Source organism: Arthrobacter sp. ISL-65 (genome assembly GCF_018613795.1).
Classification (GTDB): Bacteria; Actinomycetota; Actinomycetes; order Actinomycetales; family Micrococcaceae; genus Arthrobacter.
The window spans coordinates 1-113,156 of record NZ_JAGGPN010000040.1 but is presented as its reverse complement, the minus strand read 5'-3'; the positions used below and the strand labels follow the sequence as shown (position 1 = coordinate 113,156).

The following is a 113,156-nucleotide window of genomic DNA, read 5'->3' as shown; positions in this document are numbered from 1 at the left end:
GAGCAGGTGGTGTCCTTTCCGCCGCAGCCCGTGATCACGGAGGACAACCTCGTGGTGTCCATCGACACCGTGGTCTACTTCCAGGTCACCGACCCCCGCGCCGCCACTTACGAGATCGCCAACTACATCCAGGCAGTGGAGCAGCTGACCACCACCACCCTGCGTAACGTGGTGGGTGGCCTGAACTTGGAAGAGGCGCTCACGTCCCGCGACCAGATCAACGGCCAGCTGCGCGGCGTCCTGGACGAAGCCACCGGACGCTGGGGAATCCGCGTCTCCCGGGTGGAACTGAAGGCCATCGACCCGCCGCACTCCATCCAGGATTCGATGGAGAAGCAGATGAGGGCAGAACGTGACCGCCGCGCCGCGATCCTGACCGCTGAGGGAACCAAGCAGTCTCAGATCCTGACCGCGGAAGGGCAGCGGCAGGCCGCCATCCTCAAGGCCGAGGGTGACGCCAAGGCTGCCATCCTGCGTGCCGACGGCGAGTCGCAGGCCATCCAGAAGGTGTTCGACGCCATCCACAAGGGCAACCCGGACCAGAAGCTGCTGGCCTACCAGTACCTGCAGACACTCCCGAAGCTCGCGGAAGGCTCGTCCAACAAGCTGTGGATCATCCCCAGTGAAGTCGGCGAGGCACTGAAAGGCATCGGCAGCGCTTTGGGCGGAACCAACCCTGATCCCCGATCCGGCGACCTGTTCGGGGGCCAGGACGGCGGCCAGTCCGGTGCCCAGTCCGGTGGCCAGCCCGACGAGGCGGCGGCCCGGACCCAGGCGTAGAGTTTCAGGGCAAGCAAAGGGAGGCAGGCCGATTGGCCTGCCTCCCTTTTTCGTCCGACTATGCCCGCGTTGCTACGCTCGGCCGCCTTGCTGCGCCCTGCCGGAATCCGTATAATGGGATATTTGTCCGGCCGGATCAGTCCGTGCGGAACAACAATGCTTGGCGAAGCGTTTCACCTAGTGATGCTACGTGAACAACACCGTAGTCCGGAGGCACCCTTAGCAGGGCTTCCGGCTAGCGCGGAGTCCGCTCCGCGAACCGATTAGAGGGAGAAATCATGAGCGATCGCAGCCTGCGAGGCATGCGTCTTGGCGCCCAAAGCATGGAGACCGAATCCGGCGTGGAGCCGGCTCCGCGTCAGCGGGTTGAGTACCGGTGCGAGGACGGCGAACAGGTTTTTGTAACCTTTTCCTCCGAAGCCGAAATTCCCCCTGTCTGGGTTTCCAAGACCGGCAAGGAAGCGCTGCTCGTTGATGGCGAACGCCCGGACACCAGCAACGAAAAAGCAGTCCGTACGCACTGGGACATGCTGTTGGAGCGCCGCTCGCTTCCCGAGCTTGAGCAGATCCTCGAAGACCGTCTCACCATTCTGCGCGAGCGTCGCGGCGAACGGCGTTCAGCCTAACCGCTGCTAGCCGGCAGGCAGGCGCTACAGCCAAAAAGGCCGGATCCGCTGCACCACATGGTTGCAGCCGATCCGGCCTTTTGTGTATCCGCCTGGTCTTTGTGCCGCTAGTCGCGCGGGCTCTTGCCGGTCAGCTTCTTCCAGCGGGCGGTCAGGCCCCACTTCGTCACGTTGATCATGGCCTCAACCACGATATTGCCGCTCATCTTGGAAGCCCCCAGTTCACGCTCCACGAACGTGATGGGCCGCTCCACGATGTTAAGCCCCATCTTCGCGACGCGCCACGCGAGGTCCACCTGGAAGCCGTAACCCACGGAATCGACCTGGGCCAGGTTCAGCTTCTCCAGTGTGGTGCGCCGGAACGCCCGGTACCCGCCGGTCACGTCCTTGATCTTGAGGCCGAGCATGATGCGCGCATACGTGCTCCCGGTCCGGGAAATGGCCTGGCGGTACAGTGGCCAGTTCACGACGCTTCCGCCCTTCACCCAGCGGGAACCCATGGCGAGGTCTGCGCCCTGGTCCACGGCCTCCAGCAGGGAGGGCAGCTGTTCGGGCTGGTGCGAACCGTCGGCGTCCATCTCCACCAGGACGTCGTAGCCGGCGTCCAGTCCCCACTTGAAGCCCGCGATGTAAGCGGCCCCCAGGCCTTCCTTGCCCTTCCGGTGCAGGACGTGGACCTGGTTGTCCCCGGCAGCAATGCTGTCCGCCAGCTGTCCGGTGCCGTCCGGGCTGTTGTCGTCCACAACGAGGACGTCGGAGGCCGGCACGGCGGCGCGCAGGCGTCCCAGAGTCTTGGGAAGCGACTCCAGCTCGTTGTAGGTGGGGATGATGGTGAGGACACGCACAGGGAGGCCTTTCCTGGATGGGAGCGGTCAGTGCGCGGGAAGCCTGGCGGGAACGCCGGCTCGTAAAGCGCAACTCCCCATTATACGGGCCCCGGACAGCGCTTCCGTCCGCTTAGCTGGCATCGGGGCCGCAAGTGCGCGTTCGCGCTTGTTTATCAGCAGCATGGGTGGCCGGGGTCAGGCTCCGCCACGGGCGGGTCCACGCGCCACGGGCCAGTTGCTGATGCCGCGATAAGCGGATGGAGGAACTGTTTTCTGCTGCGCTTTGGACCCGCCCCGGAAGCTCAATGCTACGGACTGGCTGGGGGCTGTCAACAGCCCTCTGACCTGCCAGTTCATATATCGTCGCAGGTCAGCGCCACTTCTGGGCGGGTGATGTGTCGTCAGATGGCGGCCGGATGGCGCAATATGTCGCCGCCAGACCCGCCTGCTGATCAGGCGCCGAGGGCCCCTGCGGAGAACAGCTCCAGCCCGTTCCGCACGGTCTGCAAACACCGCGGATCCGTGCCGGTGTCCAGCGCGGGCAGCAGCGGCGTGCGGGCACGGGGATCCGTGCTCCAGGACTGGACCCTGCCGTCCGCCACCTGGACCATGAGCTCATCCACTTCCCAGACGGCGAAGGTTGCGGGAGCCCCCGGTACCAACTGGCCGGCCATGGGGTCTTCGTACCGGGCGGCGCGCCAGCCGGCCCGCGTGTGGCCGAGGAAGGCTGCACGGGCGGAGATGCGCTGGTCCGCGTCGTGGTGTTCGAGGCATGCCCGCACGCTGGACCAGGGACGGAGCGGCGTCACCGGGGTGTCGCTGCCGAAGCAGATCGGGACACCTGCCGAGTAGAACGAGGCGAACGGGTTCATGCCGCGGCTGCGGGTGCCGAGGCGCTGCTCGTAGAGCCGCCCCTGGCCGCCCCACGCGGCGTCGAAGGCGGGCTGCGCGCTGACCGTCACAGAGTACTTCGCCAGGCGGGCGATCGCGTCGGCGTCGGCCATTTCGACGTGCTCAAAGCGGTGCCCCGCGGCCCGGACCCGCTGCTCCCCCACCTCGGCGGCTGCCTCCTCGAGGGCCTGCAGGGCCGCATCGAGGCCGGCGTCGCCAATGACGTGGAATCCGCCCTGGATACCCAGCACTGAACACGCCGCCAAATGCGCGGCCGCGTCAGCCACGGAAAGGTAGGTCGTGCCGCTCTCCTCCGGTGCGTCCGCATAGGGTTCCCGCAGGGACGCCGTGCGGGAGCCGATTGATCCGTCGATGTTCAGGTCCCCGGCAAATCCGCGGACCCGGACCCCGAGCTCGGCAAGCAGCGCCTCGGCGTCGGCCGCCGTCGGCGTCAGTTGCCCCCAGTACGGGAGCACCTCCGGTGCCGGGCGGGAGCCTGCCGCGTCATTCCATCCGGCCGCCAGCCGCAGGTCCTCGACGCTGCTGATTTTTGGTGCACCCATCTCGGCCAGCGCCACATACCCGTTGGCCGCAGCCTCGTCCAGCGCACGCCGCTGGTATTCCTGAAGCGCAGCGGATGACAGGCGGCGGGTGGCCTGCCGGGCAGCACTGTGGGCCTGGCGCTTCACGTGACCGCCGGGCGCGTAGCCGTCCAGCTCCGCCAGCCCGGCACTGGCCACCAGTGACGGCGAGACGAGGGCGGAGTGCACGTCAACGCGGGAAAGATATACCGGACGGCCAGCGGCAGCCCGCTCCAACTCTCCGGCGTCCGGGAGCGTGGGATCGTCCCAGAGGGACTCATCCCAGCCGTGCCCCAGCACTGCACCGTTTCCGCCCGAGGCCGCGACGGCGTCCAGCAGTTGGCGGGCGGACCGGACACCGCCCAGCTGCAGTGAGTCCAGCGCGATGCCTGTCTCCGTCAGGTGGGCGTGGGAATCGACAAAACCCGGGGCCACGAGGGCGCCGCGCAGATCGATGATGTCCATGGAGCTGTCGGCGATGGAAGCAGCAGCCTGCTCCGAACCGACCCAGGCGATGGTGTCGCCGTCCACGAGCATGGCCGTGGCGAAGGGATCAGCCGCGGTGTAGACGGAACCGTTGCGGTACAGCCTGACCTTAGACGGTTCGCTTCCATCCTGCGGGCTGGCGGGGGCATCGGCCATGGAGGCGCTCCTTGGGGTGGTGTTCAATCCGGGTGTTCAATTTGGGTCTTCAGTACGGGGAGTTTGGTGCGGAGGTGTCCGGTACGAGTGTTCGGAACGGAGGTTGGGCCGCGTGTGCTGGGCCCGTGCGCCGGGGCTGGAATTCCGGCGCTCAGCCCACCGTGGAGTAGGCTACGACGCCCCGCCTGATCAGCTTGATGGCCTCGGCACAGAGCCGGGCCAGCCGGGGGTCCAGGCCGGGAATCTTGGCAAGCTGGTCCAGCAGGTCGATCACCTGCTTCACCCACCGGACGAAGTCGCCGGCGGCCAGGTCGGTGCCGCTGAGTACCTCCTGCAGATGCCGGCCGCGGGCCCATTTGTACATGGGCCAGACCAGTCCAAGTTCGGGCTCGCCGGTGAGCGGCAGCTTGTTCTGTTCCTCCACGTCCTCCAGCGCAGACCACTCGCGGACCACGATATCCACGGCCGTCTCAAGTGAGACGCTGGGCATCCGGGGCCGCAGGCCGCGGTCCTCACGTTTAGCCTGGTACACCAGCACGCTGGCGAAAGCAGCCACCTCCACGGCGTCGAGGTCATCGAACGCACCCTGCCGCAGTGCCTGGGAAATCAGCAGGTCCTTCTCGCCGTAGATCCGGCGCAGCCGCTGGCCGTCAGTACTGATGCGGTGCTGCCCGTCCTCGGTGGATTCGAGGTAGCCGTAGGCCGACAGGACATCGCAGACCCGGTCAAACGTCTTGGCGATGGTGTTGGTGCGCCCCTGGATCTGGCGGACCAGACCGTCGGTTTCCTTGCGCAGCTTCCACCAGCGTTCGGACCACCTGGCGTGGTCCTCGCGTTCGCTGCAGCCGTGGCACGGGTGGGCGCGCAGAGCACGCCGCAGATCAGCGATCTTCTTTTCCTGGTTTTGCATGGCAGAACCCAGCCCGAAGTCGTTGTTGCGGCTGCTTCCCCGGGCCGGCGGCCGGTTCTCCCGCAGCGCGTTCCGGACGGATGAGGCCAGGTCCCGCCGTGACTTGGGCACCTTGGCGTTGAATGACTTGGGGATCCTGATCCGCGTCAGCGGCGCAATGGGCCCCTCAAGGTCATCGACGCCGATCCGGCGCAGCTGGCTTTCCAGCGTCAGCACCGCGGGCCTGGGGTCCCGGGCGTTGTGGTCCGAGCTCAGCACCACGGCAAATCCCGGTGCCCTTCCGGCCGGGACATCCACCACGTCCCCCGGCAGGAGCCGGCTCAAGGAATCCTCGTTGAGCGACTTGCGGGCCCTCGACTTGCCCCGCGAACTGAAATTCTCGGCGTCGGAAAGTTCCCGGCGCAGCCGCGCGTATTCGGTGAAGTCGCCCAGATGGCACGTCATCGACTTGGCGTAGCCGGCCAGCGATTCCTCACGGCTGCGGACCTGCCGGGCCAGCCCGACCACCGAGCGGTCAGCCTGGAACTGGGCGAAGGAGGACTCCAGGATTTCCCTGGCCCGCGGCCGGCCGAACTGGGCCAGCAGGTTGATGCTCATGTTGTACGTGGGCTGGAAGCTGGAATTCAGCGGATACGTCCGGCGGGAGGCAAGGCCGGCCACGGCAGCTGGGTCCGTGCCCGGCTGCCACAGGACCACGGCATGGCCTTCGACGTCGATGCCGCGCCGGCCCGCCCTGCCGGTGAGCTGGGTGTACTCCCCCGCCGTGATGTCTACGTGGGCTTCGCCGTTGAACTTGTCCAGCTTCTCCAGCACCACGGATCGGGCCGGCATATTGACCCCGAGGGCCAGCGTCTCGGTGGCGAAAACCGCCTTCACGAGGCCGTCCGCAAAAAGCTTCTCAACCACTTCCTTGAACGTGGGAAGCATTCCGGCATGGTGTGCCGCGAAGCCGCGCAGGAGCCCCTCGCGCCAGCTCCAGAAGCCCAGCACTTCGAGGTCGTCGGTCGGAATGTCCTGGCCGGCCTCGTCCACCCGCTGGGCGATGATGCCCTGCTCCCGCTCCGTGGTGAGCCACAGCCCGGACGCTACACACTGGGCGACGGCGGCGTCACAGCCGGCCCGGGAAAAGATGAAGGTGATGGCGGGCAGCAGGTCCTGCCGGTCAAGGCTGGCGATGACCTGCGGCCGGCCGGCTCGCCGCACGGCGGTCCGGGTCTCCTGCTGGGGCCTGTCACCATAGCGCTGGCGCTGTTGCCGCCGCTGGCTCCGGCCGCCGTGGCCGAAGCGGCCCTGGAAGTTGAGCTGGCTTTCGGCCCTCGAGAGGGTCAGCAGCTCCGGGTTGACCTCGAAACCGCGCTGTCCGGCGTCGGCAGGTGTTGGCGCCAGAGGCAGGGCAGCCGCCGCCGCAGGGCTGCCGGCGGGCGCGATTTCGTCGAAGGTGGTCTCGCCCGCGAAGAGATCCACAATTTCCCGGCCCACCATGACATGCTGCCAGAGAGGCACGGGACGGTGTTCGGAGACGATCACGTCGGTGTCGCCGCGGACGGTGTCCAGCCATGCGCCGAACTCCTCCGCGTTGGACACCGTGGCGCTAAGGGAGGCGACCTGCACTTCGCTGGGCAGGTGGATGATGACTTCCTCCCAGACTGCCCCGCGGAAGCGGTCGGCCAGGTAGTGGACCTCGTCCATGACCACAAAGCCCAGGTCGAACAGGGTATCGGAGTCGGCATACAGCATGTTGCGGAGGACCTCGGTGGTCATGACCACTACGGGTGCGTCGCCGTTGATGCTGGTGTCGCCGGTCAGGAGTCCAACGTTCGTCTCGCCGTATTTCTCCGTCAGCTCGGTGAATTTCTGGTTGCTGAGCGCCTTGATGGGCGTGGTGTAGAAGGCCTTCAGCCCGCGCTGGAGTGCCAGATAGACGGCGAACTCGCCCACGATGGTCTTGCCGGCACCGGTGGGCGCGGCGACAAGTACCCCGCGCCCTTCCTGGAGGGACTTGCACGCCTGCCGCTGGAAGTCATCCAGTTCAAAGCTCAGTGTGCGGGAGAACGCGCCCAGGTGGGTCTTTGCTTCCGCGGCCCGTTCGGCGCTGGCGCGGTACCGTTCGGAGGGCGACGGAGTGGTGGTGGACATTCCTCAAGCCTAGCGGTGGCGTGCCTAGAGATTCTTCAGCTCACTGCTCGGAGTCGCGACATCGGCTGTGGCCTCGGTCTCAGCGGCCCGCTTCTCTGCGCGGCGTGCTCGCCGGCGGTCGTTCAGGACGCACAGGCCGATGGCCGCGAAGAAGAGCAGGAGCATGGGACCGGCAAGGTAGAACATGCTCATCGCATCGCCGCCGGGGGCCGCCATGGCTGCGAACAGGCAAACAAGGAACACCGTAATGCGCCAGCTCTTCAGGAGCTGCTCCCCGCGGAGCAGCCCGGCGAGGTTCAGACCGACCAGGACGACAGGGAGGAGGAAGGCGATGCCGAAGGCCAGCAGCAGCCGCAGCACGAAGGACAGGTAGACCTGGGCGCTGATGAAGTTGGAGCCTCCGGATGGCGTGAAGTCGGTGAGGACCCGGACGGCATTGGGGAGGACAAGCCACGCCAGCGTCACGCCGCCGATGAACAGCGGCACCGCGGCCGACACAAAGGACAGCGCCAGCCGGCGTTCCTTCTTGTGCAGTCCGGGGACGATAAACGCCCAGAGCTGGTACAGCCAGACCGGGCTGGCCAGGATTACCCCCAGGAACACCGACACCTGGATCATGAGGTCGAAGGAGCTCGCCACGCCGTCGAAGTTGAGCGATGCCTGCCGGCCCTCGCTCTCGTTGAGGTCCTTGATCGGTTTGATCAGGGCCGCGAGCATGGGCTGGTACACCAGGAAACCCGCGATTGTGGCGAGCACAACGGCAATGGCGGACTTGAACAGCCGGTTCCTGAGTTCGCGCAGATGGTCCAGCAGAGCCATCCGTCCCTCAGGATTGGATTGACGACTCATGGTCAGTGCCACGAAATCTTAGGCGCGGTTGGGCGGCGGAACGTCGTTTCCGTCTGCGGGACGGTTGTCCGTCGGGGTGGAACGCGGGTGGTTGACGACGGTGCCTTCGACGGGATCCGAGCCGTCCTTGGCTTCAGGGGCACCGTCCTTCTTCATTTCGCGGACTTCCGACTTGAAAATGCGCATCGACTGGCCGAGGCTCCGGGCCATGCCGGGAAGTTTCGGTGCAGCGAAGAGCACCAAAGCAAGGACGATGATGATGATGAGATGCCAGCCTTCAAGCCTCATGTTGGTGTTCCTTTCGTTTAGCTACATCCTACGTTTATCTGAATTCGATGTCGCGCAGCGACTGGGGCTGGCCCCGTCCGGTCTTCCGGCGGACCCGGCGCTGGCGCCGGGCCTCCCTGCGGACCTCTTTGGATGCGTGGTAATCATGGCGCATCTGGTGCGGCGAGGCAAAAGGGGCGGTTCCCGGTGCAAGCCCGACGACGGCGGAATCAGGTGCCGCCGCAGCGGCACCCGCGGATGCTGCCGCGGGAACCGGAAGGCTGGTGAGTTTGTCGCCCGCTTCTCCAAGCTCCTTGACTGTTGCCATGAACTGGCGGAACAGGCGAACGCCCATGAGTACGAAGAACAGCAGCGACAGTGACACAAGCGCCACCCAAATAAGGATCCAGGACCACCAAGGCATGCTGAGTAGTCTAGCTGCCGTACAGGCTAGCCGTTGTACTGGCTAGCCCTTGTACTGGGCCAGGGCCGCCCCGATCCAGTCCTGCGAGGCGCGGGCAAGCGCCTCAGGTTCCAGGATCCGTGCCGTTCCGCCGTGCTGGGCCACAAACATGGGCAGCCATGCCGTGTTGCCGAACCGGATCTCGGCCACCAGGCCGCCGTCCGGCAGCGGCGCTGTCCGCTCGGCATAATAGTCGTCCGCGAGCCCGGCACCGCGGGCGGTGAGCTGGACGGTGATCAGCGTGTCGTCGTCGTTGGGGGTGAACAGCTTTGCCGGGAACCCGCCGTCGGGCTTCATCCCGGACGAGACCGGCTTCCCGGTGGGCGCGAGATCCTCGATCCGGTCCAGCCGGAAATTCCGCAGGCCGGCCGCCGAATGGCAGTAGGCCTCGAAGTACCAGGTGTTGTCCATGGAGTAGAGCCGGAGCGGATCCACGTCCCGCTCCGACAGGGTGTCCTTCTGCGCGGAAAGGTAGACGAGGTGCAGCTGGGACCCTGATTCAATCGCGTCGCGGATAACCTCGAGGTTGGCCGAGTTGCCGGGTGCGACCTCCGGCCCGGAGAGGGCAGCGGCACGGAGCCCCTCCTCCCCCGCGGCCGCCATCAGCTTGAGCGTCACCGATTCCAGGGCGCTTCCTTCGGCCAGCTCCGGCAGGCCGTTCAGGGTCTCGAGGCCCGTGAGCAGCGCGCAGGCCTCGTCCACGGTGAAGCGGACCGGCCGGTTCAGCTCCATGGACTGGCTGATGAAAACGTGCCCCTCCTCCCACTGGATGTCCAGCAGCTCGTCCGGGTATCCCTGCGGCAGGCCGGAACAGATCAGGATCAGCAGATCCCCCTCCAGTTCCTGGCGGGTCACCCCAAACCGGTCGGCCACCTCCTCGATGGGCAGGCCCTGGTTGCGGACCAGGAACGGGACCAGCTGCAGCATCCGCGTGAGCTGATCTTCTGACGTGCGCTTGCGGGTCCGTTTCCCCGTCCCGGCATGCGCGAACGAATAAGGCGGCACCGGAGCACCGATGAAGACGGCGGCATTCGCCAGACGGCGCTGCACGGAGGCGGACAGCTCCCCGGGGCTCACCACCCTTACGTTCGGCCCGTAGGAGGCCAGCTCCTCCCCGAGCACCTCAGCGTCACGGTAGGGGACGCTCAGACGGTCCCACCCGGCGTTGGCCTCCATATTCTGGGACACGTCCGTGTCCGCCTCCTGAGACGCGGGCCCGGCGGCCCGCTTGCGCAGCCCCAGGAGCTTGCCGCTGCGGACGTCCACGACGGCGGAGCTGACCGGAAGCTCCGGAAGGCTGTTCAGCTCGGCACGCACGTTGAAGCCGGCGGGCGGCGTGAAGGCCTCCCTGTCCAGGATTGTCACCGCAGACGTGAGGCGCGACAGCCGGAAGAAGCGCTTGGCGCGTCGGCCCCGGTCAAAGCCGACGAGGTACCACTGGCCGAAGCGGCTGCCCAGGCCCCAGGGCTCAACGACGCGCTCCTCTTCCCGCCCCGTGCTGCCGGCCAGGTAGAGGAAGCGGACGGCGTGCTGGGCGTGCATGGCGGCCACGAGATCCTCAAACGCCTGGCCGGCGGGTCTGATGCGCGGCTGCACGCCGGCCGGAAGTTCGACGTCGGCCAGGCCGCCCGCGGCCTGAAGCTTGCGGAGGGCGTTGCTCGCCGCCGTGCCCAGGGCCGCCTGTTCCCAGAGCTGCGAAGCCAGCAGCAGGACCGTCCATTCGTCCGGGGTGAGCTCCACATCCGGCAGGCGGTTGGACTCCTTGCCGATCCGGTACCGGGTGGTGCCGGGATCGTCGGAACTCCAGCCCAGGTCCGTGACCGTCTCGACGTCGAAGCCAAAGTCCCGCAGGTCGTTCTTGTCGCGTTCGAACATGCGGCCAAAGGCGGCGTCGCTGGCTGCGCCGCCGGAATAGATTTTCTCCCGCAGCTCACTGCGCCGGAGGCCGTACCGCGAGTTCAGCAGGGCGATCAGGAGGTTCAGCAGGCGTTCAGTACGTTGGGCGGACACCCTCGTTACGTTACTAAAGCCGTTCGGGCAATAACGCGAAAGCGCGGCAACAATCCGGAAAATCCTTCGGATTGTTACCGCGCTTACGAGGATAGGGGCGGGTGGTGGGCCCACGCCCGCCGGGTTCCCTGTCCGAGCTTGCGAGGATAGGGGGCGGGTGGGGACTAGCGGACGCCCACCAGGTCCACGACGAAGATCAGAGCCTCATTCGGGCCGATGGCTCCGCCGGCACCGCGTGAGCCGTAAGCCAGCTCCGAGGGGATCTCCAGGCGGCGGCGTCCGCCGACCTTCATGCCAAGCAGACCCTGGTCCCAGCCCTGGATGACCTGGCCGACGCCGACGCGGAAGTCCAGCGGGGCGCCGCGGCCCCAGGATGCGTCGAACTCTTCGCCGGTGGACCAGGCCACGCCGACGTAGTGCGTGGACACGGTGTCGCCGGCCTTGGCCTCGGGACCGTCGCCCTCAATGATGTCCGTGATGACGAGTTCCGTGGGCACCGGGCCCTGGGGGAAGTCGATTTCCGGCTTGTCACGGTCGATTTTGCGCTGGCCAAATGACATAGTTACTCCTTCTGCTGGTGGGTGTTTGAGTTGCTTACTTGACGCCTGGCTTATTTGACGCCCAGGATGTCGACGACGAACACGAGGTCGCCCTTGGCGTCACCCTGGCCGGAGTCGCCGTAGGCGAGATCCTTGGGGATAACGAGCAGGACGCGCGAGCCAACGGTCTTGCCGGCCAAACCCTGGGTCCAGCCCTTGATGACCTGGTTCAGCGCGAACGAGGCCGGCTCCTTGCGGTCGAAGCTGGAGTCAAACTTCTTGCCGCTGGCCAGGGCCACGCCGACGTAGTTGACGGTCAGGGTGTCCGTGGCCTTGAGGACGGCGCCCTTGCCCTTGATCAGGTCCTGGGCGATGAGCTTCTTGGGGGCGGCGACGCCCTTAACCGAGATCTCCGGGACACCGTCCTTCTCGGTGACGGTCGGAAGGCCTGCGGGCGGTGTGACCGGATCACCTTCCGGCTTCTCCAGCACCTTCGGGGCCTCCTTGGCCGAGAGCACCTCGATGATCAGGAGCTGGGTCGGCTGGGCAGCCTGGCCTTCCGCCGCTGCCTTGCCCGGGATGGCGAGGGCGAGCTGTGAGCCCACCTTGGCGCCAACGAACGCGTTGTAGACGATCGCGCTGCCGGTCTTGAGTTTGTCGTTCAGTTCAAGGGGCTCGGGATCGCGGGGGAAGCTGTCGTCCAGCGTGGAACCGTCCTTGGCGTTCAGGGCAAGGACGGAGATCTCGGCAATCTGGTTGGCCTTGACGCGATCCCCGCTGCCTTCGGTGACAACCTTCACGGTCGGTTCGGTAACCTCCAGCGGCTTGGTGAACTCGACCTTGGGGGCTTTCTTGTCACCGTTGTCCGTCAGCTTGAGCGAGTCGAACTTGGCGGTGTCACCCGCGGACTGGCTGGTCGGTTCCGGAGCTGCTGGCTCCTGGCCACCGCAGGCGGTCAGCAGAAGCAGCGCGGGAAGAAGGATTGCTAGTAGTCGGCGCACGTAAGAACTTTCGTCGGGGCAAGATGGATGCCCTGCCGGCGGAGGTGCTACAGACGGCAAGGCAGTCAGGACCGCAGAACGGCCTCTTCCAGAGTAACGCGGAAAGCTGGGTATCAGCCCATAGAGTCCAGAAGGGCATCAACCCGCTCGTCAACGTTGCGGAACGGGTCTTTGCACAAGATGGTCTGGTGGGCGCGGTCGTTGAGCTTCAGATGGACCCAGTCCACGGTGTAGTCCCGGCCCAGCTCCTGCGCCTTTCGGACGAAGTCGCCACGGAGCTTGGCCCTGGTGGTCTGCGGCGGGGCGTCCACGGCGTCCTTGATGGCGGTCTCCTCGGTCACCCGGCGGACGGCGCCGCGGGACTGGAGCAGGTAGTACAGGCCGCGGGAACGGGAGATGTCGTGGTAGGTGAGGTCCAGCTGCGCGATCCTGGGGGCGTCCAGCCCTAGGCCGTGGCGCCTGCGGTAACTGTCCATGAGCTTCTTCTTGATGGCCCAGTCGATTTCGGTGTCGATGGTGCTGGAGTCGCCGCTTTCGATGGCCCGCAGCGTCCGCCCCCACAGGTCCAGGATCAGCGGCACGTGCGGGTTGTGGGCGCCGTTTTCCTCGACGAACGCCGTGACCTTGTTCAGGTACTCCTGCTGGATCTCCAGCGCGGTGAGCTGGCGGCCGTTGGCGAGCCTGACCAATGCGCGGCCGCTCAGGTCATGGGAGATCTCCCGGATGCTGCGGATGGGGTTTTCCATCCGCATGTCCCGCATGATCACGCCGGCCTCGATCATCCGCAGGATGAGGTCCACGGTGCCCACCTTGAGCAGCGCCGTGGTCTCGGACATGTTGGAGTCGCCGACGATCACATGGAGGCGGCGGTAGAACTCAGCGTCGGCATGCGGCTCGTCCCGGGTGTTGATGATCGGCCGGGAACGGGTGGTGGCCGAGGACACGCCCTCCCAAATGTGGTCCGCCCGCTGCGAAAACGCGTAGGTGGCCCCGTGCGGCGTCTTCAGGATCTTGCCCGCACCGGCGATGAGCTGGCGGGTGACGAGGAACGGAATCAGGATCTCGGCCAGCCGGGTGAACTCGCCGCGGCGCGGAATGAGGTAGTTCTCGTGGCTGCCGTAAGAGTTGCCTGCAGAATCGGTGTTGTTCTTAAACAGGTACACCGTGCCGTTGAAGCCCTCGGCGGCGAGCCTGGACTGGGCCTCATCCACGAGGTCATCGAGGATGAGCTCCCCGGCGCGGTCATGGGCGATCAGCTGGGCGAGGTCGTCGCATTCTGCGGTGGCGTATTCCGGGTGCGAGCCCACGTCAAGGTACAGGCGGGACCCGTTGGTGAGGAACACGTTGGAGGACCGGCCCCAGCTGACCACCTTTCGGAACAGGTAGCGGGCCACTTCCTCCGGGGCGAGGGGCCGGGAGTCCGGGCTCGAATAGGAAATCCCGAATTCGGTTTCAATGCCGAAAATCCTCTTGTCCATGTCAGCTCTCCTCAGCCAGCAGTTCCACGACGTCCTGGTCGGACAATCTGCGGAAAGCCCTCCGCGTCCCCCTGTTGCTTTCCGAGCTGCGGTCCAGCACCGCCACTTCCAAGGCCTTGGCCGGCAGGTCGGGTGCCTCGTTGTCCGTTACGAGTCCCTTGACGGCGAGCCGGATCGCCGCCGCGAACGAGAGGTCGCGTTGCCAGCCGCCCTCGATCGCCCCGGAAACCTTGTCCGCCTGGCCGCCCATCGCAATGAAGTTGCGCTCGTCCGCGATGGAGCCGTCGAACGTGAGGCGGTAAAGATGGTCGAGGTCCTGGCTGGCTCCTACCTCTGCCACGGCCAGTTCCACCTCGAACGGCTTCTGCTCCGCGGTGAAGACGGCACCCAGGCTCTGGGCGTAGACGCTGGCCAGTCCCCTGGCCGTGACGTCCTCGCGGTCGTAGGAATAGCCGCGGACGTCGGCGTAGCGCACCCCGGCCTGGCGGAGGCTTTCAAACTCGTTGTACTTCCCGACGGCGGCGAAGGCGATCTTGTCGTAGATCTCGCCGATCTTGTGCAGCGAGGGAGACGGGTTCTCGGCCACCAGCGCGATCCCGTCTTCGCAGCTGACCACGATCACGGACCGTCCGCGGGCGATGCCTTTCCGTGCGAAATCCGCACGGTCCTTCATCAGCTGTTCGGGAGAGACATAGAACTGCTGTGTCATATCAGGCCTCCCGCCGGGCAGCTGCCCTGGACTCGATGATGTTTCCGGCCGTGGCGGCGAGGTCGCGCTCCGAGACCCGCCGGGCTCCGGCCCGGTTGACGGCATATACCACGGGCCACAGTTGCCGCACGGGGTCGGGACCGCCGGTGGCGGAGTCGTCGTCGGCGGCGTCGTAGAGGGACTCCACGGCGACGGATATGGCTTCGTCCTCAGGCAGGTTGGGCCGCCAAAGTTTTTTAAGTGCGCCGCGGGCGAACATTGATCCGGAGCCCACGGCGTGGTGTTCCTGTTCCTCGTAGCGGCCGCCGGTCACGTCATAGGAGAACAGCCGGCCTGCCCCGGCGGCGGTGTCGAAGCCTGCGAACAGCGGGACCACTGCGAGACCCTGCAGCGCCATTGGCAGGTTGCCGCGGATCATGGCGCCGAGCCGGTTCGCCTTCCCGTCCAGGCTCAGCAGGGTGCCTTCGATCTTCTCGTAGTGCTCGAGTTCCACCTGGAACAGGCGTGTCAGGTCGATCGCGATGCCTGCCGTGCCGGCGATGCCGAGGACCGAATACTGGTCGGCGGGAAAGACCTTTTCGATGTGCCGGCTGGCGATGATGTTGCCCATGGTGGCGCGGCGGTCGCCGGCCATGACGATGCCGCCGGCATAGGTCATTGCCACGATGGTGGTGGCGTGGGGCACGGCTAGCGGCTGGCCGGTGGACGTGCCCGCAGTGAATGGTGCGTATTGGGGAAGCAGTTCCGGACGGTCGCGTTGGAGATGCTCAGTGAACGACGACGTCGCGTGGGCGGCTACCTTGTTGGCTGTTGTCTCCTGCACTGGTGCACTCCTTCAACGTCATAATTCAGCGGCTGTCCGGTAGCTCTGGCTTCCGTGCCCGGTGCGGGTGGGGTGGCTGCCGGTCTACTGGCCGCCCTTTTGCACGAATGCCCGGACGAATTCCTCCGCGTTGGACTCCAGGACGCCGTCAATCTCGTCGAGGAGATCGTCAACACCCTGCGTCGAAGCGGATGCCTGTCCTTCTGCGGGCGCCGGCGGTACGGGGACCTCTTCCTCGACCTCGGTGTCGCGTGGCTGCGGCTGCTGCTGCTCCTGGCCTGCCATGTCCTTCTCCTTCATCCAGTCCCCCACTCCGGAGGGACATCCTGTATGCCCATATTGCCACGCAAAGGGCCGTTGCGGGGTGCATTATGCCGGTGGCGGAGCCGGTGCAGATCCGAGCAGTTCCGCTAGGAACGACCCCGCCTCGCGGTGTTTGGCAAACAGCCCTCCCGTCAGCGCCTTCGTGCCGCGCAGCGGCTCCCGTGTGGGCACGCGCTGCAGCCTTCCGTAGCCCGGCACGTCGAAGATCACCGAGTCCCAGCTGGCGCCCACCACGTCCTTACTGAAGCTGCTGACGCAGCGTCCGCGGAAGTACGCCCGGGTGTCCGACGGCGGTTCCGTCACCGCGGCGGCGATGTCGGCGTCGTCCACGATCCGCTGCATCCGGTTCCGGGAGAGCAGGCGGTAGTAGAGCCCTTTTTCGGGCCGGAGGTCAGACCACTGCAGATCGACCAGGCCCAGCCGGGCGTCATTCCACTGGAGCCCGTCGCGCTGGCGGTAGCCCTCCAGGATGGACAGCTTGGCCAGCCACTCCACCGACGTGGCGGCAGCCGACCGGTCGCTGTCCAGCTGCGTTAGGGTGGTAGCCCACCGCTCCAGCACGGCGTGCGTGTGGCCGTCGCCGTCGACGGCGTCCGAGACGCCCGTGTCCTGGGCGAGCTTGGCGGCGGCCTCGTGGTACATCCACTGCAGGTCAAGGGCCGTCACCCGGCGGCCGTCGAGCAGCCTGACCTGGGCGGTCAGGGTGGTGTCATGGCTGATGGCCTGCAGCGCGGCCACCGGCTCGTGCACCTCGATCCGCGGCGCGAGGCCCGCCTCGATCAGGCTCAGCACCATGGCGGTGGTGCCAAACTTTAGGTAGTTGGACACTTGGCTCAGGTTGGCGTCGCCGATGATGACGTGCAGCCGCCGGTACTTGTCCGCCGTTGCGTGCGGCTCGTCGCGGGTATTGATGATGGGGCGCCGGATTGTGGTTTCGAGTCCCACCTCCGCCTCGAAGAAGTCCGCCCGCTGGCTGATCTGGTAACCGGACCGGGAGCTGTCCTGGCCCATGCCCACCCGCCCCGAACCGCAGATAATCTGCCGCGACACGAAAAACGGGGTCAGCCCGCGGACAATGTCGCCGAACGGGACGGACCGCGGCATCAGGTAGTTTTCGTGGGACCCGTAGGACACGGACTTATTGTCGGTGTTGTTCTTGTAGAGGTTGACGGCGGGCAGTTCCGTGTCGCTGGCCAGCCTACGGACCGCGGCTAGGCCCACAAGGTCGCCGGCCGCGTCCCAGGCCACTGCAGCCGCGGGGTTGGTGACCTCCGGGCTCGAGTACTCGGGGTGCGCGTGGTCCACGTAGAGGCGGGCCCCGTTGCCGAGCACCATGTTCATCAGCAGCGAGCCCGATTCGTCCTCGCCGTCCAGCTCAAGCTCCTCATGGCCGTAGGCAAGCGCCACCGCCTCGGCGTCCAGCACAGGCGGCTGGTCCGTCAGCTGGCTCGGGTGGGCCTGTCCGCGCTCCAGTGTCCAGCCGCGGGCGTCGTGCAGCGGCTCCTCGTCCGTGTAGTCCCAGCGGGTCTCGGCGCCGCCGGCGGCCCGGAGCCGGGTGACCTGGGCGTAAGCCTGGACCACCCGGGCGGACATCATGGTGGCATTGGCACCCGGAGCGGCCGGCGCGTGAATCCCGTATTCGGTCTCCGAACCCATGACCCGCATGGCGCCGCCAGCGGGCAGGCCACCTCCCAGCACTGGTTCGGGGGCGGCCGTCACAGGTACTGGCCCGTGTTGGGCATGGTCTCGATGGATTTGCCGGGCTCCTGGCCGGCCTTGCCCTGGACGATGGTGCGGATGTAAGTGATGCGCTCACCCTTCTTGCCGGAGATGCGTGCCCAGTCATCCGGATTGGTGGTGTTGGGCATGTCCTCGTGCTCGCGGAACTCATCGACCACGGCGCGCAGCAGGTGGTCGATGCGCAGGCCCTTCTGCTGCGTGATCAGGAGGTCCTTGATGGCGTACTTCTTGGCACGGTCCACGACGTTCTGGACCACGGCCCCGGAGTTGAAGTCCTTGAAGTACAGCATCTCGGTGTCCCCATTGGCGTAGGTAACTTCCAGGAACTCGTTGGATTTCTCCGTCGAGTACATCGACTCCACGGTGCGCTGGACCATGGCGTCGACAGTCTGCTGGACATCGCCGTCGTGCTCCACCAGGTCATCCTCGTGGAACGGCAGGTCCGGCGTGATGTATTTCCTGAAGATGTCCGCTGCGGCCTCGGCATCGGGCCGCTGGATCTTCACCTTCACGTCCAGGCGGCCGGGGCGCAGGATGGCGGGGTCGATCATGTCCTCGCGGTTGGAGGCACCGATGACAATCACGTTGTCCAGCCGCTCCACGCCGTCGATCTCGCTCAGCAGCTGCGGCACAATCGTGGTTTCGACGTCCGAGGAGATGCCCGTGCCGCGGGTGCGGAAGAGCGAATCCATCTCGTCGAAGAAGACCACAACGGGGCTGCCGTCCGAGGCCTTTTCGCGGGCCCGCGAGAAGATCAGCCGGATGTGGCGTTCGGTTTCGCCGACATACTTGTCGAGGAGTTCGGGTCCCTTGATGTTGAGGAAGTAACTCTTGAGGTCGATATTGCCCGAGCGTTCCGCGGCCCGCGCGGCCAGGGAGTTAGCCACCGCCTTGGCGATGAGGGTCTTGCCGCAGCCCGGAGGGCCGTAGAGCAGGATGCCCTTGGGAGCCTTGAGCCCGTGCTCGCGGTACAGGTCCGGATGCAGGAACGGCAACTCGATGGCGTCCCGGATCTGTTCGATCTGCGGGCCGAGGCCGCCGATGTCCTCGTAGGTGATGTCCGGGACTTCCTCCAAAACGAGGTTCTCTACTTCGGACCGCGGGACCTTCTCGAGGGCGTACCCGGTGCGCGAATCGATGGAGAGGGCATCGCCCACCCGCAGCTTTTCGCCCAGAAGCGGGCCTGCGAGCCTGATGACGCGCTCCTCATCGGCACGGCCAAGGACCAGTGCGCGGTCCGGGCCGAGCAGCTCCTTAAGCGTGACGAGCTCGCCTGCGCGCTCGTAACCGAGGCCGGCCACCACCAGGAGCGCCTCGTTGAGGAGGACCTCCTGGCCGACGGCCAGCTGGTTGATGTTGACCAGGGGGCTGATGCCGACGCGCATTTTGCGCCCGGCGTTGAAGATGTCCACCGATTCCTCGGTGGCCGCCTGGCCGCCGCCGGCAGCCTGCCGCCGCGGGTTCAGCTGAAGGACGGTACCGAAGCTGTACGGCGGCTGCCCCTCCTGGTCCAGGGCGTTCTTCAGCCGGAGTATTTCGGCCTTGGCGGTTTCCAGCATTGCCACGAGCTTGGTGTTGTTCTGCGTGGCAGCTGCCAGCTGACGGTCGATATGCCTCAGTTTGTCCCTGAGGATATTGACCTGCCGGTCCGCGACAGACAGTTCGTTGGCACCAGCCTGTTCAGCCGGCGTAGGCACGGAGTCCTTGTTTGGCGTCTCCATGATGCATCAGCCCCTTCCTGCGCTCTTCTTAAGACGATAGCCCCAAGTTGGCTGGTAGAGCCGACGACATCCGAAATACGGACTAGTTTGTGATGTCCGGATCGTCCTTCACGTTTGTGCCGGCGATCGCGTCCCGCGCCGCCCGGCGCAGCTTTTTGTCCGAGACCAGGCGTTCCCCCACGGCGCCCGGTGTCCAGGCGTTGACGTCCTCTTCGTTGAACTCGGTCTTGGACGGACGCCGCTTAACGGAGATGCCGGTGACGCCGTCGGCGAGCCGCCGGGTGACCAGCAGGAACCCTGTGTGGGCGACCATGCGGTGGTCGGGGCGCACGGCGAGTCCTTCGAGGTGCCAGCCGCGGACCATGGATTCCCAGGCGTCCGGTTCGGTGAAGCGGCCGTCGGCGCGGATGGCTTCAGCCGTGCGGGAGAGCTGGGTGACGGTGGCGACGTAGTTGATCCACACGCCGCCGGGGGCCAGGACGGTGGCCACGGCGTCAAGGCATTCCCAGGGCGCCAGCATGTCGAGGACCACGCGGTCGATGGAGCCGGGTTCTTCGGCGCGGACCACTTCCTCCTGGAAGTCCCCGAGGGAGATCTGCCAGGCCGGGTGCGGGCCTCCGAAGATGGTTTCCACGTTGCCGCGCGCGATGGCGGCGAATTCCTCGCGCCGTTCGAAGGAGTGAAGGTAGCCCTGGTCCCCCACCGCACGGAGCAGCGATATGGAGAGGGCACCTGAGCCCACGCCTGCTTCCACCACGCGGGCGCCGGGGAAGATGTCGGCCATGGTGACGATCTGGCCGGCGTCCTTGGGGTAGACCACGGCGGCGCCGCGGGGCATGGACAGGACGAAGTCGGACAGCAGCGGGCGGAGCGTCTGGTACTGCTGGCCGACGTTGTTGACCACCACCGAACCGTCCACCTTGCCGATGATGTCGTCGTGGTTTAGGAAGCCGCGGTGGGTGTGGAAGGCTCCGCCGGCCTCGAGGCTGATGGTGTTCATGCGCCCGCGCTCGTCCGTCAGCTGGACCCGTTCGCCTTCGCGGAAGGGGCCGCGCCGCCGGGCAGCGCCCACCGGCTGGTCCGCCATCCCGGCTGCAGTGCCGGAGGAAAGGCCCGTGCTGGTTGCGTTGGCGGCAGATTCGCTGCTCATGACTGTGTCCTCGCTCCTGTGAAAGCTGTCTTGGCGTGCACCGTGGCGGTCCGGCAGGGCGCCGTGCACCCGCTGCCGATTTCACGACCGGCACGTAACTCTACCGGTTCTGGCCCTGCCGGCGCGTGTTTTAGCGGGGGGCCTTGCCTGTTATGGCCGTCACCACGCTGGACTGCCGCAGCAGGCCGGTGACCCGGCCGTTGTGGTCAACCACCGCGTAGTCGTGTCCTTCGAGCTGTGCCAGGTACTGGAGCAACTCCTGGCCTTTGGACCATTCCGGCACATAGGCGCCGGCGCCCAGCGGGTAGGTCACCGCTCCGGCGGGGGTGGTGCCGGCCATGGCGGCGGGTACCGCGGCCAGGGCCGCGGGGTCAACCACGCTGTTGGGCCTGCCGTCAGGTCCGCAGAGCACGACGGCGGTCCGCCCGCCTGCCGATACCCGAAGGACGTCGCTGACGCTCCCCGCTTCGGAAAGGCTGACGGCGGGTTCGGCCAATGCGGCGGCGCTCACCAGATGGAGCCGGCTGCGCAGGCGGCCTTGCTGGATTGACGCTGACGCGCCCATCCAGAGGAAACCGCCGACCAGGATGGTGATGAGCAGCATGCTGGTGTCCGGTACGTCTCCGATGAGCAGCGGCCGGACGATGAACCACAGGCCCAGGGCGATGACGATGATGCGTCCGCCCCAGCCGGCCGCGACGGTCCCTTTGGCGTGGCTGCCGGTGGCCTTCCAGACCGCGGATTCCACCAGGCGGCCGCCATCCAGCGGCAGCCCGGGCAGAACGTTGAAAATGCCGATCACGAGGTTCGCCCAGAAGAAGATGTTCAGGAGGGTGTCCGCTACGCCGGACAACCCGCCCGCGGAGATCACCAGCCAGGCCGCCCCGGCCAGCACGAAGTTGGCGGCCGGCCCGGCCATGGCCACCAGCACGGACCGTCCGGGTGTGGCGGTGAAGCTTTCAAACTGGGTGTGGCCACCCCAGAGGTTGAGCACGATTTTCTCGCTGGGCCAGCCGTAGATCTTGGCCGTCAGCGCGTGCGCGAGCTCATGGACGAGCACTGACAGCAGGAGCAGCAGCGCGTAGGCGAATGCAACGTAGTACGCCCCGACGCCCAAAGAAGGGGTGCCCTGCTGCAGCAAGGGCCCGTACACAATGACCGTGAAGGCGGCAATGATGAACCAGGAGTATGCCAGCACGATGGGAATGCCGGCGATCCTGCCGAGCGGGATACCCTCGCGGCGGCTTTTCTGGGTCTGCACGTTCGGGGGCTGCTGACCGGATCCCGCGGGATCAGACACGTTCCGGGCTCCTTAGTTGACGTTCTCGAAGGTTGCCGCAGGTTCGCGCGAGCCGAGGCGGAGCCTCACAAGCTCCTCGAGTTCGGCCACAGTGCGGTCCGCGAGGGTATCCCATGTGGTCCTGCGGGCGTCGTCCGGCAGCGGCACGAGGTGCGGAATGGCCACGGTCACGGCACCCGAAGCCACGGCCGCCGCAGCGCCCGGCGCCGAGTCCTCCAGCGCCACGCAATGGGCGGCGGTGAGCTGAGGGTCCTGCTGCTTCAGCAGGTCCACAGCCTTGAGATACGCCTCGGGGTGCGGTTTGCCGTGGGTTACCGTGTCACCGGTAACGAGGAACTCGAAGTAGGGCCGGGGAAGGCTCGCCACAATCTCGCGGGCCAGCGGTGCCTCTGACATGGTCACAAGGGCACAACGCACGCCGGCGTTAAAAAGTTCATCCAGCAGCTCCCGGGCCCCCGGGCGCCACGGAACGCTCTCCCGGACGCGGCTGATGACCTGGCCGGTAAGGGTGTCGATGATCTCGCGGATCTCCAGGGGCACGCCGGCCCGCTGGAGGACGCCGGCCGAATGGACCAGTGATTGCCCTACGAGCTGCATGGCCTGTTCGTGCGACCACGTTCCTCCGTACGCCTCGACAAGGTTGTATTCGGCTTCGATCCAGTACGGTTCTGTGTCAACGATGGTGCCGTCCATGTCCCATAAAACGGCTTTTAGCAAGGGCTGAGCGGCGGCAGATTCCATGCTTTCCACTGTACCGGGCCGCCCGGCGGCGCCCCGCCGCGGGCCCCGGCCGTACGCCGTCGGCGAATATCCGCGCCGCGCCCGGCAGGGATGACCGGCAGGGAAGACCAGCGGGGATGAGGGGTTTGTCCGGATCTGCGGCGGTTCGTTCTATGCAACAGCAACGCTTGTGGACGTAGGGTGAAGGGATGAACAGCTTCGACGGAGACACCAACGAACCGGGCACCGCGCCTGAGACGGAGCAGCTGCTGCAGCCTGTTCCCGAGGGCCAGCGTATTACTGTGATGCTGGCTGCGTTCGAGGGCTGGAATGACGCGGGGGAAGCCGCCAGTGATGCGCTCCGTTACCTCAACAAACTGTGGGGCGGGAAGAAGGTCGCCTCCATAGACGCCGACGAGTACTACGACTTCCAGTTCACGCGGCCCACGGTCCGCCGCACGGCCTCCGGCGAACGCAAGATCAAGTGGCCGTCCACGCGGATCTACAAGGCCAGCGCCCCCGACACCAACGTGGATGTGATTTTCATCCAGGGCACCGAACCGTCCTATAAGTGGCGTGCGTATACAGCGGAACTGCTTGTTCACGCCGAGGCGCTTCATGTGGATTATGTTGTCCTGGTGGGAGCACTGCTGGCGGACGTGCCGCACAGCCGTCCCATCCCGGTCAGCACATCCACTGACGACAGCGTGTTGCGGGAACGGCTGAACCTCGAAGCCTCGCAGTATGAGGGACCCGTGGGGATAGTCGGCGTGCTGTCCGAGGTATCCCTGCTCGCCGGCATTCCCACCGTCTCCCTCTGGGCGGCGGTGCCGCATTACGTTGCGCAGGCCCCGTCGCCCAAGGCGCAGCTGGCGCTCCTGCACCGCATCGAGGAACTGCTCCAGGTTCCGCTGGACACGCACGAGCTGGCTGAGGAGGCGGAGGCGTGGGAGCGCGGCGTCAACGAGCTGGCCACCGAGGATCCCGAAATTGCCGCCTATGTGCGGCAGCTGGAGGAAGCGAAGGACACCGCCGACCTGCCCGAGGCCAGCGGCGAATCCATTGCGCGCGAGTTTGAGCGCTACCTGAAGCGGCGGGGGAAGGACAAGCCCTAGGGCTCCGCCGTTTCGACGGTCCCCTGCCGGTTAGACGTTGCGGAACGTCGAGTGGGCAGGGAACCGTCGAAACGGGCTTTAGAGTTCGACGCCGAGAAGAGCGTTGACGGCGTCGCGCACCAAGGCCTGGTCTGCTTCTGACGCGCTGTCCGTGTTGCTAAGGGCCGCGTTGCTAGGGGCGGTGTTGTTAAGGGCGGCATCAGCCCACCGGTCCACGGCGGTAAGGGCCGCGGGTGCGTCCAGATCGTCGGCCAGGGCCTCGCGCATCTGCCCGATCAGTTCCGTGGCGGTTCCCGCCGGCGCCGCTCCCAGCGCAGAACGCCACCGCTCCAGGCGCGCCTTGGCCTGCACGAAGCCTTCCGCGGTCCAGGACCAGTCGGACCGGTAGTGGTGCGCCAGGATGGCCAGGCGGATGGCTGCCGGTTCTTCGCCTGCCGCGCGCAGCTTGGAGACCAGGACCAGGTTGCCCTTGGACTTGGACATCTTTTCGCCGTCCAGTCCCACCATGCCTGCGTGGGCGAAGTGCTCGGCGAGGGGAACACCGGAGAGTGAATAGGCATGTCCGGCGCCCATCTCGTGGTGCGGGAAAACCAGGTCCGAGCCGCCGCCCTGCACGGTGAAGGGCGCGGGCAGGTACTTCTGGGCGATTACGGTGCACTCAATGTGCCAGCCGGGCCGGCCCTCCCCCAGCTCACCGCCGGGCCAGCTGGGCTCGCCGTCGCGGGCCACGCGCCACAGCAGCGGGTCGAGGGCCTGGCGCTTGCCGGCCCTGCCGGGGTCGCCGCCCCGTTCGGCGAACAGTTCCAGCATTTCGGCTTCCGGCAGTCCGGAAACGGCTCCGAGGGTCCAGGCGTCCACTCCGACGGCGTGCTTGCTGGCGGCCTCGACGTCGTAGTAGACATCGCCGTCGGGCTCACCCGGGGTGCCGTTAACGCGGTAGGCCAGGCCCTGGCGCACGAGCCGCTCAATCGCGGGGACGATCAGCGGCATGGCTTCGACGGCGCCCACGTAATGATCGGGGGCGATGACGTTTAGGGCCTCCATGTCAGTGCGGAAAAGCTCGATTTGGCTCTCCGCCAGCTCGCGCCAGTCAACGCCGGTGGCGTCGGCACGCTCCAGCAGCGGGTCATCGACGTCGGTGACGTTCTGGACGTACGCAACCTGCTGGCCGCCGTCGCGCCAGGCACGGTTCAGCAAGTCGAACGCGACGTAGCTGGCGGCGTGTCCCATGTGGGTGGCGTCATACGGCGTGATCCCGCAGACATACATCGACTTTTCGCCATCGGCATTAAGGGTTACGGCGCGCTGTGCGGTTGTGTCGAACAGCCGGAGCGTGGGCATTTCCCCCGGCAGGACAGGCACGGGGCGGGAGATCCAGGACTTCACAGACCAAGCCTAGTGCTAGGCGCTGATGACATTGAAACCGAGCAGGAGGTACAGGGCGAGGCCAAGGAAGATGCGGTACCAGACAAACAGCCGGTAGCTGCGCGTTGAGATGAACTTCAGGAACCACCCGATGATGACGTAGCCGATGACGAAGGCGATCACTGTTGCCAGGGCCGTCTCCCCGAGCCCGTAGGGGCCGCTTGCTCCGTCCTTGGTGACCACCTTAAACAGCTGGTAGAGGCCGCTGCCAAAGACTGCAGGGATGGCCAGCAGAAAGGAGTAGCGGGCGGCGGCTTCACGCGTGTAGCCCATGAAGAGCCCGGCCGTGATGGTGCCGCCGGACCGTGAAACGCCGGGGATCAAGGCCAGGGCCTGGGCGAAGCCGTAGAGGATGCCGTGCTTGTAGGTGAGCCCGGAGAGGTCCCGGTCCTGTTTGCCGATGGCGTCGGCCACCGCCAGGACGAGGCCGAAGACGATGAGCATGGTGGCTACGATCCACAGGCTGCGCAGGACGGATTCGATCTGGTCCTGGAACAGCAGGCCCAGGACGATGATGGGCAGGCTGCCCAGGATCACCAGCCAGCCCATCCGGGCGTCGGGGTCCTGGCGCGGCACCCGCCCGGTCAGCGAACCGAACCAGGCCTTCACGATCCGGACGATGTCCCGCCAGAAGTAGACGATCACGGCGGTCTCCGTGCCGAGCTGAGTGATGGCGGTGAAGGCCGCGCCGGGGTCAGCCGCGTTCGGCAGGAAAGAGCCCACGATCCGGAGGTGGGCGCTCGATGAAATAGGTAGGAATTCGGTCAGTCCCTGCACAAGACCCAGCAGGGCCGCTTCAATCCAGTTCACGCTAAGACCCTACGTCATGACACGGGTGGTTTCCCCGTAAGCTAGCTGCTATGCAGCAGCGTTACATTGGCAACAGCGGTCTCCGTGCCTCCTCCCTCTCCCTGGGCACGATGTCGTGGTCCCGTGAAACGGACGAGCAGGATGCCTCGGAACTGCTGCGCACGTTCGTGGACGCCGGCGGAACCCTCGTGGACACCGCGGCCTCCTACGCCGACGGCCAGGCCGAAGCCATGCTCGGGTCGATGCTCGGCGACGTCGTCTCCCGCACGGAAGTGGTCATCTCCACCAAAGCAGGGGTGTCGCCGTCGGACGGGCGGCAGCGGGTGGACGCATCACGGAACGCGATGCTGTCCGGGCTGGAAGCCAGCCTCGCGCGCCTTGGCACCGACTACGTCGACCTGTGGCTCGCCCAGGCGTGGGACCCCAACGTCCCGCTCGATGAGACGTTGTCCGCCCTTGACTTCGCCGTCCGCAGCGGACGGGCACGCTATGCGGGAATCGCCAACTACAACGGCTGGCAGACCGCCAAGGCGGCCGCGGTGGCCAGGTTCCCGCTCGTTGCCAACCAGTCGGAGTATTCACTGCTGTGCCGCAAGCCCGAGGCGGAGCTGGTTCCCGCCATCGAGGATGCGGGCCTGGGACTGATGGCGTGGGCGCCGCTGGGCCGTGGCGTGCTTACCGGCAAATATCGCGGGCATGTGCCCTCCGATTCCAGGGCAGCGGGTACACGGCTGGCCACATACGTGGAGCCTTACCTCGAGCAGCCCGCGTCGCAGGTGGTCGAAGCTGTTGCCATGGCCGCCCGCGGCTTGGGGCGGTCGTCCCTGGATGTTGCGCTGAGCTGGCTGCTGTCCCGGCACGGAGTGGCGACGGCCATCGTGGGCGCGCGCACGCCGGTCCAGCTCAAGGAAATCCTGGATGCCCAGCTCACGCCGCTGCCGGCGGAAATAGCACGTGCCCTGGAGGATGTCTCCAGCAGCCTGGCTTAGCCGGGCCCGGATCACACCGGGCGGGTCGCTTCCCGACCCGCGTCACTCCTCGACGATTTCCAGATCCTCGTCGACTTCGCTGTCTTCTTCTTCGTCTTCCTCGTCATCGAACACCTGGAGCGGCGTCACTTCGTTGTAGGCCTCATAGAGGGCGTCCTCGTAGACTTCGAAGGCATCGGCAACTGCAAAGAATGCCGCCTCCACTGAAGGGTCACCATCCCCGCGGCGGGCTGAGGCGGCTGCAAGGTGTTCTTCCAAGGCGGCAGTCAGGGACTGAAGCGCGACACGCGGATCGATGCTCATGCCTTCACGTTAGCGGGAAAAGGACGAAAATGGAGAGCAATGAAGGAACATTTTCTGACCAGCTCGGTCCTGCGGGAACGGGACTATGCCCGGCAATACGAGTACCTCGTATTGACCGTCGGTCCTGACGATTCCCTGCCCGAAGCCCGGCGCCGGCTCGTGGAACACTCCGAATACGGCAAGTGGGAACTCGAGCGCAGCAGGCTCTACTTGGGCGGCGGCAGGCGCTTCTGGCTTCGCCGCCGGGTCACCCAGGTGCAGCGCACCGTCTAGGCCGCTCCGGCCGGCGGGCGCGCACCTCAGATGGCGTGCGCCCACTTCATGCCGCCTGCTCCAGTTGTCCGCGCGGGTGAGCGCTGCAGTTACTCTTCGAGCGGGCCCAGCCAGGCGTTGGCAACGGTGTTGTGCGCCGACTCGTCGTCGGACGGGTGGAACATGCCGGCCAGGACGTCGCGGTACAGGCGTTCCAGTTCCGACCCCCTGAAGTAGCTGGATCCCCCGGACACCCGGATGGCAAGGTCCACCACCGTCCGCGCCGTTTCCGTCGCCCGGAGCTTGACGCCCACCAGCTTCGGGAACCACTGGCTGCCGTGGTCCGCCAACCGGTCCACATCGCCGGCCACCACCGAAAGCTGGGGGTACAGGGCATCCATGGCGAGGGCGGCCTCGGCCACCTTCCAGCGGATGTCAGGATCCTGGGCCAGGCTCCTGCCCCCACTTTTGAATGACGTCCTGCGCTTGGCGGCTTCCACGGCCAGCACCAGAGCCCGCTCCCCGATGCCCGCGTAGACGCCGGCAAGCAGGGTTTCAAAGCACGCGAAGATGGCGAAAATCAGCGGATCCGCGTTGGGCCCCACTGGCAGCTTACGGAAGATGCGGCCGGGCGGGACAACTGCGCCGTCCAGAATGGTGGTGTTGGACTGGCTGGCGCGCATGCCCAGCGTGTTCCAGTCCTCCAGGATCCGGTAGCCGGCCGTGTCCCGCCGGATGAAGCCGTGTACCAGTTCACCTTCACCGTCCCGCGCGGCCGAGTCCTTGCCGAAGATGCCCAGGCGCGTCCAGGCTGGCGAAAGGCTCGTGAAGATTTTAGTGCCCGTGAAAGAGTAGCTGCCGTCCGGCAGGGGCTTGGCCTCCGTCAGCGAATCGAAAAGAACGGAGTCGTTGCCGGCCTCGGAGTTGCCGAAGGCGAAGATTTCCCCCGCTGCTGCCTCCCGCAGCACGAAGTCCAGGGAAGGGTCGCCGCGTTCGGCCAGGACGCGCGCCACCCCTGTCCAGACCAGGTGCATGTTGACGGCCAGCGCGGTGGCAGGGGCCGCCGTCGCCAGCCGACGCTGGCAGCGGACCGCAGCCTCCAGACCAAGGCCAGCCCCGCCGTCGGCCTCCGGCACGAATAGCTTCAGGTACCCGGCGTCGGCCAGTTCCTCAAGATCCTCTGTGAAGAAGCTGCTCCGCTCGTCGTATCCCGCCGCTCTCTCCCGGATCCGTGAGAGCAGGTCGTCAGGCAGCAGCCGTTCGGGTGCCATGGGTGTTTGGGGGTCCACTCGCGTCCTCAGTAGTTGGTGAGCAGCGTGTTCAGGACGCGTGCTCCGAACTTCAACGAATCGGCCGGGACGCGTTCGTCAACTCCGTGGAACATGCCGGTGAAGTCGAGGTCGTCCGGCAGCTGCAGGGGCGCGAAGCCATAGCCTGTGATGCCGAGCTTGCTGAGCGCCTTGTTGTCGGTTCCGCCGGACAGCGTGTAGGGCAGGACCTTCGCGCCGGGGTCCTCGGAGTGCAGGGCGTCGATCATCGAGTCCACGAGGTTGCCGGAGAACGGCACTTCCAGGGAGACATCCTGGTGGACGTAGCTGACGTCCACGCCGCTTCCCGCCAGCTCGCGGACGATCTCCAGGACGTGCTCCTGCTGGCCCGGCAGCGTCCGGCAGTCCACCAGCGCCTCGGCGGACTCGGGAATGACGTTGTGCTTGTAGCCGCCCCTCAGGAGCGTCGGGTTGGAGGTGTTCTGCAGGGTGGCGCCCACGAAGCGTGCCACAGTGCCCAGTTCCTTCAGCAGCCTGTCAGGGTTGTCGGGGTCAAACTCGACGCCGGTCAGTTCGGTCACGCCGTCGAGGAACTGGCGCGTAGTGGCCGTCAGCTCGATGGGCCACTCGTACTCGCCGATGCGGGTCACGGCGGCGGCGAGCCGCGTGACGGCGTTGTCCGTGCTGATCTGGGACCCGTGGCCGGCGCGGCCGTGGGCCACGAGCCGCAGCCACGAGATGCCCTTCTCTGCGGTCTGGAGGAGGTATGTGCGCTGGCCCCCGATGGTGGCGGAGAAACCGCCCACCTCCGAGATCGCCTCGGTGGCGCCCTCGAACAGCTCCGGCCGGTGCTTGACCGCGAACTGGGAACCGTGCACGCCGCCGGCTTCCTCGTCGGCGAAGAACGCGAAGATGATGTCCCGCTTCGGCTTGCGGCCGGTGCGGGCAAAGTCGCGCAGGACGGACAGGATCATGGCGTCCATGTCCTTCATGTCCACCGCGCCGCGGCCCCAGATCAGCCCGTCCTTGAGTTCGGCGCCAAACGGGTCCACCGACCACTGCTCACGGAGGGCGGGCACCACGTCCAGGTGGCCGTGGACCACGAGGGCGCTTGCGGAGGGGTCCTCCCCCGCCATGCGGGTCACCACGCTGGCCCGGCCAGGCTCCGACTCGAAGATTTCCGCGTCCAGCCCCACATCGCTAATCAGGCTGGCGGTGTACTCGGCCGCCGCACGTTCGCCGGGCCCTGAGCCATCCCCGTAATTGGATGAATCGATGCGGATGAGCTCCTGGCAGATGGTGACAACTTCATCCTCTGGCCGAACGTGAGACATTGATCACTCCTTTAGCGGGGAAAACGCGGATTCATGCGGGTTGGGGCGGCTTCTGGCTGCCGGAACACACAGGTTCAGCCTACCGAGTCGACTCGATTCCATCTTTCCGGAAAGTTCGTGTTAGAGTTTTTCTCGCTGCTTCGGAGAGATGCGAACCGCTGGAAGGCGGAGCGAGTCCTTCGAAATACCACCTGCGCGGGTGGCGGAATGGCAGACGCGCTAGCTTGAGGTGCTAGTCCTCGAAAGGGGGTGGGGGTTCAAGTCCCCCTCCGCGCACAAAGGGAAAACCCCGGGAATCCAATGGATTCCCGGGTTTTTTCGTTTCTCCAGGACCACGCGCGGCCGGCGTCACAGGTGGCGCCCCGCGGGTCAGCCACACGGCCGCCGGAGTTGTAACTCGCGGTAATCCCGATAAACCGCCGTAACCTCCTCGTCGGCCAACGTCATCAAAATGGCCACGGCACGTTCACCGGCTCGGCTCCCTGGTTACCCTGCTGCCCTGAACGGGAAACGCCCCGGCCGCGGAAGCGGCCAGGGCGTTCAGCTGGACAGTACGGGGGTCTGAAGGCCGCGTCAGCAGGCCGGCACCCCCGAGTCCACGGGCCCGTCGGTGGGACGGATCCAGAGGTTGTTGATCACCTTGTACCAGACGTTGCTCGTGGACCCGGTGGGGCGGCCGGTGGCTCCGTCGTAGATGGTGTACGCGGCACCCGTGGTCACGCACTGGACCTGCACCCGCGTGCCCTGCGCCACGAAGGTTCCGCCACCAGCGGCACAATTGGCCGCTGTGTCCGGAGAAGAGGTGCCGTTGGAGGGCCATTCGCAGGTACCGGGACTCGCCGTGCCGTTGTCCACCACAAGGTACTTCGCCGGAGCTGTCCTTCCGGTTGCCGATACCGCTGTGCGCTGGCCGAGGTCATCCACGACTGTCACGGTGATGGAGATGGATTGGTCGTACCCGTTGCCGGTAGTGACGGATCCTCCTCCGGCACCCAACGTGCCTGACTTCCCGTCCGATGACTGGTACTCCAGTGCCGTGACCTGGCGTCCGTTGTTGACCACGGCTCCGACGTCGAACCTCACCGTCGTGGTCACAGTAACGGGGTTGATACTCGCCGCGTGCGGTTTGCCGTAAGGCGCCACCGGGTTGGAGTTGGTGACCGGCCCCTCGTAGGTGGCACCGTCCGCGCTGTTCACGGCGCGCACCCCAATGGTGTAGTTGCCGTTGTTGGGCACACCGGACCGGATGACCTTGTCAGGCGGCACCGCCGTGAAGTTGCTTCCGTTCACCTGGTACTGGTAGCTCGGTGTCGCACCGTTGCCCGCGGCGGCACCAAAGGCAAGCTGCACAGCGTTGTCCAGTGGATCGGCCCGGACGCCGGGGACGGCACCAGGCGCGCCGAAAGCGCGGCGAGGGTCCGACGGCGCACTGGCGGCTGAAGTACCTGCCTTGTTTTTGGCCACAACCGTGAAGGTGTAGTCGGTGGCGGAGTTGCCGACGGTCACAGGCACGCTCAGCTGACTGCCGGACACGGTGTTGCTCGCTACCGTGGACCCACCCTGCACTGCGTTGACGGTGTATGTGTCGATCGAGGCGCCGTTGTCCGCTGCGGGCGTCCACGACACCACCATGATCGACTGCGTCCCGCCGGAGGTGGTGCGGGTGGTGCTGGGTTTGCCGGGGGCGCCCGGTACGCCGGCCGGGATGGCGGTGGCTGAATAGGCGCTCCACTCTGACGGATCCGGCGCCTTGTTGGAAGCCTGGATCCTGACCTGGTACGGCGTCCCGTTCTGGAGGCCCGTCCACCGGTAGGACGTTCCCGTGACCTTGCTTGCCCGGATGTTTCCTGCCGGAGGCGCGGGTGAGATCTCCAGGTTGTAGCTCTCCACCGGTGAGCCGCTGCTCCTTGGAGGTACCCAGTTCACGGTGAGGGATCTGTCGCCAAAAACCAGCGCCGGCGCTGCCGGGGTATCCGGCTTCGCATCGGGACGGGCAGGTGCGGAACCGGGAGACGGCGCCGAGTCCCCCAACTCGTTCGTGGCCACCACGGTGAAGGTGTACTCCACGTTGTTGGTCAGGCCCGTGAGCGTGCACGTGGTGGCCGGGCACTGTTGCGAGAACCCTCCGCTGCCGCTGACCTTGTAGCCGGTGATCGCTGCTCCGTTGTTGGCGGGAGGTGACCAGTTGAGGACAACGGTACGGTCACGCACTTCCCCGACAGTCGGCGTGGACGGAGCATCAGGCTTGTCTTTGACGGTGAGCCGGACCCGGCCGTCAACTTCGCGTTCCGCGTCCTGGGTTTTGTCCTGGACCCGGTAGCGGACCACCATTGTGCCCACGAACTCCTCGGCGGGCGTCACGACGACGACGCCGCCCTCCACTGCGGCCGTGCCCGTTCCGGTTTCGACGGCGGCGCTGAGGATTTTCAGCGGTGATTCAGGGAACGGGTTGACGTCGTTATCCAGCACCGGTACCGGCTGTGATTGCCCGGCCCGGGCGCTGGCGATGACGTCGTCGTTCGCTGCGGCAAGCGGACGCTTCGACGCGACCACGCGGACGTCCACGGCACCTGCAACAGGTGCGCTGCGCCCGTCCGAGACGGTGACGCGCACGGTCAGCGTGCTCCCCTTGGCTGCGCTGCCCACAGTGGCTTTAAAGAGGCTGCCGTCCAGGGAGGCCTTGATCCCGGCGGGCGGTGCCCCTTGCAGCGCAAAGGTGAGCTTGTCCTTGTCTCCCTCGTCGACGTCGGTAGCCACCTGGCGCAGGTCCAGGGTGGATTCCTCGCCCACCGCAGCGTCCACGGTGCTGGAGGGGAAAGTCGGAGGATGGTTGCGCCCCGGGTCGGGCAGGACCGTAATGCCAATGGTCAGGACCGCCGTCCGCCCGTCGGGGTCATCAACGCTCACGCCGTCGGTGACCTCGAGGGAAACTGCTGCCGGGCCTGCATAGTCGTCGGCGGAAGTGAACACGATGGTGGTAGCGTCCTTCACCAGCGGCGCTCCATTGGCAGAGACCGCCTGGACCTTGGTGTCCTGGGTGATGCGGGGGCTCTTGCCGGGACGGACCACCACCAGGTCCCGCAGGTTCATGGTCAGTTGCTGGCCGCTGACCACTTCCAAGGGCGCGGTGCTCCGCAGAGCGGGCGCCTGCCCTTGCAGGCCGGGTACCACGATGAACGCCGTTGAGCTGAGCTTATCTACGTCGGTGACGGTGTACGCGATGATCTGCGGCTGGCTCTCCAGCCGCACCGCAACCTTACCGGGAGCCGAGATGCTGGCAGTGGGTGCCGCTTCCGGGAAGGTTATCTTCAGTTCCGCAGCCACACCGTCCGGGTCTTCATCGTTCTTCAGGACGGGAACTTCGACGACAGCCTTGCCTAGAGTCTCTGCGAACGCCACCCGGTCGTCCCGAGCGACCGGCGCCAACGTGGCGGCGTCCTTGCGCACCTGGATTTTGAGGGTTCCGACGGCGGTGCCGCCGCGGCCATCGCTGATCTCATACCGGACGATTGCTGTGGCGGAGGCTTCGGAAGGCGACGGGGCGGTGAGTTGCACCCGTCCGTCGATGACCTCAGCCTTCAATTCCGGGGCAGCTTGCAGCCGGTTGGCTGCGAGGGTGACATTGTCGCCGTCGGGGTCGGAATCATTGGCCAGCACGTCCACTGCCACGTGCCGCCCCGGGAGAACGGTGATGCTGTCCTCAACGGCCCTGGGACGCTGGTTGGATCCAGGCGCGGGTGCGATGCCCACGGACACACGGGCGGTGGACCGTGCCCCGAACCGGTCCTCCACCACGTAGGAGAAGGTGTCTTGTCCGGCGGCGTTCGCTGGCGCCGTGTATTCGACATAGTGGGCACCCACCACCGCGGTCCCCTTGCGTGGTGCCTGCTCCAGCCCCACCAACGTGACAGAGTCGCCGTCGGGATCAATGCCGTCCAGGGGAATGGCGATCCTGGTCGTGTTGCCGGCTACGACCCGACCGGTGACATTGTGGGGAAGCGGCCTGGAGTTCGTGCCCTCACCGCGAATGTGAATGGTCACCTGCGCCGAGTCTTCCTGCCCGTCGGGGCCGGCAACAGCGTAGATCGCGTGCACCGTTCCACCTGCTCCGCCTGCCTTGAAGCGAAGCACGTCCCCCGACACAGCAAGGAGGCCTTGGGCGGGGCTGATTCCCTGCACGAGCACCGGCTTGAGCTTCAGCTTGGCGCCATTGGGGTGGGTGTCATTGGCAAGGACGGCGATGGTGGCGACGTCGTTCGCCCGCACTGTGATTTCATCCGGGGCAGCAACAGGCGGGAGCAGTTTGGCGGGTGCCGGAATGGGCAGGATGGTTACCTGCCCGGTTGCACTGGCCACGCCGTTGGACACCGTGTACGTCAGGCTGGTGGGTGCGGTCAGGCCGCGGACGTCGGTAATGCGCAGGATCTGGTGATTGACCACCGCGACGGCCACTGCCGAATTCCGGGGCAGCCCCACGGACTGGATGACGAGGACGCCACCGGCCGGGTCCGAGTCGTTGGCTAGCGCGTCTAGCAGCACTTCGCCGCCCACCGGCAGCAGTGCAGTATCAGCGACCGCGACCGGCTCACCCTGCCCGGCCCCGGCGGCTTTGACGTCGATCCGCACAAGTCCCTCAGAGCTGTCCGGTCCATTGGTCACCAGGTAGGTCACGTAATACGTTCCGGCGTTGAGTGCGCGGAAGGTGAAGGTCCCCGCCTGGTAGTCGGGGGTGATTGCCTGCTCCTTCGCGCCCGTCACGCGTGTGAGCCGCAGTCCTTCACCGGTGGGGTCGCTGTCGTTCTTCAGCGGAGAAACCAGAATGTCCTGCCCGGCGGTACCCGAAACGTGGTCCGCGTTGGCCTTCGGCGGAAGGTCGCCTTTGGCGCGGACATCCACCACCACCGTGCCCTCGACCTGGTCCCGGCCATCGGAGACAGTGATCACAACGTCCTTTTTACCCAGGGTTGATCCCACATCGTGGAACGTCAAAAGGCCGTCCGCCCGGGTACGCACCTGGTCGCCTTCGCGGGCAGGGCGGGCTCCCAGAAGCAGCAGGTCGTCGCCGTCCGGATCGGTCCAGTCGGTGAGGACGTTCTGGGAGATGCTTTTGCCCTGCTCCAGGATGATCGTGGGCACACGTTTCTGTTTCGGCGGCCCGTTGCTGGCCGGGTCCTTTACTGTCAAGGTGACGGTGGCTCCAGCGGTGCCGCCACGGCCGTCACTGGCCAGGTACTGGAACTGTGACGTTCCGGTCGCATTGGCCGGAACCTTCACCTGCAGGCCGGTTCCGTTGTAGACGGCCTGCACGCTTCCGACGTCGGGGTTGCCGCCCTGGAGCTGGACGGTGAGGACGTCACCGTCCGGGTCCGAGTCGTTGTCCAGGACCGGCAGGAGCGTAGTCCGGCCGGGCCGCACTCCGAACTGGTCATCAGCCGCGGAGGGCGGCCGGTTCTCTTTGGTGCGGTCCGGGAGAGTGTCCACCAGGTTGTCTTCCGCGGCGGGGTCGTCTTGGTCCTCGGTCTTGTTCGGCGGAGGAATGATCTCGTCCCAGTTGGCTACGAGCCTCATGTTCTCGGTAACCAGCCAGACGTTTCCGGATGTGACGTCGTTAAGGACTACGATGTCCCGGTTGACGCGAAAGACCAGGTTGGAGCGGGCGCTTGCACCGGGAATGTCAGCCCTCCGGCTGTCAGCGGCGTTTGTGCAATCCCGCAGATATTTGCCTGCCCCGGACCACGCTGCGTAGACGCAGCCGTTGACATGGACCGGAGTGGCAGGTGTTCCCGTCGTGCCGAGGTCTACAACCGTCGCCGCCGAACCGTTCAGGGGTTGCTTGATCAGGCCCTTCGTGGTGGAGATGGCGACAAAGTCCGCGGCGGGGCCGCTTTGCTGCAGCTTGGCGTCCGCCCCATCCGGCAACTGCGCCAGCCGCCCGGCAGGAAGGTGGAGGGTCCCGGCATCGGCGTCGAATACGACTGGCTGGTCCCCGACGGCAGCGACCTGGACGTTTTCTTTATTGCGGATTGACTGGTACTGAACGGTGTTGCGGGAATCCACTCCGCCCGTCGCATTTACACGAAGGGAAGTCACCTCCCCGCGCGCGGGGTCCGCGGCGTAAACGACGTCGTCGGCTCCTACCGTCGCGACGATGCCTTTGGCATCGCTCAGGACGGGTTCCTGTGAATCGAAGTCGACATTGCCGAGCATGCTGCTCTGCGTCACCCAGAGACGGCCTGAGTTCGGATCAGCCAGCGCCACCGCTTTTTCCCCGAAAGCCGGGACCGCCGACCCCGGAAGCTGCTGGGGCGGTTCAAGGGTGACGTCGGAGACCTTGACCCTGCCCAGGGAGGCGTTGCCGCGGTCGGACACGAGCACACTGCTGCTGTGTTGGAGGACGTCGAAGTCGGCGCTGGCTGCCATGAGGCCGCCGTCCAGGGTTTTCGACTGGAAGTTCAGGTGGCCCACGAGGTTCATGTCGGAATTGGTTACCCACACGCCGCCGTCATTCAGGTCGATCTGCGTGGTTCGGAATCCCGGGTGGATGATTGCCACCGCCACCAGCAGCCCAATTGCCGAAAATGTTGTTGCCGACGCCAGTGCGCGTTGTTTTGCCTGCGTCAGTAAACGAAGCGGCATCCGTCCCCCAGTCTTGTCGTTAGCCCCCAGCTAATATACGCGGACATACCGGCAGTTCCTGAGCCAACGTCGGCGTCGGGAGCGCTAACGGTGCCGGTCCCTGGATCCCTGCCTTGGCTGGAACCACTCTCTTCCCGAGCGGGTCGGACGGGCGTACAAAGGAACTGGAGGGCAACGTTTGTAACCTCCGCCTCACCGCGTTCCGGGGGACCCGGAGTTCGGGAGACGGGCTGACAAGGAGGTCGTGGGGTGTCCGATCAAGATCGTCCTGACCCGCAGCAGCGCCCCATCCCAGGGGTTCCCCCGGGCAGTGGACAGCCAACCCGCAACACTGCAACCCGCGGCCCGGCGCGGCGTGCACCGTACGTCATTGCCGGGGTGCTGCTTTCCGTGGCAATTCTGCTCCCGCTTATGCCGCAGACCTACTCCTTCAGCGCGCCGGCGCTGGGCGGCATGCCGTTCTTTTACTGGTACCAGCTGCTCTGGGTTCCCATTTCCGCCGCCCTGAGCGGTGTGGCGTACTGGCTCGTGACAACGGAGGACCGACGACGGCGGGCGGCCGCCCGCGCGGGCACTACCGGGCTCGACGGTGAAGCAGTGGGCGGAGATGAACGGCCATGAACGGGCGCGAAATCAACTGGGTCGCCCTCATTATCGTGGTGCTGCTCTTCGTCGCCGTCGCCGTCATGGGCTTCCTGGCCGCGCGGTGGCGTAGGACGGCCGAGACCGAGGGACTGCACAGCCTCGACGAGTGGGGGTTGGGCGGACGAGGCTTCGGGACATGGATAACGTGGTTCCTGCTGGGCGGCGACCTCTACACCGCCTATACGTTCGTTGCCGTTCCCGCCGCGATGTGGGCCACGGGCGCCGTCAGCGGCTTCTTCGCGGTGCCGTACACGATCGTCCTCTACCCGATCATCTTCATCATCATGAGCCGGCTCTGGTCCGTGTCACACCGGCACGGCTACGTCACCTCGGCGGACTTCGTGGGTGGCCGCTACGGGAGCCGTTGGCTGTCCCTTGCCGTCGCCGTCACCGGCATTGTGGCAACCATGCCGTACATCGCCCTCCAGCTCGTGGGCATCAAGGCTGTCCTCACCGTGCTCGGCCTGGGCAGCTCGGAGAATGTGCTGCTGACCGACCTGCCGCTGATTCTGGCGTTCGTCGTGCTGGCCGCGTACACCTACACCTCGGGGTTGCGGGCACCGGCGATGATCGCCGTCGTCAAGGACCTGCTCATCTATCTCGCAGTGATCGTCGCGGTCATCTACCTGCCGACCAAGTTCGGCGGGTGGGACGCGATCTTCGGGGCGGCTAAAACGAAGCTGGACACCGTCAACGAGGCGACCGGGAAGCCCACCGGGGTGTTCATCCCTTCGGGCGCCAATTTCTCGGCCTACTGGACGCTGGCGCTCGGATCGGCCATGGCGTTGTTCATGTACCCGCACTCCATCACCGGCGTGCTCGCGTCCAAGGGACGCAACACTATCCGGCGCAACGCCGCGATTCTGCCGCTGTACTCCCTCATGCTCGGCTTCCTCGCGCTGCTGGGTTTCGTGGCCATCAAGGCCGGCACCAAGCCGATTGACCTGAACGGGGCGGTCAACCCCCAGCTCGTGGTGCCGCAGCTGTTCCTGGACCACTTTCCTGCCTGGTTTGCCGGGGTGGCCCTGGCTGCCATCGCCATCGGGGCGCTGGTACCGGCAGCCATCATGTCCATTGCCGCGGCCAACATGTTTACGCGCAACATCTACCGGGACTTCCTCCGGCCCGACGCGGATCCGAAGACTGAGGCGAAGGTGTCCAAGATTGTCTCGCTCGTGGTGAAGTTCGGAGCGCTGGTTTTCGTCATCGCCATGGACCAGTCCGCGGCCATCAACATGCAGCTGCTGGGCGGCATCTGGATTCTGCAGACGTTCCCCGCCGTCGTCGCAGGCCTTTATACGCGGTGGTTCGACCGCTGGGCTCTGCTGGTTGGATGGGCGGTGGGAATAGCCTTTGGCACCGCCTCGGCCTACAACGTCATCAATCCTGTCACGCACGCACACTTCGGCGGCTCCACTGCTCCCCTCCCGGGGACCGACTTCACCGTGTACATCGCCGTGTCGGCGTTCGTGCTCAACCTGCTTGTCGCCGTCGTGCTGACCCTGGTGCTGAGGGCACTGAAGGTGCCCCAGGGAGAGGACAAGACGCGCCGGTCTGATTACGGTGCTGATGAAACGGACCCGAAGGTTGCCGAGATCGAACGGACCCAGCGTTTCGTGGAACCAGGAGGGCCGCCACCTGTGGCGTAGTGCTTTTCAGGCTCGCATAAAGAATGGTCCACGCTATGAACGTCAGCGACATCCGAGGGCTTTTCCCCGGGCTCGAAGACACCATCTACCTGAACACTGCCACCATGTGCGTCGGCTGCGCACCTGCCAGGGAAGCATACGAACTGGCTGCCGAGCGCTGGTCCGCGGGGCGGTTTGACTGGATGGAGGCCGAGCAGGCGGGTGAGCACGCCCGCGGCATGTTCGCGGAGATCATCGGAGCCACGGCGGCGGACATTGCCATCGTCCCCGCGGTCAGCACCGCGGCGGGGATTGTGGCCGCCAATCTGCCACCCGCTAGGCGCGGGGAGAACATCGTGGTGGCCGAGAACGAATTCGCCTCGAACTACTACCCCTGGCTCTTGCTCCGGGAGCGTGGCTACGGCGTGCGGGCCGTCGCTGCGGACGGGGATGGGGTGTCCGCCGAAGCCCTCGGTCGGGCGGCCGACGGCGGAACCCGCCTGATCGCTGTCAGCGCGGTTCATCCCGTCACCGGATTCCGGGCAAATCTGGGGTCGATCAGCCGCGTCGCGGCCGGTTCAGGAGCCTGGTTTTTCGTTGACGCCTGCCAGGCGGCCGGTGCCGTTCCCCTTGACGTGGTGCGCGACGGCGTGGATTTCCTGGCCACCGCAAGCCACAAATTCCTTCTCGGGTCGCGGGGTATGGGCTACCTCTACGTCCGCCCCGGGCTGCTCGACCGCCTTCAACCCATCGTGCCGGGCTGGAAGGCCGCCCGCCTGCCGTTCGAAAGCTTCCTTGGCCCGGACATGGACCTGTCGCCGACGGCGTCGAAGCTGGACGCTTCGTTGGCATGGTTTCCGGCGCTCGCCGACCAGGCGGGACTTGCTGTCCTTCGCCGGTTCGGTATGGGCGCGGTCCTGGAGCGGAACGCACGGCTTGCGCTTCACCTGCACAACGCGCTGGAAACGGCTGGCGTCAGGTTCCAGTCCTTCCCCGCAGAACACCGTTCTACCATCGTCTCCGTTCCGGTAGGCGACCCGGACGCGGTCATGGCCAGGCTGCGCAGTGCGAACGTGGTTGTGTCCCTCCGGGCCGGCAGGATCCGGCTGGCGACCCATTTCTATAATCTCGAGGAAGAGCTGGTCCGGGTTGCAGAGCTCATTGCGGGCCGGTGAGCCGTCACGGCCCGCGAATCCGGGAACCCCGGCGTTTCGGTATGTCGGCGGACTGTGGGCCGATAAAAGTGACCTGCTGAAAAAAGTTGCCCGAGGCATTGACTTGGCCGCCCGCGAGGACCAGCATACAGCTAGACGTTTGGGGGGCGCGAAGGCAGTAGCAATGGAGCCGCGCCGTGAACATCTATTTGGCAGTTGAGACTTTTTTTCCCGGTCACCTCAGAGAAGATCTGATCGTGGACCCGCATGCAGGGCTCACTGAAACGCAAACAATCGGTGAACTGCCCGGTAAACACCGACATCGCCGCCGGCCCGGCCGGACCCGCAGCCTTTTGTCCGCCGTAGAGCTAGCGGGGATGAAGTTGGCGGTGAATAGGCCATGATGGGCGCCATTCTCGGCTGGGTTCTGCAGTTCCGGATCCTTGTCCTGGTCGTGGCGGCCGGCGTCCTCGGGTATGGCTTCACCGCTCTGCCCACCATGCCGGTTGACGCCTTCCCCGAGTTCGCACCGCCGCAGGTCGAAATACAGACCGAGGCCTTGGGGCTCTCTGCCGCTGAAGTCGAACAGCTCATCACGTCACCCATGGAGGCCGACCTGCTCAATGGTGTGGCATGGGTGGAGGCGATCCGTTCCAAGTCACTTCCCGGCCTGTCCTCGATCCAGTTGGTCTTCCAGCCGGGTACGGACATGTTCCGGGCACGCCAGCTCGTCGCTGAGCGCCTGACCCAGGCCAGGGCGCTGCCCAACGTGTCGGCAGCACCCGTGCTCATGCAACCACTGTCTTCCACCAGCCGGGTGATGATGGTCAGGCTCACGTCCAAGGACATGTCCCCCATCGACATGTCCGTGCTGGCGCGGTGGACCATGAAGCCCGCGCTTTTGGCCGTTCCCGGAGTAGCGAACATTTCCATCTGGGGCCAGCGCGACCAGCAGTTGCAGGTACTCGTGGACCCCAAGCAGCTGGAAGCCAAGGGCGTGACACTGGACCAGGTCATCAGGACCACGGGCAACTCCGTGTGGGTGTCCCCGTTGAGCTACCTTGAGGCCTCAACGCCGGGCACGGGCGGCTTTCTGGAGACGGGACATCAGCGGCTGGGCGTCCAGCATGTCCTTCCCATCACCACTCCCGAGGACCTCGGAAAAGTCAGCATCCAGGGCAGCACTGACAAATTGCTCCTGGGGGACGTCGCGCAGGTCCAGACTGATCATCAGCCGTTGATTGGTGATGCGCAGCCCGGCCAGGACGCTGAGCTGCTGCTGGTGATTGAGAAGTTCCCGGAGACAAACACCGCGGACGTCACAAAGGGTCTCGACGAGACCATGCGCGAGCTCCAGGCCGGGCTACCCGGCGTAACCGCCGACACCACCGTGTACCGGCAGGAGTCGTTCGTCGAGCAGGAAATGGGCACCCTTGGTGTCGCGCTGCTTGTCACGCTGCTGCTGGTCGCGGCGGCGTTCGGAGTGGTCTTCCGGTCCTGGCGCAGCGCACTGATCACCCTGATCACCGTACCGCTCTCCCTCATTGCTGCTGCCCTGCTGCTGACCCTACGCGGGGCCGGGCTCAACATCATGGTCTTCGCCGGCATGATCCTCGCCCTGAGCGTCATCATCGGGGATGTAGCGGAAGACCTGAACTCCGCCGCCAGGGCCTACCGGGTATCCAAGGCAACCGACCCCGGGGATTCGAGGATCGCCCTGCTTGCGGGTGCGTTACGGCCTGTCCGCACCTCCCTGTTCTACGCGCTGCTGATCATGGCGCTGAGCGTGCTCCCCATGCTCTTTGTCCCTGGCGAAAACGGCGCCATGTTCGGGCCCCTGGTAATTGCCTATCTCCTCGCCCTGGCGGTCGCCATGGTCGTGGCCCTCACAGTGACAGCGGCCCTGACGTTCTTCCTGCCGCCGGCATCAGCGGCCCCGGGCCGCGAGCGCCAGGCTATGCAGCGCCTCCGTATCCGGTATGGGCGGACACTGTCCCGCGGGCCCGGCAAGCCCGCGTTGGTCTTTGCCGCCGCGGCAGTCATGGCGCTCGCCGCCCTGGCGTTGGCGCCGCAGCTGGTCCCCAACCACCCTGTGGTGCCGGTGCTGGCAGACAACACGCTGGTGGTCCAGTGGAGTGCCGCGCCTGGCACCTCCGACCAGGAGATGGTCCGGATCACCGATACCGCGGCCCGCGAACTGCGGGCGGTGCAGGGCGTCTCCAATGTGGCCGCCGAGGTTGGGCGCGCCATTACGTCCGACCACGTGGGAGACATCAGTTCCGGGGAGCTGTGGGTGGGAGTGGCAAAGGATGCCTCGTACTCCAGCACCCTTGAGGACGTACAAAGGGTCGTGGCCGGGTACCCAGGGCTGAGCGCAACGGTCTCCACCTACCCGCAACAGAAAATCGACCAGATCCGGGAAGCTGCCGATTCCGGATTCGGCGTCAGGGTCTACGGCGTGGACATGGCCACCCTCCGGGCAAAGGCCGAGGAAGTGCGGCAGGTTCTCGCGCACACGGCCGGTGTGGTAAATCCCCGCGTTGATGCCGCCATCGAACAGCCGACCGTCCAGGTCAAGGTGGACCTGGCGAAGGCACAGAAGGCGGGCGTCATACCCGGCGATGTCCGGCGCGCGGCGGCTGCGCTGCTGCAGGGCATCGAAGTGGGTAACGTCTACGAGCAGCAGAAGGTCTTCTCCGTGGTGGTCAAGGGAACGCCTGCAACCCGGAACAGCCTCACCAGCGTCAGCGAGCTGCTGATCGACACCCCCAAAGGCGGGCATGTGCGTCTTGGCGACGTCGCCGAGGTCAGTATCGTTGCAAACGATGCGGTCATCCTGCATGACGACACTTCCCGGCGCGTGGATGTAAAGGCGGACATCCAGGGGCGCGGGCTGACTGATGTGCAGCAGGACATCGAAAGAGGCCTGCAGCAGATCCAGTTCCCGGTGGCCTACCATGCGGAGATCCTCACCCGGTTTGGCCAGCAGCAGTCCGCCTTCCAGTGGCTGTGGCTGCTGGCAGCCGTAGCTGCCTTCGGCATCCTGGTTCTGCTGCAGACAGCGCTGGGCGGATGGCGGCTTGCAGCCGCCGTATTCCTCGGACTGATCGCATCCCTGTCGGGCGGAGTTATTGCAGCCCTGGCCGACGGCGGGGCCAACTACCTGACGGCGTTTGTCGCGTTCTCGGCCGTCCTGGGCATCGCAGTCCGCAGCTGCCTGCTGCTCGCCGGCGAGGTCAGGAACCTCCGCGCCAGGCAAAGCGAAGCCACAGGGCCTGCCCTGGTTATCCGCGCCGCACGCGACAGGCTCAAGCCGACCCTCGCCTCTGTGGTGACCACCGCCGTCGCCCTGATTCCGCTCGTGCTTCTGGGCGGAGTCACAGGCACCGAGGTCCTCCAGCCGATCGCGATCATCATCTGGGGCGGCCTGCTGACAACCACCCTTTTCGTCCTGTTCGTGCTTCCCGCAATCCTGCTCCGCTTCGAACGCAGCCAGGCAGGGACACGAACAGCAACGACACACGCCGAAGTCACCGATGCCCGGACGGGCGCCTGAAAGCCAGGATGCATCATGAAAACAACCTCGCCGCGGATGCGCCGCCTGATGGTTCTTATTGTCCTGGGTCTCCTCGCACCGGCATTGCCGGCCTGCAGCCAGCACGCGACGGAGGCTCCGGCCGCCGGCGACGCTGCCGCGAGCCTTGAAGAGGTACCCGGGACCGACCTGAAGCGCATCACACTGAACGAACACGCCGTCGGGAACCTCGGCCTCCAGACGTCGGCGACGAAACTGGATGCCAAGAGCGGGAAACTCACCGTCCCCTACCTGGCGGTCCTCTACGACAGCGAAGGAAAAACCTGGGTCTACACGATTGCCGGCCCGCGGGTCTTCGTCCGCCAGTCCATCACGGTGGTGCGGATCGACGGCGAACAGGCCACGCTGAGCGACGGACCGGCCACGGGCACGACTGTGGTGACCGTGGGGGCCGCAGAGCTGTTCGGCGCTGAGCTGGATGTGGCGAGCTGACATGCGGTGGATAGTAGGAATCAGCCTCAGGTTCAGGACGATCGTTGTTGCCCTCGCCTGCGTGGTGATGCTGCTGGGATCCGTCCAGCTCAGTAGGGCATCTTTGGATGTTTTCCCGGAGTTCGCGCCCCCGCGGGTCGAGGTCCAGACTGCGTGCCTGGGGCTCACGGCCCAGGAGGTGGAGGAACTCGTCTCTGTGCCGATCGAGGCGTCCCTCTCCGGAATGCCGGGGCTGGATGAGCTGAGGTCAAAATCAGTGCCCCAGCTGTCCTCGATCGTCCTGATCTTCAAGCAGGGCACGGACCTGCTCAATGCCCGGCAGCAGGTATCCGAACGGATGGCCGCCGTGACTGCGGCCCTGCCCACGTGGGCCGCTCCCCCGGTGATGCTGCAGCCGCTGTCCTCGACCAGCCGCGTCATGAAAATCGGCATGACGTCGTCCAACCGGTCCATGATCGAGATGTCGATGCTTTCGTACTGGACCATCCGGGCCCGACTCTTGCGGGTCCCCGGCGTGGCCAACGTCGCCATCTGGGGCGAGAGGCTCCAGATGCTGCAGGTCCAGGTTCAGCCGGAGCAGCTCAAAGCCAAGAATGTTTCGCTCAACCAGGTCATGGAAGTAACGGCCGGGGCTGTGGACGCAGGCCTGCTCCAGTACTCCCCCGGAAAATTCATCGGCACCGGCGGGTTCGTCGGCAGCCCGAACCAGCAGATGAGCATCCGCCACGTACAGCCCATCACCAGCCCTGCGGACCTGGCCCGTGTGACCATCCGCGAAGACCACGGCACCGCACTGCATCTGGGCGACGTGGCGCGGGTGGTCGAGGACCATCAGCCGCTGATCGGTGATGCAGTCATCAACAACGGCCATGGACTGATGCTTATTGTTGAGAAGCTTCCCTGGGGCAACACGCTCGAGGTGACCAAGGGCGTTGAGGAAGCCCTTCACCAACTTCAGCCAGGCATGAGCGGCATCACCTTCGACACCACCATCTTCCGCCCGGCCAGCTTCATCGAGGAGGCCATCTCCAACCTCAGCCTCGCCCTCCTCCTGGGCTGCCTGCTGGTGGTCATGATCCTCAGCGCGTTCCTGTTCCAGTGGCGGACAGCACTCATCAGCCTGATCGCCATTCCGCTATCCCTCCTCACCGCCATCATGGTGCTGTACTTAACCGGTGGATCGGTCAACACGATGATCCTGGCCGGGCTGGTCATTGCGGTGGGGGTCGTCGTCGACGACGCTATCATCGACGTCGAAAACATCATGCGCCGCTTGCGGCAGCACCGCAGCCGCGGCGGCGGCGAATCGACGGCCTCTGTGGTGCTGAAGGCCTCCCTGGAAATGCGGAGCCCCATCGTCTACGCCACCCTGATCATCGTGGTGGCTGCCCTTCCCATTTTCTTCCTGGACGGGCTGACGGGAGTGTTCTTCAGGCCGCTCGCCGTGTCCTACACGCTGGCCGTCCTGGCATCGATGCTCGTGGCCCTGACCGTGACGCCGGCACTTGCCCTCATCCTGTTGGCCAGGGCAAAGCTGGAGCAACTCGACCCGCCGCTGGTCCGGGTGCTCAAGCGTGGGTACCACGCGGTGCTGTCCCGCATCATGAACCGGCCGCGATATGGCTACGCCGGGTTCGGGGCTCTCGCGCTGGTTGGTCTGGCGATCGCCCCGCTGCTTGGGCAGTCCTTGTTTCCCACGTTCAAGGAACGCGACTTCCTGATGCACTGGGTGTCGGAACCCGGCACATCGGCGGCGGAGGAATACCGCATCGCCCAGCGGGGCTGCGCGGCGTTCCTCAAGGTGCCCGGCGTCCTTAACTGCGGAACGCATATCGGCCAGGCCTTCCAGGCAGACGAGATAGTTGGCGTCAATGCCGGTGAACACTGGATCAGCATCGACCGCCACGCCAACTATGAGGAGACAGTCGCAGCCGTCCAGGAAGTCGTGGACGGGTACCCGGGCCTTCATCGCGATGTGCAGACGTATCTGAAGGAACGGATCGAAGAGGTCCTGACGGGTGCCAGCGAACCCATCCTCGTCCGGGTTTACGGCGACGACCTTGAAGTGTTGCGCGAGCAGGCCCAGAGGGTCAAGCAAATCCTCAGCGAGATAAACGGGACCGACGATCCCCACATTTCCCTGGAAGTCGACGTCCCGCAGATCACGGTTACGGTGAACCTGGCCGCGGCGGAGAAGTACGGCCTCAAGCCCGGGGACGTGCGGCGCGCCGCTGCGACGCTCGTGGCCGGGGAAGAGGTGGGCGACGTCTTCCGGGACGGCAGGGCCTACGACGTCCAGGTCTGGAGCACACCGGAAACCCGGGCAAACGTCACCACCATCCAGGACCTGCCCATCGATACGCCAAGCGGGAAGCGTGTGCGCCTCGCCGACGTCGCCGCCGTCAACGTGCAGGCCACCCCGAACCTCATCGACCGCACGAACGGTTCCCGCAGGGTCGAAGTGGGATCCTTTATCGACCCCGGGGCGGACCTCGGCCACGTTGTCACACAGCTGCAGGACCGCCTGGAGTCCCTCAACCTGCCCGCCGGCTACAGCGTCCAGCTATTGGGCGAATACACGGAGCGGCAGGCAGCCACCGATCGACTCACGATTTTCGCTGTTGCGGCGCTGATTTTGATCCTCGTCCTCCTCCAGGCGTCCTTCCGCAGCTGGCGGCTGGCCGTCCTGGCCCTCCTGACGCTGCCCATCGCGCTCGTGGGAGGGGTCCTGGCCGCGTACTTCACCGGCGGCGTCCTGTCGCTGGGTTCGCTCGTGGGGTTCCTCACGGTCATGGGGATCGCGGCCCGGAACGGCATCCTGCTCATCAGCCATTGCCAGCATCTGGAAAGGACCGAGGGGGTTCCGTTCAGCGGCTCGCTCGTGCTGCGGGGTGCCGGTGAACGGCTTTCCCCGATCCTCATGACCACCCTTGCCACCGGACTTGCCCTGGTGCCACTGGTCATCATGGGGGATGTGCCCGGCCATGAGATCGAATACCCGATGGCCGTGGTCATCCTCGGCGGACTCCTGACCTCCACGCTGCTCAACCTGTTTATTGTGCCGTCGCTCTACCTGCGGTTCGCTCAGTCGAGGAAATCCCGGAAGGCGGCAGAACAGGAGCTTGCAGGACAGGAGCTTGCCGTTCAGTAGGCGGACTGCTTGCCCTTGACCGCCGGAGCATCACTCAGCCCGTGCTCCGGCGGTCAGGTGCAGGTTGCGCGTCTCAATGAGCTTGCGGAGATAGCGCGCCAGGAGGAATTTCTCCGCCAGGCGGCCCAGGAGCCCGAACGGCGCCGCGAAGTCGATCCGGTCCACCATGACGGTGCCGGCCGGGACTTCACTGAATTCGTGGACGTGGCGAAAGCGCAGAAATGGACCCCGGACCTGTTCATCAACGAAGTAGTGGGGTGCCTGCATCTCGGTAATCCGGCTAGTCATCCGTATCGGCAGCCCGAAGTGCCAGGCGCGCCAGGTCACCTCCTGCCCCAAGGCGATAAGCCCCGACGTGACGCCTCCAACGGCTTCTTCCCGGGAACGGGCCATCGAGTCCTTGTGGGCGTCGATGCTCCGGGAGAGGTCAAACAGCTCGGTCATCCCGAGGGTTGTCCGTGAGGTGCATTCGAAAGTTACGGCCATGCTCAGAGTATGGCAGCAGTTTCACCGGCGCCCCGGACGCGCAGCTAAAGGTCAGCCAGGCGAACCAGGCGGGCTCTGAGATCGTGAAGACTGCTTTCGACTGCGGCGGGCGTTCGGATCACGTCCCGCGGCCGCTGATAGGCGTAAGCTATCAGAGCCTCGGCGGCCTTTACCCCGAAGGGGCAGGGCCAGGTCCGGGCCAAACAGCAGACCGGACCGCGAAAGGAGCTGGCGTGGACACCCGGAAGCTGAAGTATTTCCTGGCGGTGGTTGACCATGACGGATTCAACCGCGCGGCAGAACACCTGCTCATCGCACAGCCGTCCCTGTCCCAGACCATCGCCAGCCTGGAGAAGGACCTGGGCGTGCCGCTGTTCCACCGCATCGGGCGCCGGGCCGTCCTCAGCGAGGCCGGAAAGGAACTAGTGGGCCCCGCCCGGCTGGTGATGCGGGATCTGGACGCAGCCCAGTCCGCCGTGCAGGCACTCCGCGGCCTGCGGAGCGGCCGTTTGGACATCATCACCATGCCCTCCCCCGGCATCGAGCCGCTGACATCCATGACCGCTGAGTTCACCAGGCTGCACCCGGAGGTCCGCCTCAACGTCAGCGCCGCCTTCACTCCGGAGGAGGTCGTCGAGTCTGTCCGCAGCGGCAGCACCGAAATCGGCTTGGCCGGCTCCTCCAGTCCCATCCGAGTCCCGGGAGTCAACGTCCTGGACCTGGAACGCCAGCCGCTCATCCTCATCGTCAACCCCCACGCGGACACGTTCTCCGCCGGGACCACCATCCAGCGGGAGGACCTGGACGGGCACCGGCTGATCGCCAGCCAGCGCGGATCACTGATGCGCTGGCTCGTGGACGACGCCCTTGCCCATGGCGTCAAAGCCGAAATCGTCGTCGAAGTCGCGCACCGGACCTCCATCCTGCCCCTGGTGCTGGCGGGTGTCGGACACGCCGTCATGCCATCGTCCTGGGCGCCGACGGCGCACAAGGCCGGACTGCGCACCCTGCAGATCGAACCCGTTTCCCACCTGGACGTGGCCATCCTGAGCCGGAAGGACGGCCTGACGCCCGCTGCCCGCGCGTTCCTGAAGGTTGCTGAGCTGCACGTGGTGAAGGAGCCAGACGCCGACCAGTCGCTGGAGCGATAGGCAGAACCTATCTGCCGTATCGAAACTAAGTCTTGGACGCGCAAAGCCGCCGGGCCGTCTACTTGAAGAGGAAGAAAACAGTGTGACTCCGCTAACAGGAAAACACTGCAACACACTCAACGAGGAGACAGGCACATGAGCGCCAACCAGACTTTCAAGATCGCAGCGATCCCCGCAGACGGCGTGGGCAAGGAAGTTGTTTCTGCAGGCAAACGGGTCCTTGACGCGCTGGCAGAGAACTCCGCCGGCAAGTTCGCCTTTGACTGGACCGAGTTCCCCTGGGGCTGCGGCTACTACGCAGAGACCGGCAAGATGATGGCTGATGACGGCCTGGAGACCCTCAAGGACTTCGACGCCATCTACTTCGGCGCCGTCGGCTGGGAAAACGTCCCGGACCACATCAGCCTCTGGGGCCTGCGCCTGAACATCACGCAGAACTTCGACCAGTGGGCCAACATCCGCCCCGTGAAGTTCCTGCCGGGCGTCCAGTCCCCGCTCCGCAAGGCCGACGACACCGAACTCGACTGGATCGTTGTCCGCGAGAACAGCGAAGGCGAGTACGCGGGCCTCGGCGGCCGCAACTTGAGCGGCCGCGGACCCGGCAACGAGGTGGCACTGCAAACCGCACTGTTCACCGAGAAGGGCTGCGAGCGCATTATGCGCTTCGCCTTCGACCTCGCCCGGACCCGCACCGTGAAGAAGGTCTCCTCGGTCACCAAGTCCAACGCGCAGCAGTACGGCATGGTCCTCTGGGACGAAGTCTTCAACCGCGTCGCCCTGGACTACCCGGACGTACAGACCGAAAGCGTGCTGGTGGACGCGATGAGCGCCAAGTTCATCCTCAAGCCGGAGGACCTCTCCGTGGTTGTCGCCTCCAACCTAAACGCGGACATCCTCTCGGACCTGGGCTCGGCACTGGCCGGCAGCCTGGGCCTGGCCGCCAGCGCCAACCTGAACCCGGAGCGCCGCTTCCCGTCCATGTTCGAACCGGTGCACGGTTCCGCTCCGGACATCGCCGGCAAGGGCATCAGCAACCCGATCGGCGCCATCGCCAGCGCCGCCCTGATGCTGGACCACTTCGGCCTGCATGAGGAAGCCCGCCTGGTCGAGGCCGCCATCGAGCAGACCACCGGTGCAGGCTACCTGACCCGCGACATTGGCGGCGAAGCCAACACCGAGGACGTCACCGAGGCCATCATCAAGGCACTGACCAAAACCCTCGCGGCCGTCTAACCTGCCGCTGCACACGTAACGCCTGCCTGCAGACGCTTACGACGGCGGCCCGCCAGCCGCCGTCGTAAGCGGAAGTACTTCCCCAAATCTTTCAGCACCACTCCAGCGACATTCCACAATGAGGTAGGAATCATGGACCACATCACCACAGCCGGCAGTGCGACGCCGGCCCGCAAAACCCGCTGGTACAAGCAGCTGTACTTCTGGGTACTGACCGCCATTCTCATCGGCATCCTCGTTGGCTGGCTCGCCCCCACCGCGGGCATCGCCATGGAACCCATCGGCACCACCTTCGTGAATTCGATGAAGATGCTCATTGGCCCCATCGTGTTCCTCACGATCGTTGGCGGCATCGCCAGTGTCGCGGACCTGAAGAAGGTGGGCATGACCGGGCTGAAAGCCCTCACCTACTTCCAGCTCGGCACCATCTTCGCCATGATCTTCGGCCTCGTGGCCATCAACATCTTCCGCCTCGGTGACGGGGTCAACGCCGACGCCAGCACCATCAAGACTTCGGACTCCGCAGCGAAACTGATCGACGCCGGGCAGCACCAGGAATGGTGGCAGTTCCTCACCCACATCATTCCGAACAGCATCGTGGGCCCCTTCGTTGAAGGCGACATCCTGCAGATCATCTTCATCGCCGTGGTCTTCGGCATCGCCCTTAATGCCATGGGCAAAGTGGGCGCCCCCGTCCTGGACGGCGTGCAGCGCCTCACCGGTGTCATGTTCAAGATCCTGGGCTTCATCATGAAAGCCGCCCCGCTCGGTGCGTTCGGTGCCATGGCGTTCGCTGTGGGCAAGTACGGCGTCTCCTCGCTCACCAGCATGGGCGGCCTGATCGCCCTGTTCTACATCACGTCCATCCTGTTCATCGTGGTGGTCCTCGGCTCCGTCATGGCGTTCCTGAAGCTGAACATTTTCACCATGATGCGGCACCTCAAGGAGGAATACATGCTCATCCTGGGCACCTCCACCGCGGAACCGGCCCTCCCTGGCCTGATGCGCAAGCTGGAGCACGCCGGCGTGAAGAAGGAAACCGTTGGACTCGTTGTGCCCACCGGCTACAGCTTCAACCTCGACGGCGCCGCCATCTACCTCTCCCTGGCAGCCCTCTACATCGCCCAGGCCACCAACACGGACCTGACCATCGGGCAGCAGCTTGGCCTGCTCGCCGTCATGCTGCTCACCTCAAAGGGCGCAGCAGGCGTCGCCGGCGGCGGCTTCATCGCCCTCACCGCAACCCTGACCACCATCGGCACCATCCCGGCCGCCGGCATCATGCTCATCTTCGGCATCGACAAGTTCATGTCCGAATGCCGGGCCATCGTGAACTTCACCGGCAACGCCGTCGCCACCCTCTTCATCGCCTGGTGGGACAGGACCCTCGACGCCGACCGCGCACGCCGCGTCTTCGCCGGTGAACCTGTCGAGCCGATGCCCGCAGAGGATCCCGTGCATAACGACGACGTGACCGACATCGACGACGACCTGACCGAATACGGCCACCACGACCCCAAGCACGGGGATGCCCGGCATCGCACCGCCGGCACCGCACCTGACCGCAGCCCGTCCTACTCGGAATCCGTATAGATGCATAACGCGACCGCCCCGAGGCCCGTCCGGGCCCTGATCGCACCTGACAAGTTCAAAGGCAGCCTCACCGCGGCTGAGGTGGCCGATGCCCTGGCCGCGGGGCTCCGTTCCGCAGCTGATGTGTCCGGCAGAGCCGGAGCGGTCCAGTGTGAAGTGCTTCCACTGGCCGACGGCGGCGACGGTAGCGTCGATGCCGCCGTCACCTCCGGCTTCACGCGCCGCAGCTTCACTGTTGCCGGACCCATCGGCCAGCCCGTCCAGGCGGCTGTCGCGTTCGACGGCTACACGGCGGTGGTCGAGGTTGCCAACACCTGCGGACTGGCACTCCTGCCGGAGGGAAAGCTGGAACCGCTGTACGCCTCCAGCCGAGGTTTCGGGGAAGCCGTCCTGCTTGCCCTCAGCCTCAAGCCCGCCAGGATCGTGCTGCCACTCGGCGGAAGCGCCAGCACCGACGGCGGCATGGGAATGCTCACGGCCTTGGGCTACCGCTTCCTCGACGCCCACGGGCGGCAGCTGGACGGCAACGGCAGGACCCTGGGCCTGATCCACTCCATCCAGCGGACCGACTTCCCTGAACTCGCCGGCACGGAACTGATCATGGCCAGCGATGTCCACAACCCGCTGCTCGGACCCCAGGGCGCTCCTGCAGTCTTCGGACCGCAGAAAGGGGCCGGGTCCACGGAGATTGCGGCCCTCGATGACGGCCTGGCGCACTTCGTGGGCAAGCTGTCAGAGGCAGGCATCCCCCAGGCCGCGGCCCTGGCAGGGCACGCAGGGGCCGGAAGCGCCGGAGGACTCGGCTACGCCTGCCTGCTGCTGGGGGCAAGGCAGGTGTCAGGTGCCGATTACTTCCTGGACCTGCTGGACTTCGACGCCCGCAAGGACAGCTGCGACGTCGTCATCACCGGCGAGGGCAGCATCGACGAACAGACCCTGGCCGGCAAGCTTCCTGCCGCCGTCGCCCGCCGCTCGGGCGGCCGCCCGATCATCGCGGTGGCAGGCAGGTCACTGCTCCCGAGGGAGCGCTGGGCCGAGATGTCGTTGTACCGGGTGTACACGCTGGCGGAGTACACGGACCGGGACTCCGCCAGGGACCCCGGGCTGTCCGCCGCACTGCTGCACCGGATCGGACAGGACATAGCAGCGGGACTCCGGTAGCAAAGCCCTTGCCATTATCGGCCCTCCTGAAGAATGGCCGCGAGCAGAAAGAAAGGCCCCGCAACGGCGGGGCCTTTCTTTGCTGTGCCTATGCGTTCTCGCGGATGCGGTCAGGCGCACGGTCAGCGGTTTCCTCCAGCCGGGCGAGGTCGGCCCACATCCTGCTTTCCTCTGCCTGCACCTGGGGTTCGGGGGTCTCGGCCGGCCTTGCTTCCGGGCGTCCCTCGGCCTCCTTGGCCGCTTCCTTCCTGTAATTCCGCCATCCTTCACACGATGAATAGCACATCACCGACCTCCTAACAGTTGGTGTACTTTTATCGTCCTCCCATTGCCGCGCAGTGTCGATTGCTTGGAGATCGCTCCGCCCAACCCTGCTCAGGTCAGCCGCTGGCGGACGATCTCGCTTACGGCCTTGCCGTCGAAGCGGCCTGCAACCCGGGCCGTCACCGGCTTCATCACTGCGCCCATGTGCCGCACGGACAGTTCCGTGCCTTCCGCCCGCAAACCCTCGATGACCTCATCGACGATGCCCTCCACCTCGGCGGCGGAGAGGGCCTTCGGCAGGTACGCCTCAATAACCTCTGCTTCGGCGACTTCCGCGGCGGCCCGCTCCGATTCACCCGCTTCGGTATAGATGCGGGCGGTGTCGCGCCGTTTCGCCGCCTCCTTTTGCAGCAGTGCCGTCACCTGCGCGTCGTCGAGCTCCACCGGCGTCTTGCCGGACTTCTCCCGGGTCTCGATCTCGCCCAGGACGCTGCGCACGGTGCCCAGGGCCACCTTGTTGTGCTCCTTCAGATGTGCAACGACGTCTCCGTGCAGCCGTTCCTTCAGCGTGGCCATGGTTTCCTTCTCTCGGGATCGGTGTGTACCTCAATCGTGGACCCGCTGGCCTGTAGCGCCTAGGACGCAGCCATGCCCCAGGACCCCGCACCGCGCAGAGACCCGCACTACAGAGGACCGGTAGCGCCCAGGATCAGGTGTTGCCGCGTGTCCTTCGCCGCTGCCTGCAGCAGTCGCACATATGTTCTATGTATGGAAGAGGAACATCCCGGTGAACTTGCCGGGCAGATGTCAATCAATGAGCTCCTTGTCGCGATGGGCGAGGCCCCCGTGGAAAGCATGCTGCATCTGGTGGTCCCTGACGACGCCTCATCGCTGATGGAGGACCCGCCCACGCTGCCCGGGCTATGAGCAGGGCCCAAAAGGCATTGCCCCTGTAGCCTTGATTCCTATGGTTTATGTGCAAGTCCCCGGCCCGTCCCTGCCCGAACAATGGTGGGACCGGGTGGCTGCCGGATTCACCCAGACCGCCGTTCCCGCGGTGTCCGTCACCGAGCTCCTGGCGGTCGTGCTCATCGCGGCAGTGCTGTCTGTTCCCCGGGCCACATGGCGATATTTCGGCCTGCTCGCCACGGTGACCCATGAACTGGGACACGCCTTTGCTGCCCTGACCAGTGGCCAGCGGCTGGGGGGCATCCGGCTGCAGCTGAATCACGGCGGCACCACCACGTCCTATACCCGGGGGCGCGCCGCCGCCGTGTGGTCAGGGTTCTGGGGCTATCCCGTTCCCGGCCTGACCGGCGCGGCGCTGGTATGGGCGGGCTTCAGCGGCTGGGGCCCGGCCGCCATGTCTGCAGGACTGATGATTCTGCTGGCGTCGCTGATCTTCATCCGCAATGCCGCCGGCGTGCTCATCCTCCTTGGGGCGGTGGTGGCGGTGGCGGCCATGATCATTAACGTGCCCGCCGCGTTCACCGGCCACGTGGCCATCATCCTGGGCGTCGCCCTTCTCGTTGCTGCCGTCCGGGACCTGCTCAAGCTGACCAATGTCCACCTCCGCCGCCGCGACCAGTTGCGGTCCTCCGACGCCTACATCCTCTACCGCGCCACTGCAGTGCCCTCCGGCGTCTGGATCGCCCTGTTCTCCCTGGTAGTGGCGGCCTGCTGGCTGGTTGCCTGGCAGCCGATGTCGCGGGTCTTCGGGGCGGCAACATAGTCTGGAGCCATGAGTGAGAAGACCAGCACAGTCGAAGCACACGGCAGGGGACGCCACGCAGGGGAACCGCGCAGTCGGGAACTTCACGCGGCGGAGCCCCACAGCACAGAACAACACAGCACAGAAGAAGACGGCGCGGATCAACACAATGCCGATCAACACAGCACCAAGGGCGCGTACGTCACCGGCGGCGAATTCAACCGGGACACCAACTACATCGAGGACCGCATCACTCGGGACGGCACGCCCGGGCCGAACGGTGAACCGGGCTGGCCCGTGGAACCGGGGCGCTACCGGCTAATTGCCGCGCGGGCATGCCCGTGGGCCAACCGCACCGTCATCGTCCGCAGGCTCCTGGGGCTCGAGGACGTCATCAGTCTCGGCCAGCCCGGCCCCACCCACGATGCGCGGTCCTGGAGCTTTGACCTGGACGCCGACGGCAAGGACCCCGCGCTGGGTATCGAGCGGCTGCAGGAAGCCTACTTCCGCCGTTTCCCGGACTACCCCCGCGGCATCACGGTTCCTGCTTTGGTGGACATCGCCAGCGGTGCGGTGGTGACCAACAACTACCCCCAGATCACGCTGGACTTCTCCACGGAATGGACCGATTTCCACCGCACGGGTGCGCCGCAGCTGTACCCGGAGCAGCTGCGCGGGGAAATCGACAGCATCAGCAAGCGCGTCTTCACCGAGGTCAACAACGGTGTCTACAGGTGCGGCTTCGCCGGGTCGCAGGAAGCCTACGATGCTGCCTACACCCGGCTGTGGAACGCGATGGACTGGCTCGAGGAACGACTCACCGGCCAGAGATACCTGGTGGGCGACTCCATCACCGAGGCGGACGTCCGGCTCTTCACCACGCTGGCGCGCTTCGACGCCGTCTACCACGGCCACTTCAAGTGCAACCGGAACAAGCTCAGCGAAATGCCGGCGCTATGGGCCTATGCCCAGGACCTGTTCCAGACGCCCGGTTTCGGGGACACCATCGACTTCGTGCAGATCAAACAGCATTACTACATAGTGCACGAGGACATCAATCCCACGCAGATCGTCCCCGGGGGCCCGGACCTGAGCGGGTGGCTGGCCGCCCATGGCAGGGAGTCCTTGGGAGGAAGCCCCTTCGGCGAGGGGACTCCGCCGGGACCGGTGAAGGCCGGCGAGGAAGTGGCTGCCGGGCACGGTGCCGCCTAGCCCCCGCCGCCTTGGCTGGAGAAGAGATGGCACGTGATAAGTTGCCGCGGAGGGTCTGGCGCTCGGTGGCCACTAGCTTTGCCCGCGCCCTGGCAGCGCCGCGCCTTCAGCTGGCAGCCAAGGCCGGACTGGCGGCGGGCATCGCGTTTTGGGTGGCGCCCCTCATGCCGGGGGCGGCCGCCCACTACGCGTACTACGCCCCGCTCGGCGCATTGGTGGCCATGTATGAGAACGTGTCGGGTTCGATGCGCCAGGGTTTACAGACGCTTGTGGGCCTGGGCGCGGGCATCGCCCTGGCGTTTGTACTGATCAGTTTCGGCGCCACACCGCTCAGTGTGGCCGCTGTAATGGCACTGGGCGTCCTGTTGGCCGGGCTGCCCCGCCTCGGCGCGGGCCGCGACTGGATTCCGACGGCGGCCCTGCTGGTGCTGCTGGTGGGCGGCCAGAACCCGGATGATTTCTCATTCGGCTACCTGCTCCAGATGGGTGTGGGCGTTGCCGTCGGCATCGCCGTCAACCTGCTGGTGTTTCCGCCGCTGCACTTCAACGCTGCCGCCCTGAGCCTTGCGGAGCTGAGGCTGTCTCTGGCCCGCCAGCTGCAGGACATGGGGGCGGCCATGCACGAAAAATGGCCTCCCGAACATGAGGACTGGTCGCGCAGGTCCGAGGACCTGGCGCAGTCAGCCCGCTCCGTGCGGGCAGCGGTGCAGAAGGCCGACGCCAGCCGGGAGGCCAATCCCCGCCGGCGGTTCCATCCCCGTGACGTGGAAAAGGACTACCGCACCGTCCGTGAACTGGAGCAGATCACCTTCCACATCCAGGACATGACCGAAGTGCTCGCGGACGTCATCTGGAACGAAGACATGCCCTTCATCATCCCGCTCCCCTACAGCGAACCCCTTGCGGAGGCGCTGACGGCTGTGGGCGAGGTGCTCCGTTCTGCGGAGGAGGACGACGCCGACCGGCAGGCCGAGCTCTACCAGGCAGCCCGCTCGGCGGTCGCCTCGCTCGAGGCACGCACCGCCTCCGAGGACACTGAGGCCGGCACTCCGAGCGCTGCAGGATCAATCCTCTTGAGCCTGCACCGCATCCTGCGCGTGGCCAACCCGAACAGGAGGTAGCCCCGGCCGCAGCACCTCCGCCGCGCCGCAGCACACCTCGTGCTACAGCGCCGCCACCGATCCGCTGAAGTGCTTGCGGCCGGACCTCGGACTCCAGGCCACGTAGCCGGACCGCAGCCAGCCGCCGTCCCCGGCCTCCGCCGTCGAAATGTCCAGCGCCACCCGGGCGGGAAGGAAAACCGGGGCCTCGAACCCCACCTCCCAGCGGAACGCGTCGCCTTTGGCCGCGCCCACGTCCGCCAGCGCCCTCGACGCCAGGTACATGCCGTGGGCGATGGACCGGCGCAGGCCCAGGGCCTTGGCGGAAAGAACGCTCAGGTGGATCGGGTTGAAGTCCCCGGACACGGCAGCGTAGGCGCGGCCGGTGTCCACGCCAAGCTGCCAGAGTCCCGTGGGGTCCGGAGCCGAAAAACCTTGCGGCGTGGCTGCTGCCGAGGCCTTGTCGATGCCGGGCAGGAACACTCCCTTGGCGAGGTAGGTGGACACGCCGCTCCAGCAGATGTCGCCGCCACCGGAAGTGCGTACCTCCGCCACGATGTCCACCTGCGTTCCGGCGCGGTGTGCCCGAAGCGTCTCCGCCCTGGCCACAATGTCCAGCGGTTCAGTGAACCTGACCGGCCTGCAGTACTCAATCACGTTCCGCAAATGGATCATCCCCAGCAGGGGCAGCGGGAAGTCGTCGCGGTTCATGACGCTCATGGCCACAGGAAACGCCAGGGCATGGATGAACCCTGCCGGCAGCACGTCACTGGCAGTTTCACCCAGCAGGTGCTGGTACGCGGTAAGGTTTTCGACGTCGGGACGGACGTCCCGGACTTCGTGGCTCACGGCGGGCAGCACGGCGGCGGCATGCGAGCCCAGGATCCTGCGGCGGGCCGCCGTGGCCGCCGCGTTCACGTACAGCTTGGAGAGGGACGGCATCTCCCCCAGGATGAGAGGCCGGGCGCCGGTCATGCCCCCACCAGGTTTTGTCCGCACACCCTCAGCACCTCTCCGGAAATGCCCCCGGCGGAATCGCCCGCGAGGAAGGAAATAGCCTCGGCGACGTCCTCCGGCTGCCCGCCCTGCTGCAGGGAATTCAGCCGCCGGGCAATTTCCCGGGTGGCGAAGGGAATCCGCGCGGTCATCTCGGTCTCGATGAATCCGGGCGCCACGGCATTGATCGAACCACCGTATTCCGCCAGCAGCGGTGCGGTGGCCCGGACCATGCCCATCACCCCGCCCTTGGACGCTGCATAGTTGGTTTGTCCGCGGTTGCCGGCAATGCCGCTCGTGGAGGCGACCGAAACGATGCGCGGCGCGGAACGGAAGTGCTCGGAGGCAAGGAGCGCCTCGTTGATGCGCAGCTGGGCGGCGATGTTCACATCAATTACCGAACCCCAGCGGGACTGGTCCATGTTGACCAGCAGTTTGTCCCGGGTGATGCCGGCATTGTGGACCATGATGTCGAGCCGGCCGTGGCGCTGCACGGCGTGGTCAATGATTCGTTGCCCGGCATCGTCGCGCGTGATGTCCAGCTGCAGCGCGGTCCCGCGGATCCCGTTGGCGACCTCCGCCAGGTGGTCCCCGGCTCCGGGAACGTCCACCGCCACAACGGTGGCGCCGTCACGGTGCAGTGTCCGGGCGATGGCCGCGCCGATCCCGCGGGCCGCGCCGGTCACCACGGCGACCTTCCCCGCGAGCGGTGCATCGGCGTCGTCGGGCATCCTGCCGTCCGCGGAACTGACGCGGACGAACTGGCCGTCCACGAACGCTGACCGGCCGGAGAGGAAGAAACGCAGCGCGCCCAGGGCTGACGGGGCGGTGGGACTGATGTCCTCAGCCAGGAGGATGCCGTTGCCGGTGGCGCCCGCGCGCAGTTCCTTGGCCAGGGACCGCAGCAGCCCTCCCACGCCTTGCCTGGCTGCGGCCGTGGCCGGAGTTCCGCCTGGCACCCGCGAGACAGTCACCACGCGTCCGCCGGGGGCAAGATCGCGAAGTGACGGCGCTGCCGCCAGGACCGGCTGCTTCAGGTCGCCGGGGGCTTCGACGGCGTCGAGGACCAGCACGATACCGCCGAGCTTTTCCTTGGGAACAGCGTGGCGACGGACATCCAGTCCCCAGGAAAGCAGCGCCGCCGCGATCCCGTCTGCACCGGGTCCGGAGCCGCCAACCAGGACCGGCCCGTCGATCAGCGGCTGGCCGGGCCGGTAGCGCCGAAGCTCGGCCGGCTGCGGCAGGCCGAGCTTCCGTGCGAGATCGCGTCCGAGGCCGTGGCTAACCAGCCTTGCGTAGGTGTCAGTCATGGATTTCCCCCGGGGTGGTTCCTTCCGAGTAGGCTTCGAGCAGCGCGACGACGCCCTGGCCGCCGGCGGCGCAGACGGACACGAGTCCCAGGGCGGGACGCCCGCCTTCATTGCCCTTTTCATGCAGCATTTTCGCAAGCGTGGCCACGATCCGGCCGCCCGTAGCAGCGAACGGGTGCCCGGCGGCCAGCGACGATCCGTTGACGTTCAGCTTGGACCGGTCGACCTTGCCGAAGGCGCCGTCCAGCCCGAGGCGCTCGCGGCCGAACTTTTCGTCCTCCCAAGCGGCCAGCGTGCTCAGCACCGTCCCGGCAAAGGCTTCGTGGATCTCGAAGTAGTCGATGTCGTCCAGGGTGAGGCCGTTGCGCGCAAGCAGGCGCGGGACGGCGAACACCGGCGCCATCAGCAGCCCGTCCTTGCCGTGGACGAAATCCACGGCGGCTGCCTCGCCGTCCAGGACGGTGGCGAGCTTGGGCAGGTCGTGCCCGTCCGCCCAGTCCTCCGAGGCGAGCAGTACCGTGGAGGCGCCGTCCGTCAGCGGCGTGGAGTTTCCGGCCGTCATGGTGGCTTCCGAGCCCAGGTTCCGGCCGAACACGGGCTTCAGCGACGCCAGCTTCTCGGGGCTCGTGTCCGGCCTGAGGTTGGAGTCCCGGGTGAGCCCGCGGTAGGGCGTGAGCAGATCGTCGAAGAACCCGGCATCGTAGGCGGCCGCGAGGTTCCGGTGGCTGTTGAGGGCAAGCTCGTCCTGGGCCTCGCGGGAGATGTTCCACTGGGCTGTGGTCAGGGCCTGGTGCTCACCCATCGATAGTCCGGTGCGGGGCTCTCCGGTGTTTGGCGCGTCCGGGGCGAGGTCCTTGGGGCGCAGGCGGGCGAGGATCTGAAGCCGCTGCGGGAGTGTCTTGGCGCGGCTGAGGTCCAGCAGCACCTCGCGGAGGCCTTCGCTGACGGCAATGGGGGCATCGGAGGCGGAGTCCACGCCGCCCGCGATGGCCGAGTCCAGCTGGCCGAGCCTGATCTTGTTGGCCAGGCCCAGCACTGTTTCCAGGCCGGTGGCGCAGGCCTGCTGGAGGTCATAGGCGGGAGTTTCCGGCGACAGCGCAGAGCCCAGGACTGCTTCGCGCGTCAGGTTGAAGTCCCGGGAGTGCTTGAGGACGGCGCCCGCGGCCACCTCGCCGATGCGTTCCTCCTGCAGGCCGAAGCGGGCGATCAGGCCGTCCAGGGCTGCGGTGAGCATGTCCTGGTTGGACGACTTGGTGTAGGCACCGCCCGTCCGGGCGAACGGGATCCTGTTGCCGCCGACCACCACGGCCTTCCGCACGGTTTGAGGCTGTCCATCCATGGGCATGTGCTATCTCCTTTGATCCGGCTGGTTATCGATACCCAGCGTACCTGATACGCTGAGTATCGTGAACTTGATTCCTCCGTCCGTGTCTCCGGACTCCCCCTCAGAGCCCGTGGATGGCCGCGCCTCGCGCTGGCAGGGGCACCGCGAAGAACGCAGGCGGGAACTGATCAAGGCCGCTCGGCGGGCGGTACACACGCTCGGCAGTGACGCCTCCATGGAGGACATTGCGGCGGCGGCCGGCACGTCGAAGTCGGTGTTCTACCGGTACTTCGGCGACAAGGCCGGCCTGCAGCAGGCAGTGGGGGAGGTGGTGCTGGGACAGATGCAGCAGCGGATCAAGGAGGCGGCCCAAAGCGCGCAGACGCCGCGGCAGGGTTTGTTCGCCATGGTCTCGGCCTACCTGCAGATGGCTGAAACCAGTCCTAACGTCTACACGTTTGTGACCCGGTACTCCGCTGCGGAGTCCGACGGCGGTCCCACCTCGATCACGACGGCCGGCGCCCTGGGCCACTTCTTTGCCGCCATTGCGGACATGATCGCCACGCCCATGCGCACCCACCTGGGCGAAGGCAAGGAGTCCGTGATCGGCTACTGGCCCAATGCCGCCATCGGCCTGGTCCGCAACGCAGGCGAGCAATGGCTGGCCAGTCCGGACTCCCCCGCCAAGCCGGACCAGGAAACCATGGCACGGCAGATCACCGACTGGCTGTGCGTCGGCATCGCGCCGGAACTCACGGACATTCAATAGCACCGGAACCTGTCAGTACCAACGAAGGGATCGACATGACTGAAGTAGCGGACCGCCCGGCGGGCACAACCACCCATGCAGCAGCCGGCGGGCCGGCACGCCCTTTGCCCGCCGTCGACGTCGCCGCCCTGGGCGAACTGCTCCTGGGCAGGTGGGCCGACGTCCGCCGGCAGGCGCGTGGCCTTGCGGCCCATGAAGAACTCCATAAGAAGGAGGGGCTCACGCACACGGAGCACCGTCTGCGCACCTTCGGGCAGCTGAAATATCTTGTTGACCACGGCGGCGTCCACCGGGCGTTCCCCACCAGCCTCGGCGGATCCGACGACCACGGTGGCAACATTGCCGGTTTTGAGGAACTGGTCACCGCCGACCCGTCCCTGCAGATCAAGGCCGGTGTGCAGTGGGGACTGTTCGGCTCGGCCGTGATGCACCTGGGCACGGCCGAACACCACCAGAAGTGGCTGCCTGGCATCATGAACCTGGACATCCCGGGTTGCTTCGCCATGACCGAAACCGGACACGGATCAGACGTCGCCAGCATCGCCACCACGGCAACCTATGATCCGGACGCGCAGGAGTTCGTGATCCACACACCGTTCCGTGCCGCCTGGAAGGACTACATCGGCAACGCGGCCATCGACGGGCTCGGCGCCGTTGTGTTCGCCCAGCTGGTGACGCGCGGCGTCAACCACGGCGTGCACGCGTTCTACGTGGACCTGCGCGACCCCGCCAGCAAGGCGTTCCTGCCGGGGATTGGCGGCGAGGACGACGGCGTGAAGGGCGGGCTCAACGGCATCGACAACGGCCGTCTGCACTTCGACCATGTCCGCATCCCCCGCACCAACCTGCTTAACCGCTACGGCGACGTGGACGCCGACGGCAACTACACCTCACCTATCGCGAGCCCCGGACGCCGGTTCTTTACCATGCTTGGCACGCTGGTGCAGGGCCGGGTGAGCCTCGACGGTGCCGCCGTCGCCGCATCCAAGCTGGCTCTGAAGACGGCCATCACCTACGCCACCGAACGGCGGCAGTTCAACGCCTCATCCCCCGTCGAGGAAGAGGTGCTGCTGGACTACCAGCGGCACCAGCGCCGGCTCTTCACCCGGCTGGCCACCACGTACGCCGCGGGTTTCGCGCACGAGCAGCTGCTGGAAAAGCTGGACGACGTCTTTTCCGGCGCCCACGATTCGGACGAGGACCGCCAGGACCTGGAAACTTTGGCCGCGGCGCTGAAGCCGCTGAGCACCTGGCATGCACTGGACACACTGCAGGAGTGCCGCGAAGCCTGCGGCGGTGCCGGGTTCCTGATTGAGAACCGCTTCGCCTCGCTCCGCGCCGACCTGGACGTCTACGTCACGTTCGAGGGCGACAACACCGTCCTGCTGCAGCTCGTGGCCAAGCGGCTGCTGGCCGACTACGCCAAGGAATTCCGCAGCGCCACATTCGGTGTGCTGGCACGGTACGTGGTCAACCAGGCCGCCGGTACCGCCGTCCACCGCACGGGCCTGCGCCAGGTTGCACAGTTCGTGGCGGACAACGGCTCCGTCCAGAAGGCCGCCATTGCCCTCCGCGACGAGGAAAGCCAGCGCGCATTGCTCACGGACCGCGTCCAGACGATGGTTGCCGAAGCGGGCGCCGCCCTCAGGGGCGCCAACCGGCTTCCGCAGCGCGAAGCGTCGGCACTGTTCAACCAGCACCAGGACGAGCTTATCGACGCCGCCCGGGCGCACGCCGAACTCCTGCAGTGGGAGGCCTTCACCGAGGCGCTGGGCAAAGTCACCGACCCGGGAACCAGGACCGTGCTGACCTGGCTCCGGGACCTTTTCGGGCTGTCCCTCATCGAGAACAACCTCTCGTGGTACCTGATGAACGGCAGGCTCTCGATGCAGCGCGCACGGACGGTGGGCGGGTATATCAACCGGCTCCTGGTCAAGCTGCGCCCGCATGCGCTGGACCTCGTGGACGCCTTCGGCTACGGCCCGGCCCACCTCCGCGCCGTCATCGCCACAGGCTCCGAAAAGGTCCGCCAGGACGAGGCACGGGACTACTACCGGGTTCAGCGCGCCAGCGGAACGGCGCCCGTGCCGGAAAAGTCACTCCGCTGATTCGCTGGTTGAGCTTGTCGAAACCACGGCAGGTTTCGACAACCTCAACCAGCGACGGGCAAGCTCAACCAGCGACGGGCAAGCTCAACCAGCGACGGACAAGCTCAAACGCCCGACGGCGTTGTAATAAGTGGCGCTATTTGAGGACCGAACTGTAGACGTCCAGCGTGGTCTGAGTGATCGACTCCCAGGAGAAGTGCTCCTCGGCACGCTTGCGGCCGGCCTGGCCCATTTCGCGTGCGCGGGACGGGTCGGACACAACCTCGGTCAGGGCTGCGGCGAACTCGCTGACGAACTTCTCCGGATCCAGCGGCGTGCCGGTACCATCGGTCACCTGCTCGAGCTCCACCAGCAGGCCGGTCTCGCCGTGGTTCACCACCTCGGGAATTCCGCCCGTTGCACTGGCCACCACGGCGGCGCCGCAGGCCATCGCTTCCAGGTTCACGATGCCGAGCGGTTCGTAGATGGAAGGGCAGGCGAAAGCGGTGGCGTGGCTCAGGACCTGGATCAGCTCATTGCGGGGCAGCATGCGCTCGATCAGCACCACGCCGCTGCGCTGGCTCTGCAGCTCCTCGATCAGCCGGGCGGTTTCCGCTGCGAGTTCCGGCGTGTCCGCCGCGCCGAGGCAGAGGACCAGCTGCACGTCCGCAGGGAGCTTGGCGGCGGCCCGCAGCAGGTACGGGACACCCTTCTGCCGGGTGTTGCGGCCCACAAACACCACACTGGGGCGGGCGGGGTCGATGCCTAGGGTGCGGATGATGTCGTCGTTCTCATCGCGGTTCCAGAGGCTGACGTCGATGCCGTTGTGCACCACCTTGACCTTGGCCGGGTCAACGTCCGGGTAGCTGCGCAGAATGTCCTGCCGCATGCCCTCGGACACGGCGATGATCGCGGCCGCAGCCTCGTACGCGGTCTTTTCCACCCACGAGGACAGGGCGTAGCCGCCGCCAAGCTGCTCGGCCTTCCAGGGCCGCAGCGGCTCCAGGCTGTGGGCGCTGAGCACGTGCGGGATGCCGTGCAGCAGCGATGCCAGGTGGCCCGCCATGTTGGCGTACCACGTGTGCGAATGCACCAGGTCCGCGCCGGCGACGTCCGGGACGATGCGCAGGTCCACGCCCAGGGTCTGCACGGCAGCATTCGCGGCGCCCAGATCCTCGGGCACCGAGTAGGAGGTCACGGCGGCGCCATGATAGTCGGCGTCCCGGGGTGCGCCAAAGGCGCGCACCTGAAGGTCCACATGCTTGGCCAGGACCCGGCTCAGCTCGGCAACGTGGACGCCCGCGCCGCCATAGATTTCGGGCGGAAACTCTTTAGTCACAATGTCTATTCGCACGTTACCCAAGGTAGTCGTTACGGTTGAACTGTTCTAGTGTGAAGAAAGTCCGGACAAACCGGATTTTTTGGGGAGATACGAAGGCGTACAGGAGCGACCATGCCGTCAACGAAGAAAGTCCTGGCAATAGTCCTCGCCGGAGGCGAGGGAAACCGACTCATGCCGCTGACGGCAGATAGGGCCAAACCTGCTGTGCCGTTTGCCGGCAGTTATCGACTTATCGATTTCGCGCTGTCCAACCTCGTCAACTCCCGGTACCTGCAGATCGTGGTCCTGACGCAGTACAAGTCCCACAGCCTTGACCGCCACATCTCGGAGACGTGGCGGATGTCCACCCAGCTCGGCAACTACGTCGCCTCCGTTCCGGCCCAGCAGCGCGTGGGCAAGAGCTGGTTCCTGGGCAGCGCCAACGCCATTTACCAGTCCCTGAACCTGATCCACGATGCCAACCCAGACATCGTCGTCGTGGTGGGCGCGGACCACGTGTACCGCATGGACTTCTTCCAGATGGTCGAACAGCATGTCAAGAGCGGGGCCAAGGCCACGGTGGCTGCCGTACGCCAGCCCCTGAACATGGCCGACCAGTTCGGTGTCATCGAAGTGGACCCGGAAGACCCCCAGAAGATCGCCGCATTCGTGGAGAAGCCGTCGTCCACCCCCGGGCTGGCTGCGGACCCAACCCAGTTCCTGGCCTCGATGGGCAACTACGTCTTTGACGCAGACGCGCTGGTGGATGCGCTCCACGTCGACGCCGAACGCCTCGACACCAAGCACGACATGGGCGGGGACATCATCCCCTACTTCGTCAATCAGGGGCAGGCCGGCGTCTACGACTTCACCCTCAACGACATTCCCGGCTCCACCGAACGGGACCGGACGTACTGGCGTGACGTGGGGACCATCGACTCTTTCTACGACGCCCACATGGACTTGATCTCGCCGCTTCCGGTGTTCAACCTGTACAACTCCGAATGGCCCATCTACACGCGCCAGAGCATCGCCCCGCCGGCCAAGTTCGTCCGTGGCGAGAACAACACCGTGGGAACCGCCCTCGACTCGATCGTGGCCAGCGGCGTGGTCATCTCCGGCGGCATCGTGGAAGGCTCTGTGCTGTCCAACGACGTCTACGTCGGCTCCGCCAGCCGCGTCATTGACTCGGTGCTCATGGACAAGGTGCAGATCGGCAAGGGCGCCGTGGTGCGCCGGGCCATCATCGACAAGAACGTCAAGGTTCCCGCAGGAGCGGCCATCGGCCTGGACCCGGACCTCGACCGCGCCCGGGGCTTCAAGGTCACCGACTCGGGTATCACGGTGCTCTCCAAGCACCAGGCCGTGCCGGAACCGGACGACGCCGAGCGTGCGCTGTCCGCGGCGAACCTGCACCTGGTTCCGGACGCTGTGAAGGCCGCCACCGAGAACTGGCCCGAGATCCGCAGCTCAGTCGAGCACGTGGGCAAGGTCCAGGCCGCCGCCGCTGGTGTGAACTCCCCGGCGCAGCAGGCCGTCCGTTCCTAATCCCCTGTTCAAGCAATTTCCTTGAGGCAGGTCTGACCCTCCACAGGCTGTAAAATCAGGTCAATGAGCTCCGCCGATCTGACGCCTGAAGAGATTCAGGCCTGCCTCAAGGTTTTGAATACCATCCACGTCTACGACGAGGAGCACCCTGACTACGTCTCGGTGCGCCGCGCCACCGGCAAGATGTTCAAGGCCGTGAAGCGGCACCGGCGCGTGACCAAGCGCGACCTGATCGCGGAAGCGGACCGCGCGGTGCTGGCCCAGACCGCCACCGCTGCGCCTGACCGGATCGACGACGAGACGCGCGGCAATAAACTCGCGACGTCCGCCACCGGCGAGGTCGCCGGCCACCTCATCAGGTCCCGGCCCTGCTACATCTGCAAGCAGCACTACACCCAGGTGGACGCCTTCTACCACCAGCTGTGCCCCGAGTGCGCGGCGTTCAGCCACTCCAAGCGCGATGCCCGCACCGACCTCACCGGCCGGCGTGCCCTGTTGACCGGCGGCCGCGCCAAAATCGGCATGTACATTGCCCTGCGCTTGCTCCGCGACGGCGCGCACACCACCATCACCACGCGCTTCCCCAAGGACGCCGCCCGCCGTTTCGCGGCCATGGAGGACAGCGGGGAATGGCTGCACCGGCTGAAGATCGTGGGCATCGACCTCCGCGACCCCTCGCAGGTCATGGCCCTCACCGATAACCTCAATGCCGCGGGACCGCTGGACATCATTATCAACAACGCGGCCCAGACGGTGCGGCGCTCCGGCAATGCGTACAAGCCCCTCGTCGACGCCGAGGACGAGCAGCTCCCCGCAGCCCTGGAGCCAGCCAACGGGGGCCCGGAACTGGTCACCTTCGGCCATGCGCACGACAAGCACCCGCTCGCGATTGCCAGCAGCGTCACCGAACACCCGGTCCTGGCCGGCGACGCCGTCACGTCCCTTGCCCTGTCCACCGGTTCGGCGTCCCTGGAACGGATCGCGGCCGGAACGGCCATCGACGCCGGCGGCCTGGTTCCGGACCTTGCCACCATCAACAGCTGGACGCAGGTGGTGGACGAGGTGGACCCGCTGGAGATGCTCGAGGTGCAGCTGTGCAACGTCACCGCGCCCTTCCTCTTGGTCAGCCGGCTACGGGATGCCATGAAGCGGTCCACTGCGCACCGCAAGTACATCGTCAACGTGTCCGCCATGGAGGGCCAGTTCTCCCGGGCGTACAAGGGACCCGGCCACCCGCACACCAACATGGCCAAGGCGGCCCTGAACATGATGACCCGCACCAGCGCCCAGGAAATGCTGGACTCCGACGGCATCCTCATGACCGCCGTCGATACCGGCTGGATCACCGACGAACGCCCGCACTTCACCAAGGTCCGGCTGATGGAGGAAGGCTTCCACGCGCCCCTTGACCTGGTGGACGGCGCAGCCCGCGTCTACGACCCCATCGTCATGGGCGAAAAGGGCGAAGACCAGTACGGGGTGTTCCTGAAGGACTACAAGTCCAGCCCCTGGTAACTGCTCGCGGCTGGTGCCGTCGTTTCGTAGCATGGTTCCATGAACAGGGCATCACAGGACAGGGCATCACAGGACAGCGCACCGCAGGACGGAAAGCTGACCTTCGACGAGTGCTGGGACCTGCTTGCCGCTTCGGTGGTGGGCAGGCTCGCCCTCATCGTGGACGGCCACCCGGAAATCTTTCCCGTCAACTTCGTCATTGAGCGCCGCAGCATCGTCTTCCGCACGGCCGGCGGCACCAAACTCTGGCAATCCGGCAAGGAGACGCCCGCGGCGTTTGAGATTGACGGCTACGATGCGGACAGCCAGGAGGCTTGGAGCGTCGTGGCACGCGGCACCACCACCCTGGTGGACAGCAATACGGAGCAGGCCGCGGCGGACGCACTGGGCCTGGACCCATGGGAGCCTGGGGACAAATCCCGTTACGTCCGCCTGTCACTGCAAGTGCTGACCGGCCGCCGCTTCAAGGTTGCTGCTCCGCACATCTGGTCAACCCGCCTCCAGGACCAGCGCAGGTCGTCATTCGAGTAGCCAACCGCGCTCTGGCAGGTCACCCAGACTCTGGCAGCTCGGGTGGCTGCGGCGTAGGCTCTGGTGCATGGCAGCTGACGCGTCGCCCGGCCCTGGCAAGGAGCCGGTGGAACACCTTGAATCCAGGCAGTGCTGGGACCTGCTGAGGCAGGTTTCGGTGGGGCGCCTCGCCGTATGGGTGGACGACCAGCCGGACATCTTCCCGCTCAACTACACGGTGGACCACGGAACTCTGGTGTTCCGGACTGGATCGGGAACCAAGCTCGGCGGTGCGCTGGGCGAAGCGCCGGTGGCGCTGGAGGCCGACGGCGTCGACGCCGTTTCGGGACTGGCCTGGAGCGTGGTGGTCAAAGGCAAGGCGGCACCGATCACCGGCATCGAGGAAGTGCTCGATTCCGTCTCGCTCTACCTCTTCCCGTGGCAGGCAGGACAGAAGGACCACTTCATCCGCATCACGCCGGAGTCGATCAGCGGCAGACGGTTCAAGGTCACCGCGCCGCTCACCTGGTGGACCCAGCTCAGCGGCGCGGTGAAGTCCTCGCCAGAGTGAAACACCGGTAGAGCGCCACCCCAGCCCAGCCCAGTACTCCTAGGCCAGGCGGGTGATCTCCACGCTGACGCTCAGGTCTGAGCCGCCGCCGCCGGACAGGATGCCCTTCAGCGGAGGCACGTCCCGGTAGTCGCGGCCCCGGGCCACCGTCACATGGAAATCGCCGGCCGGCTTGTGGTTGGTGGGGTCCCAGCTGCGCCATTCGCCGTCCCACCATTCCAGCCACGCGTGGGACTGGCCGGCCACCGCCTCGCCGATGTCCGCCGTCGACCGCGGGTGCAAGTAACCGGAGACATACCGGGACGGGATGCCGCAGCTGCGGAGGGCACCGATCGCGAGGTGCGCCAGGTCCTGGCACACGCCCTGGCGCTGGGTCCAGGCCTCCTCGGCGTTGGTGGTGACGCCGGTGGTGCCTTTCATATAGGTCATCTCGCCGCGCATCCAGGCGAAGATAGCAAGGGCTGCCTCATGCGGGTTCTTGCCCTCGACTACACCCGGAATGATGGCCAGGACTTCCTCCCCCGGTCCAGTCAGCTGGGACTGAGGCGCCCAGTCGCTGAACTGGTTGAGCGTCTCCGGGGAGGCGAGATCGTCCCAGCCCACGATGTCGGCCTCCGACGGTACACGCACCGCCCGGTGGACCTCAACGGTGGTGGTGGCCAGGACTTCCAGGTGCTCGTGTGGCATCTGCATGTCGAACGCGGTGACGCGGGTACCCCAGTAGTCGCGGTAGCTGCTGACCGCAGCCTGCGACGGGGTGACCTTCATGGAGGACTCCAGCACCACCTGCTGCGGGTCCGTCAGCGGGGTCATGCGGGCCTCGTTGTAGGACAGCGTGACCCGCTGCTTGTACTTGTAGCCGGTCCTGTGGACGATGCTCAGCCGGGTCATGAAACTTCTCCCACCCAGGCCAGTTCATCCGCCTGATTGAAGTACTTACGGGAAATGGCGTCCGACGTCTGCGCGACTGCCTTCTGGACGCGCTCCATGTGCTCCGGAAGCTCGGACATGAGGTCATCCGTGCGGTGGAACTCCAGGAACGTGCGGGCTTGGCCTACAATCCGGCGGGCATCGTTGATGAAGCCGACGCGCTGGGCCGAGGGGTCCAGCTTGGCCAGGCACTCGTCGGCGTCACTTAGGGCGTAAACGATGGACCGCGGAAACAGCCGGTCCAGCAGGAGGAACTCGGCCGCGTGCTGGTCGCCGAAGGCCGCGCGGCGGGTCCGCAGGAAGGATTCGTAGGCGCCGGCACAGCGGAGCATGTTCACCCAGGACATGCCTGCGGAGAGGACGTCGCGGGTGGAGAGCATCCGGGCGGTCATGTCCGCCCGCTCCAGCGAACGGCCCAGCGCAAGGAAGAGCCAGCTGTCGTCGTGGCTGACAGTGGTGTCGGCCAGGCCGCTGACCATGGCGGTGCGCTCGAGCACCCAGTGGCAAAAGCGGTAGGTGCCCACCACGTCCTTGCGGTGCTGGTTCAGCCCGTAGTAGGTGGTGTTCAGGCTTTCCCAAAGGCCGGACGAGACCGTCTCGCGGGCGCGCCTGGCGTTCTCGCGGGCAGCGCCGAGGGACCCCGCAATCGAGGTGGCGCTGTGCTTGTCGTAGGCGAGGGCGTGGAGCAGCTCTTCCAGGCCGAAGTCCTCGCTCTGCGGGCGCGCCCCCATGACCCCGAGCAGTTCGCGGGCAACGCTGCGACGCTCCTCCGTGGGCAGGTGGTTCAGGCGCTCCAGGTGGACGTCGAGGATGCGTGCCGTGCCGTCGGCCCGTTCAACGTAGCGGCCGATCCAGAACAGGGATTCGGCAATTCGGCTAAGCATTCGCGGTTACCTCCTGCGCGTCAGAAATCTGCTGTTGCTGCTGCTCCGACTGCCGGTCGCGCCAGTTGCTCTCGACCGGCCACACGGAAACCCGCTCACGGACGGTGACGGACTGCTGCGGCAGCCGCTCCACTGGCACCTGCGGGGAACCGGCCAGCACCCAGGTGTCCTTCGATCCGCCGCCCTGGCTGGAATTCACGATCAGCGATCCTTCCTTCAGGGCCACGCGGGTGAGGCCGCCGGGCAGCACCCATACGTCATCGCCGTCGTTGACCGCGAACGGCCGGAGGTCCACGTGCCGGGGGCCGAACTTGTCGCCGCTGAGCGTGGGCACGGTGGACAGCTGCAGCACCGGCTGCGCAATCCAGCCGCGGGGGTCGGCGATGACGCGCTTGCGCAGCGCCTCAAGCTCTTCTTTGGACGCGTCCGGGCCGATGACCAGGCCCTTGCCGCCGGAGCCGTCCACCGGCTTGACCACGAGTTCGTCGAGGCGGTCCAGGACGTGCTCGCGGGCTTCCTTCTCCTCCAGCCGGAAGGTGTCGACGTTGGCGATCACCGGTTCCTCACCGAGGTAGTAGCGGATCAGGTCCGGGACGTAGCTGTACACGAGTTTGTCGTCCGCCACGCCGTTGCCCACCGCGTTGGCGATGGTGACACCGCCTGCGCGGGCGGCGTTGACCAGGCCGGGGCAGCCGAGCATGGAGTCGGAGCGGAACTGCAGGGGGTCGAGGAAGTCGTCGTCGATGCGCTTGTAGATGACGTCCACGCGCTGTTCGCCGGCGGTGGTGCGCATGTACACCCGGTTGCCGCGGCAGATGAGGTCGCGGCCTTCCACGAGTTCCACGCCCATCAGGCCTGCCAGGAGGGTGTGCTCGAAGTACGCGCTGTTGAACACGCCGGGCGTCAGCACCACCACCGTGGGGTCGTCCACGCCTGATGGCGCCGTCTTGCGCAGCGCCGAAAGCAGCCGGCGGGGGTACTCCTCCACCGGGCGGATCAGCTGCTGGCCGAAGGCCTCCGGCAGGCCCTTTGCCATGGCCCGGCGGTTCTCCAGCACGTAGCTCACGCCGGACGGCACGCGGACGTTGTCCTCCAGGACCCGGAACGTTCCGGCGGCGTCGCGCACCACGTCGATGCCGGAGATGTGCACCCGCACCCCGCCGGCGGGTTCGAAGCCGTGCACTGCACGGTGGAAGTGCGCGCTGGTGGTGATCAGCTGGCGCGGGATCACGCCGTCGGACACCACTGTCATCTTGTCGTAGACGTCATTCAGGAACGCCTCGAGGGCGCGCACGCGCTGGGCGACACCGCGTTCCAGCACGTCCCATTCATCGGCGGGGATGACGCGCGGCACGATATCCAGCGGAAACGGGCGCTCCTCCCCCGCGAAGTCAAAGGTCACACCGCGGTCCAGGAACGTCCTCGCCATCGAGTCCGCCCTGGCGCTGACGTCTGCCAGGGACAGCTCCCGCAGGGCACCCGCAACCTGGCCATACGACTGGCGTGCCCTTTGCCCGGGGGCAAACATCTCGTCGTAGGCGCCGGTGCGGCCGGCAGCCTCGGAGTAATCCTGGAATAGGTCAGACATGGTCATTAGCCAACCACCTTTTTGTTGCGAATTCATTTCCCGTCCCGCCCTGGCGTGTTGGCGGGACTTCCGGTTGGTCTTTGGCGTCGGCGTCGGGCAATGTTGGGACGTGCCAGACTTCCGACTCCCGCAAAAGCTGCTGCCGCAATTGCGCGGGATGACGCATCAGAACTTTACCCGGATTCTGCCCGGCCTGCTGACCGCCGTCGTAGCCTTGGCCTTCGCATTCGCAATACACGCCGCCGTGCCCGCGCTTCCGGCCATGACCCTGGCCGTGGTGCTTGGCCTGCTGGCAGCCAACCTTCCCGGCACGGCGGTGTGGACGGCAGGCCGTGCCCGGCCGGGGCTGGACTTCGCCGGCAAGCACCTGATGCGCGGCGGCATCGTGCTCCTCGGGCTGAAGGTGAGCATCTCGGACGTGCTGGGCCTGGGCTGGCTTGCCCTCCTGCTCATCACGGCGGTGGTGGTGGCCAGCTTCGGCGGGACCTACGGTATCTCCCGGCTGTTCCGGCTTTCGCCCGATACGGCCTTGCTGATTGCCACCGGGTTTTCCATCTGCGGTGCATCCGCGATCGGGGCGATGGCCGCGGTGAGGCGCATCAGCCACCGGGACACGGTCCTGCCCGTGGCGCTCGTAACACTGTGCGGGACGCTGGCCATCGGCGTGCTCCCGCTGCTGGTCCATCCGCTGCATTTGAGCGCCGAGGCGTTCGGTGCGTGGACCGGCGCCTCGGTCCACGACGTCGGGCAAGTGGTGGCCACGGCGCAAACCGCAGGTCCGGCGGCGCTGGCCCTCGCCGTCGTCGTCAAACTCACCCGGGTGATCCTGCTGGCGCCGATGGTGGCCATGGCCGGGGCGGAGCAGCGGATCCGGCACCGCCGGGAGGCAGGCGGCCGGGCCGGCGGCCCCGCCGCGGGCACGCCTCCGCTGGTTCCACTGTTCGTCGTCGGCTTCATCGTGATGGTGGCGCTGCGCTCCAGCGGCTGGCTCTCCAGCGGCTGGCTGGAGGCAGCGGCCGGCCTGCAGGACATGCTGCTGGGCGCTGCCCTGTTTGGACTCGGATCGGCGGTGCGTATACGCACCCTGCTGCACACCGGGGCGCGCGCCGTGCTGGCCGCCTTCGCGGCGTGGCTGCTGATCGCCGTCCTCGGGCTGGCCGCCGCACTGCTCATGGTGCAGTAGCCCTCATGGTTCAAGAGCTGCTCATGGTGCAATAGCGCCGTGATTCAATAGCTTGGTGTCGAATCAGAACCTCCAGCGCAACGAAGCGGCAGAGCGGTCCGCCCTGATCACCACCCACAGCTACGACGTCGCACTCGACGTCCGCAGCGCACCGGATCCGGACACGGCAGGCTACGCCAGCCGCAGCACCATCGCCTTCTCGGCAGCGAAGCCGGGAGCATCCACCTTCCTGGACTTCATCGCCGGGGACGTGCACAGCGTGGTCCTGAATGGCGTCGAACTGCCGCTGCCCGACGTGGTGGACGGGGCACGGATCCGGCTGGACAACCTGCAGGCTGAGAACAAGGTGACGGTCACCGGAACTGCCCTCTACAGCAGCTCGGGCGAGGGCATGCACCGGTTCTTCGACCCCGCCGACGGCCAGTGCTACCTCTACACCCAGTACGAACCGGCCGATGCCCGCCGGGTCTTCGCGAACTTCGAACAGCCAGACCTCAAGGCCCGGTTCACCTTCTCCGTCACTGCCCCGGCCGGCTGGGAGGTGGCCTCCAACGGAACCGAGGCAGCGCGTCTGCCCCTGGCGGAGGATGCCGCCGCGGCCCGCTGGGACTTCGTTCCCACCCTGCCCATGTCCACCTACATCACCTCCGTGCTTGCCGGCCCCTACTTCAAGGCCGAGGACCACTGGAGCAGGACGGACGACGGCGGGACCCGCCTCGACGTGCCGCTGGCACTTTACTGCCGGGCCTCCATGGCGCCCTCGTTCGACGCCGCCGAGCTGTTCAGGCTCACCAAGCAGGGCCTGGAATTCTTTGACGGGCTGTTCGACTACCCCTACCCCTGGGGCAAGTACGACCAGGCCTTCGTGCCCGAATACAACCTCGGGGCCATGGAAAATCCCGGGCTGGTCACCTTCACGGAAAACTACGTGTTCACCTCACGGGCCGCGGATTCCCAGTACCAGGGCCGCGCCAACACCCTGCTGCACGAGATGGCGCACATGTGGTTCGGCGACCTCGTGACCATGCAGTGGTGGGACGACCTGTGGTTGAAGGAATCCTTTGCGGACTACATGGGCACCCTCGGCGTGGACCGCGCCACGGACTGGGACACCGCCTGGGTCAACTTCGCAAACAACCGCAAGGCCTGGGCCTACGTCCAGGACCAGCTGCCCACCACCCATCCGATCGTGGCCGACATCCCCGATCTTGAGGCGGCCAAGCAGAACTTCGACGGCATCACGTACGCGAAGGGCGCCTCCGTCCTGAAGCAGCTCGTGGCCTACGTCGGCTTCGACGCCTTCATTGCCGGCTCCCGGCGGTACTTCAGGGACCACGAGTACGGCAACACCACGCTGGCTGACCTGCTCGGCGCACTGGCCGTTTCTTCGGGCCGCGACCTCACCACGTGGGCCCGGCAGTGGCTCCAGACCTCGGGCATTTCCACGCTGAGCGCCGAGCTGGAGACGGCTGAATCGGCTGACGGTCCGGCCAGCCTCGGGCGGGTCACGTTGCTGCAGGACGCGCCTGATCCCGTCACCGGCCGCCAGGAGCCGCGCCCGCACCGGCTGCGCATCGGGCTCTACAACTTCGACGCCGGCGGCAGGCTGGTCCGGACTGACTCCGTGGAGACTGACCTGGCCGGCGGGGCCCAGGAAATCACGGCCCTGTCCGGGAAGGCCCGGCCGGCCCTGCTTTTGGTCAATGACGAGGACCTGAGCTATGCCAAGGTGCGGCTGGATCCGGTCTCCGAGGCCACCGTCCGTTCCTCACTGGACCGGATCAGCGACCCCATGGCCCGTGCCCTGTGCTGGTCCGCGCTGTGGAATTCGGCCCGCGACGGCATTGCACCGGCTTCGCGGTATGTGGACGCTGTCCTCCGCTTCGCTGCCGCCGAATCCGGAATCGGCGTCCTGCTCAACATTCTTGGCAACGCCACCATGGCCCTTGAACAGTACGTTCCGGCCCGGGAACGCGGAGCCCTGCGGAAGTCCTTTGCCGAGGGCGCGGCACGGGAGCTGTACGCAGCGGAGCCCGGCTCGGACCAGCAGCTTGCCTGGGCCAGGACACTTGCCACGGTCAGCCGCACAGAGGGCAGCCAGGCGTCGCTGCTCCGCGGGCTGCTGGATGGCAGCGAGCGGGTGCCGGGACTGTCCGTGGACGCCGAGCTCCGCTGGAGCCTGTGGCATGCCCTGGCGGCCCGTGGCCTGGCCACGGAGCAGGAGCTCGACGCCGAGCTGGCCAGGGACACCACGGCCTCCGGACGCACCGGGCACGCCACGGCGCTGGCAGCCCGGCCGGACGCGGCGGTCAAGGCCGCGGCTTGGGACGCCGCAGTGCGCGGGACGGAGCTCTCCAACCAGCTGCTCAGCGCGACCATTGCCGGGTTCAACACCGCCGACGAAGAACTTCTGGACCCGTTTGTGGAGCTTTATTTCGAGTGCCTGGAGACGGTGTGGGCGGAGCGGAGCATCGAGATCGCGAGCCGCATCGTCCGCGGACTCTACCCGGCTGTCCAGGATCTGGAGCCGGCCGGGAACCCCGAGGATCATCCGGTGGTGGCCCGCACGGACCGCTGGCTTTCAGAGCACCCGGATGCCGCGCGTGCCCTGCGCCGGATCATCATCGAACAGCGGAACCACCTGCACCGTGCACTGTCCGCGCAGGCACTATCGGGTTTAGGGCACCCGGTGCAGCCACGTGTCCGTGCCGAACTTTGATGCGACACGTTCACGGGCGGTCTCCAGCTCCTGGGCCGTGATCTCCGACGGCGTGGCTCCGTAGCGCTCGGCGAACACCTCCATCATGGCCGCCACGATCTCCGCCCGGGCCAGCCCGGTCTGGCGGCGCAGCGGGTCCACGCGTTTCTTGGCGCTGGTGGTTCCTTTGTCCGAAAGCTTTTCCTTGCCGATCCGGAGCACGTCCACCATCTTGTCGGCGTCGATGTCGTAACTCATGGTCACGTGGTGGAGCATGCCGCCGTTGGCGAGCCGCTTCTGCGCTGCGCCGCCGATCTTGCCCTGGCCGGTGGCGATGTCGTTGAGCGGAACGTAGAAGGCGTCGATGCCGAGCTTTTTCAGGGCGGCCATGACCCACGCGTCGAGGAACGCGTAGGAGTCGGCGAAGCTGATCCCGTCCACGAGCGTCTGCGGCAGGTAGAGCGAGTAGGTGATGCAGTTGCCGGCCTCCATGAACATCGCTCCCCCGCCGCTGATGCGCCGGACCACGGTGATGCCGTGCCGGGTCACGCCGTCGGGATGCACCTCATTGCGGTAGGACTGGAAGCTGCCGATCACCACCGACGGTTCCTCCCAGTCCCAGAAACGGATGGTGGGGTTGCGGCGCCCGGCGCCGACCTCCTCGGTGAGCACCTCGTCCAGCGCCACGTTCAGGTGCGTGGGCAGCACGCTAGGCGCGATGATGTTCCAGTGGTGGTCCGTCCATGCGGTGGCCTTGGCCAGCGCCCTGCGGACGGCGATGGCGACGGCGTCGGCCGAGAACCCGAACAGCACGGCGTCCTCCGGGAGGGAGGCCTCCACGGCGGAGGCGATGTCGGCCGCCGTCGAAGTTTCCGGCAGTCCTCCTAAGGCGCCATTAATGGCCAGGAGGGCCTCATCCGGTTCGAGGAAGAAGTCGCCGCTGAGGGAAACGTCCGTCAAGGCGCCGTCCTCGACGTCGAGGTCCACCACCACGAGCTTGCCGCCCGGGACCTTGTACTCACCGTGCAGCCCCGGGGCCGCCTCTCCCCCTGCAGATATTGGCGTGGCAGTCATGCCTTCCATCCTGCCCCATAAACGCGAAAAGCCCGCACCGTTGCCGGTGCGGGCTTTCCAAAGAACCTTGGGGAGAAGTGAATTACTTCTTGCCGCCGAAGCCCTTGAAGCGAGCGTTGAAGCGCTCGACGCGGCCAGCGGAGTCCATGATGCGCTGCTTGCCCGTGTAGAACGGGTGGGACTCTGAGGAGATTTCGACGTCGATGACCGGGTAGGTGTTGCCGTCTTCCCACTCGATGGTCTTCGAGGAAGACACGGTGGAGCGGGTCAGGAACTTCGTGCCGGAGGCCAGGTCGTTGAAAACAACAGCTTCGTACTTCGGGTGGGTGTTCGACTTCATAATGGGGCCTTTGTTCGCGCAACTGGATTTTGCCAGCTGCCAGGTATGAATGGGATGGCTTCCATCAGTGCATTGGCCACCCAGAAGGATAGCGAAAAACACAGTGGAACCAGCTAACAATCATAGCCGATGGTGGAGGATCTAACGAACCCGCCGCTCCCCGTGGTCAGGCCCGGGGCCGCAGCTCCCAGAATGCGACGGCGGACGCCGCCGCAACGTTGAGTGAGTCCACGCCCGCACGCATCGGGATCTTGACGGCGAGGTCGACGGCGGCGAGGGTCGCAGCGCTCATGCCGGCACCTTCCGTACCCAGCACCAGGGCGAGCCGCTCCGGGTTTCTTGCTGCCAGTTCGTCCAGGTCGACCGCGTCGTCGGTGAGCTCCATGGCTGCCACCGTGAACCCCTGTTCCTTGAGAAGGGTCAGGTCCTGAGGCCAGCTGTCCAGCCTGGCCCACGGTACCTGGAAGACCGTGCCCATGCTGACGCGGACACTGCGGCGGTACAGCGGATCACCGCAGCGGGGCGAGACCAGGACGGCGTCGACGTCCAGCGCCGCCGCCGACCGGAAGATGGCCCCCACGTTCGTGTGGTCCACGATGTCCTCCAGCACAGCCACGCGGCGGGCGCCGGCCAGCAGTTCCGGCAGCGGGACCGGCGCCGGGCGGTGCATGGCCGCCATGGCTCCGCGGTGGAGGTGGAATCCGGTGATTTCCTCCAGGAGGCCGGCGCTGCCAATGTATGCCGGAACGTCGGGGTACTCCTCGAAGATGTCGGCGAGGTCCGGAACCCACTTTTCAGCGAGGAAGAACGACCGCGGCCGGTGCCCGGCGGCGAGGGCACGCCGGAGGACGCGGGAGGATTCGGCGATGTACATGCCCTCGGCGGGTTCGCGGAGTTTCCGCAGGTGGACATCCGTAAGCTGGGTGTAGTCGGCGACGCGTGGATCCGCGGCGGATTCGAGATAGTGGAAAGTCACCGGGCAGTCATTTCGATGATCACTCGCATTTCAGTAATCACTTGAGCAGGTTCGCAACCAGGAAGCCGAGCGCCACCAGGCCGAGGGCAAAAATCATGCCGCGCAGGACAGGCGGGGACAGCCGGCGGCCCACCTTGGCGCCGACGAGGCCGCCGATGAGGGAGCTGACGGCGATGAGGGCCACCACGGCCCAGTTGATCCGGTCGAAGGCAAACAGCAGATAAGAGGCGGCCGCGATCAGGTTCACGCCCAGCACCAGGACGTTCTTCATGGCGTTGGCGTTCTGGATGGTGCCCGTCATGAACACGCCGAGGATGCCCACCAGCAGGATTCCCTGTGCCGCAACAAAGTAGCCGCCGTACACTCCGGCGAGGAAAACAAGCACCACCAGCAAAATGCCGTGGTGCTTGTCGCGGAGGGCGTGCTCGGGGTTCTCTTCACGGTTCCGCACCCAGCGCTGGAGCCTGGGCTGGAATACAACCATGAGCAGGGCCAGGACAATCAGCACCGGCGCTGCGTAGTGGAAGACCTTCTCCGGCAGATGGAGCAGGAGCCAGGCTCCGCTGATGCCGCCCAGCAGGGACGCCGGGAGCAGCCGCAGGAGTTGCCTGCCGCGGCCCTTCAGCTCGCGGCGGTAACCCCATGCACCGGCCGCCCCACCGGCGACGAGGCCCATTGCATTGCTCATGGAGGCCGTCACCGGCGCGACGCCCAGGGCGATCAGCACCGGGAAGGTGACAAGGGTTCCGGACCCGACGACGCTGTTGATGGTGCCGGCCCAGAGGCCGGCGAAGAACACAAGGATGCCGCTGAAAAACTCCACGCTGTGCCGGCCGCGCCGCTAGCGGCGGGCGGTTGCCGTGTAACGGCCGGCGTTCACCGAGACGTCGAGGGGCAGGCCGAAGGTCTCGCTCAGGTTGCCCGAGGTGAGGACCTCTTCGAGCGGGCCGGCAGCCACCACTTCGCCGTCGCGCATGAGCATGGCGTGGGTGAACCCCGGCGGGACTTCTTCAAGGTGGTGGGTGACCAGCACGATCGCGGGGGCGTCCTCGTCCATGGCCAACTGGCTAAGGCGGTGCACGAGGTCCTCGCGGCCGCCAAGGTCCAGGCCGGCGGCAGGCTCGTCGAGCAGCAGCAGTTCGGGGTCGGTCATGAGAGCCCTGGCAATCTGCACGCGCTTGCGTTCACCCTCGGAGAGCGTGGAGAACTTGCGGTTCAGGAGCGGGCCCATGCCCCAATCGTTCAGGAGGGCGAACGCTCGGCGTTCGTCGTCCTTCTCGTAGCCCTCGCGCCAGCGGCCGGTCACGCCGTAGGCGGCAGTGACGACGACGTTGAGCACCGTCTCGTATTCGGGGATTTGGTTGGCCAGGGCGGCCGAGGAGAGTCCGATCCGCGGCCGCAGTTCGAAGACGTCCACCTTTCCCAGGCTTTCGTCCAGGATTCCGGCGATGCCGCTGGTGGGGTGGAGCCTCGCGGCAGCGATCTGCAGCAGAGTGGTCTTGCCGGCGCCGTTGGGGCCGAGGATGACCCACCGCTCGCCTTCACTGACCTGCCAGTCCACCTTGCTCAGGAGCGTTTTGGCTCCGCGCACAACGCTGACGGCGGCCATTTCAAGAACATCACTCATAGAAGTAGACACTAGGACAAAACACCCTGCGACTGATAACCGGCCCGCAATCGGCCGCGATTCACGGTTGAACTGCATAAACCCATGACATAACAGTTGTCATGTGGAGTTTTCCACGACGAGCACCTGCCCGAGGGGACCATACGACTTGACCAGCACCGCCGAAGCAACCCGTTCCACCCAGCGCCGCATCGTGCGGACCTTGTCGGTCGCACAGATCTTCTCCGGCCTGGGCAACGGATCAACCCTGGCTCTGGGCTCCATCCTGGCCGTCGACCTGTCAGGCTCCGAAGCGTGGGCCGGGTCCGTCAACACGGCCCTCACGCTGGGCACAGCAGCCACGGCAATTCCGCTCTCCCGGCTGGCCCTGCAGCGGGGGCGCCGGGTCGCCCTCACCACCGGCCTGGCCGCAGCAATCGCCGGCACCTTCCTGATGGTCGCCGCCGTCACCACGGAAATGTTTGTGCTCTTGCTCGGCGGGGCTTTCCTGGTGGGTTTGGCTTCGGCGGTGAACCTGCAGGCCCGCTTTGCCGCCACCGACCTGGCCGAGCCCGCCCATCGGGGACGCGACTTGTCCCTGGTGGTATGGGCGATCACCATCGGCGCCGTCGCGGGGCCCAACATGGTGGCTCCCGGGGCCGTGCTGGCAGGCTGGCTGGACCTTCCTTCTGCTGCCGGACCCTTCCTGATTTCCGCGCTGGGGATGGTGATCGGCGCTGCCATCGTGGCGCTGACCTTGCACCCGGACCCGCTCCTGACCCGGCGAGGCCTCGACGGGGAGGACCTCCTTCCTGTCGCACAACGTTCGGGCGCCTGGCGGGAAGGCTGGCGGATCGTCAGGGAACACCCCGCCGCCCGCGGAGCGGTCATCGCTGTCATTGCGGCCCATGCGGTGATGGTCGCCGTGATGTCCATGACGCCGCTGCACATGCAGCATCACGCAGGGCAATTCGCCGGGAATCCCGATACCATCGCGCTGATCGGTCTCACCATCTCACTGCACATCGCGGGCATGTACGCTCTGTCACCGCTGATGGGCGCCCTCACCGACCGGATCGGACCGCGCACCACCGCACTGGCCGGCCTCCTTACTTTGCTCGCGGCTGTGGCACTGACCGGACTGGCGTCCCAGAGCATGGGCTCGGTCACCGTCGGCCTGATCCTTCTCGGACTGGGCTGGTCGGCGACCACCGTCGCCGGTTCCACCCTGCTTGTCGCCTCCCTGACGCCTGCGGAGCGCATTCCTGTCCAAGGGTTCTCGGACGCAACCATGTCCCTGGCCGGCGCGGTGGGAAGCGCGGCGGCGGGACCCATCATGGGCCTGACCGGCTACTCCGGCGTCAGCGCTTTGGCGGCGGCAGTGGTCGCGGCCGCAGCCGTGGCACTGCTACGGCAGCGCGTCCGGAGCTGACGGATCAGCATCCTGCGAACTGTTCGGGGCTCGGCCGCTGAGCGCTCCGGAGCGACTTTTCGCAGAACCGTGCCGGGCTGCGTCTGTGAAGACCGCTACCGCTGCAACAACCAGCGCAACCCCGAGGGAAGCCACGACGTCGGTGAGCCAGTGATAGCCCAGATACAGCCGGCTTAAGCCAACCAGCGCGGTGAGTGCCAGGGCAGCAGAGAACCCAAGCACCGCCGTCGTACGCGTTCCGGACCGTGACAAGACGAGGTAGGCGAGCACGACCGTGAACACGCCAACGCCCACGGTGTGACCCGAGGGGAACGAGAGCGCATCGTCCGGGCCGAGCAGGAAATCCGCCGACGGCGGGCGGGACCGGCTGACAAGTTGCTTGATGAGGGTGGTCACCATGACGGCCAGCACCATGGCGCCCATAAGCACGGCCGGGCGCCACAGCTCGCGCTTCCAGATGGCCCACGCCAGTGCAAACACAGCGCCGATCACGGTCAGGATTTCCGGCGCCGTCACGGTCGTCAGGCCGGCCAAGAAGGCGGTGGCGGCGGGATTCCGGGACTCAACCATCAGGCTGTGCACCGGACCGTCCATGGCTGCCAGCCCCGAATCCGACTGGATGGCAGCGAACATGAGCCAGAAAACAGCGTCACCAGCGACCAGGAGAGCCCCGGCCCAGCCGAAAAGTACGTGCTGCGACGCCTTCAGCGGGGGCGCCGGGCGCAGGCGGGCAACCAGGGCAAGGATCATCAGTCCATTCTGCCGGGCCGGCCTCCGGGTTGGCCGGACGTTTGCTGGGAGCCTGCTGGGGACCGCTGCGGTGCGGTGCGTCGATGCTGTGAAATCGATGCCGCGCAACGGATTCGGGAGGCGGCGCTGCGCTGGATAAGATTGCAGCCATGACTTCGAACGTGACTGCGGTCAGCTACGGCCTGAAACTGTCCCCCTCGGAACCGGAAAACCTGCGGTCCCTGTTGGCGGACTCCGGTGCCACCTTCGAGGCTGCCTCCAGCTCAGGCGACGGACGCTTCGAGGTCTGCACCCTGGACTTTTCCGTGCCGTCGGGCTCCGCCGCGGACATCGCCGGACTGCGGCACGCTATTGCCGCCGCGAAGGAGAACGCGGAGCGGACAGGCGTGGACACCGCCATCGTCCCCGCTGAACTGCGGAAGGCGGAGCGCAAGCTCCTCATCATGGACGTCGACTCCACCCTCATCCAGCAGGAGGTCATCGAACTCCTCGCCGCGTACGCCGGAAAGCGCGACGAAGTCGCCGCGGTCACCGAAGCCGCCATGCGTGGCGAACTCGACTTCGCGCAAAGCCTGCACGCCCGGGTGGCCGTCCTCGCAGGGCTGCCGTCCGCCGTCGTCGACTCCGTGCGCGCGGAAGTGAAGCTGAGTGAGGGAGCCGCAGAGCTGGTGGCCGCGTTCAAGGCTGCAGGCCATGCCGTGGCGGTGGTGTCCGGCGGCTTCAACCAGATCCTGCGCCCCATCGCGGAGGACCTGGGCATGGATTACTGGATCGCCAACGAGCTGGAGATCGTGGACGGCGCCCTGACCGGCAAGGTCCTCGGGGCAGTGATTGACCGTGCCGCCAAGGAAAAATACCTTCGCGAATGGGCGGCCGCCGAGGGCATCGCACTGGAGCACACCATTGCCGTGGGCGACGGCGCGAACGACCTGGACATGCTCGGCGCCGCGGGCATCGGGGTGGCCTTCAATGCCAAGCCCGCCGTCCGCGCCGTGGCCGACGCCGCCGTCAACATGCCCTACCTCGACGCGGTGCGGCACATCGCCGGCGTCTAAATTCCGGGGTCTGAACTATGCCGACTAGTCCGACGACGGCGCCCCGGGCCCTGATTAGCCCGATGGCGGCGTGAACTGGCTTGCCGTGAAGACAGCCCCGCCGGGGTCCCGGACCAGGGCGGTCCGTGTCCACTCGGTATCGTCCTGCCCCAGGATATGACCGCCGAGGCGCTCCGCCTCCTGGACTGCCCGGTCCCGGTCCGCAACGGTGAAGGTGACATGCCAGTGCGGCCGCTCGTCCGGCGCAGCCGGTGCCACCCAGCCCACGGCGTCTTCGAAGCCGGCCGGCACGGCGTCTCCCGATTGCCGGGCACGGATATCGGGGTCGACAGTTGCCTCCAGATGGTCGCCATAACCGGGGCGGCGGATCATGATGCCGAAGCCGAGGCGGTCGAACTCCCAGCCGAAGGCCCTGGCGTAGAAATCGGCGGCAGCGTCCGTGTCCGCCGTGTGGAGGTCGCTGAAGTTCCAGCCGCCCGGGAGGTTGACCGCCTGGGCGCCCTGCCGCTCCGCTGCCTGCCAGATGCGGAACTCCGCACCCTCGGGATCGGCCAGCGAGGCCCGCACCCCTCCCACGCCCATATCGGCAGGAGCCGATTTCAGGGTTGCACCGGCTGACAGCAGGTGACGCACCGCAGCCTCTGCATCCTCGACCGCAATGTACGTGTTCCAGGCCGGGACACCGTGGGGCCCGGCGCCCAAACCGGTGATGGCGCCCGTCTCCTGGCCGCCGAGCCGGGCCACCACGTAACTGCCTGTGTCCCCGGGCGGCGCCGTACCGGCGTCGAACTCCCAGCCGAACAGTCCCCCGTAGAAATTCTTGGCTGCTTCCACGTCGGGCTGCTGGCTGTCCACCCAGCACGGCACACCGGCCGGATAGCTCCGCTTCGGTACTGCTGCATCCTCTGCCATGGCTATGACCCTAGGCGTCACGGGGCGCCCGGACAACGCCTGCGCGGCCTGATTTGGGCGCTGATACAGGGACCGCGAGGTTCGGAGGCAGAGAGCTCAGAGGACAGAGAAGGCCCGGCACTGATGCGCCGGGCCTTCGCGTAAGGGATCCGTGTCGGTTACTCGCGTCAGGAGCCCGCGGAGGAAGTGACTAGCCGGCGTTCTTGCCGAAGTAGTCAGCGCCGCCAGCGTATTCCGTGTGGCCGGACTCGACGTCGGCGGTGGCCATGCTGGCAACCACTGCGGCAAATTCCTCCACGGAGTACAGCTTGCCGGCCTCGGCGCGGCGGGCCTCGATGGCGCCCGGGTTGGAGCGGTCCAGCAGCGTGGCGGTCACGGTGCCCTCGATCATGTCGCCGGACACGACCACCAGGGAGATGCCCTTGTCCGCCAGGTTCGGCAGGAGTTCGCGGAGGGCGTCCTCGCCGGCGCGCTTGCTGCGGGCCACGGGCTCGTACTCGGGCATGGTGGGGACCGAGTTGATGAAGTGCGCCTGGTGGCTGGTCACGAACACCACGCGGGAACCCTCCTTCATGAGGGGCGCGGCGGCGTTGAGCATGTTGACCTGTGCGTCGCGGTTCAGCTTGAGGGCGTAGTCCTCTTCCATGCCCGATTCCATGCCGCCCGAGGCGTTCAGGACCAGGACGTCCAGCGAACCGAAGTTTTCCATGGCAGCGCTGGCCAGCGCCTGCACGCCTTCGATGCTGGTCAGGTCAGCGCCCACGGCGACGGCACGGCCGCCGTCGGCCTCAATCCCGGCCACCACCTTGTTGGCGCGCGGCGCCTTCTGGCGGTAGTTAACGACGACGGCTGCGCCCTCGCCGGCGAGGATCTTGGCAACTTCGGCGCCGATGCCGCGCGAAGAACCGGTGACGATGGCTGTCTTGTTGTCCAGCTGTCCCATGTGGGCTCCCTTGTCTAAAGCTCTAACTTTGTTCAAAACGTCTAATTACTGATGACCTGAAGTCCATCATGCCAGCGGGCGCGCCGGTTTCCTTTGTCGGAACGCGACAAAAAGCCCGGTGGCCCGCCGTTGGTAAAACCTGGCCTAATGTCCCTGCGACCTAGTGACCCATGCCGAGGCCGCCGTCGACCGGAATCACGGCGCCCGAAATGTAGGCGGCCTCGTCGCTGGAGATCCAGCGAACCACGTTGGCCACCTCGGAGGCATCGGCGAAACGCCCGGCGGGGATGCTGGACAGGTAATCCTTCTGGGTTGCCTCCGGGAGCTCGGCGGTCATGTCCGTGTTGATGAACCCGGGAGCCACTACGTTCGCCGTGATCCCGCGCGAACCAAGCTCGCGAGTCAGGGAGCGGGCAATTCCCACGAGCCCGGCCTTCGAGGCGGAGTAGTTGATCTGCCCCGGCGCGCCGTACAGGCCCGACACGGAGGAGATGAGCACCACGCGGCCCCTGCGCAGCCGGATCATGCCCTTCGAAGCGCGCTTGATGACGCGGAAGGCCCCGGTCAGGTTGGTGTCGATGACCGATGTGAAGTCATCCTCGCTCATGCGCAGCAGCAGCTTGTCCTTGGTGATGCCGGCGTTGGCAACCAGCACCTCGACCGGGCCGTGGGCGGCCTCAACCTCGGCGAACGCAGCGTCAACGGAAGCTTCGTCGGTCACGTCGGCCTTGACCCCCAGGACACCCTCCGGCAGCTTCGATTCGCTGCGGTAGGTTACGGCCACTTTGTCCCCGTTGGCCACGAATGCCTCCGCGATGGCCAGGCCGATGCCGCGGTTGCCGCCGGTGATGAGGACGCTGCGGGCCGTGGTTGCTGCTTCAGACATGTGTGCTCCGGTTTTCTGCGGAGCATGGCTCCGCCGTGGTGGCTGGATTTTTGACTGCCTCCGATCTTATCGCCCGATTGGGAGCCTCCTGTGGATGGTGAGAGAATTGGGGTAGCCATTGGAGCGTGATCAAACAGTCGTGACATCTGAACCCCAGCCCGGTCAGCAGTTGCCCGGAAAGCGTGACGCCACCTCCGGTCACCCGGAAGTAATCAGCATCACGGACGCCGCCGCCGCGCATTCCGAAGACATGCGTGAGCGCATGATCAAGTACGCCCTCGCCATGGCCATCCGCATGGTGTGCCTGATCCTGATCTTCGTAGTGGACGGCTGGTTCAAGCTGGTTGCGGTGGCGGGCGCGGTTTTCCTGCCCTGGGTCGCGGTGGTGATCGCCAACGGTTCGGACAAGGCGGAGATCCACAGCGATGCGCTGCTCGATTACACGCCGTACGCGGAGCTGGGGGCGGTCGATGAATCCGGACCTGCGGAAAGCTCCGGCGCAGACGATGAACCGACGGTGCTCCAGGGCGAACTCATCATCAATGACGAAGAAGACGACGACGGCCGGGGACAGAAAGCTTCATGAACATTTTCAACCTGGGTGGCGGCAGCGGCGATCTTGCCGGGCCGGCGTCCACGGCCACGTGCTCCCGCAAAGCCTGCCGGGCTGACGCGTCCTGGCAGTTGCTCTGGAACAACCCCAAAATCCACACGCCCGACCGCCGCAAGGTGTGGCTGGCATGCGGCGAGCACAAGGCATGGCTGGAGGACTACCTGCAAACGCGCGGGCTCTGGAAGGAAACCGTGCCGCTCGAGGCCGCAGAGACCGGCGGGAACGGCTGAATGTACAGGTTCCTGTTTTCCAGCAAGTGGCTGGGCTACCTCCTGCTGGCCGCAATCTTCGCCACCGGCTGCGTCTTCCTCGGCCGCTGGCAGATGGACCGCCGGGCCGAGACCCTGGCGGAAATCCAGCGGGTCACGTCCAACTACTCGGCCACTCCCATCACCTTTGATCAGGCCCGCAACGAGTTCAATCAGCTGGACCCGTCGCGGGAATGGACCCAGGTTAAGCTCCAGGGCACTTACGACGTCGACGGGCAGCGGATCGTGCGCAACCGGCCGCTCAACGGCCAGCCCGGGTACGAGGTAGTGGTGCCTTTCAAGCTCGTGTCGGGCGAAACCGTGGTGATTGATCGCGGCTGGCTGCCGATCGGCAACAAGACACCCGGCCGGCCGGACTCCATTCCAGCGCCGCCGTCCGGGCAGATCACGGCAGTGGTGCGGCTCAAGCACAGCGAACCCACGCTGCAGCGCGGTGCCCCGGAAGGTCAGCTCGCCTCCATTGACCTGCCGGCCTACTCCGCCGAGCTGGGCTCCCCGCTCCTCACCGGCGCCTACGGGCAGCTCGCGTCGGAGACGCCGCCGGTGGCGGACATGCCACAGCCGTTCCCCATGCCCTCGGTAGACGAGGGGACGCACCTGTCCTACTCGCTCCAGTGGTTCGCCTTTGGCGTCCTCATGTTTGTGGGCTTTGGTTACGCGGCCCGACAGCAGGCGCGTAACGCCGCCATGGATGCCGAGGATGCCGAGTTGTCGGAGGGCGAGCCTGCCGCCACAGCCGCGGGAGCCCGCCGTCGTCCGCCGGCGCCTAGGAAGCGCAAGCGCCCGACGGCGGAGGAAGAGGAAGACGCGATCCTGGATGCCCAGGGCTACTGAGGGCAGGAGCACGGACATGCTTGCCGACCCGGTGGCCAACGTGCGCCGCGCCCTGACCGCAGCCGGAGCGCGCGACACAGTCACGGTTCTTCCCGGCGCCGTTCCCACGGCGGCCGCCGCGGCTGATGCGCTTGGCTGCGTCGTTGCGGCGATCACCAACAGCCTGGTGTTCGAAGTGGACGGCACTCCCCTGCTGATCCTCGCCAGCGGCGCCGCGAAAGTGGACGTCAGGCTGGTCGCCTCCCAGCTGGGCACTGGACGGATCCGCCGTGCCGCGCCGGACTTCGTCCTGCACCACACGGGCCAGGAAGTGGGCGGGGTTGCACCGGTAGGCCACCCGGCCAAAATCCGCACGCTGCTGGACACTTCGCTCGAAGAGCACGCGACGCTCTGGGCCGGGGCCGGCGACCACCACTCCATGTTCTCGATCAGCTACGGCGAACTGCAGCGGATTACGGACGCCCACGCGCTTCGGGTGCGCTAGGGGCTGCCGGGGGTTCAGTCGTTTGGGGATCGTGGGCGGAAGCAGTCCTTGCGTACGACCGCCTTGGATTCAGACATGCAGGGTGGGCCGGTAGATGAGCTCTTGGGTGTGGCCGTCGAGCGTCCGGCACTCGATCAGCTCGAGATCGAAGTCGGCGGCGCCCTGGAAGATCGGTTCCGCCCCGGTCTGACCGGTGATCACCGGGAAGAGAGTCATCTGGACGCGGTCTACCAGACCCGCGGCCATCAGTGCTCGGTTCATCGACAGGCTCCCGTGGGAGCGCAGCGGAACTGCTGACTCCTCCTTGAGCCGGGCGACGACGTCGACTGCGTCGCCGCCCACGACGGTAGCATCCGGCCAGTCGAGCGGTCCTTGCAGCGTGCTCGACACCACCGTTGCCGGCAGGTTCCTCATCCGCGTAACCCATGGGTCACGCACGTCGGACTCCTCAGTGCTCGAGGCCAGCATCTGGGCGAACGCCCGATACGTGTTGGCCCCGAAGACCATCCGCTGCTCCTCGCTGTACATGGCGAGTCGGTGCTCAAGTAGTTCAGGGCCCTGTTTGCCCCAGTAGCCGGTCCAGTTGCCGCTCGCGGCGCCGAAGCCGTCGAGACTGGAAAAGACGTCGAAGGTGTAGGTAGCGGCCATTATGCTCTCCTCGAGTGCGGCTGTTCGGGTTTGGGAATTCGTATGTCGCAGCGGGAAGAGCTTAGCTACCGAAGCGGAGGCTGACCACCATGTTGATCAGTGCTACTACGCCGGCGCGACGTTGCCGTGACGGCGAAGTGCTCTATAAGCCACGGCAGCGAATTTCGTCGGACTTCTCCAGCGGTCGGTGAGGAACGCCGTGCCACCCACAAGCGGGTTCATTTCTTTTGGGGTCGGGAGCGGAAGTAGTTGTTGCGGCGTGGTTTTCGGTTGGGGTCGAGTTCTGGTGGGGGTTTGAACCGGGGCACCTCTGCGGTGACTTCGATGGTCCAGTGTTCCTTGTGGATGAGGTGGTGGTGATGGCTGCAGAGCAGGACGCCGTTGCCGGTGCTGGTGGGTCCGCCCCGGGACCAGTAGGTGATGTGGTGGGCTTCGCACCAGGGTGCGGGGATGGTGCAGCCGGGGAACGCGCAGCCTTGGTCGCGGGCGGTGATGGCTTTGCGGATGTGCGGCGGGAAGACCCGTGAGGCGCGGCCGATGTCCAGGATGCGGCCGTCGGTGCCGAGGACGACGGGGATGATGTCCGCGTCGCAGGCGATTTTGCGGATCGTGGCCGGGTAAACGGGCCCGGTGAAGGTGAACAGGGCGGTTCCGTCGTTGGTCCGGCCGGTGTAGGCCGGTTGCGTTCCCTGGGCGCCTTGGGCGTCTTGTCTTTGCTGGAGGTCGGCGAGGACGTCGCGGTAGTTGATGGTGGCCAGGATCTGGGGCCGGTGTCCGCCGTTGGCGGGCAGGGTGTCGGTGGTGAGCGCGGTTTGGCAGGCGCCGACGAACCCGTCGAGTCTCTTCTGACCCTGTGACCGGTGGTCCAGCGAGACCTCCGGGAGGCCCTCGGTGTCCCAGCCGGCCAGGCTGGCCGGTTCAGCGCACCCGTCACCACCGGTCCCGTCCGCACCGGTTCCGTCAGCCCCGGTCCCGTCACTGCCGGTCCCGTCTGCGGGTGTTGGGGTGCGGGGGTTGGTGGCGGTGTTCATGACGGTGGTGAGGGTTTCGAACTGCTCGGCGGTGGCGAAAATTTCCAGGTGCTGCAGGCCGTGTTTGGGCCGGCGGACGAAGGCACCCTGGATCTGCCGGAGGGCCGCTTCGGATGGTGCGGTCCCGTCCTGGTCGATCGCCTCAATCCAGTGTTTGGCGACCCGGGTGAGGAAGTCGGCGTCGCTTTCGACGGCGGTGCGGGTCAGGCCGTGTTCCATCTCGGCCGTGCGGGCTGGGGTGGTGAAATGCCGGGCCCGATCCAGGGCCAGGGTGATGGTGGTTGCGGCGCGGGAGCTGATCTGGGCGGTGCTGACCGCGGCGGCGAGTTCTTCATACCGGGGCGGGAGCTGCTGCCCGCCGAACCCGGCCCTGGGCAGGACGGCCTCGGCCAGTCCGATCCGGCGCCGGGCTTCGGCGGAGCTGATCCGCAGCCTAGCCTGCAGGAAATCGACGCCTGTTCCGGGACCGTCGTCCGCCGGCGAGGGGTCAGCAACGGGGATGGGGACGAGGGGTGATGCTGCGGCGGTGAGGGCTGCGGTGCGGACCGGTCCACCGCGCCCGCGGCCATCACCTGCAGGTGCTCCACCCTCCGGGAGAGCTCCTCGAGCCGGTCCGCGAAATCCGCGGCCTGGCCGAAACCTCACAACGCAGCGTCCCCGGCGGTGATTGCGTCCGCTGACAGCAGCGCCAGGGCCTGATCAACCACGTCTCCGTCGCGGACGCGGGCGTCGCCGTCAACAGGAAGGCTCTGAAGGGCGTTGGCGCCGACGGTAGCCAACCCACCGGCACCGGGCCGTCCGGCCCGGTCTGCGGTGAATCCCCCAATGGCTTCCATAGATCCAGTCTGGTGAGGGGGTCTGACATTATTAGCCCCTTCGGTGAGGGGCGGGCCCGCTGGGCTGCCGCCCTCGGGGGCGGCCCCGCGAAGCCAGCTACCGCCGTCGTTCCCCGAGACGGAAGCCAGCCCGCCGGCACCGGGCCCTAAGGCCCGGTCTGCCGTGAATCCCCCAATGGCTTCCATGGATCCAGTGTGATGAAGGGGGTCTGACACTAAGAAACTTCTGGCGAGGCCTGGCAGCAATAACCGGCGCCCGGCCCCTCGGATACTAGGCCAGCGTGATGAGGTCCAGGTAGTCCTCGTTCCAGAGGTCCTCAACGCCGTCGGGCAGCAGTACCACGCGCTCCGGGTTGAGGGCCTCGACGGCCCCCTCATCGTGGCTGACCAGGACGACGGCGCCCGTGTAGTTGCGCAGTGCGCCCAGGATTTCGGCGCGGCTGGCGGGGTCGAGGTTGTTGGTGGGCTCGTCCAGCAGGAGAACGTTCGCGCTGGAGGCCACAATGGTGGCCAGCGCCAGACGGGTCTTCTCGCCGCCGGAGAGCACGCCGGCCGGCTTGTCGACGTCGTCGCCGGAGAACAGGAACGAACCCAGGATGCCGCGGACCTCCGCATCCTTCATGTCGGGAGCGGACGAACGCATGTTCTCCAGGACGGTGCGGTCGACGTCGAGGGTTTCATGCTCCTGGGCGTAGTAGCCCACCTTGAGGCCGTGCCCGGGGACGATGTCGCCGGTGTCGGGGCGGTCCACCCCGGCGAGCATCCGCAGGAGGGTGGTCTTGCCGGCACCGTTGAGGCCGAGGATGACCACCTTGGAGCCGCGGTCGATGGCAAGGTCCACGTCAGTGAAGATTTCCAGCGAGCCGTATGACTTGCTGAGGCCCTCTGCCGTGAGCGGGGTCTTGCCGCAAGGGGACGGATCCGGGAAGCGGAGGGCGGCCACGCGGTCGTTTTCGCGCACTGCTTCGAGTCCGCTGAGCAGCCGCTCTGCGCGCTTGGCCATGTTCTGCGCGGCAACGGCCTTGGTGGCCTTGGCGCGCATCTTGTTGGCCTGGTCGAACAGGACCTGGGCCTTCTTTTCGGCGTTGGCGCGTTCCCGCTTGCGGGCGCGTTCGTCTGTTTCGCGCTGCGTCAGATAGCGCTTCCAGTCCATGTTGTAGAAATCGATTTGGGCACGGTTGGCGTCCAGGAGGAACACCTTGTTAACGGTGGCTTCGAGCAGCTCGGTGTCGTGGCTGATCACGATCAGTCCGCCCTGGTGGTTCTTGAGGAAGTCACGCAGCCACGCGATGGAATCGGCGTCGAGGTGGTTGGTGGGCTCATCGAGGAGCATGGTCTCGGCGTCCGAGTACAGGATCCTCGCGAGCTCCACGCGGCGCCGCTGACCGCCGGACAAGGTCTTGAGGGGCTGGTTCAGCAGACGGTCCGGCAGGGCGAGGTTCGAGCAGATGGCTGCGGCCTCGGCTTCAGCAGCATAACCGCCGGCGGCCAGGAACTCGGATTCGAGCCGGTCGTAGCGGTTCATCGCCTTGCGCTGGACAGTGGCGTCGTCGCTCGCCATCTCGTCGTGGGCCTGCTTTAGCTTTCCGACGACGATGTCCAGGCCGCGGGCGGACAGGATCCTGTCCCGTGCCAGCTGCTCCATGTCCGGCGTCCGGGGGTCCTGCGGCAGGTACCCGATCTCGCCGCTGCGGGTCACCTTGCCGGCGGCAGGCAGGCCCTCGCCTGCCAGGACGCGGGTCAATGTGGTCTTGCCGGCACCGTTACGGCCCACGAGGCCGATCTTGTCGCCCTTGTCGATCCGGAAGCTCACCTGGTCCATGAGCAGGCGCGCGCCGGCGCGCAGTTCAAGATCCTGAACGGTAATCACAGCAGGTAAGGCCTTTCACAACAGGGAATGCCGCAGCACGGCGGGTTGCACGCACGGCGCAAAGTCAGGAACGCCGGGGATGCCGGCCGTAGAACGGCCCTTTCAAGTCTACCGGCCGGTGCAACCCTGCCAGAACATGCCTTCCCCACCCCGGAAGAGCGCCTTCGCTGTCCGGAGGAGCGGTGTATTTGTACCTAGCACCAGACCCCGGGCAGTCGCTCTTGTAGAAGAACAACAAAATGCGGCTATTACCGGGCCAGTAACGTCGAGACGAGCTGATAATTGTTTGTACCCCCTCGACAGGACCTCCCATGACCCAGACCCATTCCGTCGGCACCCTGCAGCCGGCAAAGCGCCGCCGCTGGAACGCCACCGACCTCGGCCTCATCGCCGTCTTCGCCGCGCTCGTTGCGGCGTCAGCCCTGGTTGCGGCCATCCCGGTGGGCGGCCTCGGCGTGCCCATCACCCTCCAGACGCTTGCCGTCATGCTGACCGGGCTCGCCCTCGGCCCCGGCCGCGCGTTCGCCGCCGTCGGACTGTACACCCTGCTAGGGCTCGCCGGGCTCCCCATCTTCAGCGGCGGCCGCAGCGGCCTGGGCATCCTAGCCGGCCCCTCGGCCGGCTACATCATTGCGTTCCCCCTCGCCGCCGCGGCGGTGGGCTGGCTGGCCGCCGTCGTTATCCGCCGCACGGTGAAGTTCCGTGCCGTGCTGCTGTTTGTGTCCGCGATGGCCACCAGCATTGTGCTGGTCCACGGCCTCGGCATCGCCGGCATGATGGTCAATGCCAAGCTGGACTTTTCCAAGGCGTTCCTCGCCGACCTCCCCTTCTACCCCGGCGACATCATCAAAAACGTCCTCGCCGTGACGGTGGCCATCGCCCTGCACAAGGCCTTCCCCGACCTGCTGGTCCGCCGCGTCCGGCAGCTGCCGCAGAAGGCCGCAGCACTGAAGGCCGCGACGCCGGAAGCCACCGCGCCGGAAGCCTCCGCACAGCAGTGAGCATTATCTCCCTCAGGAACGCAGGGGTCAGTGTGGCCGTTGACGGCTTCCCTGACCCCAAGGTTCTGCTGCAGGACATTTCGCTGGAGCTCACCGAGGAACGGATCGGTGTCATTGGGGCCAACGGTTCCGGTAAATCGACGCTGCTCCGCCTGCTCAACGGCCTCGTGGCGCCTACGGAAGGGACAGTGACCGTCAACGGCGCCGACACGGTCCGGAACGTGCGGGCCGTGCGCCAGCAGGTGGGCTTTGTCTTCACCGATCCCCTCTCCCAGCTGGTCATGCCCACCGGGCGTGAGGACGTGGAGCTGTCACTTCGGCGTTCGGTGCGGCACGGAAAGGAGCGCCGGGAGCAGGCCGCCGCCGCGCTGGACCGCTTCGGGCTCCTGCCGCTGGCTGACCAGAGCATCTACGAACTCTCCGGCGGGGAACGGCAGCTCCTAGCCCTGGCGTCAGTGCTGGCGGTGGAGCCCGGAGTCCTCGTGCTGGACGAGCCCTCCACGCTCCTGGACCTCCGGAACCGCGAGCTGCTGCGCCGCACCCTGGCCGGCCTCAGCCAGCAGATCATCATGTCCACCCATGACCTGGAGCTGGCGCTGGACATGGACCGGGTTCTGGTGGTCGAGTCCGGACAGATAGCGTACGACGGCGGTGCTGCCGCCGCCGTCGAGCATTACCGCTCGCTGTCTGCCCGGAGCCTGTCAGGCGGGGACTTCCGGTGAGGGGCCACGGCTTCCTGCTCGCCAACTACGTGCCCGGCACGTCCCTGATCCACCGCATGCCGCTGTGGCTGAAGTTCCTGCTCGTCCTGGCCTGCGGAATGGCCTCGTTCCTGATCGTCGACTGGCGGCTGGCCGCCGCAGCCCTCGGCGTTCTGTGCGGACTGTTCCTGCTCAGTGGCGCCGGGCCCGTGCGCCTCTTCCGCGCAGTGCGGCCGCTGCTTCCCATTCTGCTGGTGATCGGCGCGTTCCAGTGGTGGCAGCTGGGCGGCCCTGTTGCCGCGCGGATTGTGCTGAACATCCTCCTGTGCGTCGTGGCGGCGTCCCTGCTGACGGCCACTACACCGCTGCACCGGCTGCTCGACGGCGTGGTTTCCCTGGCCCGCCCGTTCAGGCGCTTCGGCGCTGACCCCGAGCGGTTCGCCCTGACCATTGCCATCATGCTGCGGAGCATCCCGTTCATCGCCGGGGCCTTCTCGGATGTCCGGGATTCTGCGCGTGCCCGCGGCCTGGAACGCAATCCGCGCGCGCTGGTCCTGCCGGTGTTTATTACCACCGTTGCATATGCCCGCCACACGGGCGAGGCGCTGGCCGCCCGCGGGCTGGGCGAGCCGGAGGACTGAGGGCTGTAAGGGCAGGAACCTGCTCCGGGAAGGCAAGGCGCATGGGAGGTCCTCCTAGAAGGGGTACCGGCAGGGACTCCCACAGCGTTGTAAACGCTGGTTAGGTGGAACCGCACCCCCATCACCCGCCGTCGAACCGGCGGCAGCCCCTTACCCCTTGAACGGAGGCAGTGTGACTGTGACCGACGCACCGGTGACCACGCGCGAACAGGCAGTCGGACGGCCACTGGCAATTGTCCTTGGCCTGCTGACCATCTTCGGTCCGATTTCCATGGACCTGTACTTGCCCGTCCTGCCGGCCCTGACGGCGGAACTGCGGAGTTCCACGTCCACGGCGCAGCTGACCATCACGGCCTGCCTGCTCGGCCTGGCTATCGGCCAGGTCATTGCGGGTCCCCTGTCGGACCGTTTTGGCCGCCGGCTCCCCCTGCTGATCGGCGTCGCCGCCTACACAGTCACGTCCGTTCTCTGTGCCGTCAGCCCGACCGTTGACACGCTGATCGCGGCGAGGTTCGTCCAGGGCCTGGCCGGGGCCGTGGGCATCGTGATTGCGCAGGCAGCCGGACGGGATGTATACGAGGGTGCCAAGCTCCTGCGCTATTACGGCCGCCTGACGGTGCTCGGCGGCCTGGCAGCCATCGTTGGTCCGGTCATCGGCGGACAGCTCGCCACCGTCACAGACTGGCGCGGCGTCTTCCTGTTCCTCGCGGCCGTTGGCGTGGCGATCCTGATCGCCTGCCTCGTGATCTTCAAGGAGACACTTCCGGCCCAGCGGCGGGCAGCAGGGGGTTTTCCCATACCCTGCAGGACTTCCGTCGTCTGCTTGCGGACCGCGTATTCGTCGGCGCCGTGCTGATCACGGGCTTTACGTACTCGGCGATCTTCGCTTACCTCAGCGGCGCCACGTTCGTCCTGCAGGGCATTTACGGGCTTTCGCCGCAGGGCTACTCGTTTGCCTTCGGCCTGAATTCGCTGGGGTTCCTGATCTTTGGCTTCCTCGGCGGCCGGCTGGCCGAACGGTGGTCCGAGAAAGCCACGTTGGTGATCGGACTGGCGATGGCCACTGCAGGTTCCCTTGGGCTGCTCGTCACCGCGCTCCTGCACCTGCCCCTGATTGCCGTCATCCTGTCCCTCTTCACCATGGTGGGCGGCGTGGCAGCGGCCAGCCCGCCAGCGACGTCCCTCGCGCTGAAGGGCTACCCGGACATCGCCGGCACGGCGTCGTCCCTGCTTGGCCTGGCCAGGTTCGCCTTCGGCGGCGTGGCGGCGCCGCTGGTGGGTATCGGCGGGGCGGACAACGCCCTCCCGTTCGGTATCGTCACGGTGGTGTCCGTCGCGGCGGCAGCGGCATGCCTTGGGCTGATCAGGGCGCGCACGACTTAGGGAGCACACGACGGCGGGGTGAGCTTCCTCTTCTGGCGCTGGGTGCGGGCTCTGTGCCCGCGCTATGTTTCCGTATTGCGGCGTGCCCGTTCGAGGGCACGATAGACGGTGGAACGGCCAACAGAGAACAGCTCGGCGAGCTCATACATAGTGTGTTCTCCGGCCGCATGCAGTTTTAACCAGGTGTGCTTCCTGGGTGGGTGAGAGTTTGGGCTTTTCCCGCGCAACCGGCCCTTGGCCTTGGCAACCTTCATGCCTTCGCGGGTGCGGGCCCGGATGAGATCGCCTTCAAACTCAGCCACCATCGCCAGGACGTTGAACAGCAGCAATCTGATGTGCGTCCCTGACGGATCGTGCACGGAACCGCCGATACTAAGTTTTACTCCACGGGCGGCGAGGTCATCAGCAATCTGATGTGCGTCCCTGACGGATCGTGCAAGACGGTCCAGTTTGACCACCGCGAAGGTGTCGCCAGCGCGGCAGGCGGCCAGCGCTTTCCGGAGGCCGGGGCGGTTCAGATTGCTACCGGTGAGGCCATGATCCACATAGATTCGGTCCGGTTCAATACCCATGGCTGACAGGGCGTCCTGTTGAGCTGTGAGGTCTTGTTCGTCGGTGGACACTCTCGCGTAACCGACCACGAGTGCAGACATGTGCAGCAGTGTGTCATAGAGCTGTGTGTCGTAGAAGCGCCCGTCACCGGACAATTCACCGGACCGGCCTTACGGGGTGCCTCAAAGGCTTAGGTAACAACGACGCTGGTGAGATGATGTCCGGTGCTGGACCCTCCAACGGGACGTTATGCGGACCGCCCTCTTTCGGGACGGTGGTCCATCCTGAATTTGGCGGTCTAAAGTCAATTCGACGGGGGATCCTTTTTCTCTGTTTTTGGAGCCGACAAAACTTGAGCTAACGATTATAGGCTCCGAACAAAGTAGTTGGTTTATGCACCCATCGACTGGAAGAGCCCATGAAAGCTGAAGAGATTGTTTGGGCCTTGATGGCATTGTGCGGGGTCGCCCTCGCTATTTTCGCCGCCGACGGAGTGGTCAGATCTTAGGAGGCCTGCTCTCGCTCTAGTCGGAGTCATAGGCTTCGTTCGAGCCAGAAAGCGCCAGCGTATATAACCCCTACAGCGGAGGACCGGCAGGGGTTTCCACAACGGAGCCGATCGTGCGGCGGGGTAGCCCCAGCCCGGACGGATCATTAGCATGAGGCATGGTCGCGCCGTGTTTAGGTTCAAAGCTGATCAGGCACTTGCTGGTTGTCCTGCTCGGCTGTTCTCTCTTCGCTACGTCTTGCGCCGCACCGGGGCCTGGGGTCCCGGGCGGCCCGGCTGCCAACCCGCCTACGCGTGAACCGACTGCAAGCCCGCCTCTGCATGAACCTATGCCCGAACCGCCTAGTAACTCGGCGGCCAGTCTTGAAGCTTCGCCTGGAGATGGATCCGTAGCACATGCGGCCAGCACGCTCAGTCGGGAGCTGTCAGGGGATGCTCGGTTCGCCTCGGTCGAAGTGCTTCAGGGAACGCGGGTTATCGTTCATTGGCATGGCCCGGTGGATCCGAAGCTACGGGGGCTAGTAGCCCGGTTTCCAACCGTCAACATTTCCGTTGAGCCAGCGGCCTGTTCCCCCGGGAAACTTAGGGATCTTTCCGGTGAACTGTTGGCCTCAGATCCTGCCGTGAACATCACTTCGGTATCGCCTGATGGGTCGCACCTGACGCTCACGCTGGATGAATCAGTGAGGGCAACCTCGGACGTTGCAGACCTGGAGCGCAAGTACTCCGAGACAGTTGGCTGCCCGGTCAAGGTGGAGTTTGGGGACATCGCTCCCGCCAACGGTTGATCCGCCCCGCGATACTGGACGCCGTAAAGCACACGCCCCCGGCCGCGACGATCAACAACAGTTAGGACGGCGCCATTGGGGCCAAAGTTAGTAGCTGAGGTGTGGCGTAACGGAAATGGCGTTCTCGCCGAATCGTGGCAATTCTCGCCGCGTTTCGCACCCTGATTTCCTCACAGCTCTTCACGTCTAAGAGCCCGTAGCCGCCAAGACCAGTCAGGCGCCGGCGGCGACCACCGAAGGCAGCCACGGTTTTGGAGCGAGTCCCTGAGGGTTCCCCTTCCTGAAGGGGATCCTGGATGCAATGCCCCAATGACTTCCGTCGTGCAAGAATCGCCGCATGGTTGAGGATGAGCGACAGACAAGGCAAGAATTGATAGTCCTCGATGCCTTGGTACAGGCGATGGATCGGCGTGACGAGGTCTTCCAGATGATTGAGGATTCAGAAGACATGGACGAAGCCATCCGTAGGGTGGGTCACCTGTTGGGTGTGGGAAAGTTGGGCAGCCGGGCAGTCCTCGACCTGCAGGCTAGAAGATTCACCCGCGACCAGCGTCAGGCCATCGCTTCGCGTGCAGAAGAACTTAGATCAAAGTTGCCTGATGACCGCTGAGGACATCGTATTCTCCGTCGATTACTGGTTCCTCGATCGAACGCGTCCGGGCTGGTCCCGATAGAGGTGCTGCGGCTCAGCGATCCGACTTTTCCCAAGAAGTGGATCCCCTCGAACTCGAAGTGTCCCATCTAGCGTTCGGCATCTGGCGAGTCAGGGAAGCTTTTCAGCCGGCGCGAACGACAGGGCGGGATACTGGACCCATGGATATCGGACTGTACCGACTCACGGTTGCGCCTTCAGCCTCGAGCCGGGTTGAGCCCAAGGGCGATCAGCAATTTGACCGCCCCGACGCATTTCTTGACTTCCTCGTAAACGATCGGCCGATGCGGGATCTGCTGGATGTTCCAGAAGACTGGGAGCAGCCACTGGACGAAACCACAGCCTTGCGTGACGATTGGCGGCCAAAGGCAGTGGTGGACTATCTGGACCGCTTGTTGGGGGTTATACCGGGAGACTATGACGATGGCCGTGTTTCGATTTTGGTCTGTGCTGTCTGCGGCGACTTGTGGTGCGGGGCGCTCAGCATAGAACTGGCCCTGTCGCCGCAGACCGTGACCTGGCAGAAGATCGGCTGGCAGAGCGACCCCGACGACGTAGAGCCCCAGCTACTTACGGACCGGGCCTTCACCTTTGACCGGGACGAATACGAGGAACTTCTCCGCCGTTTGCGCGAGCACTACAAAAAGCAGGCTCTCATACCGCCACCGCTCAGGCTTCTACGCCGTGTGCTCGGCCCACGATCCACAACCAAATAGGGCAGCGCAACGGTCACAAGGAACCAGCCCTCGACGAGGACAGATGGTCCGTTCAGGGTTCATCCTGGGGTCGGAGCTCGAAGCTATTTGCCAGCTCGAGCCGGCGATCTAGTCTGTGTGCATGAGCGCCCCTGAGGAACCTGGCGAACCGCTGCAAAAGCTGCCAGCCGGGATGCCAAGAAGATACGCCGAGTACAGGCCAGCGACTTCCGATGCCTCAACACTCCCGATAACCAACGTCGGGGGATACGACGAACTCCTCTCCTTTTTCACGAAAGAGGCCAAGCATTGCCGCGCACAGGGCGGGGCCTCGCAGCCATTGACACTCTCCTTGACGACGATGTCGACAAGCATGCACTGGCAGGATTCGCCCGACCAATCGGCATGTTCTACGGCGATGTCTTAACACACACCATTCCTGGCGCCCACTGGGAGGTGATCGAGGAGGCGTACCCGCGGGTCTGCATCACCAGGACCGCCGCCGTTGATGTAATAGGGGTCGCCATGCGACGTCTTGAGGTCGCAGACCCAACACTGGAACAAAACTACGCTCATGTCCTAGAAAGGCTCGGGCTCGAGACGTGACGAAATACCCGTCCGCACAGGGTTCGGCCTTTGGGCTTTCTGCAGCGCTCCGGCCTATACCCAACGACGGTCCGGGCATTATGGTCGGAGCAGTCAACATGGGGATGTGCGAAAAAATGACTAGCCCAAACCAGGTAGAGGCACCGTCGGACATTCGTAAGGGCGCGGGCCTTTCCATAATCGCCGCTTTGCTCGGGCCTCCACTCGTTATTTTCCTGGCGGGGTTTTTGACGATCCAGCTGGAGTTGTCACAGGTCGGGGCTCCCCTTCTGGATCTCAATATGCGGCCAGTCCCCGTGACCGGAGAATGGGTGCCGTACGTGATGCGAGCCGGGCTCGTCCTGCTCGCCTTCGCCGCAGTTCTCGGATATCGCTCCCTGTCTCGCACTTGGGCGGGCAGGGTCATAACTCTGCTGGTCCTCGTCACGGCCGCGTTCGTTGGTGCCTACACATTGCGCCCTGTCCCTGCAGATGGCGAGCCGCACCCCATCGCACTGGCCAGCTTCATGTATGGCGCAGTATCACCGTTTACCCTCGCACTGATCGGAGCAGTTATCGCCGACATGGTTTTCGCCCGGCGGAGAAGACGAGCGAACCTGCAATAGAAATCGACGCATTTCAGTAGCCGTCACCGTTGTACCGGTCATGGTTCCCCACCGGGCAACAGTGGGGATGAGGCTCTCACCCCTAAATTCTGGTCAGAGCCTTCTGGTCTAACTGGCAATAGTCTCCCCACCGGCCCCTGCCGATCAATCACCGAGAAAGGCAATTGAGTTAGGCTCACGACATGGAGCCCCCGCCGTTCGCCGAAGAACCGATCCCTGGAATTTGTCTGCGCGGGGCTGCTTCTACAAGTCTGGTTGCTCGAACTAGCGGAGATGTCCGCGTCCGGCCTGACAGATAGGGGATCCGTTATGGACTTGTTTGAAACGATCATGTTTCCGTTCAAATGGTTTGTCTCCATCATCATGGTGGGCTTCCACGAGGGCATGAGTTCGATTGGAATGCCGCCAGCTAGCGGCTGGACGTGGACTCTTTCCATCATCGGCCTGGTACTGGTGATCCGTGCTGCACTGATCCCGGTCTTCGTCAAGCAGATCAAGGCGCAGCGCGGAATGCAGCTGCTGCAGCCTGACCTGAAGAACATGCAGGACAAGTACAAAGGCAAAACCGACCAGCTCTCCCGCCAGGCCATGGCGCAGGAGCAGATGGCCATGTACAAGAAGCACGGCACCAACCCGTTCTCGGCCTGCCTGCCCATGCTGATCCAGATGCCGTTCTTCTTCGCACTGTTCCAGGTGCTGTCCGGCATCACCCACGCGAAGAACCAGGGCGAAGGCATCGGTGCGATGAGCCACGACCAGGTCCTTCAGTTCGACCAGTCAAGCATCTTCAGCGCTCCGTTGTCTGAAGCCCTGTTAAACAACCCCGGCGGCAACATTGCTGTCATCGTCCTCACCGTCGTGATGATCCTGGCCATGACGGCCTCGCAGTTCATCACGCAGAAGCAGATCATGGCGAAGAATATGTCCGAAGAGGCCATGGCCAGCCCGTTCATGCGCCAGCAGAAGATGATGCTCTACATCCTGCCGCTGGTCTTCGGTGTCGGCGGCATCAACTTCCCCATCGGTGTGCTGATCTACTGGACCACCACCAACCTCTGGACCATGGGCCAGCAGTTCTTCGTCATCCGCCGCATGCCGACCCCGGGATCTCCCGCTGCGAAGGCCCTCGCCGAACGCCGCGCCGCCAAAGGACTACCCGCACTGCCGATCCTCGGAGGAAAACGCGAAGAAGCAGACGCCGCTGCCGCCGTCATCCAGGCCAAGGGCCAACGAATCCAGCCGCAACGCAAGGGTAGGAAGAAGAAATAACGGTCCGGTCCTGCGACGGCCATATCCTGCTCCGCGGCATCGTGCCCTGCTGTCATCGGAGTCGGCGAACAAGTTCGTTGCGATCCGCTTCCGGCCGGTGGTTACAGCAGAACTTACGACCGGTCCACGAAGCCGTCTCGGTAAAGGTTCCCGCTAACGGGACAAGTTATTGGTCAAGCAAACTCTCAGTAGTCCCCCGGAAATAGTGCCTCCGCCGCCTGCCGCGAGGATGCTGGTCGCCAGCTCAGCGGCCGGCGCGCATCCGATCACGTGCGCAACTCACAACGGCGGACAAGTCGAGCCCGTAGGTCGGCCCTTCGCCGGAACCGTACTCCTCGAGTCGGGCCGCACCGCGCTCGAAGAGCCGGAGCGCGCCAACGCTGTTGCCCCGGGCGGCGTGGGTGAGCCCGACGCAGATCTGGGCGAGTCCTTGCCAAAGGTTGCGTTCTTCGGTCGGCCCAGCTTTCCAGCGGGCCTCGAGTACCTCATGGGCGGCGAAGGGGCGGCCAGCTTCCACCAGACTCCGGGCCGAGACCAACGTCTGGGCCGGCGGCAGCGGCTCCTCCGAGACCGGCTCGACGCCAGCGCTTCCGTACGGCAGCGGCCGCCCAAGAGCGTCACGTGGCCGGGCCTGCCGCGGGCGCCTTGAAGCATCCCGATCCCTGTCACGGGTCATTGCGGTTTCCGCCCTGAGCATCCGTGGACCTTACAAGCCTTCATACGCTCAATGCTAAGGCCCGGCCCTCGAACATCCGTTCCGCCGCAAAGGATGCCGTCGGGGCGGCGGCCGCGAGAGAAGAAACGATCACCTCTGGTCGCGTCGCAGGGGGTGATCCTTCGGAACCTCGACGAGCACGATGCGCACTCCGTCGGGGTCCGCGATCCACATCTCCACCAGCCCCACGGCTCCTGCTGCGGCTTGCGGATCACCGGTACCCCGGCCCCCAGCAGCCGATCGTGCTCGAGCTGCACGTCGCGGACCTGAATCCAGATCGCCACGGCACTCCCGTGCGGATCAGTCGATCGTCCACTGACCTCGAGAAAACCGTTTCCCAGGAAGAAGACCAGACCCGGCGCCTTACGACTCCCGAACTCTCGGTAGATGGCCAAGCCCAACGTGTCCCGATAAAACCGGTGGCTCCGCTCGGGTTCGGACGGATGAAGCAGGATGCGGCTCCCAAGGACTTCCATGTTCTCCATCCTGCCCTCGAGCCATGCACTTCGCTCGCCGCGTGCTTGTGAATTCTTGGTGTTGTTCAAGGGTCCCGTTGGGCGGCGAGCTGTCGTATCGATGGGGGCACCACCGTTGACACCGAATCTGCTGCACCGACCGTTCCCCAGACGGACCGGCTAGCGGGACGATTGGCGGTCAACCCTCTTTCGGGAAATTTTGAATACGCTCGGGATGCTTGGGGTCCTTCCCGCGCTCCCGCCAGTATTCATCTCGTTGCCACAACGAAAACCGTGTCACCTTGATGCCCATCACAACGACCGCAGCACCAATGAGGATGAGCTTTGTCCAATGCCACGCTTCAGTGTCTATTGGCAAGAAATTCAGGACGGTCATGATCAACAGGCAGGCCCATATCCAGTAAACGAGGCGCCGGAGTCTGCGCTTTACCTCAGGACTTGCTCCATAGGACGCCAACCCGTCATTTTAGATGATTCAGACGGCATGAATGAACTGAACCACGACCTGCGAGAATCCGGTAGGTTCCTCGTTACAGACGAATGATGGGCTAGACCTCGGAAAAAACCCCAGTAGGGGTTGCTCAAATGGTGAGACGGCGGTTTCCTTGCCTATGTTCCGGGAGCTTCCCATGGGTCGGGTGACCAGTAGGCACCTGCCATATTGAATTCGGACCTTCCGAACCTCCCTAGCGCAATTTCGAGCTCTTCCCACGTCTCGGCGGACACCTGACCAACGGCGGACCGAAGAAACGACTCGATCCTGTGTCGGTCGAACTCGGCGACAACCACTTGCCCGTGCCCGGAGATGCACGACTGGAAGTTCAGCCGCTGCGTCAGTTCCTCTATCGTTGTCACGGCTACCTCGAACCGCAGCACCGCGGCGTACCCGGGTGAAGTCACGTGCATTTCCAAGAGAGTCGGGAAGTCGGGTGCGACGTTGTCATCCACTACGTCCGTCCACTGGAAATGTTTTACTTCCGCGAACATGCCTTTAAAACCCCTGTCCAAATTTGGTTGCATATGCGGATCGTAGCTGACGAGACCATCCGCGCCTTAAACCCGCCTCACTGCTGCTGTCTGCAGGCACGTATGCCCATTGTCACAAGCAGCGAGATCGCGTCCCGGCCAAGGCGGGCGCCTCATTTGGAACCTTGCCATCAGGGGTAGAAGGGCCAAATCTTGCCACGGGATGTAGTGAGGTTCAACATTGGCCTGCGTCTAAATAGAGTTTTCGAGAGAATCAGTTGGGATATGCCACTACATACGAAGCGGATTTCTCGAAGCGCCTCAGCAGAAAATTCACCAATTTCATCTTCCACGACCGTCATGACGTTGGTGAATACAAACTTCTCGTCGTAGATGATCTGGAAAAGATCGCCACGGATTCGTATGCAAAAGATTTTGCCTTCGGCGCAGGCTGTCAGCAGGCTCACCGTCGGATCTTCCCTCGTGACTTCATACGAAGCCCCTTGGAGCTCAGCCAAGGCCGTTCTGCGCAAAACTTCAGCGACGGATTCGACGTAATCTTCAGCATCCATATACATGACCCCATCAGCTTAGACCGAGGGTCCTTTACGCCGAACGGCGGGTCATCGGTACCTGCCAAGCATCAGGCACCCGCGGCTGAGTTCCTTCCCACCCTTGGTGGTCCCCCTAGAGGTTCCACGATCAGGACGCTCAAGCCGAGGTGTTGTGTCTTTTACCCGCTACGTCTAACCCTGTTCTGAATCGCCGCTGCTAACTGGCACGGGCCCCTGTGCTGCAAGGCCATCCTTGGAGTTATCGTTGGCTGCAGTGAGACCGGCCGGCAGATAGTTTTCAGGGTTCACAGGTTGGACTGCGCGTTCATCGATGACGTAAACGGGTTCCTTGCCAACAACTCGAGCGCCGCTGCTTCCAACAAAGAGTCCCGACCTTTCCGGGATACCCAAGACCGGTTTGTTCTGCCGCCTATGCCACATCTTCGCTGTTGCTTCCTCGTGTGCTGTGTAGTGAGGGAGCACAGTGACCCCTGAGACGAGACGTAGGCCCGTGAACTGCTCGAGTTGCGTGTTGTTGTCGTCGTGAGTGGCGGCGATTTCGATACTGTCGGAGGCGAGGATGGCCCCTGCACTTCCGCCGTACAAGGAGCCCCCCTCTGCTACAAACCTCCGTATCGGATCAATGAAGGCATGCGAGGCAACGTGGGCCAGAAGGTGGAATGTGTTGCCTCCACCGATGAACAGTAGGTCGAAATCGAGGAGTTCGTCAGGGGCGTGACCGTCCAGGTCGGTCCAAGTGGTTAGCTGATGATCGGGCCAGTGCTGTGCCAGATTTCCTCTGAGCCAGGCGTCCGCGCCGTTCAGCATTTCCCGTCCAGTGCGAATGGCCAGTAGAGAATATTCGCGTTGAGTCGAAACATCTCCGCCCAAAGCAGGTGTTCGTCATCAGGCGAGCCTCCGCCGCCCAGGTAGATGGTTCCACGCATGGCTTATTGTTTCTACGGCGCTCCGATACTGCAAGTCAGTGGCGGCTGGAGTGTTGGCGCGATCGAGCGAAAATAACCGCACATGGGGAACCCTGAGAGAGACGTTTCGAAGAAGCGCCGACGGCAATAACATGTTAGTTGAAATGCAAGCCGTCGTAGCTGACTTTCTAGCCGTTTAGGGATCCGAACTGTCACTAATCCAGGGCAGTGGCTGCTCTGCGTCCCCCAAGGTCATTGGTTCAGCCTATCGTCGCGAGGAGGCCGGACGTTCAACGCGTCTCGCGACCCGTGCTGTTACGCGGCCACGAGCTCCAGCTCGAAGCCGTCCGAATTCTCCAGGTAGGCGGCGTAATGCTCGGGTCCGCCTGCATGTGGATACTTCTCTGGGGACAACTGTGTCCAGCCGTACTCAGCACTCTGGCCGGCCAGTGCGTCCACACGCAGCCGGCTCCGCACGACAAACGCCGGGTGATTCAAACCGGGCGCCGTCCGTTGATGCTGCCGGCCGCTCAAATCCGGCGATTCTTCCAGAACTATGTAAGTTGAGCTTTTCAGCCAACTGATTCCATGCGGCCAGCTCTGATAGGTCGCGTACCCCAAGGTCGACAAGATCCAGCCCCACTCAGTCGTGGCTCTCTTGAGATCCGGCACCCACAGCTCGATATGGTGCAAGGCACCTTCTGAGTCGTTGTTCACTGTGCGAGTCTTTCACGCAGGTGGGATCTGCACCGTTGCCTCGATCTGCACCTTCGCGCCCAAGGGCAGGGCAGCCGCTTGGACAGTGGTCCTGGCCGGAAAGGGCGGGGCCAGTCTCCGGGCGTAAACGGTGTTGATGGCGTCGAAGTCCTGATAGTCAATGAGGTAGAGGGTGGTGCGAATGATGTCGCCCATAGCCAACCCCATCTCATCAAGGAGCGTCTGCAGATTAGTCAGCATCGCCTCGCATTGGGCGGTGACATCACTGGAGACCAGAGCACCGCTTGAAGGGTCCTGGCCGATGATGCCCGCCGAATAGCCGGTGTTGCCCTGCTGCACGAAGTGCGAGAACGGGGCGGTGGACTGATAAAGCTGGCTGCTGAAGTGGTGACTGATCACTTTCTCAGACTGCTTGGTCAAGGCTCGCTCCTTCCCGTGCAATGGCCAGGGGTGCACGCTGCAGGCGGGCCAGGGCGGTGGCAGTTTCGCTTCCTGGTTCCGCTGTATAGGTGAGGACGCGGTGACCGGAATCGTCTGGCATGGTCAGGACCTCGAACCCCAGCTCCACAGTGCCAAGCTGGGGGTGGTCGAGTGTTTTGTGCCCGGACATGCAGTTCTCGACCGGGTGTTCTGCCCACATCGTGGCGAACTCGGGGCTTTTGAGGGTCAGTTCCCCGACGAGCGCTGCCAGCTCGGTGTCGTCGGCGAACCGTCCGGAGAGTAGGCGCAGGGACGCCACTGCACGGCCGGCTTCGGTGCGCCAGTGCGGGTACAGGGCGCGTGTCGCCTCGTCCAGGAAGAGCATCCGGGTCATGTTCGGGCGGTGCGACGGTGTGTCCGGGGCGTCGAAGGCCAGGTGGGAAGCGACGAGCCGGTGCCCGGTCTGGTTCCAGGCGAGGACTTCGGTGCGTTTGCCCAGCACCACCGACGGGACGCAGCCCATGGAGTCGACTAGGCGCTTTGTTCCGGGCCGGACCTGATCCGGTCTGCTCCGCATGGTCTTGGTTGTGCGGCGTTTTGCACCAGACAGATCCACGAGGTGTTTTCTTTCGACGTCGGTCAGTGCCAGGGCACGGGCCAGTGAGTCGATGACGGCGTCGGAGGCGTTGACGTGCTGTCCCTGTTCGAGCCGGGCGTAGTAGGTCACGCTCATTCCGGCCAGCATGGCGACTTCTTCCCGGCGCAGCCCGGGTACCCGTCGGGTGCCGTAGTCCATCAGCCCGACGTCGGCCGGGGTCAGCGTGGCCCGTCGTTTGCGGAGGAAGTCGCCCATGGCTGCTGGTTGGTTCATACCCGTGAGTATCCACGAAGATTCTCAAAGGTGGGTAGCACTGCCAGTGCTACCCACAACACGGCGTGGCAGTTCCTGTCACGGCTCGGCAGGGTGGAGAGGAAAACCCGCCCACACACAGTGATTGGATGCCCTCCGCGATGACAGCACACGACACCACACCCCTCCCCGAACTGACAGCACCACCGGAATCGCCGATCCAGCCAGTTCCTGCCAGAATGACCGCCCGGCAGCGGCTGGTCATGGCCTTGCTGCTGAGCGCGAGTTTCACCCTCGCGGTGGACTTCTCCATCCTGAACGTCGCACTGCCCCGGATCGGGGCCGATGTCGGGTTCTCCCTGGAGCACCTGCAATGGATCGCCACGTCCTTCGCGCTGTGTGCGGCAGGGTTCACCCTGTTCTTCGGCCGGGTCGCTGACCTGTTCGGCCGCAAACGCCTCTTCATCACCGGCATGGCCCTGCTGGGTATCGGCTCCCTCGTCGGCGGGCTCGCGACCGGTCCCGGGCTGCTGCTTGCCGCCCGCGTCGCCCAGGGCATCGCCACGGCAGCCGTCACCCCGGCCGCGCTGTCACTGCTCACCACGTCGTTCCCGGAAGGGCCCTTGCGGGACAAGGCACTGGGCCTGAACGGTTCCTTGATGGCTGCCGGGTTCACCGCCGGCGCGATCCTCGGCGGGCTCCTGACTGACCTCCTGTCGTGGCGGTGGGCGTTCTTCATCAACATCCCGGTCGCCGTGTTTGTCTTGATCCTCGCCCCGAAACTCCTCACCGAATCTGCCCGCGGAAGCCGGACGAAACTCGACGTGCCCGGCGCTGTCACTGTGACTTTGGCGTTGCTGCTGCTCGTCTTCGGCCTGACCACCGCCGGCGAAAAGGGCTGGGTTGATCCGCTGGCCTGGGGACCCCTCGCAGCAGGGGCCGTGCTGTTCGTCGTGTTTTTCTTCATCGAAAAGAACACCGCCCATGCTCTGGTGCCTGTGACCATCCTGCGGCGGAACAACATCGTCTGGGGCAACATCGCCGGGATCGTGGCATTCGCCACCGAAACCTCGCTCGTGTTCGTCCTGACCCTCTACCTCCAGCAGGTCCTCGGCTACACACCCCTGGGGGCGGGCCTGGCGTTCGCCGTCCTCGGCATCGGCACCGTTGTTGGCGGGATCGTCGCCCCGAAACTGATCGGCCGCTTCGGGCCCAAAAACACCATCATCGGCGGTCTCACCGTCCAGGCCGCCGCCACCGCCTCCCTGCTGTTCATTAACATCAGCCCAGCATCACTTGCCATCGTGCTCATCGCGACCTTCATCGGAGGTGTAGCCAACCTCGCCGCCATCGTCGGGTTCATGGTCACCGCCACCACAGGGCTGCCCGACAACGAACAGGGCCTCGCCACCGGCCTGACCACCATGAGCCAGCAAATCGGCATCACCATGGGCATCCCCATCATGAGCACCATCGTCGCCGCCATCCTGCACCACCAATCCACCCCGCACTCCCCCGACCGGGTCCTTGACGGGGTGCTGCCCGCCATCGGAACCAACGCCGCCCTCTGCCTCGCCGCAGCCCTGATCATGGTCTTCGCGCTGCCACGTAAGTCTGTGGCGGCATGAGCAGGTAGGGGTTCCCCTTTCAGGGCCCTCGACCGCTGTACGTCTCGCCTTTGGCGTTGATGCCCCATTCTGTTCGTTCCTGGTTGGCATATTTCCACCTCGGAAACCGTCTTGGCGGGTGGCTCTCGGCCCACTCATGCACAGTCTCTTCAACACGCTGAGCTTGCGTGATCCCACAGCTCCGCCGCCAGTTGATTCGTGGAGCAACGAGCTGACCGCCCGGGCATGTGCAACCTCGATTGTGAATTCAGCGTCAGTTACGGTGAGTTCCGCGAATTGTTGCAGGCGTGCCGGCAATTCGATGGCCGGATCCGCAGTCCCCGTCAGCTCGGGAGTGCAACAGACGGTGAACGCGTCCCACGCGATCGGACCGCGAAAACCTTTAGGGTCAACTGCAATCCAGGGACGGCGAGAGGCTGCCGGACGTTCTTCTCGTGCAGATCTCCGTGGATCAACGGCCTGGTAACGTCCTGCCCGACTGCTCGGATCCTGTCCCGCGCCCGCCTGATGGTCCGCTGCGGCACGAGCTCGGGCGCATTGGCAAGCTGCTGATCGAGCTGGAGCTCCATCCCGCGGCCGCGGTATCGGCCAGGACCGGAGCGTCAGCAGGAGCAGCGACTGCGAGTTCCCCTGCGATACTCGCGGCCACCTCCAACCATTCGTCGATATTGAGGACGGTGTCAGGGCTTACATCTCTCGCGCGTTCCAACAACAGCGCGTACCGGTTGGGTTCTTCAGCGTAGACACGAACACACGCGAGACCGGAGAAGACCCGGAGCGCCCAGACCAACCTGCCCGTGCCGGGTTTCTCCGTCCCGACGCAACAGCCATAGCTCAAGCAACCCATCCACAATCGATGGCAGCTCATCAATCCACGCTGCAGCTCGCGCGCCCTCTCGAATAATCGTGGTCTGGGCGAATGCTTCTGGAACTCCAATCATCATGACCAGAGCAACCTCCTACGATCTGGCTGCCAGGAACTGGCAACAGCGCGATGCGTTTGAACCACTCTGACAGTAGCAATTCGGGACGCCACCCAGACGGAACGGCCGCGCTGCCAGGAGCGACAGCCGGTCAGCGCTCAGCTGCCAAGAGCGTGTCCGCTGCGTTCCGGACTGCTGCCGCCCGCAGGTTGTAGGTGGCAGTGATAATTTCCTGCACGATCTGGGGGTCTGCCTTTGCCGGCGATCCGTGATCAAACGGAGGTTCAGGATCGTACTCGATGGCCAACTGTATGTTGCGTGCTATCTCATCCCCGTAAACCTCCGCGGCGAGGACTAAAGCAAAGTCGATCCCCGACGTGACACCGGCACCGGTGATCCTGTTCCTGTCCCGAACCACCCGGTTGCTGACCGGGACCGCACCGAACTCTTCGAGCATCTGCAGCGAAGCCCAGTGGCTGGTGGCCCGGTATCCCGTCAGAAGCCCTGCCGCCGCGAGAGCGAACGAACCGGTGCAAACAGAAGTGATCCAACGTGCCGTCGCCGCCTGCCGACGCAGGAAGTCCAATGCCGTCTGATCGGTGAACAGGTCGAAAGTCCCGGCGCCTCCCGGGACGAAAAGCACGTCGGCCGCTGGCCAGTTTTCCAAGGTAGTCGTGGGAACGATGCACCAACCGGCGTCTGTGGGCACCGGATCGAGGCTGTGCCAGGCAAGATGAACACGGGCGTTCGGAAACCTCGAGAAAACCTGCGCCGGCCCGGTGAAATCGAGCTGTGTGACATTGGGGAACATCAGCACAACGACGCTTAAAGGATCCAGGTTCATTCCTTCAGCCTAAGGTGCGCACTGGCTCGAACAGCATGAACCCGCCGACAGCCCAGGACCTCAACAGGATCCGTGAACGGAGCCTATGGCCTGAGGCCAAGCGGGACGCCCTCTGCCCAAGAGAGCCTGGCGAGGCCGTTTCGTCGACGGCGTGCGGCGTGCAGTGAGTGCTGAGTTAGGGGGCAACGAGAGGTCGAAAGGCAGGTGGCCACTACCCATCCCTGCGAGGCATGAGCGGTCGCAGGGAGCGAATCGCCTCCGGGTGGGATTTTTCCCGCTAAGGGTTCCCCAGGCGGACCGGCCGTGAAGGACACTTCTTGGCACTAGAGTTCGGTCCATGATCGTTTGGCTCAACGGCACCCACGGGGTGGGAAAGACGACGACGAGCGCGCTCGTGCAGCAATTGCTGCCCCACGCGCGCCTCCTCGACGCTGAGAAGGTCGGGGAGGTTCTCATGGACATCAAGCCGGGACTTCCTGCAACGGACAACTTCCAGCACTGGGAGCCGTGGCGAAGGCTCGTTGTCGAGACCGCACGGCGCGTGCTCGAGTTCACCGGAGGCACACTCGTGATGCCGATGACTGTCTTGGTCGAAAGCTACTGGCGGGAGATCAGCGATGGTCTTACCGAGCACGGCATACCGATCCAGCACTTCGTGCTCCACGCCGACCAGGCCATGCTCCGCGACCGCATACAGAACGACAAAGTCCTCGGCCCCTCGACGTTCCGCTTCGCGTACTTGGAGCCATACGCCGAGGCAGCTCGTACTTGGCTGCACAATGAAGCCGAGGTCATCGACACCACACACATCACAGCGGACCAAGCCGCGCAGCAGATTGCGGATTCGGTGCTTGGTCGCTGAGAGCACGGAACGTCCTCTTGAGAAACGCCGCATGCGCACTCCTGGGTTCCTGTCCCGCAGTGTGTTCCCCCAAACGGTCGATAGCTACACTGGCGAAAGGTCGGGACTCCATCCTTTCCGTACGGAGCCTCTGCTTGGCGTGATGGTCAACTGGCCCTCGGTGTGGCCTGACCGATGACTTTTCCGCGCCGCGCTGGTCTGTACAACGAATACCGACTCACGGGAGACTGACGCCATGCGCAAACTGACCTTCGGAATGAACCTGAGCCTGGACGGCTACATCGCCGCGCCCGGCGACGACCTCGGCTGGAGCGTACCGAGCGACGAGCTGTTCCAATGGTGGTCCGACCGCGTGGGGGCTACGGGCCTGGCGCTGTACGGGCGCAAACTGTGGGAGACGATGAGCTCCCACTGGCCGACCGCCGACCAGCAGCCTGGCGCCACACCGGCGCAGATCCAGTTCGCCCGCCGCTGGCGGGACATGCCGAAGGTGGTGTTCTCCTCGACGACCAGCACGGTCGACTGGAATACCCGCCTGGTCACCAGCGACGCGGTCACCGAGATCACCCGGCTCAAGGCCGACGACGGCGGCCCCATGGACATCGGCGGTGCCACACTCGCCGCGGCGGCCATGCGGGCCGGGCTGATCGACGAGTACGCGATCGTCACCCATCCGGTCCTGGTGGGCGGCGGCACGCCGTTCTTCACAGCCCTGGACAACTGGGTGAACCTGAGCCTGGTGGAGACCCGGACGTTTCCCGACGGAGTGGTCCTTACCAGGTACGAGACCAGGCGCTGAGTGCCCGACGTCGAATCAGCGCGGGCTTCGGGCCACAAAGGATCTCGTGGCGCTGTGTTCCGATGCGATCGTGACGTTCCTGCCGGATCCTGTTCTTCCCGCAAACGATCCGTCCGGATAGGGATTCTTGGGTTCTTGTGGTGATTG

At 65.6% G+C, this 113,156-nt stretch carries 105 protein-coding genes and 1 tRNA gene (1 of these 106 running past the window's edge); 48 read left to right on the top strand and 58 right to left on the bottom strand.

Going from position 1 to position 113,156, the window contains the following annotated elements:
* A protein-coding gene (locus tag J7I85_RS18050) for an SPFH domain-containing protein (RefSeq protein ID WP_214854382.1) crosses the window boundary here: on the top strand, positions 1–780 show its 3' portion. Its footprint begins 210 nt before the window's first position; the window shows 780 of its 990 coding nt (coding positions 211–990); its start codon lies off the left edge, out of view; the stop codon is at positions 778–780.
* A gap of 278 nt (positions 781–1,058) precedes the next feature.
* Positions 1,059–1,406 carry an RNA polymerase-binding protein RbpA gene (locus J7I85_RS18045; protein WP_003802221.1) on the top strand — a complete coding sequence of 116 codons (348 nt, stop codon included), beginning with the start codon at positions 1,059–1,061 and terminating at the stop codon, positions 1,404–1,406.
* A gap of 107 nt (positions 1,407–1,513) precedes the next feature.
* Here the strand turns inward: J7I85_RS18045 and J7I85_RS18040 are convergent, their stop codons facing one another.
* The 18 genes from J7I85_RS18040 to J7I85_RS17955 form a co-directional block, all read right to left on the bottom strand.
* Positions 1,514–2,251 (bottom strand): polyprenol monophosphomannose synthase, encoded by a 738-nt coding sequence (locus J7I85_RS18040; protein ID WP_214854379.1) that lies wholly within the window; start codon positions 2,249–2,251, stop codon positions 1,514–1,516.
* A gap of 434 nt (positions 2,252–2,685) precedes the next feature.
* The gene (locus J7I85_RS18035; protein ID WP_214854376.1) at positions 2,686–4,347 is read right to left on the bottom strand and encodes an amidohydrolase; all 1,662 of its coding nucleotides are present in this window, start codon (positions 4,345–4,347) and stop codon (positions 2,686–2,688) included.
* A gap of 151 nt (positions 4,348–4,498) precedes the next feature.
* Entirely contained in the window at positions 4,499–7,393 is a 2,895-nt protein-coding gene (locus J7I85_RS18030) for an RNA helicase (RefSeq protein ID WP_214854373.1), read from the bottom strand.
* A gap of 24 nt (positions 7,394–7,417) precedes the next feature.
* Positions 7,418–8,212 (bottom strand): twin-arginine translocase subunit TatC, encoded by a 795-nt coding sequence (tatC, locus tag J7I85_RS18025; RefSeq protein WP_214854461.1) that lies wholly within the window; start codon positions 8,210–8,212, stop codon positions 7,418–7,420.
* 48 nt (positions 8,213–8,260) lie between these two features.
* The gene (tatA, locus tag J7I85_RS18020; RefSeq protein WP_214854370.1) at positions 8,261–8,530 is read right to left on the bottom strand and encodes a Sec-independent protein translocase subunit TatA; all 270 of its coding nucleotides are present in this window, start codon (positions 8,528–8,530) and stop codon (positions 8,261–8,263) included.
* Between the two features lie 34 nt (positions 8,531–8,564).
* The gene (locus J7I85_RS18015) at positions 8,565–8,933 is read right to left on the bottom strand and encodes a hypothetical protein (RefSeq protein WP_214854366.1); all 369 of its coding nucleotides are present in this window, start codon (positions 8,931–8,933) and stop codon (positions 8,565–8,567) included.
* 42 nt (positions 8,934–8,975) lie between these two features.
* Positions 8,976–10,982, bottom strand: a complete 2,007-nt coding sequence (locus J7I85_RS18010) for a YafY family protein (protein WP_214854363.1) — start codon at positions 10,980–10,982, stop codon at positions 8,976–8,978.
* Between the two features lie 164 nt (positions 10,983–11,146).
* Positions 11,147–11,542, bottom strand: coding sequence for an FKBP-type peptidyl-prolyl cis-trans isomerase (locus J7I85_RS18005; RefSeq protein ID WP_214854360.1), 396 nt, complete (start codon positions 11,540–11,542; stop codon positions 11,147–11,149).
* Between the two features lie 50 nt (positions 11,543–11,592).
* Complete coding sequence (locus J7I85_RS18000; protein ID WP_214854357.1) at positions 11,593–12,522, bottom strand: FKBP-type peptidyl-prolyl cis-trans isomerase; 930 nt, start codon at positions 12,520–12,522, stop codon at positions 11,593–11,595.
* A gap of 113 nt (positions 12,523–12,635) precedes the next feature.
* Complete coding sequence (gene pafA, locus J7I85_RS17995) at positions 12,636–14,000, bottom strand: Pup--protein ligase (RefSeq protein WP_214854355.1); 1,365 nt, start codon at positions 13,998–14,000, stop codon at positions 12,636–12,638.
* A 1-nt stretch (position 14,001) separates the two neighbouring features.
* Positions 14,002–14,709, bottom strand: a complete 708-nt coding sequence (gene prcA, locus J7I85_RS17990; protein ID WP_214854353.1) for a proteasome subunit alpha — start codon at positions 14,707–14,709, stop codon at positions 14,002–14,004.
* Between the two features lies 1 nt (position 14,710).
* Positions 14,711–15,532 (bottom strand): proteasome subunit beta, encoded by an 822-nt coding sequence (gene prcB, locus J7I85_RS17985; RefSeq protein ID WP_214854350.1) that lies wholly within the window; start codon positions 15,530–15,532, stop codon positions 14,711–14,713.
* 84 nt (positions 15,533–15,616) lie between these two features.
* Complete coding sequence (locus J7I85_RS17980; protein WP_076802936.1) at positions 15,617–15,817, bottom strand: ubiquitin-like protein Pup; 201 nt, start codon at positions 15,815–15,817, stop codon at positions 15,617–15,619.
* Between the two features lie 84 nt (positions 15,818–15,901).
* Entirely contained in the window at positions 15,902–17,575 is a 1,674-nt protein-coding gene (gene dop / locus J7I85_RS17975; protein WP_374102492.1) for a depupylase/deamidase Dop, read from the bottom strand.
* On the bottom strand, positions 17,572–19,317 hold the full coding sequence (gene arc / locus J7I85_RS17970) for a proteasome ATPase (protein WP_214854347.1): 1,746 nt from the start codon (positions 19,315–19,317) through the stop codon (positions 17,572–17,574). Before arc ends, dop begins: the two co-directional genes overlap by 4 nt.
* An 82-nt stretch (positions 19,318–19,399) precedes the next feature.
* Entirely contained in the window at positions 19,400–20,467 is a 1,068-nt protein-coding gene (locus J7I85_RS17965; protein ID WP_251024516.1) for a tRNA (adenine-N1)-methyltransferase, read from the bottom strand.
* A 130-nt stretch (positions 20,468–20,597) separates the two neighbouring features.
* Complete coding sequence (locus J7I85_RS17960) at positions 20,598–21,767, bottom strand: site-2 protease family protein (protein WP_214854344.1); 1,170 nt, start codon at positions 21,765–21,767, stop codon at positions 20,598–20,600.
* 12 nt (positions 21,768–21,779) lie between these two features.
* Positions 21,780–22,508, bottom strand: coding sequence for an HAD family phosphatase (locus tag J7I85_RS17955; protein ID WP_214854341.1), 729 nt, complete (start codon positions 22,506–22,508; stop codon positions 21,780–21,782).
* Between the two features lie 188 nt (positions 22,509–22,696).
* On the opposite strand from J7I85_RS17955, the gene J7I85_RS17950 reads away from it, so the two are divergent.
* On the top strand, positions 22,697–23,602 hold the full coding sequence (locus J7I85_RS17950) for a PAC2 family protein (protein ID WP_214854338.1): 906 nt from the start codon (positions 22,697–22,699) through the stop codon (positions 23,600–23,602).
* A gap of 78 nt (positions 23,603–23,680) precedes the next feature.
* On the opposite strand, the gene mshC is transcribed toward J7I85_RS17950, so the two are convergent.
* Together mshC and J7I85_RS17940 are read right to left on the bottom strand one after the other, a co-directional pair.
* Entirely contained in the window at positions 23,681–24,988 is a 1,308-nt protein-coding gene (gene mshC, locus J7I85_RS17945; RefSeq protein WP_214854335.1) for a cysteine--1-D-myo-inosityl 2-amino-2-deoxy-alpha-D-glucopyranoside ligase, read from the bottom strand.
* A gap of 15 nt (positions 24,989–25,003) precedes the next feature.
* Entirely contained in the window at positions 25,004–25,837 is an 834-nt protein-coding gene (locus J7I85_RS17940) for an undecaprenyl-diphosphate phosphatase (RefSeq protein ID WP_214854332.1), read from the bottom strand.
* A 50-nt stretch (positions 25,838–25,887) separates the two neighbouring features.
* Here J7I85_RS17940 and J7I85_RS17935 point away from each other — a divergent pair, with 50 nt between their 5' ends.
* Positions 25,888–26,826 carry an aldo/keto reductase gene (locus tag J7I85_RS17935; RefSeq protein ID WP_214854329.1) on the top strand — a complete coding sequence of 313 codons (939 nt, stop codon included), beginning with the start codon at positions 25,888–25,890 and terminating at the stop codon, positions 26,824–26,826.
* 42 nt (positions 26,827–26,868) lie between these two features.
* Here the strand turns inward: J7I85_RS17935 and J7I85_RS17930 are convergent, their stop codons facing one another.
* Complete coding sequence (locus J7I85_RS17930) at positions 26,869–27,129, bottom strand: hypothetical protein (RefSeq protein ID WP_102973613.1); 261 nt, start codon at positions 27,127–27,129, stop codon at positions 26,869–26,871.
* A gap of 39 nt (positions 27,130–27,168) precedes the next feature.
* Here J7I85_RS17930 and J7I85_RS17925 point away from each other — a divergent pair, with 39 nt between their 5' ends.
* Positions 27,169–27,402, top strand: coding sequence for a DUF5703 family protein (locus J7I85_RS17925; protein WP_214854326.1), 234 nt, complete (start codon positions 27,169–27,171; stop codon positions 27,400–27,402).
* Positions 27,403–27,491: 89 nt separating this feature from the next.
* On the opposite strand, the gene J7I85_RS17920 is transcribed toward J7I85_RS17925, so the two are convergent.
* The gene (locus J7I85_RS17920; RefSeq protein ID WP_214854454.1) at positions 27,492–28,652 is read right to left on the bottom strand and encodes an acyl-CoA dehydrogenase family protein; all 1,161 of its coding nucleotides are present in this window, start codon (positions 28,650–28,652) and stop codon (positions 27,492–27,494) included.
* A gap of 26 nt (positions 28,653–28,678) precedes the next feature.
* Positions 28,679–29,983, bottom strand: coding sequence for a M20/M25/M40 family metallo-hydrolase (locus J7I85_RS17915; RefSeq protein ID WP_214854323.1), 1,305 nt, complete (start codon positions 29,981–29,983; stop codon positions 28,679–28,681).
* A gap of 193 nt (positions 29,984–30,176) precedes the next feature.
* On the opposite strand from J7I85_RS17915, the gene J7I85_RS17910 reads away from it, so the two are divergent.
* Positions 30,177–30,259: transfer RNA gene (locus tag J7I85_RS17910), tRNA-Leu, on the top strand.
* A gap of 297 nt (positions 30,260–30,556) precedes the next feature.
* Here the strand turns inward: J7I85_RS17910 and J7I85_RS17905 are convergent.
* The gene (locus J7I85_RS17905; protein WP_214854320.1) at positions 30,557–36,619 is read right to left on the bottom strand and encodes an Ig-like domain-containing protein; all 6,063 of its coding nucleotides are present in this window, start codon (positions 36,617–36,619) and stop codon (positions 30,557–30,559) included.
* A 249-nt stretch (positions 36,620–36,868) separates the two neighbouring features.
* Here J7I85_RS17905 and J7I85_RS25755 point away from each other — a divergent pair, with 249 nt between their 5' ends.
* The 6 genes from J7I85_RS25755 (at position 36,869) to J7I85_RS17875 (ending at position 47,224) form a co-directional block, all read left to right on the top strand.
* Positions 36,869–37,240: a DUF3311 domain-containing protein gene (locus J7I85_RS25755; protein ID WP_308159538.1), complete on the top strand. Its 372-nt coding sequence runs from the start codon at positions 36,869–36,871 to the stop codon at positions 37,238–37,240.
* Entirely contained in the window at positions 37,237–38,913 is a 1,677-nt protein-coding gene (mctP, locus tag J7I85_RS17895; RefSeq protein ID WP_214854318.1) for a monocarboxylate uptake permease MctP, read from the top strand. Before J7I85_RS25755 ends, mctP begins: the two co-directional genes overlap by 4 nt.
* 35 nt (positions 38,914–38,948) lie before the next feature.
* Positions 38,949–40,067: an aminotransferase class V-fold PLP-dependent enzyme gene (locus J7I85_RS17890; RefSeq protein WP_214854316.1), complete on the top strand. Its 1,119-nt coding sequence runs from the start codon at positions 38,949–38,951 to the stop codon at positions 40,065–40,067.
* Positions 40,068–40,446: 379 nt separating this feature from the next.
* Complete coding sequence (locus J7I85_RS17885) at positions 40,447–43,602, top strand: efflux RND transporter permease subunit (RefSeq protein WP_251024515.1); 3,156 nt, start codon at positions 40,447–40,449, stop codon at positions 43,600–43,602.
* A gap of 15 nt (positions 43,603–43,617) precedes the next feature.
* Positions 43,618–44,073 (top strand): hypothetical protein, encoded by a 456-nt coding sequence (locus J7I85_RS17880; protein WP_214854314.1) that lies wholly within the window; start codon positions 43,618–43,620, stop codon positions 44,071–44,073.
* Between the two features lies 1 nt (position 44,074).
* Positions 44,075–47,224 (top strand): efflux RND transporter permease subunit, encoded by a 3,150-nt coding sequence (locus J7I85_RS17875; protein WP_214854312.1) that lies wholly within the window; start codon positions 44,075–44,077, stop codon positions 47,222–47,224.
* Between the two features lie 30 nt (positions 47,225–47,254).
* Here J7I85_RS17875 and J7I85_RS17870 read toward each other — a convergent pair whose 3' ends face one another.
* Positions 47,255–47,710 carry an SRPBCC family protein gene (locus J7I85_RS17870; protein WP_214854310.1) on the bottom strand — a complete coding sequence of 152 codons (456 nt, stop codon included), beginning with the start codon at positions 47,708–47,710 and terminating at the stop codon, positions 47,255–47,257.
* 233 nt (positions 47,711–47,943) lie between these two features.
* Between J7I85_RS17870 and J7I85_RS17865 the strand changes: the two genes are divergently transcribed.
* The 4 genes from J7I85_RS17865 to J7I85_RS17850 all read left to right on the top strand — a co-directional run bounded on the left by J7I85_RS17865 (position 47,944) and on the right by J7I85_RS17850 (position 52,848).
* Positions 47,944–48,861, top strand: a complete 918-nt coding sequence (locus J7I85_RS17865) for a LysR family transcriptional regulator (RefSeq protein ID WP_214854308.1) — start codon at positions 47,944–47,946, stop codon at positions 48,859–48,861.
* A 135-nt stretch (positions 48,862–48,996) separates the two neighbouring features.
* Complete coding sequence (locus J7I85_RS17860) at positions 48,997–50,094, top strand: tartrate dehydrogenase (RefSeq protein WP_214854306.1); 1,098 nt, start codon at positions 48,997–48,999, stop codon at positions 50,092–50,094.
* Positions 50,095–50,226: 132 nt separating this feature from the next.
* Complete coding sequence (gene dctA / locus J7I85_RS17855; protein ID WP_214854304.1) at positions 50,227–51,687, top strand: C4-dicarboxylate transporter DctA; 1,461 nt, start codon at positions 50,227–50,229, stop codon at positions 51,685–51,687.
* Complete coding sequence (locus tag J7I85_RS17850) at positions 51,688–52,848, top strand: glycerate kinase (RefSeq protein ID WP_214854302.1); 1,161 nt, start codon at positions 51,688–51,690, stop codon at positions 52,846–52,848.
* 88 nt (positions 52,849–52,936) lie between these two features.
* On the opposite strand, the gene J7I85_RS17845 is transcribed toward J7I85_RS17850, so the two are convergent.
* Together J7I85_RS17845 and J7I85_RS17840 are read right to left on the bottom strand one after the other, a co-directional pair.
* The gene (locus J7I85_RS17845) at positions 52,937–53,134 is read right to left on the bottom strand and encodes a hypothetical protein (RefSeq protein ID WP_214854300.1); all 198 of its coding nucleotides are present in this window, start codon (positions 53,132–53,134) and stop codon (positions 52,937–52,939) included.
* A gap of 89 nt (positions 53,135–53,223) precedes the next feature.
* Positions 53,224–53,688 carry a GatB/YqeY domain-containing protein gene (locus J7I85_RS17840; RefSeq protein WP_214854299.1) on the bottom strand — a complete coding sequence of 155 codons (465 nt, stop codon included), beginning with the start codon at positions 53,686–53,688 and terminating at the stop codon, positions 53,224–53,226.
* A gap of 192 nt (positions 53,689–53,880) precedes the next feature.
* On the opposite strand from J7I85_RS17840, the gene J7I85_RS17835 reads away from it, so the two are divergent.
* The 4 genes from J7I85_RS17835 to J7I85_RS17820 are packed head-to-tail and all read left to right on the top strand — an operon-like array spanning position 53,881 to position 57,156.
* The gene (locus tag J7I85_RS17835; protein ID WP_214854297.1) at positions 53,881–54,039 is read left to right on the top strand and encodes a hypothetical protein; all 159 of its coding nucleotides are present in this window, start codon (positions 53,881–53,883) and stop codon (positions 54,037–54,039) included.
* Between the two features lie 40 nt (positions 54,040–54,079).
* Positions 54,080–54,844, top strand: coding sequence for a M50 family metallopeptidase (locus tag J7I85_RS17830; RefSeq protein ID WP_214854295.1), 765 nt, complete (start codon positions 54,080–54,082; stop codon positions 54,842–54,844).
* Between the two features lie 9 nt (positions 54,845–54,853).
* Positions 54,854–56,035, top strand: a complete 1,182-nt coding sequence (locus tag J7I85_RS17825) for a glutathione S-transferase family protein (RefSeq protein ID WP_214854293.1) — start codon at positions 54,854–54,856, stop codon at positions 56,033–56,035.
* A gap of 26 nt (positions 56,036–56,061) precedes the next feature.
* Complete coding sequence (locus J7I85_RS17820; RefSeq protein ID WP_251024514.1) at positions 56,062–57,156, top strand: aromatic acid exporter family protein; 1,095 nt, start codon at positions 56,062–56,064, stop codon at positions 57,154–57,156.
* A gap of 42 nt (positions 57,157–57,198) precedes the next feature.
* Here J7I85_RS17820 and J7I85_RS17815 read toward each other — a convergent pair whose 3' ends face one another.
* The 3 genes from J7I85_RS17815 to J7I85_RS17805 are packed head-to-tail and all read right to left on the bottom strand — an operon-like array spanning position 57,199 to position 60,786.
* Positions 57,199–58,110, bottom strand: a complete 912-nt coding sequence (locus J7I85_RS17815) for a MaoC/PaaZ C-terminal domain-containing protein (RefSeq protein ID WP_214854291.1) — start codon at positions 58,108–58,110, stop codon at positions 57,199–57,201.
* Entirely contained in the window at positions 58,107–59,441 is a 1,335-nt protein-coding gene (locus J7I85_RS17810; protein WP_214854289.1) for a 3-oxoacyl-ACP reductase, read from the bottom strand. The genes J7I85_RS17815 and J7I85_RS17810 overlap by 4 nt, the downstream gene beginning before the upstream one ends.
* The gene (locus tag J7I85_RS17805; RefSeq protein WP_214854287.1) at positions 59,434–60,786 is read right to left on the bottom strand and encodes an acetyl-CoA C-acetyltransferase; all 1,353 of its coding nucleotides are present in this window, start codon (positions 60,784–60,786) and stop codon (positions 59,434–59,436) included. Before J7I85_RS17805 ends, J7I85_RS17810 begins: the two co-directional genes overlap by 8 nt.
* Positions 60,787–60,847: 61 nt before the next feature.
* Between J7I85_RS17805 and J7I85_RS17800 the strand changes: the two genes are divergently transcribed.
* Positions 60,848–61,534, top strand: a complete 687-nt coding sequence (locus J7I85_RS17800) for a TetR/AcrR family transcriptional regulator (protein WP_214854285.1) — start codon at positions 60,848–60,850, stop codon at positions 61,532–61,534.
* A 35-nt stretch (positions 61,535–61,569) separates the two neighbouring features.
* The gene (locus J7I85_RS17795) at positions 61,570–63,642 is read left to right on the top strand and encodes an acyl-CoA dehydrogenase (protein ID WP_214854283.1); all 2,073 of its coding nucleotides are present in this window, start codon (positions 61,570–61,572) and stop codon (positions 63,640–63,642) included.
* 136 nt (positions 63,643–63,778) lie between these two features.
* Here the strand turns inward: J7I85_RS17795 and glgA are convergent, their stop codons facing one another.
* Positions 63,779–64,975 (bottom strand): glycogen synthase, encoded by a 1,197-nt coding sequence (glgA, locus tag J7I85_RS17790; protein WP_214854281.1) that lies wholly within the window; start codon positions 64,973–64,975, stop codon positions 63,779–63,781.
* A gap of 99 nt (positions 64,976–65,074) precedes the next feature.
* Here glgA and glgC point away from each other — a divergent pair, with 99 nt between their 5' ends.
* The 4 genes from glgC to J7I85_RS17770 all read left to right on the top strand — a co-directional run bounded on the left by glgC (position 65,075) and on the right by J7I85_RS17770 (position 69,086).
* Positions 65,075–66,490 (top strand): glucose-1-phosphate adenylyltransferase, encoded by a 1,416-nt coding sequence (gene glgC, locus J7I85_RS17785; RefSeq protein ID WP_214854279.1) that lies wholly within the window; start codon positions 65,075–65,077, stop codon positions 66,488–66,490.
* Between the two features lie 63 nt (positions 66,491–66,553).
* Positions 66,554–68,005, top strand: coding sequence for an SDR family NAD(P)-dependent oxidoreductase (locus J7I85_RS17780; RefSeq protein ID WP_214854276.1), 1,452 nt, complete (start codon positions 66,554–66,556; stop codon positions 68,003–68,005).
* A gap of 39 nt (positions 68,006–68,044) precedes the next feature.
* Complete coding sequence (locus J7I85_RS17775; protein ID WP_214854273.1) at positions 68,045–68,536, top strand: pyridoxamine 5'-phosphate oxidase family protein; 492 nt, start codon at positions 68,045–68,047, stop codon at positions 68,534–68,536.
* Positions 68,537–68,603: 67 nt separating this feature from the next.
* A complete protein-coding gene (locus J7I85_RS17770; RefSeq protein WP_214854270.1) occupies positions 68,604–69,086 on the top strand; it encodes a pyridoxamine 5'-phosphate oxidase family protein in 483 nt (160 codons plus the stop codon).
* A gap of 39 nt (positions 69,087–69,125) precedes the next feature.
* Here J7I85_RS17770 and J7I85_RS17765 read toward each other — a convergent pair whose 3' ends face one another.
* From J7I85_RS17765 to J7I85_RS17755, 3 genes are read right to left on the bottom strand one after another with little or no spacing between them, the layout of a single operon-like run.
* A complete protein-coding gene (locus J7I85_RS17765) occupies positions 69,126–69,977 on the bottom strand; it encodes a transglutaminase family protein (protein ID WP_214854267.1) in 852 nt (283 codons plus the stop codon).
* Positions 69,974–70,900 carry an alpha-E domain-containing protein gene (locus J7I85_RS17760; protein WP_214854263.1) on the bottom strand — a complete coding sequence of 309 codons (927 nt, stop codon included), beginning with the start codon at positions 70,898–70,900 and terminating at the stop codon, positions 69,974–69,976. The genes J7I85_RS17765 and J7I85_RS17760 overlap by 4 nt, the downstream gene beginning before the upstream one ends.
* The gene (locus tag J7I85_RS17755) at positions 70,893–72,488 is read right to left on the bottom strand and encodes a circularly permuted type 2 ATP-grasp protein (RefSeq protein WP_214854446.1); all 1,596 of its coding nucleotides are present in this window, start codon (positions 72,486–72,488) and stop codon (positions 70,893–70,895) included. Before J7I85_RS17755 ends, J7I85_RS17760 begins: the two co-directional genes overlap by 8 nt.
* A gap of 157 nt (positions 72,489–72,645) precedes the next feature.
* Between J7I85_RS17755 and J7I85_RS17750 the strand changes: the two genes are divergently transcribed.
* Positions 72,646–73,671, top strand: a complete 1,026-nt coding sequence (locus tag J7I85_RS17750; RefSeq protein WP_214854259.1) for a YeiH family protein — start codon at positions 72,646–72,648, stop codon at positions 73,669–73,671.
* A 55-nt stretch (positions 73,672–73,726) separates the two neighbouring features.
* Entirely contained in the window at positions 73,727–76,390 is a 2,664-nt protein-coding gene (pepN, locus tag J7I85_RS17745; protein WP_214854255.1) for an aminopeptidase N, read from the top strand.
* Here the strand turns inward: pepN and J7I85_RS17740 are convergent.
* From J7I85_RS17740 to J7I85_RS17720, 5 genes are all read right to left on the bottom strand, one after another.
* Positions 76,349–77,443, bottom strand: coding sequence for a biotin/lipoate A/B protein ligase family protein (locus tag J7I85_RS17740; RefSeq protein WP_214854252.1), 1,095 nt, complete (start codon positions 77,441–77,443; stop codon positions 76,349–76,351). The two genes, pepN and J7I85_RS17740, sit on opposite strands and share 42 nt — an antisense overlap.
* An 82-nt stretch (positions 77,444–77,525) precedes the next feature.
* Positions 77,526–77,783 (bottom strand): type B 50S ribosomal protein L31, encoded by a 258-nt coding sequence (locus J7I85_RS17735; RefSeq protein WP_102973586.1) that lies wholly within the window; start codon positions 77,781–77,783, stop codon positions 77,526–77,528.
* Positions 77,784–77,949: 166 nt separating this feature from the next.
* A complete protein-coding gene (locus J7I85_RS17730; protein ID WP_214854249.1) occupies positions 77,950–78,759 on the bottom strand; it encodes an RNA methyltransferase in 810 nt (269 codons plus the stop codon).
* A gap of 37 nt (positions 78,760–78,796) precedes the next feature.
* Positions 78,797–79,582, bottom strand: a complete 786-nt coding sequence (locus J7I85_RS17725) for a sulfite exporter TauE/SafE family protein (protein WP_214854246.1) — start codon at positions 79,580–79,582, stop codon at positions 78,797–78,799.
* A gap of 18 nt (positions 79,583–79,600) precedes the next feature.
* The gene (locus J7I85_RS17720) at positions 79,601–80,386 is read right to left on the bottom strand and encodes an ABC transporter ATP-binding protein (protein ID WP_214854243.1); all 786 of its coding nucleotides are present in this window, start codon (positions 80,384–80,386) and stop codon (positions 79,601–79,603) included.
* A gap of 148 nt (positions 80,387–80,534) precedes the next feature.
* Between J7I85_RS17720 and J7I85_RS17715 the strand changes: the two genes are divergently transcribed.
* Positions 80,535–81,797 (top strand): MFS transporter, encoded by a 1,263-nt coding sequence (locus J7I85_RS17715; RefSeq protein WP_214854240.1) that lies wholly within the window; start codon positions 80,535–80,537, stop codon positions 81,795–81,797.
* Here the strand turns inward: J7I85_RS17715 and J7I85_RS17710 are convergent.
* Complete coding sequence (locus tag J7I85_RS17710) at positions 81,774–82,547, bottom strand: phosphatase PAP2 family protein (protein ID WP_214854237.1); 774 nt, start codon at positions 82,545–82,547, stop codon at positions 81,774–81,776. The genes J7I85_RS17715 and J7I85_RS17710 overlap by 24 nt on opposite strands.
* A gap of 149 nt (positions 82,548–82,696) precedes the next feature.
* Between J7I85_RS17710 and serB the strand changes: the two genes are divergently transcribed.
* Positions 82,697–83,602, top strand: a complete 906-nt coding sequence (gene serB, locus J7I85_RS17705; RefSeq protein WP_214854234.1) for a phosphoserine phosphatase SerB — start codon at positions 82,697–82,699, stop codon at positions 83,600–83,602.
* Positions 83,603–83,656: 54 nt separating this feature from the next.
* On the opposite strand, the gene J7I85_RS17700 is transcribed toward serB, so the two are convergent.
* The 3 genes from J7I85_RS17700 to J7I85_RS17690 form a co-directional block, all read right to left on the bottom strand.
* A complete protein-coding gene (locus J7I85_RS17700; RefSeq protein ID WP_214854231.1) occupies positions 83,657–84,514 on the bottom strand; it encodes a VOC family protein in 858 nt (285 codons plus the stop codon).
* A gap of 190 nt (positions 84,515–84,704) precedes the next feature.
* Complete coding sequence (locus J7I85_RS17695) at positions 84,705–85,457, bottom strand: SDR family oxidoreductase (protein WP_214854229.1); 753 nt, start codon at positions 85,455–85,457, stop codon at positions 84,705–84,707.
* A 160-nt stretch (positions 85,458–85,617) separates the two neighbouring features.
* Entirely contained in the window at positions 85,618–86,343 is a 726-nt protein-coding gene (locus tag J7I85_RS17690; RefSeq protein WP_214854227.1) for a beta-ketoacyl-ACP reductase, read from the bottom strand.
* A 139-nt stretch (positions 86,344–86,482) separates the two neighbouring features.
* Between J7I85_RS17690 and J7I85_RS17685 the strand changes: the two genes are divergently transcribed.
* The 4 genes from J7I85_RS17685 to J7I85_RS17670 are packed head-to-tail and all read left to right on the top strand — an operon-like array spanning position 86,483 to position 88,543.
* Positions 86,483–86,929 carry a DUF3099 domain-containing protein gene (locus J7I85_RS17685; RefSeq protein ID WP_374102491.1) on the top strand — a complete coding sequence of 149 codons (447 nt, stop codon included), beginning with the start codon at positions 86,483–86,485 and terminating at the stop codon, positions 86,927–86,929.
* Positions 86,926–87,186, top strand: a complete 261-nt coding sequence (locus J7I85_RS17680) for a hypothetical protein (RefSeq protein ID WP_214854223.1) — start codon at positions 86,926–86,928, stop codon at positions 87,184–87,186. Before J7I85_RS17685 ends, J7I85_RS17680 begins: the two co-directional genes overlap by 4 nt.
* The gene (locus J7I85_RS17675; protein WP_214854221.1) at positions 87,187–88,059 is read left to right on the top strand and encodes an SURF1 family protein; all 873 of its coding nucleotides are present in this window, start codon (positions 87,187–87,189) and stop codon (positions 88,057–88,059) included.
* A 16-nt stretch (positions 88,060–88,075) separates the two neighbouring features.
* On the top strand, positions 88,076–88,543 hold the full coding sequence (locus tag J7I85_RS17670) for a YbaK/EbsC family protein (RefSeq protein ID WP_251024511.1): 468 nt from the start codon (positions 88,076–88,078) through the stop codon (positions 88,541–88,543).
* Positions 88,544–88,612: 69 nt separating this feature from the next.
* Here the strand turns inward: J7I85_RS17670 and J7I85_RS17665 are convergent, their stop codons facing one another.
* The 4 genes from J7I85_RS17665 to J7I85_RS17655 form a co-directional block, all read right to left on the bottom strand.
* A complete protein-coding gene (locus J7I85_RS17665; protein WP_214854216.1) occupies positions 88,613–89,191 on the bottom strand; it encodes a dihydrofolate reductase family protein in 579 nt (192 codons plus the stop codon).
* A 218-nt stretch (positions 89,192–89,409) separates the two neighbouring features.
* On the bottom strand, positions 89,410–90,867 hold the full coding sequence (locus J7I85_RS17660) for a DUF222 domain-containing protein (RefSeq protein ID WP_308159537.1): 1,458 nt from the start codon (positions 90,865–90,867) through the stop codon (positions 89,410–89,412).
* Positions 90,864–91,058: a hypothetical protein gene (locus J7I85_RS25150; RefSeq protein WP_251024510.1), complete on the bottom strand. Its 195-nt coding sequence runs from the start codon at positions 91,056–91,058 to the stop codon at positions 90,864–90,866. The genes J7I85_RS17660 and J7I85_RS25150 overlap by 4 nt, the downstream gene beginning before the upstream one ends.
* 271 nt (positions 91,059–91,329) lie before the next feature.
* Positions 91,330–92,928: an ABC-F family ATP-binding cassette domain-containing protein gene (locus tag J7I85_RS17655; RefSeq protein ID WP_214854214.1), complete on the bottom strand. Its 1,599-nt coding sequence runs from the start codon at positions 92,926–92,928 to the stop codon at positions 91,330–91,332.
* Positions 92,929–93,239: 311 nt separating this feature from the next.
* Here J7I85_RS17655 and J7I85_RS17650 point away from each other — a divergent pair, with 311 nt between their 5' ends.
* The 5 genes from J7I85_RS17650 (at position 93,240) to J7I85_RS25975 (ending at position 96,654) form a co-directional block, all read left to right on the top strand.
* Entirely contained in the window at positions 93,240–93,929 is a 690-nt protein-coding gene (locus J7I85_RS17650; protein WP_214854212.1) for a biotin transporter BioY, read from the top strand.
* Positions 93,926–94,651 (top strand): energy-coupling factor ABC transporter ATP-binding protein, encoded by a 726-nt coding sequence (locus J7I85_RS17645; protein WP_214854210.1) that lies wholly within the window; start codon positions 93,926–93,928, stop codon positions 94,649–94,651. The genes J7I85_RS17650 and J7I85_RS17645 overlap by 4 nt, the downstream gene beginning before the upstream one ends.
* Positions 94,648–95,271 (top strand): energy-coupling factor transporter transmembrane protein EcfT, encoded by a 624-nt coding sequence (locus J7I85_RS17640; RefSeq protein ID WP_214854208.1) that lies wholly within the window; start codon positions 94,648–94,650, stop codon positions 95,269–95,271. The genes J7I85_RS17645 and J7I85_RS17640 overlap by 4 nt, the downstream gene beginning before the upstream one ends.
* A gap of 172 nt (positions 95,272–95,443) precedes the next feature.
* Positions 95,444–96,127 (top strand): MFS transporter, encoded by a 684-nt coding sequence (locus J7I85_RS25980; RefSeq protein ID WP_374102490.1) that lies wholly within the window; start codon positions 95,444–95,446, stop codon positions 96,125–96,127.
* Positions 96,121–96,654 carry an MFS transporter gene (locus J7I85_RS25975; protein WP_374102489.1) on the top strand — a complete coding sequence of 178 codons (534 nt, stop codon included), beginning with the start codon at positions 96,121–96,123 and terminating at the stop codon, positions 96,652–96,654. The genes J7I85_RS25980 and J7I85_RS25975 overlap by 7 nt, the downstream gene beginning before the upstream one ends.
* 62 nt (positions 96,655–96,716) lie before the next feature.
* Here the strand turns inward: J7I85_RS25975 and J7I85_RS17630 are convergent, their stop codons facing one another.
* Positions 96,717–97,307, bottom strand: a complete 591-nt coding sequence (locus tag J7I85_RS17630; protein WP_214854206.1) for a recombinase family protein — start codon at positions 97,305–97,307, stop codon at positions 96,717–96,719.
* A gap of 1,030 nt (positions 97,308–98,337) precedes the next feature.
* Between J7I85_RS17630 and J7I85_RS17625 the strand changes: the two genes are divergently transcribed.
* The 6 genes from J7I85_RS17625 (at position 98,338) to yidC (ending at position 102,329) form a co-directional block, all read left to right on the top strand.
* Positions 98,338–98,502: a hypothetical protein gene (locus J7I85_RS17625; protein WP_214854204.1), complete on the top strand. Its 165-nt coding sequence runs from the start codon at positions 98,338–98,340 to the stop codon at positions 98,500–98,502.
* Positions 98,503–98,839: 337 nt separating this feature from the next.
* Positions 98,840–99,112 (top strand): DNA gyrase subunit A, encoded by a 273-nt coding sequence (locus J7I85_RS17620; protein ID WP_214854202.1) that lies wholly within the window; start codon positions 98,840–98,842, stop codon positions 99,110–99,112.
* Between the two features lie 203 nt (positions 99,113–99,315).
* The gene (locus J7I85_RS17615) at positions 99,316–99,870 is read left to right on the top strand and encodes a hypothetical protein (protein ID WP_214854200.1); all 555 of its coding nucleotides are present in this window, start codon (positions 99,316–99,318) and stop codon (positions 99,868–99,870) included.
* A gap of 183 nt (positions 99,871–100,053) precedes the next feature.
* Positions 100,054–100,455 (top strand): DUF6278 family protein, encoded by a 402-nt coding sequence (locus J7I85_RS25970; RefSeq protein WP_374102494.1) that lies wholly within the window; start codon positions 100,054–100,056, stop codon positions 100,453–100,455.
* Between the two features lie 116 nt (positions 100,456–100,571).
* Positions 100,572–101,060, top strand: coding sequence for a hypothetical protein (locus tag J7I85_RS17610; RefSeq protein ID WP_214854198.1), 489 nt, complete (start codon positions 100,572–100,574; stop codon positions 101,058–101,060).
* A gap of 309 nt (positions 101,061–101,369) precedes the next feature.
* On the top strand, positions 101,370–102,329 hold the full coding sequence (gene yidC / locus J7I85_RS17605) for a membrane protein insertase YidC (RefSeq protein ID WP_214854196.1): 960 nt from the start codon (positions 101,370–101,372) through the stop codon (positions 102,327–102,329).
* 244 nt (positions 102,330–102,573) lie between these two features.
* Here the strand turns inward: yidC and J7I85_RS17600 are convergent, their stop codons facing one another.
* From J7I85_RS17600 to J7I85_RS17565, 9 genes are all read right to left on the bottom strand, one after another.
* On the bottom strand, positions 102,574–103,005 hold the full coding sequence (locus J7I85_RS17600) for a DUF309 domain-containing protein (protein WP_214854194.1): 432 nt from the start codon (positions 103,003–103,005) through the stop codon (positions 102,574–102,576).
* Positions 103,002–103,520 carry a VOC family protein gene (locus J7I85_RS25965; RefSeq protein WP_374102493.1) on the bottom strand — a complete coding sequence of 173 codons (519 nt, stop codon included), beginning with the start codon at positions 103,518–103,520 and terminating at the stop codon, positions 103,002–103,004. Before J7I85_RS25965 ends, J7I85_RS17600 begins: the two co-directional genes overlap by 4 nt.
* 178 nt (positions 103,521–103,698) lie before the next feature.
* A complete protein-coding gene (locus J7I85_RS17595; protein ID WP_251024509.1) occupies positions 103,699–103,896 on the bottom strand; it encodes a hypothetical protein in 198 nt (65 codons plus the stop codon).
* A gap of 233 nt (positions 103,897–104,129) precedes the next feature.
* Positions 104,130–104,507 carry an Imm8 family immunity protein gene (locus J7I85_RS17590; protein ID WP_214854188.1) on the bottom strand — a complete coding sequence of 126 codons (378 nt, stop codon included), beginning with the start codon at positions 104,505–104,507 and terminating at the stop codon, positions 104,130–104,132.
* Between the two features lie 170 nt (positions 104,508–104,677).
* Positions 104,678–105,058, bottom strand: a complete 381-nt coding sequence (locus tag J7I85_RS17585) for a hypothetical protein (protein WP_214854185.1) — start codon at positions 105,056–105,058, stop codon at positions 104,678–104,680.
* A gap of 174 nt (positions 105,059–105,232) precedes the next feature.
* Positions 105,233–105,868: a Type 1 glutamine amidotransferase-like domain-containing protein gene (locus tag J7I85_RS17580; protein ID WP_214854182.1), complete on the bottom strand. Its 636-nt coding sequence runs from the start codon at positions 105,866–105,868 to the stop codon at positions 105,233–105,235.
* A gap of 413 nt (positions 105,869–106,281) precedes the next feature.
* Positions 106,282–106,683, bottom strand: a complete 402-nt coding sequence (locus tag J7I85_RS17575) for a VOC family protein (RefSeq protein ID WP_214854178.1) — start codon at positions 106,681–106,683, stop codon at positions 106,282–106,284.
* A 12-nt stretch (positions 106,684–106,695) separates the two neighbouring features.
* Positions 106,696–107,103 (bottom strand): RidA family protein, encoded by a 408-nt coding sequence (locus J7I85_RS17570; protein WP_214854176.1) that lies wholly within the window; start codon positions 107,101–107,103, stop codon positions 106,696–106,698.
* On the bottom strand, positions 107,087–107,974 hold the full coding sequence (locus J7I85_RS17565) for a helix-turn-helix transcriptional regulator (protein ID WP_214854174.1): 888 nt from the start codon (positions 107,972–107,974) through the stop codon (positions 107,087–107,089). The genes J7I85_RS17570 and J7I85_RS17565 overlap by 17 nt, the downstream gene beginning before the upstream one ends.
* 128 nt (positions 107,975–108,102) lie before the next feature.
* Here J7I85_RS17565 and J7I85_RS17560 point away from each other — a divergent pair, with 128 nt between their 5' ends.
* Positions 108,103–109,581: an MFS transporter gene (locus J7I85_RS17560; protein ID WP_308159536.1), complete on the top strand. Its 1,479-nt coding sequence runs from the start codon at positions 108,103–108,105 to the stop codon at positions 109,579–109,581.
* Between the two features lie 1,074 nt (positions 109,582–110,655).
* Here J7I85_RS17560 and J7I85_RS17555 read toward each other — a convergent pair.
* Positions 110,656–111,348 carry a DJ-1/PfpI family protein gene (locus tag J7I85_RS17555; RefSeq protein WP_214854172.1) on the bottom strand — a complete coding sequence of 231 codons (693 nt, stop codon included), beginning with the start codon at positions 111,346–111,348 and terminating at the stop codon, positions 110,656–110,658.
* 337 nt (positions 111,349–111,685) lie between these two features.
* Here J7I85_RS17555 and J7I85_RS17550 point away from each other — a divergent pair, with 337 nt between their 5' ends.
* Together J7I85_RS17550 and J7I85_RS17545 are read left to right on the top strand one after the other, a co-directional pair.
* Complete coding sequence (locus J7I85_RS17550; protein WP_214854170.1) at positions 111,686–112,210, top strand: AAA family ATPase; 525 nt, start codon at positions 111,686–111,688, stop codon at positions 112,208–112,210.
* 235 nt (positions 112,211–112,445) lie between these two features.
* Positions 112,446–113,009 carry a dihydrofolate reductase family protein gene (locus J7I85_RS17545; RefSeq protein WP_214854168.1) on the top strand — a complete coding sequence of 188 codons (564 nt, stop codon included), beginning with the start codon at positions 112,446–112,448 and terminating at the stop codon, positions 113,007–113,009.
* Positions 113,010–113,156: the final 147 nt, after the last annotated feature.

Bases quoted from the DNA above. Each gene is read 5' to 3' on its own strand.
- J7I85_RS17930 (WP_102973613.1), bottom strand. From the start codon at position 27,129: ATGAGCATCGATCCGCGTGTCGCGCTTCAGTCCCTGACTGCCGCCTTG.
- prcA (WP_214854353.1), bottom strand. From the start codon at position 14,709: ATGACACAGCAGTTCTATGTCTCTCCCGAACAGCTGATGAAGGACCGT.
- J7I85_RS17565 (WP_214854174.1), bottom strand. From the start codon at position 107,974: ATGAACCAACCAGCAGCCATGGGCGACTTCCTCCGCAAACGACGGGCC.
- J7I85_RS17610 (WP_214854198.1), top strand. From the start codon at position 100,572: ATGACTAGCCCAAACCAGGTAGAGGCACCGTCGGACATTCGTAAGGGC.
- J7I85_RS17830 (WP_214854295.1), top strand. From the start codon at position 54,080: ATGGTTTATGTGCAAGTCCCCGGCCCGTCCCTGCCCGAACAATGGTGG.
- J7I85_RS17675 (WP_214854221.1), top strand. From the start codon at position 87,187: ATGTACAGGTTCCTGTTTTCCAGCAAGTGGCTGGGCTACCTCCTGCTG.
- J7I85_RS17595 (WP_251024509.1), bottom strand. From the start codon at position 103,896: ATGACCGTCCTGAATTTCTTGCCAATAGACACTGAAGCGTGGCATTGG.
- J7I85_RS18035 (WP_214854376.1), bottom strand. From the start codon at position 4,347: ATGGCCGATGCCCCCGCCAGCCCGCAGGATGGAAGCGAACCGTCTAAG.
- J7I85_RS17665 (WP_214854216.1), bottom strand. From the start codon at position 89,191: ATGGCCGCTACCTACACCTTCGACGTCTTTTCCAGTCTCGACGGCTTC.
- J7I85_RS17805 (WP_214854287.1), bottom strand. From the start codon at position 60,786: ATGCCCATGGATGGACAGCCTCAAACCGTGCGGAAGGCCGTGGTGGTC.
- J7I85_RS25150 (WP_251024510.1), bottom strand. From the start codon at position 91,058: ATGGAAGCCATTGGGGGATTCACCGCAGACCGGGCCGGACGGCCCGGT.
- J7I85_RS17825 (WP_214854293.1), top strand. From the start codon at position 54,854: ATGAGTGAGAAGACCAGCACAGTCGAAGCACACGGCAGGGGACGCCAC.
- J7I85_RS17810 (WP_214854289.1), bottom strand. From the start codon at position 59,441: ATGACTGACACCTACGCAAGGCTGGTTAGCCACGGCCTCGGACGCGAT.
- glgC (WP_214854279.1), top strand. From the start codon at position 65,075: ATGCCGTCAACGAAGAAAGTCCTGGCAATAGTCCTCGCCGGAGGCGAG.
- J7I85_RS17775 (WP_214854273.1), top strand. From the start codon at position 68,045: ATGAACAGGGCATCACAGGACAGGGCATCACAGGACAGCGCACCGCAG.
- J7I85_RS17870 (WP_214854310.1), bottom strand. From the start codon at position 47,710: ATGGCCGTAACTTTCGAATGCACCTCACGGACAACCCTCGGGATGACC.
- serB (WP_214854234.1), top strand. From the start codon at position 82,697: ATGACTTCGAACGTGACTGCGGTCAGCTACGGCCTGAAACTGTCCCCC.
- J7I85_RS17710 (WP_214854237.1), bottom strand. From the start codon at position 82,547: ATGATCCTTGCCCTGGTTGCCCGCCTGCGCCCGGCGCCCCCGCTGAAG.
- J7I85_RS18045 (WP_003802221.1), top strand. From the start codon at position 1,059: ATGAGCGATCGCAGCCTGCGAGGCATGCGTCTTGGCGCCCAAAGCATG.
- J7I85_RS17740 (WP_214854252.1), bottom strand. From the start codon at position 77,443: ATGACTGCCACGCCAATATCTGCAGGGGGAGAGGCGGCCCCGGGGCTG.
- J7I85_RS17905 (WP_214854320.1), bottom strand. From the start codon at position 36,619: ATGCCGCTTCGTTTACTGACGCAGGCAAAACAACGCGCACTGGCGTCG.
- J7I85_RS17915 (WP_214854323.1), bottom strand. From the start codon at position 29,983: ATGTCTCACGTTCGGCCAGAGGATGAAGTTGTCACCATCTGCCAGGAG.
- J7I85_RS17690 (WP_214854227.1), bottom strand. From the start codon at position 86,343: ATGTCTGAAGCAGCAACCACGGCCCGCAGCGTCCTCATCACCGGCGGC.
- J7I85_RS17615 (WP_214854200.1), top strand. From the start codon at position 99,316: ATGGATATCGGACTGTACCGACTCACGGTTGCGCCTTCAGCCTCGAGC.
- J7I85_RS17760 (WP_214854263.1), bottom strand. From the start codon at position 70,900: ATGCTTAGCCGAATTGCCGAATCCCTGTTCTGGATCGGCCGCTACGTT.
- J7I85_RS18015 (WP_214854366.1), bottom strand. From the start codon at position 8,933: ATGCCTTGGTGGTCCTGGATCCTTATTTGGGTGGCGCTTGTGTCACTG.
- J7I85_RS17735 (WP_102973586.1), bottom strand. From the start codon at position 77,783: ATGAAGTCGAACACCCACCCGAAGTACGAAGCTGTTGTTTTCAACGAC.
- J7I85_RS17860 (WP_214854306.1), top strand. From the start codon at position 48,997: ATGAGCGCCAACCAGACTTTCAAGATCGCAGCGATCCCCGCAGACGGC.
- J7I85_RS17650 (WP_214854212.1), top strand. From the start codon at position 93,240: ATGACCCAGACCCATTCCGTCGGCACCCTGCAGCCGGCAAAGCGCCGC.
- J7I85_RS17765 (WP_214854267.1), bottom strand. From the start codon at position 69,977: ATGACCCGGCTGAGCATCGTCCACAGGACCGGCTACAAGTACAAGCAG.
- J7I85_RS17630 (WP_214854206.1), bottom strand. From the start codon at position 97,307: ATGTCTGCACTCGTGGTCGGTTACGCGAGAGTGTCCACCGACGAACAA.
- J7I85_RS17545 (WP_214854168.1), top strand. From the start codon at position 112,446: ATGCGCAAACTGACCTTCGGAATGAACCTGAGCCTGGACGGCTACATC.
- tatC (WP_214854461.1), bottom strand. From the start codon at position 8,212: ATGGCTCTGCTGGACCATCTGCGCGAACTCAGGAACCGGCTGTTCAAG.
- J7I85_RS17560 (WP_308159536.1), top strand. From the start codon at position 108,103: ATGCCCTCCGCGATGACAGCACACGACACCACACCCCTCCCCGAACTG.
- J7I85_RS17845 (WP_214854300.1), bottom strand. From the start codon at position 53,134: ATGTGCTATTCATCGTGTGAAGGATGGCGGAATTACAGGAAGGAAGCG.
- J7I85_RS17890 (WP_214854316.1), top strand. From the start codon at position 38,949: ATGAACGTCAGCGACATCCGAGGGCTTTTCCCCGGGCTCGAAGACACC.
- J7I85_RS17750 (WP_214854259.1), top strand. From the start codon at position 72,646: ATGACGCATCAGAACTTTACCCGGATTCTGCCCGGCCTGCTGACCGCC.
- J7I85_RS17585 (WP_214854185.1), bottom strand. From the start codon at position 105,058: ATGGATGCTGAAGATTACGTCGAATCCGTCGCTGAAGTTTTGCGCAGA.
- J7I85_RS17935 (WP_214854329.1), top strand. From the start codon at position 25,888: ATGCAGCAGCGTTACATTGGCAACAGCGGTCTCCGTGCCTCCTCCCTC.
- J7I85_RS17580 (WP_214854182.1), bottom strand. From the start codon at position 105,868: ATGCTGAACGGCGCGGACGCCTGGCTCAGAGGAAATCTGGCACAGCAC.
- J7I85_RS18005 (WP_214854360.1), bottom strand. From the start codon at position 11,542: ATGTCATTTGGCCAGCGCAAAATCGACCGTGACAAGCCGGAAATCGAC.
- J7I85_RS17850 (WP_214854302.1), top strand. From the start codon at position 51,688: ATGCATAACGCGACCGCCCCGAGGCCCGTCCGGGCCCTGATCGCACCT.
- J7I85_RS17920 (WP_214854454.1), bottom strand. From the start codon at position 28,652: ATGGCACCCGAACGGCTGCTGCCTGACGACCTGCTCTCACGGATCCGG.
- J7I85_RS17815 (WP_214854291.1), bottom strand. From the start codon at position 58,110: ATGACCGGCGCCCGGCCTCTCATCCTGGGGGAGATGCCGTCCCTCTCC.
- J7I85_RS17820 (WP_251024514.1), top strand. From the start codon at position 56,062: ATGGCACGTGATAAGTTGCCGCGGAGGGTCTGGCGCTCGGTGGCCACT.
- J7I85_RS17980 (WP_076802936.1), bottom strand. From the start codon at position 15,817: ATGGCAGGCCAGGAGCAGCAGCAGCCGCAGCCACGCGACACCGAGGTC.
- J7I85_RS17880 (WP_214854314.1), top strand. From the start codon at position 43,618: ATGAAAACAACCTCGCCGCGGATGCGCCGCCTGATGGTTCTTATTGTC.
- J7I85_RS17780 (WP_214854276.1), top strand. From the start codon at position 66,554: ATGAGCTCCGCCGATCTGACGCCTGAAGAGATTCAGGCCTGCCTCAAG.
- J7I85_RS17770 (WP_214854270.1), top strand. From the start codon at position 68,604: ATGGCAGCTGACGCGTCGCCCGGCCCTGGCAAGGAGCCGGTGGAACAC.
- J7I85_RS17885 (WP_251024515.1), top strand. From the start codon at position 40,447: ATGATGGGCGCCATTCTCGGCTGGGTTCTGCAGTTCCGGATCCTTGTC.
- J7I85_RS17670 (WP_251024511.1), top strand. From the start codon at position 88,076: ATGCTTGCCGACCCGGTGGCCAACGTGCGCCGCGCCCTGACCGCAGCC.
- J7I85_RS17680 (WP_214854223.1), top strand. From the start codon at position 86,926: ATGAACATTTTCAACCTGGGTGGCGGCAGCGGCGATCTTGCCGGGCCG.
- J7I85_RS17695 (WP_214854229.1), bottom strand. From the start codon at position 85,457: ATGGGACAGCTGGACAACAAGACAGCCATCGTCACCGGTTCTTCGCGC.
- yidC (WP_214854196.1), top strand. From the start codon at position 101,370: ATGGACTTGTTTGAAACGATCATGTTTCCGTTCAAATGGTTTGTCTCC.
- J7I85_RS17755 (WP_214854446.1), bottom strand. From the start codon at position 72,488: ATGTCTGACCTATTCCAGGATTACTCCGAGGCTGCCGGCCGCACCGGC.
- pafA (WP_214854355.1), bottom strand. From the start codon at position 14,000: ATGGACAAGAGGATTTTCGGCATTGAAACCGAATTCGGGATTTCCTAT.
- J7I85_RS17965 (WP_251024516.1), bottom strand. From the start codon at position 20,467: ATGAGCAGCGAATCTGCCGCCAACGCAACCAGCACGGGCCTTTCCTCC.
- J7I85_RS17700 (WP_214854231.1), bottom strand. From the start codon at position 84,514: ATGGCAGAGGATGCAGCAGTACCGAAGCGGAGCTATCCGGCCGGTGTG.
- J7I85_RS17590 (WP_214854188.1), bottom strand. From the start codon at position 104,507: ATGTTCGCGGAAGTAAAACATTTCCAGTGGACGGACGTAGTGGATGAC.
- J7I85_RS17620 (WP_214854202.1), top strand. From the start codon at position 98,840: ATGGTTGAGGATGAGCGACAGACAAGGCAAGAATTGATAGTCCTCGAT.
- tatA (WP_214854370.1), bottom strand. From the start codon at position 8,530: ATGAGGCTTGAAGGCTGGCATCTCATCATCATCATCGTCCTTGCTTTG.
- J7I85_RS17955 (WP_214854341.1), bottom strand. From the start codon at position 22,508: ATGGAATCTGCCGCCGCTCAGCCCTTGCTAAAAGCCGTTTTATGGGAC.
- J7I85_RS17555 (WP_214854172.1), bottom strand. From the start codon at position 111,348: ATGAACCTGGATCCTTTAAGCGTCGTTGTGCTGATGTTCCCCAATGTC.
- dctA (WP_214854304.1), top strand. From the start codon at position 50,227: ATGGACCACATCACCACAGCCGGCAGTGCGACGCCGGCCCGCAAAACC.
- J7I85_RS17875 (WP_214854312.1), top strand. From the start codon at position 44,075: ATGCGGTGGATAGTAGGAATCAGCCTCAGGTTCAGGACGATCGTTGTT.
- arc (WP_214854347.1), bottom strand. From the start codon at position 19,317: ATGGAGACGCCAAACAAGGACTCCGTGCCTACGCCGGCTGAACAGGCT.
- J7I85_RS17950 (WP_214854338.1), top strand. From the start codon at position 22,697: ATGAACAGCTTCGACGGAGACACCAACGAACCGGGCACCGCGCCTGAG.
- J7I85_RS17795 (WP_214854283.1), top strand. From the start codon at position 61,570: ATGACTGAAGTAGCGGACCGCCCGGCGGGCACAACCACCCATGCAGCA.
- J7I85_RS18030 (WP_214854373.1), bottom strand. From the start codon at position 7,393: ATGTCCACCACCACTCCGTCGCCCTCCGAACGGTACCGCGCCAGCGCC.
- J7I85_RS17840 (WP_214854299.1), bottom strand. From the start codon at position 53,688: ATGGCCACGCTGAAGGAACGGCTGCACGGAGACGTCGTTGCACATCTG.
- J7I85_RS25965 (WP_374102493.1), bottom strand. From the start codon at position 103,520: ATGGAAGTCCTTGGGAGCCGCATCCTGCTTCATCCGTCCGAACCCGAG.
- J7I85_RS17925 (WP_214854326.1), top strand. From the start codon at position 27,169: ATGAAGGAACATTTTCTGACCAGCTCGGTCCTGCGGGAACGGGACTAT.
- mctP (WP_214854318.1), top strand. From the start codon at position 37,237: ATGAACGGGCGCGAAATCAACTGGGTCGCCCTCATTATCGTGGTGCTG.
- J7I85_RS17550 (WP_214854170.1), top strand. From the start codon at position 111,686: ATGATCGTTTGGCTCAACGGCACCCACGGGGTGGGAAAGACGACGACG.
- J7I85_RS17835 (WP_214854297.1), top strand. From the start codon at position 53,881: ATGGAAGAGGAACATCCCGGTGAACTTGCCGGGCAGATGTCAATCAAT.
- J7I85_RS17600 (WP_214854194.1), bottom strand. From the start codon at position 103,005: ATGACCCGTGACAGGGATCGGGATGCTTCAAGGCGCCCGCGGCAGGCC.
- J7I85_RS17720 (WP_214854243.1), bottom strand. From the start codon at position 80,386: ATGAGTGATGTTCTTGAAATGGCCGCCGTCAGCGTTGTGCGCGGAGCC.